Raw genomic sequence first — 107,213 nt, forward strand, 5'->3', positions numbered from 1 at the left:
CCCAATCAAAGATTGCTGCAGCAGCCAATATCAATATCATGACTTTGAGAAAGAGGCTATCTGAAACTAGAACCATTCTTATGAACACGCAGTTCTTGAATTAGATGTCATGGTCAATTATGGTTAGCACCAAAAAAAAGATCAATTAAAAAATAATAGAGTATAATACCCACTATGATTCCCTTTATGAAACTCTAACATATCTAAGTCAATACCCAGTTCCACTAACCAAACACCGAATCGCAACTAATAGAAAGGTGTTGATTTTATTACTTTCAAAAGGGCTAATTAAACCCGTAGTAAACAAAAATCTTTTAATTAATAGAGAATATGAAAACGTTCCACATTATGTTATATCGATGGAAGGCTAGCATATCCAAAATAATGTACAAATCTCTTAATCAATTGAAGATTCAATATGTTATAGCAGAAAAGATCAAATTTTTGTAAAATTAGTCTGCTCCTACTGTCCATATTAAATACGATTTTATATTAATACATTTTTAAAAAAAATTTTTCATATTATAGCAATTAACCATATTTAAAAGGTTTTTTACATAAAGCATCACATCTAAAACTGTTACGATCCAGCAATACAATGGTGTAAACTAATTCACTGTTATTCCTGCTGGCCTTAATATTGACTCTGGGACCAAATGTTATACAATAAATTTGGTTTCACTTTTCTACGGTTGATGAAGAAGATGCCAGAATATACTGCCATTGTATTTAGTAAATAACGAAGAGATTTAAATTTAGCAAACTGATTGTATGAAAAATATTTATTCAAATTTATTTATCATGATTAAACTATAGGGTGGATAAATATACTATGATAAATATCGCGGTCACTCTATAATAGGCTAACACCACAACCATGGTCTTTGAGCAGCCTATAACAAGTGGCTAAAACTTTTCAGTGAATTGAGTAAGCATATCTAACAAGGAAAAAAAGAAAAAGTTGAGGCATATGTCCACTAAATGAATATGAACTAATAAAATTGTAGAATAAATGCAATAAATTCTGACATGTGGCCAACCAGATGACCGCAATCATAGATACACTTTAAATCAAAAGCCGTTAACCTTCCGATAAGATTGATGTTAAGGGTGACAATGGAATTTTCTAAAAACATCAGAATTCTCAGACAAAGCACCTTATAATTTTAATTTCAATAAACGAAAATTTGTCAAGGACTCAACCATATCATTTTAATGAATGTTCAAATAACCATAATTAAAAAAAAGGACAGGTTTAATTTTTACTTTTATTATTTGATGTTACTCAATAACTGTATTCTGAGTTTGAAATAATTGATTACACTTCTAAAATAGTCAAAGAAAGGCATAATTTTGAATCGCCGTGTTGTTATCGAAATCTTTGTCATCCCGTTACTTGTTGATTATCTCCAAATTAGTTTAAAACTCTCTTATTTAGTTCCTACTAAAATATGATTTCCTTTAGAGAAATAATGTTAGGGTCCCTAGATTACATTACAAAATAGTTATTTGACATGCCTTATAATTCACCGACCATAAATCTCTTTAAATACCAAAAAAATTTTGACGATTTGGTTTATTCAATCTTGATTCACATCCAAGAGGTCGGTCTTTTAAGTACTGCATTTTAAAATCTTCAAAAAATATATTAATTTCAATGATATTTGAATATTGAAATGTTTTTAAATAACAAGAAAGTGATTGTAATTACTGGCGTATTATTTGCTAGTTTGTTGACTATTTTGGTGACTGCACAATCTGCAATGGCACAAACCTCAACAACTGGCGATAGTGTAACTATGCGAAAGACTGCCACATCTGTACCTGGTGTACCATCACCTGGACATGAAGATCATCAAATTGTTATGGCATTACCATCTAAAGGAGATGATAAAATCTGGGTAGGAACAGTATCATGGGTTTCAAGCCAACCCATTGAGGTAGGATTCTTAATTGGACATAATCAAAGTGCAGAAGATAAAGAACATAGTAAAGTGGAAACTCTAAAGGTTAGTAATTCAAGTGACACTATTTTTGCTTCTACTAATCTGACAGGTTCCACTCCTCAATCGACTTTTGGAAGCACGGATTTCGCGGTTGATCAATTAGTATTTCATTCTATCGACAATGTCAAGTTTACTGTGACATATGCGATCGATGCAATTGCTAAGGATGTATCTAATGGTTAGTATTTAACGCAGATTCCTTCGATGAAATAGTTGTGATATCAAGGTTCAATTCCCTTATTTTTCCTACTGTATTTTAATATTAAATAGCGAGAATACAAATTCTCGTAACATAAGCATATCTCTTATTGTAAATGATTAGTGCACCAATAATTTTGATTATATTTAATATTGAATCTTGTTATCGAGAACACACTCTTAGAGATCCTTGCTAAACTAGATACATATTGCCTAGAGAATCTAAATCCTCACTTGATTTCTGTCAAACTGAATTTGATTATATTTAAAAAAGACTAGTTGCCCATTCCGATATTATTTTAGAACTCGCATGTTACAAATACTCTTATTTACTTGTTATTTTAACTCCGATATAAAAGGAAGTAGTTATTTCTTCGCTATACTTTGTTTTATTTTCTAAATCAAAAATTATATGAATAGATATAGAAATTGTATTGAAATACTTCCTATGGACAATTTTGGAACGATACTTTCAGAGGGCTGTTGCAAAAATCAAATACCAACAATTAGTAGTAGTTGTTGTTGGGAAAAGAATGAGACTCTAGAATGTTTTTCTATATGTCATGATTCTTTATACTCCTTTTTTCAAATTTATTCCTCATCCTATCCTTTAATTTTGGCTATCGAGCTGCAAAAGTCTGTTCAATCTGAATTTACTCTACACTAATTGTAACTGGGGGATAAGGTTTTCCAATTAATTCGGAATAAATATCAAAAAAATATTGGGTAGAAAATTTGAGCTATTTGCTTTAATGAGTAATTATGATTACTGAACCTGGTCCCATCATGCCACCATGACCCATCATGCCCATCTCTGAACCTGGTCCCATCATGCCACCATGACCCATCATGCCACCATGACCCATCATGCCCATCTCTGAACCTGGTCCCATCATGCCACCATCTTTACCACCGTGGGCTAGCATCATTAATTCTATAAATGATGTCTTCTCATCCTTTAATACGTTACCGGTGCCAGGATCAACTAGGACTTTATGTGGTGTTCCGCTAGAATCAAGTACAATTATTGTATAAACAATGTAATGTTTTTCTGGATGCAAAAATGCTGCTACAGTAGTAGCGTTTTCTCCAACTGCTCCCTCAGCAGCAGTTACAGCATCATTAATATCCACCTTAATCATTGATTTGAATGCATTAATTATGGGTTGGAAGATAGAGACAGAGCTTGTGAAGTTGTTATCTTTAGTCTCATGAGATCCCATAAACATCTTATGGTCCATTGGCATTCCCATTGGTTTGTCTGACATTTGAGAATTTGTAGCGTTGGTTGGGATTTGAGCAAACACGCCTGCTGTCGAAGAAAAAACTAAAATCATGCTAAATACCAAGGCTAAGGGTATTGCAAACAATGAATTATTCATATTCATTGTATGTAAGATAAGAATAAAAGTATATAAACTTAGACAAAAATGTCTATAACAATAACCAAAACTCGTTAGAGTTAGAAGCCTTGTTTATCGTTTCATCTGATAACTGGCAACTGTGAACGCTTATCCGGTTTTAAAATGAATCCATATTAATTATCTGCGTGACATAATTACCGTTCATCCTCACAGGCTTTACTCATCTCTATTTTGATATTATTACTAAGATTGACTTTTTTATATAGCCATTCTAATTTACAAAAATTCGATTTTCCAATTATTTGATTTAATTTATTTACATGGTGTAATTGATTTGTAATATCAGGCTATTGTTCTAATTTATTGCGACATCTTGTGGTATCTAAAAGTAAGATCTTAAATAATATCAATTATGAGGATTTGGTAACTTTTATCAATTGCATCGGATTCTAATTCTAATTCCAGGGATCCTTAACTTTATATTTTTCAATAAATCCGTTCAGCATTGGAATTTAACTTGATAACTGGATTCGAAAAATTGAAACAAAAAGAATTGTTAGCTCTGAATATGGAGAATACAAGTCATTTTTTTAGTGATTTTGATTAAAGTGAGATCTGAAGGGGTGAAAGATACCAATATCAGAGATAAATTTAAATTCAATTCACAAAAAAAATATTTTTGATAACTATCATATACGTGCTCTAAGATAAAATAATTATGTCTGAAAGTATACACATCAGAGCTGGATTCACCATCGAAAAAGAAAATGTTGAACAGTATAAAAAATTGATGAAAGAAATGAGCGATAGGGTTGAGACCAACGAACCAAATACTTTGATGTATGAGGCATATTTTAACGTGGATGGGACGAAGTGCATGGTCCATGAAACATACTTAGACTCAAAGGCTGTTCTATTACACAACGAAAGTATAGCTTCAAAAACAATTCTACCAAGAATATTTAATATATCTAAATTGGATACGCTAGATGTTTACGGTAAACCGGATGATGAATTGAAAAAGTTGATAAGTCGTTTTAATTCACAAGTATTTAATTTGTATTCTGGTTTCAATCGGAAAATTTGAATAAGTGCGTCAGCTGCACTATGATTTAATTTCTTTTATTTGATCAAAATTATGTCGAAATAATGGAAACAATTTTGATAATACCGCAATTCTTATAACCATTAACACTGAATAAACCAGTAACGATTCCAATTCTGATTCTTCAAATGACAAATTCCATATCTCCAAAATCTGTAAACTCCTAAAGATATTGTTCACAAGTTTGATGCGCCTAGTCACTAATTGCCAGAAGTAGTTGGGGACGTGCCAAATTAGAAATTAACCTTATGTGACAATCCTATGAACCTTACTAGGACCAGATGTGAAAGCATTGTCCAAATCCATATACCCTATAGTCACATACTTTAAGATACTCATTTTCTGGCTTGTTTTATCAGACCGAAAGCCAGGCACTAGCATTGAGAATTCCAAAATCCTAGATGAAATACTCTAAAGATTCCAATATCATATGCTTAATCTATACGATGAAGTTGTAATACCCATTTATGGGACAACAAATATCAAATTATTTACTAATCCAAAATAACTGCTAAGACCTTGGGAACGGTTCTTCTGGTATTTCTGTAAGAATACTTTATTAAGTATGAGTTACCATTTGACAATGTATTGTCCCATCTATAGAATTTGACATATTTTGTTTTCTGGTTTTCACTAAAGTAGACTTAAGAATGTCTTTAACTAATAATCTTGATTTCGATAATATCTGTGCAGCAGCGAGAATTTTGTGAAGGAGGTTTTATCTTATTCTCTATGTAGAGGCAACATATCAAGTCATAATACCTAGTACCCTGGTAGAAAACTATCCAAAAAATTAATTAAACATGAATCCAACTCTCATTCCTTTATTAAAGTAGGATTAATTTTCATAGTAATGATCATTTGTACAATTAAGAAGCGTTTCAGGCATAGAAGAGCATGTACAATCGTGACCACGTTTCAACCGACATATCAAGTAATATCAAGAAATCGAAATCCCAAAATAAAATATCAGTAATTAACTAATTTTTTCAAAAACTTTGTTTGAATTTTTTTTAACTAATTCATCTAAAAAAATTATTCCATGACAAAGATGGCGATAATAAATAATAGACAATAGTGACACCATACAAGACATGTTAAATTCAATTTGACTACTGAGTTGAATAAAATACCGTTTTATTTCTAATATTTAATCGATAATAAGAGTCACTAAAATAAGGATTAAAACTGATCTAGATTGAGAAATAGACACAACTTTATTGTTTATCATTTTTTCGTCTTAACTGATATCCGATCAAGACCTTCGACAGTGAGGATAATTTCGTTATAAGACAATAATATCTCGTTTGAACCTAAATTTCGCAAATATATCCTAAGTTAAAGTAACTATAAAGTTATGTACGGAAAAAAGGAAAATATTATAACAAGACTGTTCTGTGCCAAAACTTTTATCCAGGGTATAGATTTTGAAAGATTGCATTGTTATATGCCAGAAATGCTTTTTCCCACAATATACATAATGTGCTTTGAAACAAGGTAATGAGCTTCCTATTAGTTTTGCTCCAGTTTTCCTTCTTTCTTTTTCGGCTGCAATTTTTCTATTGTACCGACAAAAGGATTGGGAATATGGTCAGTGGTCTTACCAAAACGCTTGCTCTTGCAAATTCTTCTGTATGATACTCTTAAGGAAGAACATGTGTCAGTATTTGATTATACATGGAATTGTTATTCAGTAAGCAAAGTTCCTACTAAGGAGGCTAAACTATTGTTAGCCTTGAAAATAATATTTGAGATGTTGATATGAGAAGCATCCACACCACACAGAATCATCACCTCCCGTTCCTTGATGGGATTAAAAGCTATGAAAGAATCGTACCCATCAGGAGTTGAACCGCTATGCCACATTATTTCCTGACCGAAATTGGTAATTATCATCCATCCAAATCCGGAATGAAATTCAAGGGTGTCCGAGTCAAATTTATTAGAGGGAAATATTGCTGGCTCATCATTAGGTAACAGGTGGTTCGTACTATGTCTTATCAACTGCGTATCTTTCTTAACATCACCTAATTTTGTCTTCATAAGGACAATAATGGCAGACAAAAATTTTAAAAGATCGCTGGCTGTCGAATCAAGTGCAGTGCCTGGGGTAAGAGGCTTTGATGCTTTCCATGTTGGTAGTTCTTGGCTACTATTGGAATGTTGGATTGCCAATCTGGATTTCTGTTCGTCTGACAGATCGAAAGTAATACTGTTCATATCTAAGATATTTAGTATCCATTTTGATAGAAGTTCATGAAACGATGATGTATTTGATTGCAATGTTATAATTTGACCTAGCAAGCCCATTCCAAAATTTGAATATTCTAATTTAGTACCAGGATCTCTTGACAAAGTAGTATTTGTTAAAGCTTGATAGGAATTATTAAAGGTGTAAATTTTAGTGCAATCCATTAAATCTTTTCCAAACTGAATTAAAATTTTGTATGCTATAGATAAAGGATCAAAAGTAGAACTGTAGTTAGAAGGGAATAAGGTGGAGCGGAGGTGTGTGTAGCCAAATCCTCAAAGGTAATTCTTTGTTTGTTATAACCGGGAGTTTTAATATTAGGTGGAAGAATTTTTCAATAGGATCATCCAGTTTTACGAGTCCTTGATAAACCATATCAGCCAAAGGGTTGTGGTAATACCTTGGTAATATAACCAATGACAAATATCTTGTTTTCATCTGCTTTAATACTACTGAAATTGGATATTTTCTCATGACTGTAGAACTGGGTTCCATCCGGATCTATTAATCCTAATACTATTGCACCGTTTGTTTAATTCGAATCTACCAGAGTATTTATAATTGATTTTATTTCGTTTGTTATTCTGAATGTTGGCATCGATGAACTATTTCTCATTTCTTCTGTGTATTATGGGAAGCAGACAGTACAGGTTGAGAAGAAATGTTATTAGCAACTGTTGATGGAAATGCGGATAATGAGGTTACAGATGTATTTACCATCATGATGATAATCAACATGACAATTACAATGGTGAAATTGGCTTTTTGTGCCATTTGTAAAAATGCATATTTAAACTCCAAAAAACAAATCTATAAAAGGTTTTCCCTTAACAATTGAGAAGAAAATAATCTAATTCCTGATTTGAAAATGAAGAAATTATTGGACAATAAAATACTAATACTGATACTAATACGGATAATAGTAAAAATATTACACTAGTGCATTTCACCGTGTTTTTATTCCCGACAATTGCCGCCGGCATGCAAATAAAGGAAATGATTTTGAGGTATGGATCTGTTTAATTACCTGACTTCTGAATGTATAAATAAGGTCATTTATCATCAAAAGGAGAATAAATTTGATTTTGAAAGATAAATTAGTATCGTATTTTATAGTGGGATTAGTATTATTTAATTTATTAACTATTAGTAATTTAATATTTCCATTCCAAGTTTACGGCAGCACGAAGCTCGAAATTAGTAATCCATTTGGCGCTGCTATTTCTTTCGAATCAAAGGCTGCCATCTTAGATAATATGACATCACACAACGTTACTGTAAATGATATAAGCGTCGCATATAAGCAAATGGGTAACCCAGAAGATAAACCGATTATTCTAATCACTGGTGCCAGCTCAACTATGGATATGTGGAATCCATTGTTATTGGAGGCTCTGATCGAAGCAAATTATAAAGTAATTATTTTTGAAAACAGAGGGGTTGGCGAATCTACTGCTGGGACAAAAGAGTTCTCCATCGATCAATTCACAAATGATACCGTGGGTCTGATCAATGCCTTAAAGATAAACAAAACTGATGTGTTGGGTTGGTCTATGGGTGGATTTATAGCTCAACAATTAGCATTAACAAATCCCGACAGAGTTGGAAATCTTATTTTATACGCTACGAGTTGCGGAGGCCTAAATGACAGACCTACACCACCTGAAATAATAGCTATTGACAAGAATACTTCAATGTCACAATCAGAAAAAATGCAAAAACTGGCACCTATGTTCTTTGCTCCAGCCCGATGGTTTGAGGACCATCCAAATTACCAAACTTATTTTCCAATCCCTGTAGAATATCCAATTCCTCAACAAATTCACCAAAAGCAATTAAATGCCTCGACCACTTGGGAAGGCACTTGTAGTACTCTATCAAATATTACTCAGCCTACTTTAATAATTGTTGGAAATAACGATGACCCAGCCCCGGATTCTTTGACATTGGCAGAGGGAATACCAGGATCATGGCTCATTCGTATAGGAGATGCTGGTCATGCGCTTATGTACCAGCACCCCGACGAATTTAACAAACTGGTATTAACCTTTTTGACTATAAATAAGGGGTGAGATCAAATGAAGTAGTAAACTCCTTTTACTGATATCTACTCTGGTATCATATCACCATTGTATTCGGGAACACAAATCTCCTTTACCGGGCACATTCGTAATCGCCTAGTTTAGAATATTTTTTGGACAAGCATGTGAGCACTTAGGGTGGCTTCTAAATTTTCCATAGGTCTTTGTTACTGAGAACTTGTGAGATTGAAATAATAATAATAATAATATCACAAATGTCAATTTCAATTGATAGCCGATTCAGAAAAATTAAAAAAATTGTGATTTCGCTTTAAATAAAAAGTATATGGGATCCGATATTTATTTGCATAAATTAGGATATTCTACACAAATAAGGTGTTGTGTACCGTAAATAGGAGTTGTTCCAAAGTGATTTTTGGTCATATTGTTATCTAAAGTAATTGCTATTCCACTATTATCTAACAATTCTATTTTAGTAGGAACGTTTGAAACTGGTCCATCCTTCAATGTAACAGTAGCTGTTCCATTTAGGGTTGTAGTGTTTGAACTGCTATTAATAATTGGTTCACTTGACAGCTTAAGGTTATATATCGAGTGTATATGTTCTGCTGTACCGTCAACTTTGGTCATGTAAAAAGAGGCATTGAATATAGGGGATGAGGAATTAAAATCTGAAAATCTATATGTACCCCCTAAAACCCACTCTGAATCTGTTGTATTTCCATTGTTTGAGGTACTTGTGATCCCTCCTTTTAGAACATTTGAATCTGGATTTGAAGGGTTCTGAGCATAAATTTGTGTCATGTTAACATTCATCAATAAAGAAACCATGACCACGATCAAAGAAATAGACAGAATTAGTTCGTACTTAAATTTCATCATCAATTATCTAAAACCATACTATATAAATATCACCACTACTAAAAACGGCTCTGTTCAGTTAACGATAAGCCTATAGCTTGAAGATGCTTTATCTCCTTTATGTTTACCAGAAATAAAACACCTTCAAAGTATGTTTACTATGGGTTGCATTTGTACTTTTCAGGCCTATCCTTAAGGAAAGCCTCGGAAAGATTATCTCAGATATACAAGAGAAATCACGTTTCCATCTGGAATTGGATTCAAAAGTACAAGCCTCAAAAGCTGAAGTCAACTAGAAGAAGAGTTCTAGAGTATATCATAGAACGCCCTAAAAACCAAGTCTGTTTAATGTCAGGAACTTTAATACCATAAATTTTGATTTAACCAAAAATATTGCGCTTGAAAATCACATTTCAAAATTTTTGATAGATCTTTCTGACTCTAAATATGAAAGAAAGTAAGAAAGAGACTCAAAATCATTGAGAAATGAATCGCAAATAAGGAAAACAAATTGTTACCCCTATATACCATATGAGAATATTATTGTTTGAAATTTAAATAAATATTTTCTCTTTTCTCTATTCTCTTTTCTCTCTCTCTATCTAATATAATCCATTTTAGTTAATATTATGAAAATGTATCCAAAACCAACTAAAAATAGCATCTTGGTTATTTGCCTGATCTCTGTTAACTAGCATTTTCTATAGATTTGAGGAGGCTCATAAATTCATCTTATGTAGAATAAAAGGGCCAACTGGCTGGTTCTGTTATCTTAAAATATGATGATAAGAATTTTTTGATCTCCTTGTAATAGGAAATAGAAATTGAGGAAAAACTAAAACCACTATATTAGGAAGTACTTCTAATCATGGATTCAATCAAACTAAAAAACCTGTCTTCGTAATTTAATAAATTTTTTTATGTTCATTTTATCATCTACCCTTTCAACATATCATCTGATAAAATGATGCTAACTCTATAGCTCTCTGGTAAGAAGTATGGCGTTCTGTATTTTATAATTTAAAACTTTATTTCCAATATTGTGAGATCCTAAAGTTTTTGCTAATTCAATCACTGAAATTTCGGTTTGCAATATTGAAACAAGAAATTTAGATATTGAACCATTAAACAGGATTAATAGAATTATTTGGTTAAGATATGCATTAATTATTCGCAATGTTTATTCTTGTCTTGTAGTTTTGTAATCTAAATTACTTTATTGTCTAAACCATCGTTAAAATATACATTTGATCCCAAAAGTACTTCTTTTCCTTCAACAGTTTATTGAATATTTTACTCTTAAAACTTTAACTACTTGAACTTCCATATCGTTCAAAAAAAATAATATTACTATTAATTCAATTAGTGTATAATTCCGTGACCCTTTTAATTTATATGGGTAAATATTTATCGATGTATTTTCTTCCTGATGAGAGAACCCAAATTTAGGAACCATTACGAACTAATTATTCTTTTGCTAGATTTTTGTCTTCCATCGTTTGATTCTTAAAATAACGTTAATCACTTAGGACTGTGTGTACAATACTTCCTCAGAGAGTTTTTCTAACTCGTTTATTCTTCGGTTGAGTATAATTATAGAATGCTAAATCTTTAAAATAAGACCTATCTAATCGTAGAAGTAGTGATGCAAGGAAATCTGCTAAGAGAAAGCATGGCGATCAAGTATATTTTATAGACCTACCAGGAATGTTACCGTTTCATTCCGCCTTAAATAGGATTGCACATAACAGCATGCTTTATGATAAGATATCATCATCTTAGTTTACGGTACAGCGAAAGAAGAGACCGGGATCAAAGATTGCATAGATAATAGATGCAATGCATTTCCGTCAGAGAAATATTCATGATAAAATTAATTAAAGAAATCCTGAACCAAGGTTTTAATACCCATGCGATAAATTTGATTATTCATTCATGGGATTGTCTATTCATATCCATGGATAGATCATATTAGTCAATTGTATGATACTTATAAATTAATCATAACTGAGTGAGAAAAATGGAATTGATCTAATTATTCAGAGAGGTCATATACAACTGTTGTTTATTACTCCAAACAAGTCTAAAATGGTCATATTTATCATTGGTAACACCTTTTAAATTATTATACGTAAATTTCTAAACGGTTCCATATCGGATTAATCTGTTCAATTGCTTTATTTGGTTATACGAATTCAGGGAGACTTTGTGTCAATCATTGTGATATTTGAAATAATCTTAGGTCAACAATCCAAATACAATCCTATTTATTCTTTGTACAATCAATGCAAATCCACACACTATCGATGTATTTTCCTTCTTTAACCAGACCTTCTTTTTTCACTTCTGGCTCCACAAGGTCAGTAACAGAAGCTCCACAGATATCGCATTTGGGTAAGATCTCTTTAACCATGTGAAATATAGGTTACAATAGTTTTTAAAATTAATAATAATATGCATTTCAATGACTATTGACTTCTGATAGAAGAACTGCATTGATAAGGGTTTTTTTGATAATTTTAATAAGCATAAGAATATAAATTGTCATAGTTTTATAAGTATCAGACCCGCTTTTTAGCATTTTTAAGGAATTTATCTAAATATCTACATAGTTTTAACCTACAGAATTAAATGAAGGATTATATGATCACTTTGATTTTTTTAACCATTTCCTTTGTGTAACTAATATGTAAATTGTTAAAGCATATTCAAAATATCGATCTCTTTGGATTAATTAATAATTGATGAAAATTGAGGTAGAAATGAAGGGATAGAGATTGCTTAAAGAAAAGACTATCTATTTTAATTATGATGAACCCTAATTCTGACAAGTTAAAATTACGGAACAATTTGTTGTCCAAATGATCAGATAGAAATTTAGAACAGTAAAATCTACAATAAAAGTATTTTAGTTATTTATCTTTAGCTAACATCAAGTGAAATCATTGTCATGCATTAGGATATTTGAATTATCTTTTATGCTGACAACAATATTTTTAGTATTAGGTCTAAGTTATTTCTATGGTGGTGCATTTGGTCAGGAAAGCGATACCAATAAAAAATATGATATTGTATTGTTGAATCACAGGTACAATAATGTAGGATTGTTCTCCGCGGAAATTGCTGGTGAGATACTTAATAATGGAACAGCTACTGTTAAAGCAGTCGAAATAACTGCTATTTTTTACAACGATCAAGACGATGTTATAGGCAAAGAGAGAAGTGGGACAAGTCCTTATTCCATTAATCCCGGAGATAAAGCTACATTTAAAATTCAAATTTTTGACAATGTAATTAAGGATTCGGTTTCCAGTTATGACTTTACAGCCAAATGGAAGGATGAATATTTATTTAGCAGTTATTTTACTTCCCTACCCGAGGCCGAGATTTCAGATGGCAATAGCGGTGGGGGTGACGATGATGAAGATGGATTTTAAGTGATTTTTGAACGAGTTTTAAGAGTTATAATTAGAGGCTGAATGCAGTATATGCTCAACAGTAGACAAGGCCTAAAAATCAGAGGTAATTAATTTTAGAGGTTTGACACAAAGAACAAGATTAACGATATTCAGTGTTTTGTTAAAATAAGGTTAGAAATTAGACAAAAAAATAAGCAAAATTATTCCTTACTAAAGCCTTCTTTATGAATCCAATAATAAGATACTTTATCCGCACCTATCCAATAGGTTTCAGTTCTTGCATCGATGATAATCTCCTGTGAAGCATCATCAAACTTTACGTTGTGCTTGTGTAGTTCAATGCTCTCGTTGTTGTCTAGTATAATCATCACTTCACCACTTTCATCTAGACATTTCTTTATGTTTTCATAATTTGCTATTGATGTTGTTAAAACAAGACTGCAAAGTTTAAGGTTTTTGATTTGTATTTGAATTTGAGTCGACAAATCTTGATTTTATCTCTGATATACCCAAGAGCAATTTGGAATGCATTTTATATATGAGAATTTGATTTCAAAAAATAATATTTTCAATTTTTATGCTGCTCATATCGTAATTATTAAGCAAGTATCTACATCCATATGCATTTTTATCAAAATTTAAATCTTGTATAGGATAATTTTAATTTATAAATGGTAGATTTTTTTAAATCCAAGCGAAATAGAAGGATCACTCCAGACGGTGAACCACTAGAAGATGTTGGAGGTGGTGGACGATTTGGCTTCTCAGGTCCTCTAAAGCTGGCTATTCTGGCTATAATTATCGTGATTGTCATTTTTGTTGTTTTGACTTCAAGTCTCAAGATTGTAGAGGCCGGTAATCGAGGTGTTTTGCTAAAGTTTGGGGCAGTTGATACATCTGTTTCATTGAGCGAAGGTCTTCATTTTGTGTTACCTTTTAGAGATTCGATTGTACCTATGGAAGTAAGAACCCAAAAGTTGGTTGAAAGTACAACATCTGCTTCAAAGGACCTTCAGAATGTTGCGACGGAAGTTGCTTTGAATTATCGTATAGACCCTGATAAAGTTCAAATTCTGTACAAGGAAATTGGACTGGATTATTCTAACAGGGTTATAGTCCCAACAATACAAGAATCAGTGAAGCAGGTCACTGCTCGTTACAATGCAGAGGAGCTGATCACAAAAAGAGATCAAGTCAAATCAGAGATCGAAGAACAAATCGAAGCTAGGTTAACACCCTACAACATATTAGCCGAGACTATATCTATTACCGATTTCCAATTTTCGGATCAGTTCGTTCAAGCTGTAGAAGCCAAGGTTCAAGCCGAGCAGCGTGCACTTCAGGCTCAAAATGAACTTCGTAGAATACAAATTGAAGCCCAACAGACTGAAGCTCGAGCTTTGGGTGAACAAAAAGCTAATATCGCGTCTGCTGAGGGTCAGCGTCAAGCCAACATATTAAAAGCCGAAGGTGAATCCCAAGCAATAAAAATAATAGACACACAGCTTAGAAACAGCACTGAATATCTTAATTGGCTACAAGCTCAGAAATGGGATGGCAAATTACCATTAGTCACAGGTAGCAGTGGCGGTGGTGGTGCTGGTGTCGCTGGAGCAAATAACTTGGGAGCTATCCCCTTCATAGAAATCCCTCTAGGTGGTTCAACTTCAAATTCAGAATCGCCACCAAGGACGACGAATACATCTTCTTCAAACGGTTCAACAATTTCCTCAGGGTGATTTCCTCTTTTTTATATAGACCACAGTATCAAGTTAAGATAAAAATCTTAGCCATCAATAATGAATTTTTTTAAAATCCTCGATGATTAGAATACACTTAATCCTTTAATTTGTTATGCGCAGTATTTTAAATACTCCTTGTCATATGTAAATGGTATATTTATTTCCTGTCGGCTAAAAAAATGAAAGATGTTAAAAACTATTATCTTATACACGATCAAGAGGAGTGTTACCTAAAAAGGAACGAGTTGGAGACCCAACTTTAAGGGGGTGAGTCTTTTATATCTTCTGTGTCTCAGGCTCAATCCCGTTGTCTTTAGAAAAGGTAATTTTAAATGTTTCAGGAAATCATACATCGCCGTTATGCAAGCATTGAAAACTTGAATCGACAAAGATTTGGCCTCATTTTAGTGCAGAAAAAGATAACGAATTGAATAATGAAACAATTTGATACCGAAGATATATTGCTTCTATAATTATTGCATCATTATTTATTTACAATGTATTTTTAAAAAAATTTGGGGGTTTAAAAGTTCCTTTTTAAATGATTGGATGCATTACAAGATTTCTATGTCTGTATTTTACATTTTGTCAATGATTACGATATCTGATTGATGTTTCAAATTGAGCCAATCTTAAAATCATTTTGTCAATTAATAGGTCTTATGTATAAGATAGAAGAGTATGACTGAAAAATTTTAAACCCTGCCGATTATCTGCCTTGCAATATTGTTACACCTTCTAAGTTTCAATTTGTTGATTCTACACTTCAAGGATGTAAACTTGTCTATTACTGATGCGGTATTTAGAATGAAGAATGACTAGGTTAAGAACCCTTTTTTAAAACATTAGATAAATACAAAGTTTCTTTCCGAGATTACAAGAACAATTTGGTATTTCGTTTATAGAGTATTAGATTTATTAAAAATAAAATTACATTGTTTGATGATTGGATTCTAATCAAATTTTGAAATAGTAATCCATATACTATTTGAAATGAATAACAAAATGAACGATTGTGGAATCAGGCTTCATTAGGGTAGCTGATATTAAGGATATACAACCATCACAGATGAAAGAAGTTCAAGTTGGGGGTGAGAGTGTATGTATTGCTAATGTTGGGGGAAAATACTACGCCATAAGTAATATTTGTACTCATGAAGGAGGACCTTTAGCAGATGGCGCTCTCAATGGATACGAAGTCGAATGTCCGTGGCACAATTCTAAATTTGATGTTAGAACAGGGAAGGTAACTAGCCCACCAGCCGATAAGCCCGAACCTGTCTATGAAGTAAAAATAGAAGGTAATGATATTTTCATCAAGTTAACAAGTAAGAGCAAAATCTCCCTCCAATTTGAGCTAGAATTAATTGAAAAAACTAATGTGGAGGGAACCGATGTTATGTCTTTTAAATTTAGTAAAATTAGTAATGAAGTAGATGATAGTCAACAAACAGGGCTATTAAACTATGCTGCGGGTCAATTCGCCTTTTTTGACATAGGTGAAGTTAACAATGATCCAAAGGGTCCGATCAGGCATTTTACCATTTCTTCTTCTCCAACGGAGGACTTTATAATGTTCACGACCCGGATAAGGGATTCGCCATATAAAAAGAGGCTTTCTGGGTTGGAGAAAGGAGCCAAAGTCAAGGTTAGGGGTCCTGAAGGACAATTTGTGTTACACGACGACTATTCAAAGCCAGCTGTGTTTCTATCCGGTGGAATCGGTGTTACTCCCTTTAGAAGCATGATTAAATACGTTACTGATAAACTAATACCTTTAAAAATAGTAGTTTTTGATTCAAATAGAAATCAGGAAAACATCCTTTTCAAAAAAGAGTTTGATGAATGGACAGCATTGAACAAAAATTTAGAGATTGTCTATACTATTAGTGAAACGCAACATGATGAGCATCAATCAAATATTAATCAGAATTGGAATGGAGAATATGGAAGAATAAATAAAGAAATGATTTTAAAGTATCTTGACGATATATCATTACATAATTCAATATTCTATATTTGCGGCCCTCCAGCAATGTTAAATGCTATGCAAACCTTATTACAGCAGGAATTAAAAATTTCTAAGGAAATGATCAAGGTAGAGGAGTTTACAGGCTATTAACAAATTAATTTGAATAACCATTCTGATCTTTTGCAATTAAAAAAGGTAAATATTATTTGGTATAACTTGAGCATGTCCTGTTCCTAAATCTTTTTTTCAATTATTGTTTTTATAAATTACCCTAAGACAATTACCATTAAAATGATTTATTTAGTCTGCTTGCGATTACTTATGATTCATGACTATCCAAGATTGAATAAACTCAAGTATGGATGAATATTTTAAACAAATTTACATGTATTTCAGATTCAAAAGATGAAATAGCATATCCTTCCAAGAAATAGGCGAATCATAAAAAAAAGTATATTTTGCTTCATCTCAAGTTCTTTTTATTCACGATAATGTCGTTTGCCTTTTCCTCTCCTTCCTTAATTGAGTTCTTGATAGTTTCGAGTGAAAAATCCGTATTTTCGGACATATGTGGGTACAACTCCTCGCGTTTTATATGAAATATTTCTTTTATCTCGGCGCCATGTTCTTGTTTATATGTATTATATTTTTGGCGTATGCTCTTGAGTTGTTTATCAGCTAATTGTAACCTATCAAAGTTATCATCTACTATTTGATAAAGCTCTTCCATGTATTTTAAATACATTGAAACTACTTTTGACATTCTTACATTGTGTTCTGTTTTATCAGAAAATATAATATCTCTTGCTCTGTGATAAACTTCAAAAAGATTCCTTGGTAGATTATCTACATTCCTGGGATAATTTTCGACTATAAATGCTCTTTTGTTTTTCTTCGGAGAGGCCGCGATAACTTCTCTTAACGGTGTGTTACTAAGAAGACTGCCATCCCATGCGTATATTCCTTTTTGTACTTCTATCCAAGGGAAATTGTATAGCGGATAAGCGGATGTAGCAAGGATATGTTTGATAGTTATTTGTTCTCGATGACTATCAAAAGTAATAGGTCGTGAGTTTAAAACGTTTACCGCGGTTAAAATCAAGCGAATATTTGAATTTGTTTCGGGTCTTAATTTATCAAAATCGACATATCTATCTAGAATTTTTACTATGGGAAAACGATCATATATAAAGGTCCATTTTTGTGGTATAAAGTACTCCGGGTCCTTTAAAGCATATTGTGGTGACCATCGGGGGATGAACATTTTACTATTTCCAAAAATGGCAGAACTGTAAAATGACTTCATTTGTTTGACTTTAACATCCATTTCAATTCTGTTGGAATGATAGACCTCTTTTATCCCACTAATGGCTTCAGATAAAGACGGGATAAATGGATAAAAACTATAGTAAAAAGGGGATTGCAGGCTTTCAATACTCCTATTTTGACCAAAAAAAATGGAAAAAGTATCGATATCTACAAAGCCTTCAGATAATTCCAACCAAAAATCCTCTAAAATTTCTTCTGAGTGTTCCTTATTTGTATTACTCGCTATTATTGCGGCGTTAATCCCACCAATGGATGTACCTGCTACTATGTCTAGGTCGATGTTATTTTTCACAAGAGCTTTGTAGACACCACAGCCAAAAGCACCTAAGGAACCCATGCCCTGAAGGATGAGCACATTTTCAAAGCCATCTTTAAACATATTCAAATAACCCTTCATTGGGAATGTGATTGACTACTATTACCTTTTTAACACTAATCTTGTGTATTCCTAGGATTATCATACCACTGCTTAAAAAAAAGCGACCTAGAGTCAATAGATAAGATACATCTCTCTTTATTGCTTATAAAATTTATCCATTGAGGTTTTCGAATTCTGCATTCCACAAATGAATATCGGTTTGACCCGATCAATGGAAAATAGATTTTAGCATAAACTACTTTCCCAGAGGTTATAATTCTAAGATTGATACTTTCAAGGGTTCGTGTAGTTTAGTATTTCTTACAGGTATCATAAAAGGAATAGTAAGTCCTTTCATATAAAGAATGAAAAAATATAGTGTAACTATAAGAAGTAGATAAATATATTTTTGTGACCTTGCTTTTCATTCCTGGCAATCGGTTGCTAAAGCCATAGCAAACATACTCGATATTACACAATTAAGATCGATTATATAATACCGAAAGTTGATTATCCTATGATCATTCATATTGTTTCTGATACTCTAAGGGATGCTATGCGAAGTCATACAGAAAAAGAAACTGAAACTATAACATGATCACTTCGTGGTCATTCATACCTAGGCGGTAGAGAATTCTGATCACATATTTGCTTGTATAATAAGTAGGAGATAAATAATCATGATTCATCATTTTTGACAGGTCCAAGTGGCGATATATGAGAATTATTGTTAAGTAGTAACAAAGTTTAAAAAAGCTGGGTTTCACAACAATAGATGGCAAATTATGAAAACATAAAAAAATGCTTAGAACAAAACGGTGAGGTAATGATAAGACTGGATAGCAATGAAAGCATTGAATTGCACAAACATAACATGAAATTTAGTGATAGTTCAGAGGAAATCAAAGTTGATGCAGGTACTGAGACCTTTTGGATCAGTGCTGATAAGGTTTCTTGCTATTGGATACACAAAGAAGGCTTTAGCAAAGAATAATGACATTTTTTTCCATTTGGATTTGTAAAGGATTAAAGTTGCTCTAAAGCAAGTCGGGAAGTGAGATATTAATAAATATTGCTCGAACTAGTTAATCTAAGCATAATAAAAGACAAATGATTGAGTTAATTTCTTGTTGCTAGTTTATAATCAATATTGAATTACAATATAAGACAAGTTTAGTTTAATTTGTGTATGCATGTACTTCGGTTATGTTTTTTAAAAATCTGTTTTAAAGTTCAGGTTCTATATTTTCGAAAAAAACAGATTGAGTTTCAAGTTCGAGTCTTTTGAAACAGAATAGTGGTCTGTCAGGAATATCATTCAGGATCTAAATGATCAAATAGATGAATCATATGACAAAATTTTGCAGGCATTTGAGAAAGAGTATATCGTCAATCTAGACAGACAAACTAGACATTAATCTATTACGGAAGTTACATAGCCTGTTTCATTTTCAATAAATAACAAAAAAATATGAAATCTCGGCAAATGATTACGTAAGTTAAAGTAACAAATCGATTATAAAACCTGAATTTCTTTTGATTCTGCTTTAAAACCTATTCTTGCATGAGTTCCATCACAATATGGTTTATTCTTTGAGCCACCACATCGGCATAATACGGTAAAGGTTTTGTCATTCACCATTACTATGATAGGTCCGTTTTCGGTACACTTCATTTCGACTTTAACCATATTCTATTACCATGGCATGAATATATAAAGAATATTGTTTCTTCTCTGGATTACAAACAAAGAATTCAGAATGTACTAATCATAATAGTTAGTTCTAACTGTCGTATGTCATTTTATGGGTGTAAACCCATATATGCTACTAAATTAAACTATCCAGTTCGCTGATAGCATCTGGGGCACATTTGCAAAGAATTGCAGCCCTTTCAAAATCTGCAAGGAATTCACCTTCTTTTAAAGTATCGATTGTATGTATCATCTAGTTATCCTTGGGGTCCATAGTACCTAAAGCAGCATTAATACTCCCTCTAGCCATTACTGTATGAGGATTTCCCCTTTTACTCTTGCTAATTAATAAAACGTTTACACCAGCGTCATGGGCTTCTATAGCGGCCCTAAGCCCAGCGGAACCTCCACCTATAATCAGGACATCCACAGATTGAAAAGAATCTTTTCATTTTGGGTCAATGTAAATATTGTGACATACTACCACAATTGAACATTTCGGTAGTACCGCAAAATTCTGCAAATCTTTAGATTTAGCGTTTATTGTAAAGGAATATACTTTTTTAGAGTAAAAAAAGTCATCATATAACTAACAAATCAACTAGTAGTTACTAATTTATGTATCCTTAAAGATGCTGAAATTATAATTTATAGGATCTCACTTTAGGTGGTACCACAGTAGGAATTGGACTTGATTTCCTGCAATGGATTTTGCGATGAAAGGCTTAAAAAAAATTCATTACTATAAAATTACCACAATCTCGCATTTTCAACTGCCCTAATAATATATATCAGTTTTACCACCATCAATTACTTTTCCATCTTTGAATTTTGGTTTTGTAAATCTTGAGAATACGTTAATTACAGAATGTTAATTTGGCCTTACTCGACTGTTCACTATTTCCATTGGATTTTTTAGAATAATTTAAGATGCTAGAAAATTCATCAAAAAAAAGTAAATTGTTTTATGATAAACGCAGGAATTAAATGTGATGGTTTCATAGATCTAAATTAGAATCAGGCTTCCATACTTGATCTCTAAAAGTCTTCCATAGGAAAATAGACGCCAATAAGGAATTAAATCGGCTAAAGGCAACCTCATCTTGTTAACATATAAAAGGATAGATAGATCCATAATTAAATAAACACTGATTCATTAATACCTATTTGTAGAATTATAATAACTTTGTTGACATAAAATACTTAGATGGCCAGCCAAAGGCTCAAGGTCGCTATTATTATTGGCAGCACTAGGCCTAATCGCAATAGTGAAGCAGTAAGCAAATGGATATACAGTATTGCAAAGAGACGAAGTGATGCTGAATTTGAGTTAATTGATATTTTAGATTTTAATCTTCCACTATTGGATGAACCTATTCCACCATCTATGGGACAATATTCAAAAGAGCATACAAAGCAATGGTCTGAAAAAATCAATTCATTTGATGCATTCGTATTTGTTACTCCTGAATATAATCATAGTTTTTCCGCTGCATTAAAAAATGCTATTGATTTTTTATTTAGAGAATGGAATAATAAGGCAGCAGGATTTGTTAGTTTTGGTAGTGCTGGAGGTGTAAGAGCAGTTGAACAATTGCGCTTGGTCATGACAGAAGTTAAAGTTGCTACCGTTAGAGCCCAAGTATATCTTTCCTTGTTTACAGATTTTGAATCCTTCTCAACTTTCAAACCCGCACCCTTCCATGAGAATACTGCTAACACTATGTTAGATGAAGTCATAGAATGGGGAAAAGCTCTGAAGACTGTGCGAACGAAACAGGATTAACGTATTTATATATTTCCAGGAAAGTCAAATGGATATAGAATTTGTAAAATGAAATAGCAATATGTTAGATTCAAATCGATAATGTTACTAAATCAATACTTAATGCTGTTTTATCCAACTCCCATTATTATATCGGATAGTCTTTTTAATAATTAAAAAATTTAATGATTAGAGTCAAACTGTTTTTTATAGTATACTCATTTCTATGTCCACACTAAAGGAAAGAATTCACACTTTGTATTTTGAAAGTGATCTAATCTTTTCATATGGTAAACTATTGTATAGATAAAGTACATGGTGAATTCAGATATCTTAAGATAATATATACCAACTCTTTATTTTCACTCAATTTGAGGACAAAAGGACGATTTGTTTATGTCTCAGGTTAATAACATACTGAATAAGTATGAATTTAATCTTTTAGTATAAATTCAAAGATGATTGCTCAAATATTCCAATGAATCAATATATATGTTGTATTATTATAGCAAACATTGTACTCTAAAATCCTTGCTCCAGTAGATGGATCTGAAAACTCTATTAGATCTTTACGACATGCCTTATTTTTAAGTTCCAAACTGGGGTCTAAGTTATCGGTTTTAAATGTACTAGAAATACTTCCTGTTGGGTATGTTCAATCCCAAATAATCGTCGATTCCATAATTGATGCATTAGAGAATGAATCAAAAAAAGTTTTTGAAAGGGTTGATGAAGAATCTCGAGAATTTGATGTAAAATACGAACCAGTATTAATTAGAGGGAACCAAGTTGCACCTATTATAATTGATCATGCTGATCAGAAAAATGTCGATGTTATAGTTATGGGAAGTAGAGGACGTGGCAAGTTTAAAACAGCCATCATGGGAAGTGTAGCCCATAATGTATTTCATCACACCAATAAGCCTATGTTAATCATAAAATAAAAATGAGAACCGCGTGAGAGGGTACAAGAAAATGCTGATTTATCTCTCATGCTCTGTGATTATCTTACTTTTTATTGTCAATATTAAATTTTAAATTTAAACCCTGCTTGTTATATATTATTGTAGTTCTAAATTATGGGGAAAATTATTATTTGCTGTCCTATTATTCTCTATCTTTAGACATCATGTACGAAAATTGTAGAATTTGTAGATGCGCAATTACCAATAGATGGCTCTGTTCATTTAACGAAATCTTATAGCTTGAAGATGTTCTATCTCCTTTGTGATTACCAGAAATAAAACACCTTCAAATTATGTATATTATACACTACATCTATACTTTTCAGGTTTTTCTCTCAGGAGAGCCTCCGAAATACTATCTCAACTTTTCAAAAGAAATCATGTTTTATTAGCTAAAAAATGGAACTGGATTCAAAAGTACAAGCCTCAAAAGCTGAAGTCAACTAGAAGAAGAGTTCTAGAGTATATAATAGATGAGACCATGTTGAAGGTGGGATCAGAGTTTGTCTGGCTCTGGGTTGCAACTGAACCCGAAAACAGTCAAATTCTCGCACTGTCTATCTCTAAAGAAAGAAACATGTTTGTAGCTGAAAGATTCATTGGCGGTTTAATAAAATTTAATGGAAAACGTCCAATTTCTCCGGATGGTGGTACATGGTACCCCATGGCCTGTATGTTCTTGGGACTCAAACATCACAACCATTCCCCTTATGAGAAAAGTATCATTGAAAGAACAATGCAGTTCATAAAGAATAGGACAGAAAGTTTTGATGATTACTTTTCCTGCAGAGTAAAGAACTGCAAACTAAATCATGTAAGAAATTGGTTGAATATGTTTTTGGTTATCATAATAGCGAGATCAAACTTGTCAAATGAACAGAGCCCAATAGATATTGGGTCTGATATAAATGGCACCATTATATCTGGAAAATGGATAGGTTCGCCATTGTCAAACAATATAAAGAGTGGATTTGTCAATTTTGATATTATGAGATGATAAATTGAAAAAGTATAACTATGAATATAATTACTCGAGTAGCAGAATCAAAAAAGTGTTTATCCTATCAATATGTTGACCAAATATGATCCGGTTGTCCATGGTCCTCTGACAATCTATTATATCGATGGAAAATATAGTAATAGAAATCCCTCGTACCTGTATATAGGATATGTTTTATATAGGAATTAGGGATCAAAGGAACAATTTCCCACCTATACCCGTAACTAAATACCTTGGATCTAAACCTAATCGTTCGAACATTTCCACAGATCTGAGAATTGGTCCTTTTCTGTTGACTAGTAAAAATAATTTCTTGAATGTTTACCTATTTGAACTAAACAAAGATGATGGTGCTCCATCATATTTATTATTCAGTCTTATAAACACGCTAATAAAATTAATGGGAGCCACTTACAATCTTACATCTCTAGCGGAGACAACAAATATCATTAGTTCTTCATGACCTGTATTAACTCCAAGGGGATGCAATGGTCTAGTATTCCTTGACAATCAGGTAATATCTGAAGAACCATTGAGAAATATATCTGCCTTTAATGGAGAATATAAACAAGAAAAAACTTATACAGGGATAACTAGCCCATCGGGTTGAGGACAACCTTCTCAATATCTTGTTAACTACCGATAAAAACTCATGAATTATATGGAGTGGTGATGACCAATACATTATTACTAAAACAATTCGAACTTCTTGAATTAGTTCCTAAGTAAGGACTACAAGTGGTTTGCTTATGACATAATAAAATCCATTATAGATCAACTAATAAGACAAATATATTTACAATGATAAAGATTGTCGCACAAATTGTTTTTTTTAGAACAGTAAATATTGATATATTATTTACGTAAACAGTCTAATTTTGTTATGTAGAATTATGGGATGTCATGAATTCAGGGTTGACGCCAATGCCCGATATAACAGGCGAATTGCGAAAGTGGTAGTCAACGCTTTCCGGATCTGCAGTTATTTTAGATACTTTCCATTGTTTGAATTTTTTTACTGTAGTGGGAACATTAACTGTAGGACCTTGTAACAAACTTATTGTATTAGTGCAACTGTAAATATTAGGATTTCGTGTTGGAATTTGGTAATGTATCCGTATCTAAAGAATGTGTAAGAGCATGAGGATGTCTATCAACACCTTCGGGTTTTATCATTTTTTAATAAATTGCTCTTATGTAGGCAGTTTCAATCATTTTTACCTGTCAATCTTCAAAAAGGTCATCATCGTCATCATCGTCATCATCATGGATGTTATAAGATGCAATAAAACATTCTCGGATCTGTGGTATTGTAGCAAATCCTGTAGTTCCAGCTATATTATCAAGGCAATTCTGAAAATTATCATAATTTTGCTTATTTGATTTATTTTCTCCGCCGCCATTGTTTGTTTGGGCCCTTGAATTGGTTTGGGCTAGTGCTATGGTTAATGCGCTGCCTGAGGAAAATAACATGATCACCAATCCCAAATAAATGCCTGAAATTATCATTTTCTGATTAGTCATTTTAAATAACTATCTATTATAATGCTATAAAAGGATAGTATAAGAATAATACAATATATATCAAACACTTTAAATAAATGAAAGATTTGATTATTTTTTGGTAAAAATTATATTTATACTTCAGAAATTAATAAAGTCTATATGCTTTAACTTGTCCTTTTCATTATGCAAAATTCATCTAACTCTATTATCGTAAGAAAAAGAAACAATAGGTCTGAGAACTTTGATATAGACAAATTAACATCATCAATCAGTAGAGCTGGTATTCCTTTTACTATGGCAAAAGACATATCTGCATCAATACATGAATTTATAAAAATCAACGAAAATAATAATATGATAGGTTCCAATAAAATAAGAGAGTTTGTAATAAATGAACTAAGGAACAGAAATCAAACAACCATAGCTGAATCGTACTCAGGTTATAGTAAAAATAAAGTTACAAGAATGAGAGAAGAACAAACACATGATATTAAACACGATTCAAAAACTATACCTATTTCGGAGTCACATCAAAAACAATTCGCAAAGGACAAGGATAACCCAACTGGAAGTGGTGCAAAGAGGTAGATTCTGCTGACTTTTATAATTTATACTTGTTAAATATCAAACTCATCGTAAGTTATGAAATTTTTTTATGTACTATCAATTTCCTAAGAATCAGCTAGTTTATCAGTAGGTATAATACATTTTATAGTCATGATTTGATTTACATTTGTAACTCAAATAACAGAATACACTTAGATAAATTGCTATAACTTTTTTAGTATCATGTTAAATACCTAGTATATATTCGTTTCATTATCTATCCTCATGAAAGTAAAATTAGAAGTAGTCATTGTCATGATGGCATCGGTTCTTGTAGGGGTATCATCAACGACGTCAGTATTTGGAGGTCTCTTAGATGGTACTCCAGTTAGCATTCCTGACATCAGGAATAGCAATGGCAGCCTTTTTTTATAATACTCCAGTTAATACTCCAGACGCCAGTAATAGTGATATTGAAGTAAACAACAACCAAAGTATATATCAAAAAGGTGATTTGATTATAGGCGGTCAAAATTGTGCAGAAATTAACGTTAATTCACAGAATTCAGCAGGTGATGAAGGGCTCGACTGTCACAATATTCAGGATCAAAGTCCAGAAAATCCATCAGAGGCTAATTCAAATTAGCGTCCTCAACAGGAAAAAGGATTAAATGAATAGATAGTACTTATAAGTGATTTATATATGTAAGTCAATACAAAATATTTTCCATTTTTTTAGTATTCATAGTTGTCCGACATCAATGCTGATGTATAATTTCTTTGAAATAATCATATTTGAATACTCATTTTTCATATTAGTACAAATGGCTCTGTTCAGTTAACGCGTTTTAACTCCTTGTTATGATAATCGACAAAGAGATTTAACCAGTTGCTTACATGCTTTAACTTACAATTCTTCATTCTACACGGAAAGTAGTCATCAAAGCATTCGGTTCTATCCTTAATATATTGCATTGTTCGTTCTATCAAGCTTTTCTCCACAGAGGAATGAATGTGATGTTCAATTCCAAGGAACCTACAACCCATTGGATACCATGTACCACCATCGGTAGAAACTGGATACATGCTTTCCATACTCTCTAACAATACCTGCTAGAAAGTGTTCGGCAACAAACATGTTTCTCTCCTTTGAGATATTGGCAAAATAAGTGCGAGGATCTGTTTGTTTTTTTTTTTGGTTCGATAGAAATCCATAGACAGATGTACTCTGAGCCGACCTTCAACATGGGGTCTCATCTATACAATGAATTCTGAAATTCTCTTTCGTTTGGATGATATCTTTATGGGATGGTATTCCTGAATCCAATTCCAAATCGATACATGGTTCCGCTTGATAAAACAAGATAGTCTTTCAGAAGTTCTCCTAAGAGACAGACCTGAAAAATACAAATACAAATACAAATACAAATACAAATACAAACCATAGCATATGTATTCTGAAGGTGTTCTGTTTCTCGTGTTCATAAAAGAGATGGGATATCTTCAAGCTATAAGATTTCCTTAAGTGAACAGAGCCGTACAACTCGTTGTAACATAGAAATACCATACCACAGGGTTTATAGAATACGATTATTTATTCCATTGGTATGATTTTAAATCAATAACAATATCAAGACTCATATTCTGCCGAAAATGATACTGAATGTTAAAATTAATCGTACTTTCAAGTTGTTAAGCAAATACTGCTCTAATAAAGAAATTATGAAATAATAAACTATTTTACATGAATAGTGTTATATTACAACGATGGGTCTCGAATCCCTAGCAATCACGAATCTTATGAATAAAAACATAATAGTTGCTGAACAGGATTTAAACTTGATAACCATTTCAAAAATAATGTCAAACAACGACATCGGTTCAGTGGTTATAGTAGACGATATAAACACCAGAAGACCAATTGGAATTATTACCGAAAGAGATATAGTCAAAACAATTGGGATGATACAGCCACAACAACTATTAGTTCCCATACGAGACTATATGAGTCGCCCATTGATAACGCTCTCTTCTAAAGCATCAGTTTATGATGCAATAAAATTGATGTACGAAAAGAAAATAAGAAGAATACTGATATTGGAAAAAGAGAAACTAGTCGGAATTATTACAGATAAAGATATTTTTAGATCTTTAGTAAATAACAAAGAATTGCTTTCTACTACAGTAGGAGCTCATCTTCCTATCCCAGAAGATAAATTGAAAAATGAAATTTCACAATTTTGGTTCAATAATACTTTTATCGAATAGGCATACAATTAATGTATTGGCTTTCTTTTGAATAGAATCTAATAACGGTTTACATATATCCCACTTATAAATAGAAACGAAATTATGGTTGTTATAGATATTAAATCTCAATTCAATCAGAATAATCAAGATGTATGATTAACAACGGCTAATTTACGTTCTTATTGATTATAACAATCAGCAATTAACATATTCTGCTTATTGTCTTGAATTGCATCTAAAATTACCATCTATTCAATTTGAACCATCCTCGGCAAAATTTCAACATTGCTTTACATATTATGTATAAGATAATGTAGATATCTAGTTCATATCAGTCTATAGGTACCAACCATGAGTAATTTAATATAAAATATGAAAAGCATCTGCCTATTTTCGATATACTTGTATCATAATTAGGAATTAACCAGCGGTGTGAAGGTTTATAAAATATTACCCGAGATATCCATTGAACTATGCTGTTACATAACTTATGAACGAATACGAATGATCCCATTCGAATACATTGATGCTCAATAGTTGCGGCCAGGTTATTTACTTTATAATCAAATATGCATTATTGGTTAAATAGCCTCCAGAATTGCGTTTCAAAAGTCAAGATCAATGATTCTGATTGTGGGAATCGGATTTTCTTCACTTGATATAATTTATAGCAACATTGAGAATTATAGAGTTAACCTCATGATCTACTCTTCTAGTATTTTCTTGTTTTATGGTGCTAGACAACCATTATAAAAAATCATATAAAAAACTAATGGTCCTGTATGATTGTGTGGTATGGTGGATTATTTTTTCCTGACATCGATTAGACTAAATTCACTTAGAAACTTTTCATATTTCTCGCCGAGTTTATTGTAATCCATTTTACCTGATTCTAAATCTTCAAGCGAATTTATCAATTTGTAGAATCTCGCTGTATCAAGTACAAGACCGTAATAGTCTCTTACCCTTTCTAATGTCGTTTCATAATGTCTTTTGTTTCCCGAAGCTGTTGAATCAGAAACTAGTATAACATCATATCCAATATTAAACGCCTCACGTAATGATGTCTCTACGCATATAGAGGTGTCAATTCCACAGAATACAAGAGTATTAATTCCTTCACTTTGAAGCCACACCCTTAGTTCAGTATCTTGAAATGCACCGTCTCTTCGTTTGATAACTATGTGGTCATTTTCTGTGGGTTTGATTTCATCTATTGTTTGGGCATCCCATGTCCCTCTTACTGTGATAGGAACTTTGAGTCTCTCTTCTCTTGCTAAAGGTAAAAGTCTATGAAAACGGGTTAAGAGGTCTATACCAGTTGCCTCTCTAACTGCTTCTGTATAAAATATTGGTATATTTTTTGTTCTGCAAAACTGAATCAATTCCTTTACTTTTGGGATGACCTTTTGATAGTCTTGGATATTCATTCCCAAATGATCATAGGAACCACCTTTGCTTACAAAGCCATTTTGCATATCAATCACGACAAGTCCAAATCTAAAATTTATTGCTTCGATGGAATCTCGAGACATTATTATAGTTACATGGGGCAATTAAAAAGAATACTGTATGAAATGACTATGAACTATTAATGGGAAATCTCTAGGCTATTTCTATTTTAATCAAATCAACAATAATATTTAATAATTAGATGGAAAATGAAAACAAAATAATGGAAAATGAATTTGAATGCATTACGAATTGTGTTTGTAAATATTAACTATCATTATTAGTAGAGTACTCTATGATCAGAATCCAAAAACTAGATGTATCAAAATGCTTTTTAACGCAGCAACTAAAATGATGTAAATAAAGTGGAGAGATTGTAAGACTAAGTTAGTTACCAAAAACTAGTTAATACTGCTTATGGAATAAGGTTTTAGTAAGTCAAAAGGCCTGAGAGGCCTTTGGGTCAGGGATAAAATGCAAATGACGAAAATAAAAATATATCTTAGAAAATAAGATCGGGGGTAGACAAGTTGGTTGGTTGGTCTGAAAGAATATATCAAATCAAAGTCCAGAAAAAGCAACTTTACAAAAAGGAATAACTGGATGTAGATAGAATACTTTTATCTAATTGATGACAATAAAAGGTCAATGTTCGATTAGAAATAGCCATTTATTGTCTATGCACCCAAAATCTCTTTTATAATAGGCCTTAAATCTTTAAAATGAAAAGGCTTTTCAAAAACCATATCTATTCCTGCTTGCTTTACCTCATCATAATCCAGATTTGACTCTATCAAGAAATTAGTAATTAACAAGATCTTGACTGATTTATTGTATTCGCGTATTCTTTTAGCAAAGTCTATTCCACCTAGAGATGGCATTCTCAAATCGGTGATTACTAGACTATATCTGTGATAATTCAGACTAAAGTTGTCCAAAGCCTCTTTGGGATCAGTAAAATACTCGCAATCCAGCCCACTTAATTCTATGAACCGGCTATAAAGTTCTACAAGTTCTTCTTCATCGTCCACTACCATGACTAATGGTCGAATGGCCGTATTTACAATGACCATAATTAGTATATAAGATTTTGAAAATGTTGACGCAAAATACCATTAAAACTGAGTATTTATATCAAATATTGGAATTAAAATATAATCGAAGTCAATATGTTGAATTAATGAAGAATATATTGCAAATTAAATGAATTTTATCCGATTTAAAACCAATCTTAAACAGATAGTATTTCACTGATTTTGGGTCCTAGGTCTTTTAAACTAAATGGCTTTTGAAGTATTCCGATAATCTGAGCTTGTTTAAATTTGTCACTTTGTAAGCAAGCATCCACCACAAAAGCGGTGATTAAAAGAATCTTCACTGTCTCGCTATATTCTGTTACTTTTTATTGCAATCTCTATCTCATTTAGATTAGGCATTCTCAGATCTGTAATAATCATGTTAATTTTATCACGATTCTTAATGAAGTATTCTAGAGCCACTATAGGATCAGTAAACGAAATAGAATCATAACCAGACCTTTCTAAAAAGACGTTAAATAGATTCACAAATTCTTCAATTTCCATCACCATAACGGCGAAAGCAATGGGCAATGGCATTGTTAACATCATTCATTACTAAATATATATGAATTTTTGGTAAAAGGCTGAAATACTTGTACAAAGTCTATCGGTGAATAGGCAATACTGGTTATTATGAATGGATGAATTGACTTGTTGATTTGTTAAAGTGATGGTATTATAACAAAATAGTTTAATATAAGAGATAAAAATAAAATGTTATTATATATATAAACTAAGCCTTATCGCCTTCACTTGTTAGTCTTTTTCTATCTTCTTCATCAACATAATGAAGTCCTCTTTTCTTATGTTGACCTCTTCACTTGCATATGCTCCTCGCTCTCTTGTTTCTTAATCCGCTAGGCTAGGCCTCTATTATAGTTGTTTTTGTTATCCTTATCATATACCATTGTACTTATTTTTGAATTGATACTTGTTAATGACGATGCAATTTTAAAGCAAACTTTGATGTCTAAATTATACTATAAAGACTGCATAATTTAGAATATTGAACTAGTTTGTTTTTATTTAATGATTAAATAGTATCTTTTTAGACATGATATGAACCTAGAATTTGTTAGAGCTTTGGATATTGAGAAGGTAGAGAAAATTAGAAATAGACTAGAATGGTTTCATTCAAATTACGGATATTTTGAAAAATATTACCCCGGTAATCATTTTGCAATAAAAGATCAAAAAGTACTAGACTGCGACAGGAGCTTGGATACATTATTAGAGCGGTTACAAATAAGGGATTACAGAGATTCTATTGCTGTTGAATTTGTTTATCCTCGATCATGAAATATGGTACCTCAGCGGAATAAGTAACACCATTATCATGATAATCATCAAAACATAAAATTTGGGATGGTTTTGGTTTATAATATGAATATTAAAGTTTCGTCCGATAGACACCGAAACAATGGTCTTACAATCTGATTGTAATAGGACCATTTTAACAAAAAATAATTTAACTATTGGAATAGTCAATAATTCAAAAGCGCTTTTATTGAATAAGGCTAAATTTCTTACGAAATTATAGTTTTATTCTTTAAAAGCAATAATGTTTACTTAACATACTATTTAACATGTGATCTTGGCAGCATTTAGCACATCACATCCATTTATGGTTGATTCGTACCTGTATATTGCCGACATACTCTCATTAAAATGGATCCTTATTATGGTTAAATCCTCAAACTATCTAACCATTTCAGGATGATTTCTCTTTGTATGACTTTTTCAATCATATTGCAGTAATTATTATAGTACCGTCTATCATTATAATGACAGTTGCACAAATGTCTGTGGACAAATCTCCATTTATAACACCAATTCCAGCCACAAATTCAAATACCCGATTTAATAAAAAATTAGTCTCATAGTATGAATAAAATAACACGAATTAATTCATTAGTCAGTTTTGGCAATTATCCATATATAGAAATTGTGTCTAATATCACACAAAAAATTATGAACCAATTAATTCAGTCAAAATGTTTATTATTGGAAAATAGTAAGAAATACATATGACTCTATTAATTGATCAAATTAATTTCGAAATCGACAAACACAGTCTTTTGAAACATAAATTTTATCAAATGTGGCAAGAGGGCAAATTAACTTTAGACCACTTGTCCGGATATTCTAAAGAATACTATCAATTGGTTAAAAATGTTCCAAACTTTGTACAAAACATATTAAATAACAATCCTAATCCTAAATACAACAAAATTATCGAAGGTAACTTAATAGAAGAAAGAGAGCATATAGCTCCATGGGAAGAGTTTGCCTCTAGTTTGAAAATTAAACATAGTGACCTAAAAAAATACGAGGGAGATTCTTTGACTAATAATGCAGTCCAAAGATTGAATGATATTTCAAATTCATCATTTGAGGAAGGTATAGCTGCGATGTATGCATTCGAGAAGCAACTGCCCAAGATCAGTCAGACGAAAAGAGAAGGATTAGTGGATTTCTACGGTTTAACTGAGGAAAATGCTCATAAATATTTCAAAATCCATGAAGAAGTAGATGTGATGCACGCTAAGATTTGGGAGAATATACTAAATGAATGCAGTTCTGATAAACACGAAAGGATATTAGATGCAGTAAGAGAATCGATGAGTGCTCAAAATTCGTTGTTAGATGCAGTCCAACAAAAGTATGTCGAAAAATAATCTTACGAATTCAAACAAAACCTTTCAAACAAAACCTTTATACATTCATTTCTATCCTAGACTTAAATGAATGGGCCCATAGCTTAGCCTGGTAGAGCGACCGGCTCATAACCGGTAGGCCAGGGGTTCAAACCCCCTTGGGCCCATTATAATTTATAGTAACAGGTTTTTTGTAAAAAGACCCGTTAATTGTACCTGTTTACCTATTGGAACGACACTCTTCATTGGTTTTTAATGAGAAATAGGAAACTCCGGGGCCAGGGCTGATCTGGGTTCCTAAGACTGCGTCTTTACCAACCTGATTACCTCGTTTGGGGCTAGGAAAGGCTTCGTTGAGGGTCTTTCCAACAGAACAATCTTTATCTGCACTCACAATTTGTGGTAGGTTTGAATCCATAGCGGCCATCAACATTATTGCAATTACTGAGGAGATAATTAATGGTTTTATTGATTTTTTCAAAGTATTAATTTTATACATTGAATGTAAACCTTATTTATTATATATTTATGGTATGTATCACATATAACTAAAAATTTTACAATTTAATCGAATGGTGTACTATTAGAAGATAATCGTGTGTACTCGTAATATCGATATTACTTTACCCATTAGTATAGCATTGCTTCTAGAATCAAAATCATTTATAATGAATTTGACATGTTGTACACAGTTTTTTAATATATATTCTATAATAGTTCTGTTCTAAACTCTATCTAAAAAAAGTAAATATGTAACTTGGCAATATACTTAAATAGATTTTTATAATACTCATGGGTTATGCAGACTATAGCCAATGATCATAAAAAACGAGAAATCAGTGATATTCACGAAAAATAAAAAAGGTGAGACTGTTGGCATACCAACCAAACAAAGAGCATTAGTTTTACAAGGGGGAGGTGCTTTAGGATATTATGAAATAGGTGTTTTACAGTCGATATGTGAATACCTGTTTAATAGAATAAATTCAGAGAACGAAACTGAAGAGAAAATAGAAGCAAGAAATGTTAAAGGATCAAACGCAAAACCTAATGATGAACCTTACAAAATTAATACCATTGTAAAAAATAATCAAGACAGTGAACAACTTTTTGATATTATTGCAGGCGTATCTATTGGTGCAATCAATGCAGTATTTCTGGTAGATTATGTCTTGAAGAATAATGGAAAATGGAAAGGGGCAGATTCAAAGCTCAAGGAATTTTGGAACAACTTTAAAGCAAATACATATGCTGAATCTAATCCCTGGTTTACAACAATGTGGGAAGGTCTCAGATTTTTTAATAATGGACTTGCATCAACGGAGGCAGCCCGGCGATACTGGTCATTTTATGAACTTGCTTGTTTATCTCCGCCTTTCGGAGGAACTTCACCGAACCTGTGTAATTCTTCTATGCAATTTGATACACGATATTTTAGTCATCTTAATAATTTTCTAGCCTATGATTATAAACCACTCATAAACCTAATGGAAAGAAGCATTAACTATCCAATAAAAACAGATTTTGAGAAAAATCAACCGAGACTTTTATTGATTTCAGTAGACGTTAAAGACTGTTCTACTGCTGTTACTTTTGATAGTTATAGAAGTTACAAAAGTGTATGTGATGTATGTGGACTCGACCTGAAACAAAATAACTTATTGGCAATGCATATTATTGACCATGTCAAAGAGATTTCTGATACTAATAAAAGTATCAATAATAAAATAATTTATAAAAGTATTCCTACTACTGAAAATAATAACCATTACAATGATGATACAGACAAGGAGCACATCTGGACTTCTATATATGGAGATGAAGTAGTAGATAATGGTGTAAGAAAGCATGTCATTTCCTACAATGGTATAGACAATGACATTCTAATGGCTAGTTGTCTGTTTCCATACTCAAACTATCACACAAGTCTCTATGATTTGGTATCTAAGGAACTTCGGACATTTTGGGACGGAGCATTTTTAAGTAATACTCCTTTAAGAGAACTACTTCAAAAACATAAAGATTTTTGGACCAGTTATTTTAACGCAAATGACATTGATTACGATAAAATGGGAGAATGCCAAAGTGAAATAAATCAAAATACAAGTTTAGGGCCATCTTCTGTTAAACCAAAAATTCCTGACCTAGAAGTTTTTATTGTCAACCTTTATCCTGCATTGGAAACAAAGGATGATTCAATTCCAAAAGATAGAGACAAAATTGAAGACAGAATGAATGACATACGTTTTCACGATCGTTCTAAATATGATGAAAAAGTGGCTCATCTTGTAACTGATTATATTGATTTGACTAGACGGTTAATAAGATTAGCAAAGGAGACAGGAAAAATAAGTGAGGAACAACTAAATGATATAATGGGGATCACTGGAGAGTCAACCTCACGTGATGTTAAAAAGCAAAGGAATTTTTTAAGCCTTGTGGAAGATAAATTTTTGGTTAAGGTTTATCGTATAGATAGACAGGACGACATAAATACTATTTATGGTAAAGCAAGCGATTTTACACCTACAACTCTGGAAAATTTATACAAAGAAGGCGTTAAAGACACTAACAGATTGTTTCATAATTTGTACAAAAAGACAAGCATCATTTGATCAACTCTGATTTTTATCATACATTTTCTATTGGATTTAAATATAATAGTGCCAATTTCAGCCTCTGTTCATTTAACGAAATCTTATAGCTTGAAGATGCTTTATCTCCTTTATGATTACCAGAAATAAAACACCTTCAAAGTATGTTTGCTATGGACTACATCTATACTTTTCAGGTCTTTCTCTTAGAATCTTAGAAAAGCCACTGAAAGATTATCTCAATTGTTTAAACGAAATCACGTTTCCATCTGAAATTGGATTCAAAAGTATCATGTTAGAATAATCTCGTAGAAAAGAAAAAGGATTTTGGAATTTATCGTCGACGAGACTTTGCTTAGGGTTGGTTCAGAATATGTATGGCTCTGGGTGGCTATTGAACCTGAAGCTAAGCAAAGACTCTAGCTATCTTTATCTAAAGAGAGAAACATATTTGTATTCGAAAGATATCCTTCAGGTTTAGTAAAAATCCACTAGAAGCATCTTGTATCCACAGATGGCGGAACATGGCATCTGATGGTTTGCAGATTCCTTGGGTTAGAACATCATATTCATTCTTCAGTAGAGAAGAGCCTTATAGAAATGAAAATGCAGTACATTAAAGACAGAACGGAAAGTTTTGATGATTACTTTCCTTGTAGACTAAAGAACTATATACTAAAACATGTAGGTAATTGGTTGAATTTATTTGTTGATTATCACAACAACGAGTTAATCCGTTAAATGAATAGAGCCATCAATTGTTATGATGCATTTTAAATACCTTGATTCACACTTTTAGATATTGACTGATCATGGTGTGCAAAGGAATATGTATCAGGCACAAAGCGTCTAAATCTAGGAAGAGTAATTCTCATTATTTATTAAATCATAAACGCTGTCAAATTTGTCAAATATTCCTTGAATGGAAGGCGGGTTTTAAATGTCCATGCTGCGGTTCTAAACTGAGAACCAAACCTCGAAATAAAAAATTCAAAAACATGTATCGTGAAGACATGGATAAAAAAGGAACAACAACAAATTCTTTACTCTAGACAGTACCATTTTATTATTGATATATAAAACGAATACTGGACATTCCGGAAAAATATTTACTGCGATAGAGGTTGCATCTAAAATATCAAATTAAACCACCAATTAATACCTGTAATAATTCCTAAAAGGAACTATTATTAAATGGCCGCTATTAGTATGTAACTAAAAAAACAATCTTTCAATTTTGTACCTCTACTCTATTAACTCTTTCCAATATTTTTCAGTGGGTGACAACAACAGTTTAACAAGAAAATGGTAATTTTTTTTTGAATCTTTGATGTCATTCTATCATAATAGGTAAATGAGTAAAACGGGGAATGGCTTGAGAGTTAGAAGTTCTCCTTCAGATTTTGCTAATAACTAAAACTTGTACTAAACGGCAAATTATTCCACTACCTCTCTTTCAAATCTTTTTTGGTCATACTTCAAATAAATAACAATTAACAATGTCTTCCACAAGTTGTCTCTTATCACTATAATTTAGTAACCAGGCTTGTACAATACAATGCTATATGCCATTAAATCTAGTTGAAATTCAATATTAAAAGTTGTATGACAATGTCGCCTCAGACTTGTTTTATGCTTGCATAGTAATCATCATGATTCTTCAATCAAGTTCTTATAGTATGAGAATACATGATTCTTCTATTCAGTTAGCAAATCATAAATCGATTTATTAGTACTATATCTATTTTAAGTTCCACAAGTCCATTACTATCTTAAGGAACTATCATATTTACCAACATTAATTGACCTTTTAGTTATAAAAAAAAGTCAATTGAGCTCTTTTACCTACGGTACTCAAACCTCCTTGTACTTCGGTTATGGGATAGTAATATTTTTTAGACATTGCAATTGATTTACTTATTGGTAACTATGATCATTAAGATCATTAACAAAAAATGACTTTTCATAAAAGTGAATAGGTATATTTTTGTCAACATTTTCTTCCTGTGAATCACTCCATATGCCTACTATTACTCTATACTCGCCTTTTGGAGCAGATTCTGGGATTTTCCATGACCATTCAAACCAATTGGTTTTTACATTGCGACCATGAATCTTTCCTAAATCAAATGGAATATTATGAATATTCCAAGCATTCTGTATGTTCCCATTGATGGTCATATCACAAAAAGATGTTACATTGCCACTTGCATCATCTAAATGAATTGTATTGGGTGGAAAAAATGAATGTTTAGGTGGGATAATTTCTGCGGCAAAATAACTGTATTGTGTATTGCCAAAAAATCGTGATTTAAAAATAACGACATCATTATTTTTGTCATATTTTTCCTGTTTATTTTTTATTTCACCTTCAAAGATTGAATCGCCTATATAGACAAATCGATTTGTTTTTATATTCTCATCGTCAGTATTCTTTTTTCTCAAAATAATATCAATTAATTTAGAAATACTCATTCCACACCGATTATACATTCTTGTCCACCGGAATTGTTTCAAGATTTAATGAATGTAAGATACTTGACTAATATAACAATTTTATAAAATCGAACAATTACATTGCATGGTGCTTTGTAATAACGAGTTGAACCTTTCCACTTGGTCAACTTATATTCCCATGGGTATAGACGAAATATCCTTTGTTTATATTAGCTCAGTGATAACATATTTCAAAGATAAATACCATCTTTGTTCTCATCCTGGCAACCAATTCTTTACTTAGATAATGGCAATCTGGCTCCATTTCAGAAATTCATGATGCTTCTGTAGATTCTAAATCTAAAAGAAAGTGTCAAGAAGAATTGTATGGTTTCTTTGATTTTCTTAAACTACCTCGCCAGACAGTTAATGAAAAGGTATCTTTGTTATTTAATACAACAGAACAAAAAGAAAAAATTAATTGGAAGGCAAACTCAATTTTTTTTTATATCAGAACCAAAGAGATATTTTAAAAGCCAATCTAAAATTAACCTGGAACCTTCAAAAAGGGATCACTCAAATAAACCAATACAAATCTCAACTTTGTTATGTCTAATTCTATGTAACTACTTGTGATAACAACCTTAAATGAGGTTTCTAGTGAAACTCTCAACCAAGTTAGAATATTTATTATTTAGGCACGCCATCTAAAAGGCATGTAAATCAATCAAAGATGAATGAGGATAATAAAACTAAACAAATTACAATTTATGAAAAATTTTTTTAACGATATTGGACTCCAATTAATGTAATTACAAAGAATCGTCAAGGCATAACGGCAATGTCAGAAGGCTTATGTTTTAATTTCTCACAGCATCTAACCACAATCAAGAAAATGGTTATAATTTAATATGATTTGATTAATTCTTCTCTGGATGTTCTTTTGAATCATCATTGTTTGACGGTTCATGTAGCTTTGTATCTGTTGGGTAAGAGAAGTTGAAAAATGCCATAGGAAGTATTTTTGTGGATAAAATGCTGGTATATATTTTAGTACTAAATTGATTTAAAGTTTCCATGAAATAAATACCTTGAATGGTTAATCTGTAAATATCCAAAGTTGATCGTGCTAATTGATTGTCAATATTTTCTTTTTTGATGATTTTTTTGTTAATTTGGGTCTTAATCCCATTTAATTCTGCTGTTTTTGCCGTCACCTCCACAGACAAGTTTTTTAGATGCTTTAGATTGTCGATGAAAAGTTGCCATCTTTGGGTACTCTTACTACTGGTTTCTAATTTATTACCTTGTGAATAATAGTTCATAAAGGATTTGTCTGGATGAAATGCAAACTGACCACTTAAGAATCCCTTCATTAATAGGTCAATTCCAATGATATCAAATACAGTTACACCATTCTTTTGCAAATATTCCATACTTTGTACTGCAGCAACCTTTATATTTATAAAAGTTCTATAGCCTGGAATCTCCTCTTCTGTTTTTCTTTTCTCTTCATTGAGGCTATTTATCGTACTCTCAAAGCCAAGTTTACTGTCATACTGGTTTTTAACATCTTAGAAATTTTTGTATGGCTTCATTTTTGTCAATATTATTGTCAGATGCAATGTATACTACAAGACTTGATAACTGTTCAAGCTCCTTTGCTCCAAAACCCAGGTCTTCCATCTCTTCAACTTTTTTGATTTTTTTCTCAAGCTTGTAAACTTGAGCTTTTAACGAAATAGTTTGTTGGTATAAATCATTTCTCGTATCCAATTGGGAATCAATAATTTTCTTTAATGAATCAAACTCTTCTTTAAGGCATTCGATACTTTCGTATAGGTTTAATATCTTAACTGCATCAAAATTGTATTTCTTAAAATCATCAATTGCCTTGGCAAATGGTCCATATACTTGTTTGATGTCTATATTATAGTTGTTCATTAAAACTTCATGTTGGCTCGAATACCATCTTAAATATTGTAATGTGAAATTTTCTTTCTTTCCAATATCGTTTAACTGCTTGACCTTTTTATTAATTTGATTCTTTAAATCTACTTTGTAATCGTTTAATAATTTTATTTGTCTTTTAATTATGGTATGGCGTCTTTTCTCCCTTTCTATATATGTTGATAACTCTGAAACCTTTGGAATGGTGTATGATTTGATATATGGAATTTGTGATTCATCTGAATCTGTGTTAACTTTATTAGCCCAGTTCTGGTTGTCTTCAAGATGTGGTGCAAATTCAATCAAGTTTTTGGCCCAATTAACTAGTTCATCGGGAGAGATGCCATAATTTTTACAGCCTTGATATACCTTGCTTATAAAATCGTATATTTCGTTATTGTTATGATTATTGTTGAACTTTTGGACTGAAAAGTTGTTTGCTTCAATCTTTTCAGTTAAATCTGACGAGTTATTGTTGTCATAAAGCGGATTAGAAAGTAGTTGATTTTCTTCGTATTCATCAAAAAAATCACGTTCGAATTCGTCATTTATATCAAATTTCTTTAACATTTTTGCTATTCGAAATCCTATTAAACAATCATTTATTGAGATATTGGATTGATTCAAACGCATCTTAAATCTCCTCACCTCGTCAACTTTATCTTCTCCAATCTCTTTTTTCCATGCTTTGATGGTATTAAAAATCGAACCCTTCGAAAACCCTGTTTCCTCACTAATCTTATCCAGGGTCTTGGAATCTAGGTACTTTGTAATGATTATTTCTTTTACTTCTTTTGTAATCTTGGTCATTTATAATAGTAGCACAATGGTATATGGGTAATTGTTTATATCTTGTTCAAAAATCAAGTCAAAATAGTCGTAATCCTAGTCAAAAAGTCAAAAATTTAGTCAAAAATTTATTTTCTTCTACCAATAAGCAATAGGTTTATCACTTGAAAATTTTAAATTAATATCCTTCTTAATGTTTTACACTTGCAAAAAATCATTGAAGTCCAAAAAACCGCTTTCGATAAGTACCTTGGATTGATATATTTTATAGTTGAATTAGTCCATTATTATATTTTATTTTGATAATTTAAGACAATCCTTTTTTGTTCCCTCGGAGATGATTTTTTGATAAATTCAGGTTTCTACTTCAGCTGGATACAAGAAGTGAGTAAAGATTGTGTTAATTCTTTTTAAAATAAATATTCTGAGAAATAATTGTTTATTGTTGTATATATATTCAATCATGCCTTCAATGCTAAGAAGGGTGATACAAATTGAAAAATAAAATTAGATGTAGTCTCAATATCTCTATTAAAAAATCGTCACTTCCAATATTAATATCATATATGACTAAATAATCGTCTATTATGAAATGCAGGAATTTGCAAAGGGTTAAAGAGATAGTAATTGCATATTAAATCTATTTTGAGTTCAACAAGAAATCTAAAAGATGATCATATTGTCATACGAAGAGTTAGGGATATAGCACAAACCTGCTCTTATAAGCTATACAATAATATCTATGTTCCTATCGAACATATTGAAATCATTTCAGTAATCATAGAAGAATTTGTAGATAATTTTCATCATGGAAAAGAAGAAAAAGCTTATTTTCCTGAAACAAAAGGCAAAAATAATTTTGCCGAAGATGTACGCAAGTTCCTGATTGAACATGAATTGGGAAGAAGGATAGCAAATATGTTGAGGAGAGAAATTAGAGTATGGAGGGAAAAAGAAAAATCTGGGCTTCTCAAAAAATACGATACTGGTATTAAAGAATTAAATCAAATGGAACCAATAGCAAGATTTTTGAAGTCATATGCGATTTTCATCGACGATCATACAGGAAAAGAAGACAAATTCTTTGATTTGATCATGTCTAAAGCGGTTATAACAAATGAAGAAGACAATCATCTGTTAAAGCACTATGAACTGTGCAAAAATCAGGTGGGAGGAAAGGAACGTATTGAGGAGATGATAAAACTAATAGAATATCTTGAAGTGCAAGATTGGATGAAATCAACTAATTAAAATATGAAATTTAGTTGCTTAAATATAAGAAAGACAATTCTCGGATTTTTTGTTGTTTGAGAGTTATAATGGTTTTTGTAATCTTGATGTATATAATTGGGAATAAGTGAGTTACTACCTGAGTTAAACATCGTGGCACCACATCTATCCCAAAATCTTTTCATGATTTGATGAACTTTCATTTAAGCTGTCCTTTGGATTTCATAATGCTTTCATAAATTCGATGAGCCATCGGAGCAAGTACTAATTATTTCATTCCCTGTATCAATCAATTGGTAGATTTCGGGTATAGGATTCCCATGAAATATAGTAGCAGTTCTTTCATGAATCTTTTTATGAGTATCGCTTTGATGCAATATAGTAAATGAATCCATCGAATCAAACTCTACCGCAGCAACATATCCTCCATTTTTGCACTGTAACAATCTTCTTGATATTAAACCAGGAGTTTTTTTTAAAAGGTAATTTGACCATTCAAACCATTTAATAAAATCTTTATCACGTCCGGCGTTTATTGTAGGAAATTTTGCGATTACTATTATCATTTAATCAGTACCTTCATAAATTCAGTGACTGTGGGGAGGTGGTGCACTACCTTTAGAGAGTGATTCATTGTAGGTTCTCGATTCTCTTTCATGAAATTCGAGATTAGATTGATCCACTTTAATGGCCAGAGGTGGACATACGGAAACACATGCCATACACCAGATACAATCATGTTCTCTAATTGGATCCGATTTATCTGAATAATCCTTTCGTCCTTCTCTATCATGGTTTTCGCCTTCGTCGCCACTTGTTGCGTTTACCATCTCAATGGCAGGAATATCATTTGCTGTTCGATACCATTGAAATACTTGTACAGGACATGCTTCAATACATGCTCCATCTGCTACACATGAGTCCCAGTCGACTGCAACCATAGTACCGTGAACGCCTAAAGGAACATAGGTCTCATTTCTTTTTTTATATGCATTTTGTACTTCAGCGTTGGTTGCAGATTCAGCATCCGACCTTCCGGGTCCCCAAACAAAATGAAAATGTTCATCATCAACATGGTCGTGTCTACCTACTACTTTGTGATTCTTTGGGAAATCAGAATCTATTGGCATGTCATTTTTAGTCAAGTAAATCAAATTAAATATGATGTATCCATTGCAAACGTATGCAAATAGGTTTACGATTCAATAAAAAAAAGATCTTAATACGATAAATATGGACATGACTAATCATTGGAGTAGATCTTTTTCATTTCAATCAGAAATTAAATTTCAATTAATCAGTATCAATTTTACCTAGTGATTCTTAATGACTTTACACGTCAAAATAGCTTTCTAATTATAAATAACCAAATGTTTTTTTAATAGATGGTGAATGTGATCACTTTAATTGAATCCAAACAAGATGCATATCAATATACGTTTGATAAAATACTAATGTTGAATATACAACTACTATTTGAGAAGGTGCGATGGGATAGACGATAATGTACGAATGAAAAATACTTTAGCTGATTTACCCATCGACCACCAAAGGCTATGAAACTCAACCGAATATTGTGAATAGCCAATTTATCTTGCATTTTTTTGGTGAGTATTTTTTTAGTCAAAATTGCTTTTGCTCAGTCAATTTTGTTATTCAGTATGGATAATATATTTTTCAGATATAATAATGTTTCCTTAAAAGATATTGCAATTGAAATGACTGCACTCAATTGCACTACAGCTTATTTAAGATCTCATTTAGATAGCCAACATTAAGAGCACAGAAACGAAGTTTAATTTTTTTGAGATAAAAAACTCGAATAGAATTGCGTTGGGAAAATAAGAAATATTCTGATATTCGTTATAAACACCATCGCTTGCTTTTGGTTGCATCCAAGGACTTAGTTTTGCACTCAATACTGATCTATTAAATAACACTGTTATGTACATTGGTTGATCAGCTTATTGACCATACGAAAGTTACTTAGTTTGAAACTAGTCGTAATCACGATGACTATAGGGTTAGTTATCGCAAATGCAGTATCATTTGGGAGCATAGGTAATGCAATTGCTCAATCAAACCAAAAAACGGAACAAAGATCTCATCCAAAAAACCATGAAATTCAAATGGGTGTTAAGGAACTTAGTGATGATAGAATTGCTTACAAAATTAATAAATACATTTTACGAGACCTTGTCGATAACAGTACAACTGATATAACTTCCAATTATGATAATCATATTCCGATACCAGGACCTACCATTGTGGCCAACGAGGGTGACAAAATTGAGATAACCTTAATAAACGAGATGGGTTGGGGTTATCCAAGTGTTCATACACATGGCGCTCATTATCGCATAGCTAGTGACGGGACCCTGAAGGATTTGAACAAGGTTTCGGATCAAGCTGCATCACCTTCTCAACCTTATACTTTTGAATGGGATGCAGGCAACGGAACTGCTGGGTCGTGGCCATTTCATGATCACACTTTAGGAAGAAACGTCTTCGGAAAAAGCATGGATGGGCTGGAGACTGTGGGACTGTTTTCTAGCATAATAATAAATCCTGCTAATGGGAAAGTAGATGCTTTAATAGATGGTATCCCGACAAAGGTAAATGTCAAAGATATTGACAAGGATTTTATATTGTTTGTAAATGATGATGTCTTTTGGGGCAGTGAAATTGATTATACCAAAAATGGAAAACATACTCAATTGGGTATTAATCCGACTTTGACGGCAGCAAATAATAGCATCGTCAGGTTCAATATTCAATCTATTGGAAATGAATTTCATAATTTTGAAATGAATAACGTTCATTGGCTTAAACCTGGAACAAATACACAAATCAACTCTCACTTGATTGGCCCACTCGCAAATCATGTGTTTACAATCAAAGCAGACTCAAATGCTACTTATTTTGACAATTCCAAGATAAACCTTCTTGCAGGAATGAAAGGAAATTTTGTAGTAGCCGATAATAATGGGAAAAGTAGCATGAATCCAGAAAGAGACGCTAATGTAATTTAAGGGATGAGAACTTTGGTTAAGCATACTAAACCAATCAAATGGGGGCAAATCGGAATGAGAAGGATTCTTCCTATGATTATTGCATCTTTAATCTTAACATCGGCTCTAATTCCGGCTGGGGTAATTCAAAGCACCAAAGCATTCATACCTATCCCTCAAGCAAAAAATAATGATGGCAAGGTTTTCGATACACTATCCTCAAATATTTCAACAAATAATACTGATGCTAACAAATCTCTGACAAGTTCTTCTATACATGATATAACCATTGAAGAACAAGTGTTACCTGATGGCGAACCAGCTTATAAAATGTTAAGACATCTGATTAACAATAGCTTAGATGTAACTGGCAACTATAGTAATATTGCAACAATTCCAGGTCCTGCGATCGTAATTAATGAGGGAGATACGGTACATGTCAGTATTAAGCATTTAGATGGTAACATAACGCAGGAGGATTTCATTGCACCTCATCCTGGAACATTTGTATATCAAGATGACAAATTAGGAGACCGGGGTTTGTATGGTGTTGTCATTGTTAATCCGCATCATCAGATGACTGTAGCATTAGTTGATGGAAAAATAACTACGATACCGCTCAGCGAGATAGACAAAGATATCCTGTTATTTATGGTAGGCTCGACATTTTGGGGACTGGAAATTGCTAAAAATGGCACTCAGACACCCCTTTGGACTAATCCAGTACTCGTGGCACAAGAGAACCAAAAGGTTCGCTTTCATATAGTAGGCATTGGTCCTTCGTCAAATCCTAGCGGTCATTCTCATACATTTCATCTTCATGCTCACAGATGGGTGGATCAAGGTACAAATAATATTATAGATGTGAAGGAGATACACCCAGGAACTAGCCATGTATTCGTTATAGATTCAGGAGACGGTGTAGGACCAGGAGACTGGCAGTTTCACTGCCATGTTTTCGCTCACATGGAGGCAGGTATGATGTCCACATTCAAGGTATTACCTGCAAATTCTACTTCGGGTGCAAATAAAACAGTGGTTCAGACAAGCATTCCTGGTGCTTCACCTTACCATAACTTCGCCGCATTTTCTGTTAGTGATGAGCCAGGAAAGTGGTTTAGGAATCTAAAGGGTGATATATCAGGTACTGGAAGCGAATCACTTGCAATAATCAACAAATCAGGAACAGTTAACTTCATGATGGATGCCACAAATGGGGTTCATACAGTTTCAAGTATTATTTATCCAAAAAACGCCAATAACATGCCATTTAGCCAGATGATGGCATACAAAGGAGGAGCTATAGTAAAGTTGGAAGATCCTGGTCTCTATGTATTTGCATGTAGTCTTCATCCGTTCATGCTAGCAGCAGTCATTGTTGATGATCCAGCGACCAAAGGTTTGGATCTTGGCGCAGAACTAACTTTGGTTAATGGAGATACCATACCTACAAACAGTGAGTTAGCATTGAGATTGTTAAGAACTTTGTTTATCGTTACCTCTACTTCTAACTGGCAAGACTACTCCAACCAAACAAAACCATGGCATGTAACCTATCCAGATGTGGATGTAAGAATTGTTAATGACACAGTGGTAAATGTCAAAAATGTTTTGGAAAAAACATATGGTCAAAACCAGACACTAACTCCATTGTCAAATCCTGTTACACCAGCCGTAGGTGAAATCTGGATTGATACACAGTTTGAAAAAACATCTGGAAAGACCAAACCAGGAACTGCTACGGCAATTAACGGCACTACATGGAAAGTCAGCAAAAAAGTATCACTTCCTCAAATAGAAATGAATAATCCTCACAATATGTGGACCGATAGAAACCAGGACCTGATCTATCAGACAATGTGGTTTGATAACAGAACTTCTGTGTTTAACCGAACGTCAGGAGAACTCATAAAAGATATTCAAGTAGGCGACGATCCCTCCCATGTCATGACAGGAACCAAAACAGATAAACTATATGTTGCTTTAAATGGTGAAGACGGTGTTACAGTATTATCTCCAAATCCAGACTTTGAACCGAAAAAATTCATACTATTGCAGTCTCCAGCCTCACCATCGACACATCCACATGGACACTGGATGAGTGCAGATGATAGGTATATGGTGACGCCCGATGCGCTTACCGGCACAACTACCATTTATGATATGCTACAAGACAAAATAATAGGAAAAGTGAAGACGGGTGTTTCTCCAGTCGCAGTTGGGATGTTGCCAGATGGTAGCAAGTCTTATGTCGCGGACTTTTTTGACAGTAGCATAAGTGTAATAGATACAGCAAATGCGACTCTGTTAAAGAAAATTAACCTTCTTGAGAACTATGATCCAATAAGTGGTAATAAAACAGGGCCGATGGGATTTCTTCCTATACAAACACCTGTAAGTCCTGATGGCCAATACATGGTAACTGCAAATACTGGTGGCACAATAACTGTATTGGACACGGAAACTGATAAGGTTGTAAAGGAATTACCATGTGATCCCGGGTGTCATGGGGTCAACTTTGGAGCAAAGAAGGGCGGAGGATACTACGCCTATGTTTCCAGTACATTTTCAAATGAAGTTATAGTTGTGGATGGCGATCCCAATAACGATGGAGATCCAATAGACGCCAAAGTCGCCGGAAAGGTTTCTTTGGTTGCTTCTGCAAGTACCAAAACAGATGATACAATATCTGGCCTCGAAGGAACAGGAGGTCAAGGTGTCCTAGCAATTCCAAACGTATATGATGGATGGGTGCAAAACCTGCCTTCCTATTGGAAAGGACTCTTAACTGATGCACAACAGAACCCATCAGGTTTGTAACCCGAAACATAGACTCAAACATAAATCTTTTTTTTGTTAATTAATTAAATTACCTTATTTAATCAGTCTATTTAAAGATGCGCTATTGGAGGTCAGAATAAAAAATTCGTCAATGCCAAATTCAACCTAAACTTAATATTTTAATTCTTATCCGTACTCTTGACTTAATTTCTCAATTACAAAACAATTGATCTAGGGAATGGGATTATTTCACAATTCAAAAACTTTCAAGATTCAAGTAACAGCAATTTTCGCCTTGAAACTGTATAAACAAATCCGAGAAAGTGGATAGTTGTTTTTTTTAAAATACTAAATCAGGGATTAAAATACAGAAACCTATCTGAAAGTACTAGTTATTCCACTGGAATTTAGGGGTTGAATGGTTGAGTTACTTACAAGATACGAATATGTACCTTTCCATAATACCAAAAACAATCTTTTCTCTCCTATTTGTATTGGAATCCTCAAAAAAATTATATTTATTCAAAGACCCCAAAAGATTGGCTTCTAAGCATGATTTGTATGCCGCAGTATTCAATTTGATATCCTTATTTGAAATCAACAATGGAATTTGACATTTTAACCATTTTCTATTGCTCAAACAAGGTAAAATCGAAAATTTTATCACTAGTAATTTCATTGACTTTTTAGCCAGGTTAATTGCTTTATTGTTTTGATATTATTACGTGAGTCGTTACTTTTGATAATTGATTTCTAATATCTTATCTGACTAACTTGAGAAAAGAATATTTTGCTGCCTCTGTTTGCTATCAATTGCAAGTGATTCGTAAGTATTAAGTAGATGAAAAACGGGTATAATAGTACTGAAATTGATAAAAGAAAATACACGATGTGAATTATTCGCAGATATAGTCTGTGAATGTGGATATTGCTGCATTGATGGATAATCTTGAAAATAAAAATACGGCTATTAATAAAAGTATAAAAAATTAATCTAACAGGGTTTGAAACATCAAAAGCCAAATTTACTATTATTAGATAACAAATGACATATTCTTCCCCATCAATCGCTATCCTACCATATTTTTTTTGTTAATCTATTCTATCCCTTATAGGTTTGAAACTTTTAAAATCAGTATTTTATTTAATCGAATACCATTGACATTTGATAAATCTCCTTTTTCCGAGATGACAATTGATCAGGGGATCTAATTTTCCGAAGAAAAACCAAACTCTACTTTGTACCCTAGGTTATATATGAAATGCTAGTACAAATACATTAATCGTAATTAGTCAACGAATCATAAAGTAATACTCTCTAGTTTGGTAAGGATTTCGAAGAACTATAAAAAAAATTAAAATTCAATAACACAAGAGAGAAAAAGTAAGTATGCTAAAACAAAGATTCATGTTCATGTAGAAATTTTCTTCGCCGATTCGATCAAAAAAAAGAATAAAATTTGCTAAATAAGACGTTATTGATTTAGTAGTATTGGATATGGTGGGACCTAGAGGATTTTCAAGAATGATAGGATAACGAATCATGTGTCAAGAAATGCCACAAAACTACTGATAGGTTATTTGTCCAATATTGATCGTGTGATAATTGTAACGATAAGCAGTCTTTAGAATATCAACTCATAACATCTTTCCAATAATAGGATTCTAATTATCAGGTAAACCCAATTGAACGATCTGCATTGATTTATCATCTGTATAATATATAATTTAATATAATAACGACTGTAAGCATCTTACATGGGGTTAAGCTCTATAAGTATTTTAGAGGTCGTCAATAAAGACATTAAAGTAATAGATCAAGAACAAAATATTTTTGATACATCCAAGGTTATGATAGACAACAATATAGGTTCTGTTGTAATTATCGATAATAATGATAGCAAGAACCCGGTAGGTATTGTAACTGAGAGAGATATAGTAAGAATAGTAAGCACATTTTCATTGGCAGACTTGGAGGTTCCCGTAAGAGAACTCATGAGTTATCCATTAATCACACTCTCACAAAATGCATCAGTCCTAGACGCAATGAAATTGATGTATGAACGTAAAATAAGAAGGATTATTGTCTTGGAAGGAAATAACCTTGTAGGTATTGTTACGGAGCATGATATATTTAAGCTACTTATGAGCAATAAGGAATTAATTTCCACTGTTATCTCTAGTGATTTTCCAATACCTCAGAAAGACATATACGAAGATTTTTCACGATTTTGGTTTAGCAATTCTTTTTACAAATAGAATAGAGATATGATACGTAACAAGACCATCATGAGTTTGAAAATCTAATCGTCAAAACGATGCATAAGAGTAATATTATTTTTAGTTCTTTTATTTTGATGACAGTCACTATTGGTTTACCAAATAATAGTTATATATCACTCAAATTTTTAAGATGATTTAGGCACCAAAAGAAATGTATAAAGATAACAGATTAAACGAATGGTTCGTTCCGAAATTTGGCCCAGTAAGGTTCAGGCTGTTTTGCAGCATGCTCTTCCTACCTTATACAGGAATGTGTATTTCCTTTGTCAAATGGGGGAATATGATGGCAAACGATTATGGTCACGAAAGGTTAGGTGTAATCGCAATAATTTACTTTGTATCATTGGGAATTGCTGCACATGTAGCTGATAACATTGGAACAAAAAAAGATCAAACCCTGCAGTCATTCGCTTAGTAAAACTAGTCATGTACAATAGCAATAACAATCTGTTTGGTATTTTAATATCTGATGGAGATTTACCATTCTGTATTATTTTCACCGCTGTCAATACTGATTGGACTCGCAGAGGTTATTTTACTATCTGTATGATGGTAATTTTGAAATGTTTAATGGATCTAAGAACTTTTGTTTTTCTAATTTATTGTCATTGTTACCATTTTTCGGCTGAATTTGTAAATCAAACATATAAAGAAACTCTGGAGGCGATATTGATTTGATTAAAACCCACATTCAAAGTTAATTCCAATTTAGAACCTTTAGACTGTAGTAAAGAAATAAAAGAATAAACAAAATGATTTAATACATTTGATATTAAACAATATTGAAGATTCTTTGTACTGGTACCATCTTTATTACTGTCGTATAACTCTAAGTTTCCTTTTTTTTCATACTTCTAGTTTGGGGATTCCATTTCAAATAGCTTCTTTGGCTTTGTAGTATATACACTATATAATCCTCTTGTTAGATTAGATTACTTGAGTTCTTGACTTTAGTTGTATATACTCTGTAAGGTTTACCGGTGTGTTTATCAATATATTTCCATTGTCTCTCTTCCAAATTAGCCTCTTCAAAATCGCATTGTGAATTAGGATGCAGTAGCGAATAAAAGGTCCCTCCTACAGAAATTCGATTGGGGGGTGTAATGGATGTTATTTTGGATGCAACGTTCATGACATATCCTATTAAATCTATTTGGGAACTTTTATCTCTGCCATATTGAATAACTACATTTTCTCCTTCTGCTATTCCTATTTTAATCTCCAAATTAGGATAATCATGTCTTCGAAAAACAGGGTTGATATCATTTCTTACTGTTGCTAGCATTGAATTGGCACAACGATAGACCTTGTCACAAATTAGATATTTATTGAAACCTGGTGGAAAAAATGATATGATGGCATCTCCCACATATTTTAAAACGAACCCACCATAACTTTCTATTACCGATGATAACTCGTGAGAGAATGCTTTTAAAATTGTTACGACCTTTTCTGTAGGTAGCATCATGCTCATTTTGGTAGATCCGACCATATCCGCATACATTATGACTAGGTCAATTTTGGAATTGACGTATTGAAGCAAGAATTTTTGTCCCCTTTCAATTGAAGTATAATACTGGTATCTCTCACTCAGGACTCCTTCCAAGCGACCTTGTCGCAAATTGCGAAGGGTACTAAAGTCCAAGATGTTATTTTCTTCAATGTTTGTCATATTTTCATAATCTGTGTCGTATGAATTACTCCTGCTATCTGCGTTTTTGGGGGAATGATAAAGATTATTATGGATGTTATTATAGATAAATTCCAGATTCTAAGTTACTCTAATACCGTATAATAACATTATTCTGGTTTGTTGCTTACTTGAATAATTACTTTGCTTTCATTTTTTTTAGTAGCCATTTAATGGATATAATAAGACTAGATAGTTATTATTTACTACGAAAAGAGCTTCAATCTTTCCTTAACAATGTCAGTGGAGAGGTTAAATTGTATAAATAAAATTGACGAGATAGATTGAACTCATTTACCTATTATTCATATACCGTTGCCTATAGTATTTAACTCCTTAAATTGATAGGGACAATTTTAGTTCTATCTGGATCATTATTCGCTTTGGCCGACAAATAGATTTATGAGGATGAAAATCATAGTTCCTTTCTATTCCAGGAAGACAATATTCAAACAAAATTTGTCTCATCAATAGTTTCATAGAAAAACAAACAGCATGCTATTTTGACCATTCCTAGACAAAAATCCAGTTTATTATTCCAAAATAAAATATTAAGTTGTGGAGTCAATCAAGACGAAGGACTATCACTGCTGTATTAGATTACCTTCAATTAGTGAATGGTTTTATGATCAATTCTGTAATCGGTAGATTCACATTAGCTTTACAATCAAGTTACATTATTTTGCTTTATTATCATTTTTATGTTTCAATATTGTAATTATTCTGGTGCCAATTTATTGAATCACTAGTATCTTTGATTTTAATGTCGGGGAAAATTTGTTTTGGCCATGTATTAATTGATAATCCTAAATGAATGATTTTGGTAGTTTTGAAGTAGTGTTGAATATATAAACATAGTAAAATGTTATGATAGTTTTTTAGATTTAATTTTACCATAAAGATATTTGATACGAGTTATATCGCACATAATTATGTATTAATTGTCAACATGAATGGTATTGATAAAAACCAGAAAACTTTTCTAGCCATATTCTCGGCTTTAGCTATTATTATGACTTTGTCTCCATTAGGAACTTTTTCTAACTTGAATATAGCATATTCAAGCGGAAATCATCATAATAATGACGATGATGATGACGGAAATAGTGCTTCACAAATAATATCTCAAGTGCAACGCTCTTTACAAAATAGCCAAGTAGTATCAGGTGATGACATTGAAGATTCTGGCAACAACTTCAACTTCCAGAACCAAGATAATTCCGGTAACAACGCAGCCGCACAAAGAGGTGGAGATAATGACGATGATGATGATGGAAATAACTCCAACCAAGGTATCGGTCAATCTCAATCTTCACGTCAAAATTCTCAATGTGTGGCTGGAGGTAGTCTGAGTAACTCTTGCAACAATGTCAGTTTCCAAAACCAAGATAATTCCGGTAACAACGCAGCCGCACAAAGAGGTGGAGATAATGACGATGATGATGACGGAAATAACTCCAACCAAGGTATCGGTCAATCTCAATCTTCACGTCAAAATTCTCAATGTGTTTCTGGAGAAGATGCAATTGTTTCGTGCGACAATGTCAGTTTCCAAAATCAAGTAAATAGTGGATTCAATGTATTAGGACAAAATTAGTCCATTTCTTCTATCATTTTTATGACGTTGATTTTGTTTTACTCGCTCCAACAATCATGGTTAATTCGTTAGACTGAAGCTATAACTTTGTCAATACAATGTAAGGTTTGTCTTACATGAAAATTTTGATCTATCAAGATCTTTTTACCTAAAGATGAATTAATAAATTCCAAGGAATTCCATCGTTAAATAAATAATACCACAACTACATCGGTTATATCAATCTGCTATGAGACCACTTGACAACCAATTAACAGATCTAAAAAGATAGTCTTTACTACAATTGATAAGAATAATAAGTCAAATAGTTATATAAAAAGAATTATATGTATTTAGGTAACATTATATTCTAATTTTTGACCAAGAAGCATATTAGTATAGGCAAAATCTTTATCCATAATTGCATCAGCGTATCTGTTAAACATAGATTTATCTATACATGATCCATGCATTGGAAATACCATATTCGGGTTAAGGCTTACAAGCCGTTTCGTAGTCTCCCGAACAGGTCTTTCTGAAGCGAAAATGCCTACAGCTCTGTATAGGGAAATCATTGATTCAGATAGATCCTCTGAAACAACTGGTTTATTTTGACCGGGTTGAATATACAAATCTGAAGTAAACAAAGACTTTGTATTTTCTTCAAATATCATCATGCTGTCCCAATGATGAACATGAGGAGTCATAATAAATCTCAATGTTTTTTTACCAGTTTTAAGAACTTCTCCATCCCAAAATGAGATGTGATCTACTGGCATATTATACCATCCTGTGAGATTTAATTTTGAGCTTAGGTCACTGCAAACCAATCTGGCCCGAGGACTTTTTAGAAACTCCATTCCACCCCACTCATCGCTTTCGAAGTGAAGAAATGCCACATACCCGAGTTTGTCAAGTTGTATTACCTCTTTTACCTTCTCTTCAATCAAGGGGTACATTCCCATTGGGCCAGTATGAATTAATGTAGGAGTCTCATCATTAATCAGAAATTGGTTAAATGTAATGCCGTAGGTATCAACCAAACCACATATTCTATAAATTCCATCACATATTTCAGAGATAGAAACTTCTACATCTTTAGGGTTTAGGGTTGTCTTACTCATTTCCTGCATAGAATTCTATTACTTTAGTCACTTAAAAAAACTTTTGATGCTGTACTTCAATGTAGATACAGAATTAATTTTGCATCGTATCTAATGAATAAATTTGATACCGATTAAATAGATGAATAATCATTATTTTAAAAAGTATTTGATTTAGAATTTGGTCAATGTAATTTGATCGAATCTCATCCTCTATCCTCTTTAAAGGTTTTTGGATGCTTGACAAATTTACCTAATGCCGTCAACATGGCTGAAGCAGGACGCTCAAAGCAATCAGAACTTATCCAACCAATATGGTTAATCAAATTCATTTGAAAAGTGTTATCAACAAGGTATCAGTCTGACCAGCATGACAAATTTTTTTGAAAAAGTGGATACACTAGTAATTTCATTTTGTTAGATGGTAAACTATCTGATAGTTAAATTCAACAACGAACAAGATTTAGTAATGGATATAAATTTCTTTTAACAGTAAAATGTTTTATTCAAGGGTGGGTAGACTTATCGCATTGTTATCTTCGATTTCATTATTGATTTTAATGCCCAATTTTTTACATGAACAGATTCCATGTACAAACACAAACACTCGCTTCCTATTAAAAACTGTTAACATTGATTTACTATTCTGCTTGTGTTCATTATCTTCTACCTATTTTTTAGTAACCTAATAAAGTTAAAATATTGAGTTTGGAAAAAGTTTTTATATAATTCGTTATGCACTACCTTGGCAAAATGATACTCCAGTTAATCGCCAGTATATTACTCCAGCACGTCATGTATGTTTTTAACTTATTATTGTCCCAGTTAGCATATTATATAACTTTGTCTACTTATTTCATAATACTGAATTATTCAGACATTGTGCGAGTTAGCAAGGCAAGTCCATAACAGTGAATCAAAATATTTTCCTATATTCTTTGTTAACCCTATGAGGATAGTACCTGCAATGAATCGAGGGTAATTTAACATTTAATGTGGTAATTGATCTATAAACATTTGATATGATTTAGTGCTTTTGAATATAACCGTGCAACAAGAAATCAGGATTTATCTCAATTTGCTAACTATATAAGACAACTTCTTAGATGATATAGTCAAAAATTATACTTTTTAATGATTATTACAACTGTTAGAATAAAATCTACTTGTTACTTCCTTCAAACGCAATATCAACCGATTAACTAATTACATAATAATGACTTTTGAATTTGATTTGTCTCTGATAGTTTGCCCAACATGTAATAGGGTTAACGATAATATGCTAATAGTAATAGGGAAGCACGAATTCTATAACAGCTATATCAATGAGACTCCACTGTACGAAATTCTGTGTCAAAGATGTAAAAAATTATTTATAAAAAGAGTATCACTATCGATCACAGAAAAATAATCTTAAAATCGAATGTTATTAGGAAATACAGTAACAGGTCACAAGTGAAACCCTGATTAAATTCTACTTTCCTATTTATTATGCAGCCAATGAAATTTAAATTGTTCCCCTTTTTATTCCTTCTTTTCGCTGTTACATTTTGAAAAATTTTTAAAAGAATATGAAATTCATAGTGTTAATATAGAATCGCTTACTACTATGTGCATTCGAGGTTAATTGGTCATTCATTTAATTTTTAATGCAAAATGTATCTTGGATTATCTATTTTGAACTACATCAATATCAAAAAATAGATCTGAAACCAATGAATGTATTTTAATTTTATCTTCACTCTACATATGGATGATGACTATTTCTTAATCATCATCCAAAAAATACAAACTATATGGCATAATAATAACTAAGTATACCCTCTTGCAGATGAATAAAAATTACTAAAATTGATAAATTCACTCATTTAACCATATGTACTGCTTTTCATAGTTGAAATCTTAAAATCAAATTAGGGTCGGTCTAAATTGGCAAAGCATAGTATAAAAATTACACTAGATCAACCTAAGAATGAATCTATCAAACAAATCGTTAATTAGTGTTAATCATGACCATCAACACTACGAACTAATTTTGTGGCAATCTACCTTTATGTGTAGTGGGATAATCTTGTAACTATTCAAATTTGCGGATTTGGTCAAGAATCTATATTATTTATTGTATTAATAACAAACCTAATTTAACAAAGTTTTTTACAATTACGATGAATGCAGTTTGACATTTTAGCTGGGAGCCCTCAATCGCTTTTTCCAAACTAGTGAGTGCAGAGTTAAGAATGATCTCTAAAAATTTCTTCCAATTTGGATATTTTATGTTTACACTTACCACACGTAATAAACCAATTTCCAAGTCCAAGTTGCTCTATTGTTTCAATAGGAGTGGATTGGTCTACATACTTATCTGCGACTGTGGGTTGAAAATTTTCCTTCTGACCACATTTTGGACAGCCCACAATCATGATTTGACTCACTAAATCACCTATTTTTCCGTTAAAAGTCATATACTCATCCTATTCAATACATCGGACTTATAGTTTTATTCTTGACCTTAATCTACGAATATCGTTTATAGCAAATTTTGATTTAATTTTCGACTTTTTCACCGAGAATCTCCACAAGGAACTTTATATCAATATGCCATATCTATTTGAAATGTTGATTATTGGGTTGTGCTAATGGGTGATGAGAATGTTATGGCCCATTAAATGAAAACATGAACTGCTAATTCAACTTCCATATGTTTGAGTCAAAATTCATTTTTTTTGATTTTAACAACTGAGTGCTGTTTAAGGACAGACATCTCGCCCACTACACTTTTCACTTTCGAATCTGTAAGTCGATGAAAAAAATAATAGGAATTCCAACAGAGGACGAATTTCTTATAATAGTATCTTTGGTTTGTAATACAACTAGACGCTATTTTATGCTATTTGCTTATTCTAACCTCTTGTTTTTCTTAATAAGGACATTGTTACATCAATGTGCATCAAATATGTACTGACCTGTTCTAAGAGGGTTTCAAATCTTCAAAATAGAGGCAAAAAAAGATCGATTATCAATAACAGAAATATTAATGTAGATTCAGGCTGATTGGTTGACTGTAAAGTTCCATTTAATATCTGACCAAAGTTAAAATGCAGTTACCACCTTTATAGATTCTTACTGTATTAAAGGTTTTCAATTGTCACTTCTGTTATAAATTGTTTATTTAAGACTCAAGATTATTACATTCTACCCGATATTTGGTATATTTGTAATGATCGACAGTTTTTTTTCTGAATCGATTACTATGTTGAGTACAATGCCTGCATTTCTAATAAATTTGCTGAATTTCTTCAGTAAGCTACATAAACTTTACATTCGTCTTATTTTTTGTGACCATAAAACTATTGGTGATTACCCCTTTTAACTAATACTTCTTTGTCGTATTAATAAATGACAATCTTACAAAATCTTGCTGAAAACGGGTAGTTCTAACTGTGATTTCCAAATTGTAATTAAATTCCTAATTTCTCATTTGAACCAAGATCGGTATTCAAAACAAAGATCGCCAAATTATTTATCGCTGTGAAAATCTAAATATGAATCATGAATGTTCTCTCTTATAATATTTACCAGTAGCAAATACAACTCATGAATTTCCACTCACCCATTAGTTTGTAATTCTCGAATTATAATTGTACGGATGGTACACTTTCAAGGGTCGTTATTTTGGATTGATCTTCACTTTGGTTATTATGACATGATCTTTGGCTCGACATAATTCTCCATGATGGAATCTTTGCAGGTGTTAAACAACTAATTACTTTTCTAAATCTTCGAGGGATATTTGTCTTACAGGATCTCCTTGATTGACCTCCCATATGACTCGATAGATGATATATCCTCGATTGATTTTCTATTTTTCGTGTTTCCCTTAATCCGATTTTTAGGATATCCAAAACCCAATACCGCAGATATATTTAAATTAGATGGTAGATTGAAGTGCTTTCTCATTTGATCTGGAATCACACCGGTGTAAATCCCTGAACCTATCCCTTCGTCCCACGCTGACAATTGCATATTTTGAATCAGTCTTCCTGCATCCAACAAGTGAAATGAATACTTTGGGTCTGTTAGAATTATTATGGCAAAATTTGCTCCGATTATCCATTGTCCACTTGTGCTTGAATCTGATAATTTTTTCAAATTATCTTTTTCTCTAACCAAGATAAATCTCCAATGTTGGGTATTTAAACCACTGCCAGTTTTTCTTGCCGATTCCAATATTTCTTTTATGGAATTTGTTGAGACCTCATCAGAACTAAATTCACGGATGTCTAACTTTGTAGCAATGCATTCGCGGGTATTCATATATATAGTAATTCAATAGAACAATATGATTTTAAAGCATTTCATCTATTTCCTAAACTTTAAGAACCTTTCAAAGATTATGCGCTGTATTTTTTATAAAATCTTTCTTCAACGGTGGAATTGTGGAAACAAGGGGGATCAAATAAAAAGTGACCAGACAAAAAAAACCAATATTTTTCAATTTATTATTAAAGAGTTCATTTATAGCAAGGTACGAATGAGTTCATTTGAACCATCAAATTATTTTGAATCTTGTCCTGGTTATGCACTCTATACAAGGGAGACTAAAAAAATTTTCGACTCCATGGTGATATGGAAGCCGTTATCCTGTGATTTCCCCAGGTAAGGGACCCAAAAATTATAATTATTTATCATGTATAGATCAATGATCGGTTTATTTTCCGGGTCTGAATGAGAACTTTATAAGAAAGTATATCTTGAACATGTTAAATTATATCGGTATTTTATGAATTTATCCCTTCAATGGTGGGATTTTATTTTACCTTAGATAGATTGTTACGTTAGTACCTGGATTTATTCTCTTTACAGTTATGATTCTTTCATCATAGTGATCACAAATTATGTTATCATTCTTTAATTCAATTTTTTTGTCCACTTTGAAGGATACATCTGTTACTGCGTGTTGACTAGATTGGATAGTAATTTTATTACCTGTCTCTGTAAATTTGATTTTTCTTATGTCTTGTATTCTTTGATACAGATCATAAAAGTTCGTCTTCCATGAAAAGGGTATTTTATCAAGTAAATTCAGAATCAGACTCCATTGGGTAAACAAATTGTCCCTAGTTATTTTGTATTGATGCCAATCGTAAAAGTAATGATGGTAATGGTTAAGGATGCAAATTGGATTCCTATATATTTTACAGTGTGCAACAGTTCTATATACCCAATTTAAAAATACTTTCGATTCGCTTGCAATTAGTTCTTTTTCATCTTGTGAAATCGGATTAAGTTTGAGCCTTCTTGGTATGTACAGCGGTAATCCATTCTTGGGTTCGGCCTTAAAATAATCTAAATTTGACATCATAAGAGGTATTATAAAACCTTTGTTAGCAAATTTCTTAATGATTCTAAGAACAAGATACGATTTTATCTTGCTAGGTATCAGATTTGATCTGAACAATTTATGATATTTCGACTGGCCGTAGACTGGAATCATGCCTGCACGAGAAATTAAATTAATGTTTTCATAAGAAATATCATCATAAGGGGGAACGAATATTAGCGGATCAATATTAAATGACTTTTTTAAAATATTCCTGCCGATATTTAAATATGCTTCAAAATTACTTTCATATTTTTGATCTTTATTTACGGGATCGATTATATTATGTATTGGAACCTTTTCCCTTGAATCTTCTACAGGGTTGAGTATTCTGGGATAAAACATCTCACTGAATTCTCCTCTGCCGTTAGATAGTTTGTGAGTAAGTCCATGTTGAATAATTTCGACCTGATTCATTGCAATTTTTTCCCTTAAGTATGAGCATAACTTATCATTTTTTTCAATAGAATAGCAATTTTTTTGTACATTCCTATAATTTGGTGGGACGCAAGGATCATTCATAGAAATTTGGTAGGGGATGATAGAAAAACTCACTTTAAAGCTTTTTTTCCAAGCTTCTGAATATATCAAATTTAGCTTATTATACTGAGTAAAAAAATTGATGTCATCATCACGTATTAAAATTGGGATCTTACCACAAGGTCCTATTAGTGGAACAATTTTCAATTGTAATCAGATATAAATACCAAACTTTTAAATGATATACCTGTACGATCTATACCAAATAGCAAGTTCAGGATGATTCCATACATGTTTGCTCAGAGATACTTGTATATTTCTTAAAAACAAAAATTCAAAATTTAATAATCTGGTAACTAATAAAATAACAATATTATAGGATGTTATAAAAAAGACTAACAATGTATTTTTTCCTAGCATAATAGCTTTTGCCTAGAGTGGACATCATATGGCTTTATGAAGCTTTGAAGAGAAGATTAGAATTCTAAAAAAACTAACCCTGGACCTGATAGAATTTGTATCTGTCTGTTTCCAGACCCCCTACTTATATTCTCATTTGGTTCTTCCAGTATGATATAATGGTTGAAGTCTGAATTAATTAATTTTCCAACATTTCGAAATACTTTCTGTCTCCTTTTATCAAACAAATGTCTTGATACCAAATTAAACTATTGTTGAGAATTTTGGAATAATAAATAAACCGGGTCTACTACATTTTACCTTGTGGACCCGTATGATGAACTAAAGCTTAACCTTTCTCACAATTCCAGGTCATTTAATTTATCCGATCTAAATCCTGACCTTTCTGGATCAAAGTCAAAGAAAGATTTGGAATCTGATTTAGATGCGATTTTGTCTAACCTTGCGGACCTTCATTACAAACTATACGCTGAAAATAAACGATCAGTTTTGGTAATATTGCAAGGGGTTGACGCTGCAGGAAAAGATGGAACTATTCGACAGGTAATGCGGGGCCTAAATCCTCAAAGTTGTAACATAAAGTCATTCAAAAAACCAAATGACGAAGAATTGTCGCATGATTATCTTTGGAGGATACATAATTCAATCCCTTCCTATGGACATGTTGGTATTTTTAACCGGTCTTATTACGAAGATTTAGTCGAACCAGCAATTATTGGATCATTGCCGAAGAAAATATTTAAAAACAGGATTAGACAAGTAAATTTTTTTGAAAGATACCTATCGGAAAATAATGTTACAATAGTTAAAATATTCCTGTATATTAGTAAAGATGAACAAAAAAAGAGAATACTACAAAGAATACATGATCCCAAAAAGAATTGGAAATTTTCAGAGGCAGACCTGATAAGTCACAAGAATTGGCAAAAATATATGCAGTTATATTCAAATATCTTAAATCAAACGAACAAGAAATGGGCTCCTTGGTTTGTGATTCCAGCAAATGTAAAGTACTTTAGAAATTGGGCTGTTTCATCCATTTTACTAAGAATATTTGAAACAATTAATCCTCAATTTCCTAATATAAGCATAGATCCAGATAATTACATCTTTGAATAAGGCGTACATTTTAAATGCTGCTTGAAAAAAACTGATAAGGTATATTAGAGGCAAAACAATATGTCTATGTATATAAATCAAAAATTCATTTATAAAATACACTGTTTAATTGAGCAAAAATCTTGGCTAATAGTTAATACTATACGGCTGAGAAATAGGGTCAAAACAATAGATAAATCCACATTAAACTTGATTGTAGTTCTTTATAAGATAAAACTATTATTCATCTTATCCTTGATCTAGACCGTGAGTCCTACTGATTCATTAAGACGTGATCATCTTTTAATTGAAAAAATGATAAATGCACTCAAAATTGTTTCTTCTATGCTAAGAGAAGGAAAATCAATTCCATCTCCAATATTAAAACAAGCAATTGACTTTTCAATCAATTTTACCAACACCTGTCACCATGGCAAAGAAGAAGAATCTCTATTTCCGGCTTTGGAAAAAAAAGGTATGCCTAAACAAGGGGGGCCAATCGCTAGGATGCTCTACGAACATGAAATAACAACGAACCTAGCAAGTGCCATAGTGGCATCTACGGAATCTTATTTACATGGGTCTGAAGCAGATAGATTAGTTTCAGATATTGATAATTATGTTGAACATGTTGAAATGCATTTAGCAAAGGAAAATCAAAGGTTATTTGTTATGGCGGACATGATACTGTCCGATCAATCTCTAGATGTTGATCAAGAATTAGAGGTAGTTGAAAAGACAAAGCTAGAAAGTATGAATCAATCGCGTCATCATTATGAAAAAATTGTTGATGAACTTGAAGCAATCAATAAGTGAAGTGCCAGGTTAAGAATGTACAAGATTGAGAATCCCTTTTTTTTCTTGAGTATAGTCAAATTAATTAGAATTGGTTTTTCCCTTATTGTTATAGGTCTCTGATTCTCCAATCAATTCAAATCAATTGACGATTTATTAGGCAAGACTATCAAGTAATAATTTGAATTTGGTTAGATTAAGAGCAACATTACCCCTTTCGTCAGTCAATAGACATTTTATCTAACCTAAATCAAGAGATGTTTCCCTTTATCTTAACACCTACCAATACAAGTGTAATTTATTTTTTGTAAAAAAATCAAAGGTTATCTAATGAAGGCCCGCTTCTTTGATTTTTGGATACTGGTACCAGCTTGGGCCCTCCTTTATTGGAATGATGTTTAGTTTCTTTCTAACTTCTTCTAGGGGCATTTCGACCATTTCCTCAAATTTAACAGGAAACAATGGTTTGCTCTCTTGTGCCATCTTGATACCTTTAGACAAGGTTTCAAAAATGGTAGATGAGTGAATTTTTTCTGAAGCTGGGATGCTCGCCAATCCTGGGAAGCAAGCTGAACCTACCGCAACTAGGTCAATTAACATAAATGCAGGATAGGAATACTGCGTAACGTTCAGAGCAATTACGCCTATTTCTCCAATGGCCATATTGAATCCACTTATTGTATGGTACATGTCATGAGTCTTTCTAACACGCATAGTTACATAATCAGTGTCATTCTCTAAAGATACTCTGTCTCTGGCGCGATAAAAATGTGGTTCAAAGCCCATAGTTTTCATAATTAACGCATATGTGTAACCTAAAGAATCCTTTGGAAGTTTTATCATTTCTTCTAAATCATATTCTGGACCCATATATCGTTCCTCCAACATCTTGGAGCATTCAGGATCTTCTTTGAGCCTCTCTATACAATTTTGCATCCAAATAGTATCTCTAAACCCATCTTCTAGGTCAAAAACAGTATCTAACTTGCCACGGTTAGTTACTAAATGTTTAATCATTCCACCCAAAAGTTCAATATTTTCTACTTTGCTCATTAAATCCATATATCCCATGTTAAAAGGAATAGAAATCTACTCCTTAAAATATATTTAGCAATTGCCATGAAGCTTCATTCTTCCGATATTTTCGAAATCCAGATCTGACTATCTGAAAAATGATCCCAAACTATACACTATTACTACTATTGGAGGTTAGGATCAATCGTAAGGTTTTTCCTTCAGGAGTAATTTAGATGTTTATGATGATGATGAATATAATTAAATTATAAAGTATTTTATTTCTGCAAACTCATGATTATACACGGTAAAGTCACTCCAATTTGGGGAGAGTGGAGGGCGCATTTTCTCATCCGCAATTCATTTTTTAAATGGGTTTGGTAATTCGCCAGGATTGCCGTTGGGAAAAAGTTCAAGGAAACGATACCAGAAAGTTTAACTTAATCTTTTTATAATAATTCTTGATTTACCAGGTGTTTCTATGTCCTTTTGCAATAGATCTTTTCTGTTAATAGTTCTAATAACTTAATTGAATCTACAGTTGACTTCAAGACATTCTTATAATCCAATTGGATTCATTCTGTTGAACCGTAAACCAATTAGTTATCTAACTTGGGACAAATTCCTATCCATAAGGAATAGTATAGTCCAATTTTTTTCAATGCCATTAGAATATTTCGTTGGTTAGAAACGATGATATATGAAAGATTGTTTTAAGGTCTCTATATATAATTCATTTAAAAAATTCTCCAATATTTTTTCACTAATACCAAATTATTCAATCCACTTGTTTCATTTAATTAATGTCGTAAAGATGGTAGAATAAATGTCATTTACTTGCATACCTGTTGTTAACTTCTTTCATCGTTCGTAACGACCGTTTCTTTTACTACTCATTGATTATTTCTGATACTATGCCTTTGTCACTAGTTATTAATGTGGGAATGTTGATTTAAGTAACATCTTTTAGGCAGAACCCAAGGAATCTCTTATTTGTTCCCAATATAATTCATCGGGTAATAACCCATATACCTATAAAATCTATGAAACATTGACAAGTAATGAAATAATCTATTATCTATTATATCCAAATAATGTTTCTGCAATCTGATGGTAAATTATTCCTGATTGCTAATATAGATACAAACTATCTACATTCACTCTGCGATTTTAATTTCAAAAGGTCACTAAAATATAAAGGCTTTATAAAACTAAACTGATAACGGCTCTGTTCACTTAATATGTTTTATTTCATTGTTATGATAGTCTACAAAGAGCCGCAGTCAATTCCGTACATGCTTTAACTTGCGATTCTTTATTCCACAAGGAAAGTAGTCATCGAAACTTTCGGTTCTATCCTTTATGTATTGCATCTTTCTTTCAATCAGACTTTTCTCCAGAGAGGAATGAATGTGATGATCGAGATTTAAGAATCTACAGGCCATTGGATACCAAGTACCTCCATCAGTTGAAACTGGATGAATTCCATGAATCTTGACTAAACCTGAAATGAATCTTTCAGCTACAAACATGTTTCTTTCTTTAGATTTATTAGCAAAAGAAGTGCGAGAATTTGCCTGTTTTCGGGTTCAGTTGCAACCCAGAGCCAGACAAACTCTGATCCCACCTTCAACATGGTCTCATCTATGATATACTCTAGAACTCTTCTTCTAGTTGACTTCAGCTTTTGAGGCTTGTACTTTTGAATCCAATTCCATTTTTTAGCTAATAAAACGTGATTTCTCTTGTATATCTGAGATAATCTTTCCGAGGCTTTCCTTAAGGATAGGCCTGAAAAGTACAAATGCAACCCATAGTAAACATACTTTGAAGGCGTTCTGTTTCTAGTAAGCATAAAAGAAATGGAATGCTTTCAAGCTATAGGCTTATCGTTAACTGAACAGAGCCATCAAATGAGAGTAGACTAGTTAAAAGTCTTGTAGTCAATTGCAGATATCAAAAGCCTATTCACTGAAATTCACACGATTGTATGAATTAATGAAATCCTTGGCATACTGATTAGCATGTTTTTCGGATCCTCTATGAATACCAGCATGAGTTCTTAAGTGATGGTAGAATTCATGTAAGACAATAAATGGATTATAAAAAATATCGGAATTAATACAATAAATTTTACTTTCTCTTTGAACATAAACGGCATAAACTGTTCTCCTTTTTCCTTTAATGGTACCAACTACTATCTGTGGAGGTTGTATACTATAATATTTACTCAATTTAAACAAGGCCTCTTCAGTCTTTTTATCAAGTATCAATTGCACAATTTTAGCTTTAGACATATCATCCAAGTTAAATTCCAAAAGCCAATATCAAATAAATTATGATTCCATATAAATGAGATGGACAATCTCCAATTGAATTGATATAAATACAAGATATAGTTTATACAAATTTCAAAATTAATATTCAAAACTACTGATCTAAAATAATTATTAATAGACAAATGTCAATTCTATAGTTATATTCGATAGTAACGTATCTTCATATATTTATATATTCCTAACACACTCATTATAAAAATCCCCATACACGGAAATCATGTTTTCAATCCTAGTCTTTTGACTCATCTGGAGATCAGTAATGTAGGACAATTCCAATAATTGAAATCAACAGGACATTTTAGAAAATAAAATAATAAGAAAATGGACTAGGATAGGAATGTGTCGTTCCTTCTACATGTATTTCATAGATCTCCAAACATATTCCATAAATTGCTGGTCAAATTGACATACTTATTAAAATGAGTAACACGGCAATCTCCACATCTGTTCCAAGTAGACGAACTGGTACTGATTCCAGAGAGACATTCTAAGACCTGAATTTAGGAAAGCCCCCCAATAGGTATTATGGAGATCTAACAAAACTACAAGTCGGATGTAGGGTATAAATAAATCTAAGTAAATCCAATGATTAATAGACTACAACAAAACAAGGTTGGTTTAAGGTTCCCCACAATGGCTATTTAAAAATCTTGAAACTACCGAAATCATAAAGATAAAATCATAAACAGAAGTGGATTGCCGCGCTATCAACTAGCCTGCCACCAAGTCCAATTAGTTGCGGTTTTTGAATTAGTATCAGAATAATTTGATAAATTACGAAGAAACTCCAATGATAATTATTAATGTGTATTTAGGTAATAGGACGGGAATTTTTTTTATAAAGGCCAAGTCTACGATAGGGACTATTGCTTTCTGTTGACTAAGAATGAATAATATCACAAGAATAACAGAAATAGGAAGTAGAATAGCAGCGGTTCCAGGCATTAGCAGGGTAACGGTAAAAATAGTGTTGAGCATGGATGTAAGACCACAGAGAAAGGTTGAAACTATTATTATCAATAATATCGTTCATTTTATAATTAAATTACCATGGTTTACTGGAGCAAAATCCTCTGATCTGATATGGTTTTTATAAACTATAACCAGTGACAGAATTAAGAGGAAAAATATATAAAAATGTTAAATGCCAACTAAAGTATCCGACGAGTATAGCTTTACATACCAGTTACATCACTGAAATTCCAGAAAAGATAGCAGTAAATTTACCCTGACTTACCCAGAGCTTTCAAAAATTTTTCCCTTATGATTGAAAATGCTACAGGAAACATTATTGGACCAATGTCTTGATTTATCCAGGCAATGAGCATAAGTGATTTAACCATAGATCAACCACCAAGTAACGTTCCTAAACTATATCTAATAATTACCATTACCAATATATTTTTTTTCCATAAATACCAGACTATTTTCCTATGATAGGTGTCATAACTGCACCAACAATCAAATATGCAGCTAAAATCCAAGATGAAGTATTATAAGAAATGTAGAAATCATCAATTAAATGCGGAAGTGCTAGGACCAACATAGCCTCTCCATACATAGGAATGAGAGTTAATGAATTCAATTGCAAGGGTCATCGAAGCTTCCATATCTATTCCATTGGTTAAATTCATTGTTTCCCCAACTTAATGCAGTAAATAAAGCATTTAAACAATCCAATAAAATAATAGCATTACTCTAGAATTATTAACCCAAATATAACAACTATAAAACAATTAAAGTTGCAATTTGTAATTTTGCATATTAAAGTTCTTGCTGCCAATTATTAATAGATAACAATTGTAAAAATTGTCAATCAACTTTTAACTCATATCAAGGATCAAAATTCTTATATAATAACAACAGCATAATTAATCTCAAAAACAAACTCCGATTTAATTATCTTAATGATTCATATTTTAGTATAGTGCTACTCTAAATTCTCTTTTAATAATTATACCATAAAATGAAAATCCGGAATATAGATGGATTAAAAATTCAAGAAATTAAAGGATGAAAGACAATTTCGTAAGGATTTTAACCCCGATCTTTGCTGTCAAGGATTCATCCACCCCAATTTTCTAAAATAATAAATCATCACTACCGCTGCCAAAACCGATAAAGACCCAGTTATAACAAGTGGGATATAATCTACAAAATCTTTTCCGTGGTTTATGCTGCCAGGTATCACAATATTCATCCCATAAAAGGTGCCTGCTACGGTTATTGGAATAGAGAGAGTAAAAAGCATTGTTAGAAAACTCAGTATTTTATTAGTTTTTTCAGAGTTTAACATATTATCTGTATCCTTGTAAATTTCGATGGTTTCTTTCGATTCGTCCAGTGCCTCAAGAACTTTTGATATGTGATCGTTAATATCATCAAAATAATCTATTAGTTCTTCCCCCTCCACGCCATTGGAAAATCGTTTCACATCCCTTGAAGTAATTTCTAGCATAATTCGTTTTAATGGCAATACGATTCTTCTTAAAGTAGTAATCTCCCTCCTCAGAATTGAGATTTCCTTTGCATTCGCCACCTTGTCATCAAACACTTCATCTTCTATGTCATCCAAATTTCCGATAATTTTCATAAGAATATGGAGCAGATTGTCAACTAGAGTATCCAGGATAGAGTGCAACAAATATCCCGGAGATCCACCCATTAGAGTATTTCTAAGTCTAGAATCTCCTGATTTGCAAGCTTTAAAAAGATCGGTTAACGGCTGCAAATCCCCTTGGGTAATCGAGATTAAATAGTCCTTGCCAATGAAGAAAGATAATTGAGAAAAATTGGATGCTGCTCGATCTTTGGTAGTAGTAGGGAATTGCAATATTACAAAAACATGATCATCATACCGGTCAATTTTGGGTAATTGATTTTTTGATAAACAGTCTTCTATATTCAGTTCATGAATAGGAAATTTTTTGGAAATGGTGTCTATTTTTTCTCGTGTTGGTTTTTCAAGGTAGATCCAGGATAGGTTTTGGTTCTGGATCGTTTCAAGTCCGCTAATGTAATTAGGGAAATACACTTCAAACTTCATAACAATAGTTCTTTTAATATATAACTGATTGGATATAATTTTAGATTGACAGTTGATAATTAAAATTCATCAGTTGTTATGTTAAAGAATGGCCTTAGGATTTGGCTTGCAGTTACATTCATCCGACCATTTTAATTTTTTTTGATCAAACTCTAATGGATTACACCAAACAACGTAAAACAGTCATGAGTCAGTCATAGAAGAAATAATTAGTGGAAATTCGTTAGGTTATTGTGAGTAATCATACAATCCAGTAATAAATACCACCTAACAATTCAAAGATATATGAATAAATCTACTTGCCAAAGATCATTACTCATTAAAAGAACATTCAAATTTCCCAGATTTATGCGCAAAGAATGAGAGTAAATGTGGATAGGATCAACTAATAATTATTGAATACACTATTTACAATAACGAGGTATTCCTAAACACTTCAAGTCCTGAGTCCCATAAATAAGAGATTCTCCAAAGTGCTTATTGACCATAGTAGGATCCAATCAAATCTTAACAACACTACCGTCTAAGAGTGATATTAGTCGGGACGTCGATCACAGGACTCTCGCATTGTGACTGTAGTCGTGCCATATAGTATTGTAGAATTGCTGTTATGATTAGAATTTGAAAGTTTCCTTAATTTGTAATCATATGTATATCATGATAGTGAGACGAATTTCTATCTTCTTTTATCATGTAGAGAGAAGCATTAAATTGAGGAGATTGAGATGTCAAATTATAGATGTTATAAACATCGCCTAATATCCACACTAAATTATTATTTGTGGAATCGATTGTAAAGTATCTATCCCTCCTTGTAGGACTTTGTCAGAGGAAATATTTGACATGGGAGATAAAATATTGTCTTTAGTAGAATTACCAATATACGCAGTCCCATTGGAGGATGATTTTGATTTGTTGTTAATACTTTCAATTGTATCTGTTATAGATGATTGTACTTGACTATTGATTGCAGATTGTAACTGATTTTGACTCTGCTTAATTGAATCACTTAAGGATGAAGTAGCAAATGAAGAGAAGGATTGAATAACAAATAATTCAATCATTCCTACTATACCCATTACTATTATTATAGAGATAATGGTAAATGTTAGAGATATTCTAATATAAAATTTAATTAAGTAATGTATTAATAATTTGTGGATTATTTAAGCACATACCCACTCTGTCTATCGGCAAATACTTCTTTTCTTTAATTAGATATCTAGTTGAGCAAACCCAAATATACTATATTTTTTTTATTCATATTGTGTTCTTTATTTAGTTTAATCTAACCAATGCAAGGTATCACCTTTGGTTAGGCACTTAATATTAGCAAGTCCATACGATTTTCAAATATAGCCATTTCAATACGAAATTAAAACCATAATAAATGGCTATTTGAACTAAAAAGTATTAGTAAAAAACCCAAAAGTACTAAGTAACTAATCGGGCATTAAGTGAGGTTATTTACTTCATATAACCGACAACAAATAACATCATTGCCATGGCCATTGCAATACCCCATACTAATTTATTCCAATCGAAAATTTTTTGGCCATCTAAAACACCCATAGGAATTAAATTAAACATCGCGATCCACCCATTAAATGAAGCACCTATATCAAAATATGGCCCATATGAGTGATGGTAAACAAATGACAAAAATAGAAAGCCAAAGCCCATTACTAAATTAGTTACTGGTCCAATAAGTGCTACCCTCCCAAACTTTTGTCTATCACTTAGATGTACCATTACTGCACCTGGAGCAATAAATTTAAAGGGCATTATTGGAAGGGCAGAAATAGCAGTTATTATCAAACCATACAATTCTGCCCGGAATTCGGCCCAACTGCCATAATACTGGGCCAAAAATTTATGAGCCAATTCATGTACGATAAAAGCACTAATAAATATGGCCAAAAATTGCCAAGAAAAAGTTCGATAATTATTCAAAGATAGTCCAACACATGTCACTAGAAGTGTTGCTAAGGATAAGTGAAGTATCTCTGTTTTAGATGTTTTTAAGTTAAATAAGTTGCGAATTATTCTAATGACATTGTTATCCTTGAAGCTATTTTTATCGTTACCAAATTTATATTGATTAGCCTTTAATCTGTAGGTGTCTACAAAAGGACAAAAATGACTTATTGGGTTCCTATGTAAGTTACAAAAATGTTCTCTGCAATAGTTACACTTAAATGGTAAACTTTCTATTTTATCACAAAATGAGCATTTATTAGTGGTGTCTTTTTGTTTATACATGCTAATACGATCTTAAAACAAATTCATTAATGACCATTTTTTTACTTCTACAAAAATAGATTGGTTTCTCAAGACGGCGAATTTGCAACTCAGATGATAAATAACTATTATATACAATATTATTAACAAGAATCATCTTATGGGTATAATATAATACTGTTGTTCATATTTAACGATTGGGGGTTGCATGATTAGTATCATAAAGTATACTTAAATGATTAAGAAAACATTTTATTTCATCCCACCAGAATATAAAGATATATCAAAACCGCATTTTAATGTTGAAAGAAATACGTCCAATAAAAGAGAGATCAAGTTTTATAATTGACTTTTACCGTAATTCGTCCATGGTCAAACTCACTCTTTAGAAGAAAAGGCTTTATTTGAAATATATTAAATAATGAATGCGTATAAAACAGGGACAATATTTTCAAAGACTTAATAGATATTTTATTCAAAGATATTAAATAAATAATGATTTAACCAATTGTTGTAAAGTTGTTCAATGACTTCCATAAATACCAGGCGGCAATACTCCTATAAGGCCTCCATTTTGCCGATTTGGATACAATAAATTCGTTTGAAGGCAGTGTATCCAAATTGTAGAGCAACTTAATTGCTTTTTTAATCCCTAAATCACTTAGGGGAAAAACATCTTCGCGCTTTAAACAAAATATCAAAAACATCTCTGCGGTCCATCTTCCTATTCCCTTTACCTTGACTAGTTCTGAAATCACTTGTTCATCTGAAAGATTAACTAATTTATCTAATAACAATTCGCCCATCGTGATTTTTGTTGACAGATCTTTTACATATGTTATTTTCTTGTATGATAATCCAATTTTTCTAAGAATCATGGCATCAGTATCAACAATCTGATTAGGTAAAGGAAAAGAATTACCATAAAACCCAATAAACCTTTGGAAGATGGCATTTGCAGATTTACCAGCTAATTGCTGATAAATAATGGATCTAACTAAGGACTCAAAGGGATTATCATGAATTTCTATGGAATATTTACCTACGTTACTTATGATTCGAGCTAAATCCACATCAGTTCTTAATAGTAATTTAACTGGGTCTCGCCCCATTTTAAAAAGAATGATCACAATGATTTTAAACATTATTTAGAAAATACAAGAAGTCTTACATTCTATCATCTTGGTACAACAAAAATCATAGGGAAGAGATATGAAAGCAGAATAAGAAATAAGCAATTGGTATTGCAAACTTTGGAGCCCACTCTTAAATTAGTCGATTGATGTTTTAATTCAAATTCGCAATTAATTTAATGTTACTAATCAATATAATGATATTCTCTAGAATTTATATCCAGCTATTCGAAATTCTTCTGAAGAGTATAATATATTATATGCGTTCAATTATCGACAATCACCGTAGGTAGTCATGAGATCTGTCTAATACAGTAAGAAATATTAATTTACAAGATGGATCAAATAGGAATTTTGGATTCGAATTTATAGACTCTTAGGAAAGTGTAAGAAAAAGAAAAGAACATACGATAAAATATTGCATCACAAAGCGTGGGAATGAACACATTGGTTAAACAATCGTGACAGAAGACCACTACCGGGCTTATTAAAAAAAAGAATAATTCACCACATTTAAAGTACCACATTCTTCCCAACTAAAGGTCAGTTTATCATTACTGACCAGTAGTACCATTAATTGTCATATTGTCACCAATGGACGTCGGAACGTTGGAGAAACAGTTGGATTTGGAGACATTTATCCCAGTCTGATCAGGCGTACACTTTTCCTGCATTGTTTGACCATTCACAGGAAAAATTGATAATGATGTAACGACTAATGTAGTACCAATAGCAAGTGTCAATAGTGCGACATAGAAATAGGCAGTTTTAGTTTGATTCTGATCTCGAATTTTTCGAACCATATATTAAAGCTGTTCATTAAAGTATATAACCAATATTGATTAATCTCATTCAAGTAACTATGTCGTTTTATCTTATTGACAGATTATACAGGAAATATTGAGAGCAGATCGACCGTACCATATAACAAGATTTTTGTGATTATGGAATTTTGTATGCCAATACATCCACTGACTTAGTAATACATATTTTTTTCCGACGTTCCCAAGAATAGCTAGATATTAGATATAGAAACTTACTTTAAACGTTACTACAATTAGAAAGTCTTAATACTTCATTTATACAAAAAGTTTTTAGAATTTATGGATGAAGAAGGTGGTGTAGGATTTTCACCACCATTGATAAGAATAAAAATGGGATTATAACCAAAGTATTGATTGTAGGGTGTAAGTATCTGGATATTGTGCCATATAAATGCTGAAGCTGGACTATTGACAACCTCATCTATCGACATACTTAATAGTTGGACAAGCAAAAAAAATCTACCCCGGTTTTTTGCTTCAGACTAACTTTACTATCTAAAGAACAGCATCTATAAGGATGATAGTAATTGATAGGACTTTAACCTAGCTTTGTGATCATATATATGAGAAACCACCATTAATTCGTCGATTTGACGACTTTGTAAGAAATTGTTAAGCAAAGACTTTACTTTTTGAGGAGTTCCGACGAAAGAATATTTTAGTCTTTGGTCGATGGTATATTTTTCAAATTCATTCCATATTTTATTCATATTCTTGATAGGAGGCTTAAGCAGGCCGGGCTTTCTTCTGATCATATCAAGTGCCTTTGTTTGGACCGAAGTAAAAAGCAATTGAGCTTCACGGTCAGTATCTGCTACTACCATGTTTACTGATACTAATACATAAGGTACTTTGAGATATTTAGATGGTCTGAAATTCTTCCTATAACTTTTGATTGCTAGATCCAAATAGTCTGGTGCAAAGTGCCCGGCGAACGCAAATGGTAGCCCTAATTTTGCAGCCAAGTTTGCACTAAAAGTACTGGATCCAAGTAGCCAAATGGGAATTGACAGTCCTTGTCCAGGGATAGCAACTATATTATTAGAACTGTCATCTTCCAGATAGTTAATTATATCTCTAACATCGTTTGGAAATTCCTCCTCCAAGTCATTAGGATTTTCACTAAATTTTCTTCTTAATGCAATGGATGTCATTCTATCAGTTCCTGGGGCTCTCCCTATCCCCAAGTCGATCCTTTCAGGATAAAGCGATTCCAAAGTGCCAAACTGCTCAGCTACAATTAATGGGCTATGATTAGGCAACATGACACCTCCCGACCCGACTCTAATGGAATTTGTGCCACCGGCTATGAATGCAATCAAAATAGATGTAGCCGAGCTAGCAATGCCTGGGATATTATGATGCTCTGCCAACCAATATCTCCGATAGCCCCACTGTTCCGCTTTTTGTGCTAGATCAAGGCTATTTATCATAGACATGCCTGCTGTTCCATTATCATTAATCATAACAAGATCTAAAATAGACAAAGGTATAGACAAGCGATCATCTGTAGAATTCATGTAACAATGTTTTTTAACGTCTTTCACAAATTTATGGATAATGCACCATTTCAAATAAGGAAATCAAATTTGAGAAATAACATACCCGAATTATGAGCAAGTCAGTCTAATCCTATTTAAATTTGATTAAGCCTGATAATAATCAAATTTACAAAATAAAAATATGAAGAAGTAATATAACAAAATACTATAATATAACGTCACAAAAATTGAACAATTTTGATCTATATTTTGTATCTCTATATGATAACAAACTGATTTTTCTATCATCCAAGTTAAACCTGTTTATTCAAAAACTAGATTGGTTAAGTAGAAAAATGTTTTACAAAAAATATAAATATCCGAATTATTAGGCACCAAAATGAATAAATACTTAACCATAAATAAGAAATTCAGTTCTTATAATTTCTTAATTTAACAGATAGCCAGTACTGCTTCATCAATTATTTGTCTCACCTTGATAGGCTTTTGTATAAACTTTTCGATATATTGTTTTTTGACCAAATCTTCCTTTAATGATTCATCTAAGTTATATGCAGAAATAAGAATTATTTTTATTCCATTAAGTACCTTAATTTTTTTTGCCACACTATCGCCATACATATCACCTAGATTATAATCAAGGAAAAGCAAGTCAATCGGAGACCCCTTGCTCTTCAGTTCCAAATATTTCTTGATACATTCAATGCCAGATGCTACGCGGATTACAGTATATTTCATTTCAAGGACTTTTGTATATACTTCCAATAGCTCTTCTTCATCCTCACAGACCATAACCACTTTCTTTCTAGAATTGGCTGGTTTTTCGGTCCCCATCTGTATGAATTTAGTAAATAGTTATAAAAATTTTTAATTTAAAAATGTTCTTATAGAGCATAGTAAAAAATCAAGGTTAGCGATACGGCTTATCATTTAATAGAATTAGTTTTATACTGTAAACTTTGTGAGCTTAAATGTCGACTCAAATTCAACTTTGGTTCAGTTATCCAAAGTATCCGCTTTTTAAAAAAATCAAATCAAAAGAAAAAGATAAAAACTATTCAGATTTCAACAAAAATATAGTATCACATATCGCGTTAGAAAAGAGATAGAATTCCCACGAAATAATGAAATAAAAGTCCAAAAATAAGTTACCAATTCTGTAGAATGAATTGATAATTTTCACAAATTACATCAAGGCGCTCTATATTTATGTAAAAGTCATTTGGTAATTAAAAAGTCTTACAATGAAATCTACTCCTATCCTACTATAAGGCAATGGCTAACAAGTTAATAAAAAACGTTTACAATTATGACCTGTAAAAAATTTCAAAGGTTTAATTCAAACCTGCATTGTAGTGATCCGGCTTATCCTCGACCTAGAAAGTTAATAGCCAATAAAATACAGCAATAATGAATACTGCCACAGCAACTCCGTTGATAATCTTCCATTTCTTTTCCATAATCAGATTTAACTAATTTTATAAAATTATGTATATTAAGTTAGCTATATTGACAAAACACAATTTAAATACTCAAGCTCAATGGGCATAACTTTGTCAATTCTTCTTAGATCAAGTTATGTACTAAAAATATATTCATTTACATTTAACTACTTTTGTATTCCTTTGGCATTCCTTCAAAAAGGATTATTTAATAAAACGACAGATCAGTTTGCTGAACCATTCATTGAATTTGTGTTTTGGAATAGATTTATGGTTAATCTTAAATTTGGGTAGAAGGGTAAATTGGCCTGCTTCTGGCGTTATTGTTCAAGATTGAGTAGATTTGATTTCAGCCTAATCTTCAGAGAATACACGATTCATTAGAATCACTATCTAGTCCAAATGTGTTCGCAACATCCATGACATTTATTCATGAATTTCCATCAAACCTATAATAAAGTCGTTTGTTCATGCATCAGCATATTCTTCTTCACATTCCTCAGCACTTTTACGCAAATACTTGATAGTGTCTTCGTGATCATTTATAAGGATTGATATCATTTTTAGGTCGGCTTGATATTCTCCAGGGTTTTCTTTAAGGTTTACAAACTGTAAGAATTCACTCAAAGTTGAGAACGTCAGACCACCTAGCTGTCGTATCCTTTCGGCTACATCATCAATTATTTGGTTTACTTGTTCATATTGCTGTTGAAAGAATTCATGATGTTTATTAAGTCTTTTCCTACTACATTCTAGTGATAATTACGAGATTTACTGAAGAGGGCATATTCATCAGCAAGCAAATGTTTAAAAGTCTTGTAACCTACTTTCGATTTTCTATCTCAATCCCAATACCTGGATTCTCCCTAATGGGACTAATTTGTTTGAGTATTTTACTACAAACAGTTTTATAATGTTTTTAATTTGGAGCAATTTTGATTGCAGATTTTATTCAAATGACATCATAGTGAGTAAATGTGGCTGGTGAATGTCAGATTATTTAACAAATATTAATATTTACAGACTTTGTGACAAAGGCTTTTTACTGAATTGACTATTAAATATTATTGTAAATGGTAGTAGACACGATTCGTACTCTCAAATTGGTAAGTTCATGGGTAGGAAATAGAATAATACAACGTAGGCGGCCCATCATTGCAGTATTTAGTCTTACATATTATTGTAACTTTTATTGTCCAATGTGCCCATTCGGCGATCCCGACAAGTCGGGTCAAATTAGATTTGCCAAACAAAATGATCTAACGACTGATCAATGGAAATTAATTTTTGAAAAAGTTTCAGAGCACTGTGTATGGTCAATAATAGAAGGTGGCGAACCAACGTCTCGCCCAGATTTTATGGAGCTAGTCAGATACTTGTATGGGTTAAAGATGCCAATCACTCTGATTTCAAATTGCTCTCTATTGCATACCATAGATATTCAAGAATTGAGAAAATATATTCAATTCATCACCTGTAGTATAGATTCTGTTTATGAGGAATCGTATTGTAAAGTAAGAGGGGTTGATAAAGCAACGTTTCATAGAGTAGTAAAGAACCTCAAAATGCTAAAGGAAACGAATTTTCCCCATTATTTTAATAGTGTCATAACAAAATATAATACCGAAGAATTCATAGATCAATCCTATTTTGAAAAAGCTATAGAACTCGGATCTGATGCAGTTTCACTAACTTTTGTTGAAGACAGAGCAGATGTTAATTACTCACTTCTTCCCGATAGAGATACAATAAACAGGGTATGTGAAAGCATATTACAATATTCAAAAAGGAATAATAAGCCTCGTATAATGATACCTGATTTATATTTTGAACAAATACTACGTGATGGTCATGTAACTTTTGACGAATGCGGCGTATGAAAAACTGTTTTTGTAAACGGTGATGGAAGTGTTTTAGTACCTTGTTGGAAATTTAAAAGTCCAGAAAATCGTTACGATTTGTTAACTCAAGATATTAAAGAAATTTGGAACGCTCCACAATGAGATATAGCAAGAACCTGTCATGATTGTAAAGTCTTAGGATGTATATGGTATTCATCCCAACCCATAACTACTTTTGCTGGAAACTATATGCGCGGTTTATCACAATATATTAACCAAAAGAATCCAGAAATTTCGTTTGTTTAGAACACTTTTAAGAAATGATTTAAAGGTATTGCGAGTGTGGTAACTATAAAGATTTTTTTATTATTAACAAGTTTGTATTTTAGTAAATATCTTTTTTATTCACACAATAGCAAGTTAGTTCCACTTTAAAAAACCATATGGTATTAAACAGCATTTGTTTGGAAGGTCTGGTTTTAACTGAGACTATCCGAATAATATTCAAGTTTGTGTAATGATTCAAACTACCTGATTTGGACTGTCTATTCCAAAGGCAATGTAAAATAGAATGTTGATCCTCGTTCTTCTATGTTACTATTAACCCAAATTTTACCACCATGTGCTTCAATGATACTCTTGGCGATGTATAGCCCTAATCCAGTACCTTGATTTGATTTGGTTGCAAATTTCGTAAATAATCGTGGAAGTATTTCTGCATCAATACCCTTCCCTTCATCCCTTATTGCTATCAATACCAACTTTTCCGAATTAATTTGCGTTAATGAATCATTTGCAGCATCTGTCATGGCTTTATCTGAATGGATTTTGTAAATTCCTTTTTCTCTACAGTTATAGCTATTGGACGACCTTCAGAAAACTTTATTGCATTATTGAGTAGATTTGATACCACTTCAAAAATTCGTATCTTATCAGCATATACAATTAGAGGTTCATTTGTGGAAACAAATTGTATATCGATTGTTTTATTACCACCGCTAATCTGTGCAGGATCATCCGATTGCTTTGCTGTATCCTTAATTACATTTTTTATTTTTTCATTCAAGTCAAAATATTCCTTATGGATCTCAAGTCTGTTACTCTCTATCCTCGAAGTATCCAATATATCATTGATTAACTTTTCAAGCCGTTGAGAATTGCGGTAAGTTGAAACAAGTCTTCTTATGAAATCAGATAGTTTTTCCTTATCGCTTACTAATGCTTCAAACTCTTTGAATAATGTTGATTTATCTAGCGAAGTAATCTGCATAATAGATGGGATATAAATCATTTCGATCAATTCAAGATTCCCAGAAATTGCTTGGGTAGGTGTCCTCAACTCGTGGGCAGCTATATTTATGAATTCCTTTTGTAATTTGTCATGAGTTTTCAGATCTTCATTTGCTTTCTCTAATTGGTCAATTGTCTCACTTAATTGCAAGGTTTTTTGTTTCACATTTGATTTCAGAATTCTATTCCACCGAAGTAGGGTAATAGATACAATCAATGAGATGGATGCAATTACGAAGATTATGGAAAAATTCACGATTATTAGACTATCGATAAGGGTGACTACATCTATCGCAAGCGTATGAGGAAATGTTATAAATAATGTACCTATCCTGTTATTTTCTCCCTCATTTGTAAGGATATTTACTGCCTGATAGGCAATAGTTGTAGTATTCTGTCCGAATGCAAAATCTTGAACACCATTTTTAGATATAAGGGCGTGGTTGATAATGCTATTAAAGTCCTCTTCTTGGTCTTTCATCATAGTCTTCAAATAAGACTGGAAACGTTTTTCAAAATAATTTGTCCCAATAAATGACTGATTAGATGCATAGAGGATGTTTCCATCTCTATCTATTAAACCAACTTCCCCATTAAATTTAGGATGCATTTGTGATTCCAGGAATCCTCCCAGAGTTTTGATGGGAATAGAAGCAACAACCACACCTTTAAAAATTGAAGAATTATTTTTCAAACTATTTCCTTCGGATGTGAACTCCAAAACTGATTGGTTTTCTCTAGCTACTGGCAATGAGATATATATCCTAGGGACACTATCATTGGAATCAATTACGGTACTAATGTATAATGTGTGGTTCTGCTTTGGGATTTGAAAGTAATCACGATGACTTAGGTCGATACCTAAATATCGGGAATAACTTTCCTTATTTTTGCTTGCAAATGTTACCAATGTTCCATTCTCATTCAATACATAATAACCATCGGTAAGATAATTCGTAGCATTCAAAGAAAGCGATAGTAGCCTATCAATTCCCGAAACATTCCAATTCAGAATTGAAGGTGAATTTATAATACGCTCCAGATTGGAATTTATGAATAATATCGAATTACTTAAAATATTTGAAATACTATAAACCTCAATTTCAGAGTTTGTTTGCAAATCATCGATTGCAAGATCTTGAATCTCTCTAGCAGTGAGGGTAAAGTAATTAAATGATATAATTCCCAAGATAATTGAAGAGATAAGTACTATAGGCAATACCACAAAACTTATTTTATAATCGAGTACCCCCAAACAATGATTATTAAATATATAATATAATTAATATTTCGCTCAAGTTTTTTTACAAAAAGTTAGGACTAGTTATTTTTTTGTTTTAGAAATTAGAAAATAAGCGAAATTATCATCTTTGCTAGAAATAGTATTAATTTTCAAGTCATGGTTCTCGAAGATTTCCTCAATGAACATGATATATTTTGATTTAGCGAGATTAAGATTGTTACACTATTATTCAGACTATCATAGACTAAGGATAACAAATACTATTAATAACAGGTTTAGAAAATACAATGTTTAATCCCATGAGTGAGATTGAATCGAATTGATCATGACTATGACAAGATATAATAAAAAAAGATCGTTCTTCACAATTAATTAATCATACAATGCTATACTTTTTTCTGCCACAAATTGAATCCGATGCTGCACAACTTTCCTAACGTTCTGTGAAAAATTAGAAGTGTAAAGATTAGAGAGAAGTTTACTTAATTAATAACACAAAAAAAATTACATCACCATTTTACAAATGGTATACTATATAGTATAGAAAAAGAAAATCTTTACATTATTTTTTTAGTTTTATATCAACTGTACAAAATAAAGATGACAAAGTAGAACGAAAGGTACTTGAATTTGCGTAATAGGTTAAATTTTCTAATCGTCTTAAGATTCTGGGAACGCCACAGGATTACATTTACGAGGTCGTAGAGTATCTCGATATTTATTGTCAAATTAATCATTAAATTTGCAATCACTCACAATTTCAATGGTCATACTGTAAACCACTCATATTAAAAAAACCGAAAGCCTAATTTTGGTATAATGCTACTATAAATGAGTATCTTGCAATTAATAAAAAACAATCCAAACAAAAAACCAACGAAACAAATGATATGAACTGGATCTCAAAACGACGTTGAAATTAGTTACCTATGCGAAGTCATTAGAGGTCATAAGTAATTGGATAATAAGTGAGGCCAACAATCCGATTAGACCCTTACTAACTGTTGAAAGAAGGAAATTTCCAATTATATCCCTTTAAACATATGAATAATTAATGGACAAAAAAAATCATGTAATCGCTCAAAACATTGAATATCTCTCAAAATAGTAAGACAATAAAAATTGCTGTTTCAATATAATTTGGATTGAAATGGCAAACAGCAAATATTATCATTATCCAACTACTCATATTACCGTAACTTTGTCGAGATCTCCAAAAAAAATCACCCTATTTTAAACGCTATATGTAACATGCTTTGTTTAAAATTAAACAACATCACCTCAATATATACTTTGAAAATCTGAAACGGTTTTGGACCTTAAATCTTGTTAATGAATTTATCATCATTATTTATGGAATCAATAATCGGGATTGAATAAATCTTATAGTGTTATCCTATTTAGAATTGTCATATATCTTAGTCTTAATTATTTTCATCTTTCAAGCCATTAAAAATTGATATGTTTAATTTGGAGTCTGGATTAATATATTTAAATTATTGATTATGCCCAAACAAGTACCAATGGACTCGTTCCTTTATGCAAGATATTAAGATAGTCACAAAACTAACTTGATCTTTAACACATTGTATTGCGATTGAATCATTCTAGGAATCTATCATGATATTTGAAAGATCGTTAAATAAATAGAAAAACTTGCCTAGTTGTACATATACAACAGTTACCTGTGTTCAAACGTTATCCATCTGTTTTTTTGTAAAGATAACATTAAAAAGATTTAAAAATAACTAGCTTTATGACATAGATGTAAAGTCTGAGAATTAGATCCAGCAAGTATCAAAACTGAGACATATATTTTTCGCAGAACTTTCAAACGCGGTTTGAAAAGCAAATTCTGCTAGTAAAGAGATAAACTAAAATGAACGTAACAGTAGAGATCATCATCTATGATTAAAATAAAATACTAGATAAAGAATTCATTGCGAATATATGAAAAAAAGATTATTTCAATAATTTGTAATATACTAGGAAAAAATTTTTGTATTTATGAAGGGTTAGACTTTGAGAATTTGCAAAACGAGTATCATTTAGATTGGTAGATTATAGATTAAATTATAGAATTTAAAAAGTACTGAACTACCATCTAATAGTATTGCAAACATAAAAATTCTATTAACTGCAAAATCTGGAAGATTCTATCTATAACTGTCATGGTAAAGCAGTATCGGTAAGGAAGACCACAACAATACCCAAATGATAACCAGTATTGATGGATTCATTATTTTAATAGGAATTAGGTTGGCAGTATAATATCTCTATTAAAACTACTTAGAAACTGAATTCTTAGTTTTCAAAGGATCTTGTCAATTAGTATAAAATATTTAAAAAATTTTAGATTTGATTTGAAACAATGTAGTAAAAGAAACATCTTTGGTAACATGATACCAATTGTCAATTTCATCGGGTCTTTTTTGTCGCCTCAATTTGATTTGAAATATTTTTACTATGAATGATAGACAATTTCCCTAGGAGAAAAAGGTATTCAATTGTGTTTAAAATTGGATAAAAGTTTAGGCATCATTACCAAATGTCAACATGTTTAGATTTCCCTTTTTATTCATTCCGACCTAGCGACAGGGTGTCTACAAAATGCATTGACACCAAGACTCAACATACTTCCTGCCAAAGGTGCTACGATCAAGGCAGAACTTTGAGGGAGTTTTAATTTGTCAATTATTGCCTGGATCACCTCAGAACCGCTAGCAGGATTATTTGAGCTAATGATCTGATGCAAATTCCCCGTAGGATCGCAGAGATCATCATGTAAAACTTCAGCATAAGCAAACCAAATAGACCTACCGTCAGGGATTGTCTTGTTGTGTTCTATGTCAATCTCAAAAAGTGCAGGCATAATTAGATCAATTTCTTGACCATTGTTTTTGTACAATATCAAAATTTCTTCCAATTTTTGATAGGCAGGAACTAAGCTAAACTTTGCCTCCTTCATTTTAAATGAGATCACTTCTGCCATCTTCCCGGATTCAATCACATCAGAAAGATCTACCACCATAATTTATTGATATTCTCATCAAAATGCTAATTTATAAACTTGATTTATTTTGCTCAAATAATCAGGGGCACTGAATCAAAATATACACCTACTTTTCTATAGCACATAACAAATCAGAGAACCTAAAAGGCTTAGTAAAAAGGTCACCATCTTTGATCTGAATTTTCTTTAACAGCCTTGTGTTTAGTTCATTTTTTGAAGCTTGGCTTATGATCATTATCCTTTGAGAAAAGTCATTATTCCGAATTTCTTCTGCAATATTTAGCCCTGGACCTTCATCCAGATGCGTGTCTAAAATTATTACATCATAATGCTTTTTTCTCTTTTTACTTGATACACCAATTCTATCCAAGGCTACAGACCCACTCTCAACGATCTCATAATCATACCCCATAGCGCTAACAAACATACCCAGAATTGAATTAACGCTAGAGTCTGACTCTGCTATTAAGATAGATTTTTTGTAGTTATTATTACCATTACTTTTAGTTCTAAGATTTACAGATTCGTGTGTACTATCATTTTTGATATTGAGAAAATGGTTTATCTTTTTCTTGCCAGTCGTATTTTCATTGGTCTTATTCCTAGCCAGTCTATTACTCCGGCTTATTCCAGCTACATAATCAAGATACTCTAAAGACATAATTCCACCGGTTAACATATATGTTTAACTAACAAAGTTAATAAACCATAAACTGAAATAACTTTCAGTTCTAAAGTATAATAGTAATTATAATGTTAATTAGTAACATGTCATAATAGATAGCATCCACATTTTATTAAATTTTTTTTAACTGCTTCTGTATATAGACTAAAGGCTTAATTTCCCATATTTAATATCATGATAAGACACCAGCCCTATTAAAAAAACAAATATACATAGTTGACAAAGTTTTATTGGTGTTTTACCAAAGGAGTATTTCAAATTGAAGAATCTAACAATTTATGCTTCGTCTATTGAACAAGGTACAACAGGATTCACTCAATTTAGCATTTCCGAAGCTCAGACAAATACTATCAATATATTAAATTCGCTTTCTCTACCAGATATCTATAAAATCGTACAAACAAAACAACCTACCAATGTAATATTGAATACATCAAACATGCATGGAAAAGAGATTGTGGGTTCATTAGAGTATTTTCTTTCAAATAGATACAAACCCATAATTTTTGATATCATAATAAGGAACTCTAATATGCGAACCAAAATCATGGTAATAAAGTTCCAAGGTACACAGAAAACAGAGAAATATTTCCATAAAGATAATTTTGATCCATTGTCCTAGTATTGTAGAAATTCTTATCAAGTATGCAATCAAGATTAACAGAATTCTAATATCAAAACTATATCTACCAAAACAAATACTAGTCGCATTATTACTAGTTGGATATAGTAATAATTTAGAATCATCTGATTTGGTAGCATAATTATTATAATTCATGATAGAATCAAAACGATTAGATAATCTAAATATATCACCAATTTTTTTGAAATCTACTATATTATTTATTAACATTGCAGTTCCAGTAAAGGTAGCCTAGAGAAAGAGTAACAAAGGTGGAATTCATGAGATAAGCTTCTATAGTGGGATCCATCAGATTCGCAACTACTGGTTCCCTCCACCATAGGTTACAAAAAACATTACCTCGGAAATTAAAAAATATGATGTTGACGGCGCCGCATCATACAACCTCGCCTTTGTTGCTTCATCACTAGGACTAGATTATTAGTAGACAGATCAGGTTACAGTTTTTGCAATATGAATTAAACATAAATATAATTGCAGACTCATACTTGCAAGTTTTTTGACTAGTTCAAAATTGATGACCGCAACCAAGCATGCTGTATAACTTATTTGAAATTAAAGTGAAAGGTATTAAGAAGCAAGATCTCAATACTCGAAAATAGAGAGGAACATAATTAGATAAAAATTTATGAACGTAATATAACAATTAGCATGGTTAATACATCATAACTATAATTAAAAAGCCGAATAAATTGTATGAAGATGCTAACCAAATTTAGATTTGTTTATAAACATTATCCTATATATACTCCGGCCCTCAGATGCACATAGGATCAGACAATGGATTTAACCAATGCACAAAAAATGTTTACTATAACATCATAGTTGGAATGATCATTTTTTAAGCTTTTATTCCACAAGAATTCGGACCTGCTTCTAAGTCACGATAGTAAACTTGATCGCAAGAGACAAGATTCTTATTTAATTTTACAATTTTTTCATAGTTCATGGGCTGTGTTGGAATATTTGAATTTACATAAGCAGCAAAATCATCAGAAGAGTTACTAATCCCAGTTAATTTGTTTCTTACAGCGTCAATTGTATTTGATATCACCTTCCCATGATTAAAACTTTCACTATAATGAGATGGCAAAAGTGTAACGTTAGTAGGAAGTTCAAGTATATAGTCCTTATATGTTTGGTACAACATGGCTGTATACTCCTGGGCCTTATTATGCAAATCTGGCCTACCTACACCGTTAACAAAAATAGTGTCGCCAGCAAATAAATACAAAGCATTTGTGTGATTAATTTTATCAGGTTCATCAATAGAGAAGGAGTTGTTACCTTGTTTATTGCTATTTAACAAATAACTTATGCTCCCTTGAGTATGACCGGGTGTATGAATTGCTTTGATCTCAAGTTCATCTCCTAGTTTGAAATTTTCACCACCCTTTACCAATTTTACCCTCTGTACATCAAATCCAGAAAGCTCGGTTAAATTGTAATTTTCATATGAACTCAGTATTAAATCACAATTGTACTTGCGAGCGATTTTTGACGAACCAGAAAGATGATCAGCATGTAAATGAGTGTCGATTACTCTCTCGATAGTAAGACCATATTGTGCGATGAGGTCGTCAACAATGCCATCTATATTGCATGTAGGATCAATTATGGTAGCTTTCTTATCCACGGTTGATGTAATCAAGTAACTCATGCATCCCTTCGAAATTCGCCTAATTTGCCAAATCCTCAATGGGAGAGAATTATCAATTTCAAGGTTTGCAACATCGTATAAATTACTCCAACCATCCATACCACCTTCGACCGTTTTCACATTATACCCAAGTGAAGACAACGCCATAGCTGCCATAGACGATCTCTGTCCATGAGCACAGAATACAATGATTTCTTTATCCTTTGGAAGTTTTTTAAGTGATTCATTTTGCATTATGGTATCAATTGGAATCAAAGTGGAATCCTTGTATTTATCATAAGAAATAGACCACATATCATGTTCCTGTTTGGTCCTCACATCTAAAATAAAAAAATCATCACCTTCGTCTATTTTCTTCTTCAGTTCAAAAGGCTTTATTACTAAATTATTTTTATGAGAGCCGCTAGATGGTCCAAAATTTGAAATCATATTCTTATTAATTTCTTTCAGATTTATAAATTATATTTAAATAAATAAATTAAGCATAATTGTATTCGGAATATCTGTTTTATCATCATGTACTAGAACAAGAAAAAGGAGGTTATTAATCTCGAGTTCTGATTAATTATCACCTTAGCCTCACTAAAAAAGTCTCTGAGACAAAGAATGATCATTTAACATACAAATCAATTATCCTCGAGATAGTTAAATCATCCTCATATTTAGCGCTAATAGTGAGGGTATAGGTTCCAGGAATTATGCCTTTTTCGGGCTCAATTGTCAAAAGCTTTGTTATAGAAGTGTTCAGTTTCGGGATTTGATCGGCTGCAGAAGTTGAATTAGAGGAACTAGTTAAGTTAAGGTCGGTAAATTTACTGGTCATATTAACTAACTTTCCATCCTTTGAGATGCTTGAAGTGATAGCAAAGGTCACGGTTTGAACGGGTTTGTCAAAAATCCTTTCTAAACTCCCATCCCTAAAATTGCTATTTTCCGGACCCGATGAATTTGTCAGAGTGTTTATCGAATCAGGATCAAAATAAACGGTAACGTTTAAAGAATCACCCTTTCCGGACTTCCTATCAAGTGAAATATCACTTTTCGAAACATTTAATGAAATTGGTAGTTGTTTTAATTTGTCTGCATGGATAACGCCAAGTTTATTTTCAGTCCACTCTGTAAACCATACAGAGCCTTCATTATCAAAGGCAAACCTAAGCGGGTTTGAGGAATTGACCCATAATGGATTATGTGAGGGGATATGATACTCCACCAATTTGTTATTCTTTATATCAAAATAAGCGATAGAGTTTCCATAGTGTTCATTAAACCAGACCTTACCATCCTGGTATTCATTATAATAAGGAAGAGTAGTCAAGTTTCCAGAAGAGGATGGGTTTGAGGTAGCATATTGTTTAACCGCACCTGTATTAGGATTCAGGGACAGAAAAAGGTTGGCTATATGACTGTTAGCCCACAAAGTCCCGTTTTCGTCCTCGGCAATGCTAAAAGGTACACTGTGTGTGTAATTAATATCATGTATGGTAATAGACTCGTTATCAATATCGTATTTTATAATTTGTCCCCCAATAGGGAATACTGCTGTAGAAAACCAAACTACATCCCCAGAATTATCTGCAGATCTAGTATTATTATTATGACCCGAAAAATTGTATCCATTTGAAATTGGCCCCATTGTCTGAAAATTTATCTGTTTAGACATATCCAATTCAGAAATCCCTTCAGTCGTGTTAGATACAGTTTTCGATGGCTCTATGAATCCAAGTCGTTTCCCAAATACTTGAGTAAACCAGACGTTATTATCCGAATCAAAAGCAATTGATAATGGATACCCCCCCTCGGCTAATAACCTGTAATTTTCAAACTTTCCTTCATTTACAGAGTATTTCCAAATCGAATTGCTAAGTTCATCTGTAAACCACAAATTATCGTTTTTATCGAATTTAATGTCCCATATCATGGATCCAATATTTCTAGTTTGGTTGGGCCAGTTAGGTATTTTTATTACTTGTTCAAATTTTTCAGATTTAGGATCAAATACTTGAATAGTTCCCGATTTTCCTGAAGCTAACCATATTTTACCATCCTTGTCGGCAGTCAGTGCAACGGGTTGACTACACAAAATTGGAGTAATAAATTCTTTAACATAATAGTTTGAATGTATTTTGTTATCACCGCATAATAGTGGTTTATCAACATCAGACAGCGTTTGAAACACTGATGTTCTTACGCTATTTGGATAGGATTTCAAGTCATAATTAACGTTACTGGAATTCAAATATATTTCTGGATCGAATTTAAAATTGCTCATATCCATCATAGAACCATGATCGTGATGATGAAGTGTATTATTAGAACTCGCAAATACATACGGCATATCATTATTCTGAGAAAAGTTGAATGATGAGGCGATGTAATTAATTCCAATTAAGGATGAAATAATACATAACCAAAAACCAACATAATGGCAGGCATTCTGTTTACAAGACATTATTAACTTTTATTCTTATGTAATGACTAATATCAGTTTTTATACAACCACAGAAATTTATTAAATTAGAAAACGGAATCGGTTAATTTCTCGATCATTTGCAACAAATCACACCTATGGTAATACAGATTTTCTCTAAATTAAATGCCACGTGTAAAAAAATATATATTAAAAATAGTTTTTCATCTTGCAGGTATTAATAAATTTCCATTATCCACAGGTAAAAATATGCAGATAAGACCTGCTATTTTTTATTTGAAATTTCTGTGAACTGCTTTTTAATCAATTGAAGAAATTCCGATTCGGATAGATGATCTTTGGCAGATAGGATTTGGTAAGCATCCTGACCCACAGGATACCGTAATTTTGGATTATCAGATTTTATTGCATCCAAAATCACAGATGCCACTTCAGTTGGGTATGTAACCGATGGATTATTGTTTACCATTGATCTAAAATATGCTTCAACCTTATTTGTAACCTGAAAATATGGTGACTCAGGGTTTGAACTACCTTTTGCTTTAATATTAGAATTCATAATATTTGTCTTGATAAATCCGGGCTCTATTATTACAACTTTGATCCCAAATGGTTCTAACTCAAAGCGCAATGATTCACTTAACCCTTCAACTGCAAATTTAGTACTTTGATAAGCAGACAAAATAGGTGCGCCAATTTTGCCCCCGACTGAACTGATATTAATAATTGTACATTTTCCTGGGGTTACTCTTATCAGAGGTAAACTACTTTTTATTAACCTGACTATCCCAAAATAATTAGTTTCAAATAATTCCTTATCTCATCAATGCTAAGATCCTCTAAAGAGCCAAATAATCCATATCCAGCATTGTTTACAACAACATCAAGTCTATTTTTTTCCTTTGATATAGTGTTAATTGCATTTGAGACAGACACTTCGCTATTCACAAGTTCAATAACTTGTAAAGGTAACCTTTCGGAGGTGGCCACTTCTTTAATTTTCTTTGACTTATTTAGATTCCTCATTGAAGCATATGTATAGAACCCATTCCTTGCTAGTTCTAAGGCCGTCTCAAATCCAATCTCCGTTGAACTCCCAGTAATTAGCGCTATCTTATTAACATCCAAACTTGGTTTCATCCCTTTTAAAATATGTATATCACAAGTCAAATATGGACATTTTTAATTAGTCATTAAAATTTCAATGCTCATCCGTTGTAGCATCTTACAGGCATTATGGAAAAGAAAAAATTCATGTTCTGGAAACATCCTTTTAAAACATCGCCAGAGGATCCGAGTCTGATTAATCAAGGTGTAGTGAAGAAAAGCAATCTAATAAATTTTTGCGGATTGTTATTCAAACGTTTTGAAATTGTTAACCGTTTCTTTGCTCCAACAGTAGATTTGCCAAAATATTCAAAGGCAAAATAAGATTTTACACTAATGTAGACCATTCACATGATTCATGTTTTGCTTTGTTTTTTTGTGTTAATTCAATAGATACTTTTTGGCTAAGTTAATTTTGAAGTTTAAGGGTGATTACATCATACATAAAAAAAATATAATAATGATAAAAATTATACTTTTTAGAATATTTTTATCAAGTTTTTGAAAAAAAGGATAATTTATAACTTGCTAGTACACACTAATAAGTTAATGCTAAAGCAAATTAGTATTATTTTTTCCTTATTGCTTGTCATAGCCACTTGCGATTCTATTCTTGATACCAGATATTCTGCAAAAGCCCAAACAGACTCTTTGGACATATCACAAAATGCTACAGACAACGCAACATCGTCCCCTTCATCCACGGCTCCTCAACCACCCGAAAAAGTATTCATATCTTTGGAAAATTTGGTTGTTGGCAAAACTTCTCAAGGGTTAGTTGACATTAGTGCATCTGTAAAGAATAACCAAACTTTCGATGTTCACGATATCAGAATTCAAGGCGAATTTTTCGATAAAGATGGAACCAGTTTAGGCAAAATAGACGAGTTTGTTACCCAACCTTCATTCATACTAAAACCTGGTGCAAGTCATAATTATGCAGGACTAGAGATAATCTCACATTATAGAGTATCTTCATACAACTTCACAGCAACTGGAGAGCCACTTTCATAAATTTCACGTCTCAAATTCATCGAAATCCCAAGAAATTCTAAAATTTTTTGTCATCTTCACGGTTTTATATAATCATACATCACTTTCATAGAGCAGAAAACCAAAGCGATCAAGTCACCCAAACGGTGCAACCTTTGGTCATTAATTTAAGGATTTAAGTATCACTAACCCCCTATTTTACACCTTATGAAAATTGGGATCATAGGATCAGGGGACGTGGGTTTGCGACTTGGCAGCGGTTGTCTTGACTTGGGTCACCACGTGATGATTGGTACTCGTAATTCTGAAAAAAAAGAAGTACAAGAATGGCTTCAAAATTCAAAGCACAGAGAAAGGGCGTTTATTGGAACATTTGCAGAATCCTCCGCTTTTGGTGAGATAATAATACTTTCAACTCTATGGAGCGGGACTGAAAACGCCATTAATTTGGCTCTTCCATCTAATTTTAAGGACAAGATAGTAATAGATACAACTAATCCGCTAGATTTTTCCAATCAAGGGTCACCCAAATTAGCTGTTGGATTCGATACTTCTGCAGGGGAAATAATACAATCAATACTAGACAACTCCTTGGTTGTAAAAGCATTTAATATTATTGGAAATCAACATATGGTGAAACCAAGTTTCCAATGTAATCCCCCTACAATGTTTATTTGCGGGAATTCTGAGGAGGCCAAAAAAATAGTCGCTGAAAAAATAATCACGCCTCTGGGTTGGGAATCCATTGATATTGGGAAGATGGATAAATCAAGATTATTGGAACCTCTAGCAATGATTTGGATTGAATATTACTTTAAAACAGGAAAAGGAGACCACGCCTTTAAATTGCTTAAAAAATGAATAGTTGTATACCAATATCAAGATCTCGTTACTACTTTTGATATTCGATTTATACATATAAACGGAGTTGATTTGTTAAATAAAATTCAAATTATTATGAATTAATTCGAAATACCAAAGTGTAATCTGTTTTGTTATTAAGGTGAAATTTAAATAGATTTTTCCACAACAGCATTCATTTGGTCGATTATCGATGTAACATAGAATTCATTTCTTTCGACATAATTTGGAGACTCTATATTGGCCCAGTTAACACCAACCTCTGTCAAATTGTACGAATAGAACTTTACAAAAACCTTATTGTTAAGACGTGTAAGAATATCAGAGGCAATATCAAAAACCTTAGTTTGATTAGAAACGCCATATGTTGTCAAGACATTCAAGATAGAATGAGTAAACAAGTATATACCTGACGCTTCTTGATCCGTGATCTCAATCAAAGGCTTTTCTACAAAGCTAGAAGCAATATATAGATTATCGAGATGACGATTCTTTATAGAAACCCTGCCTGTTTCCTCAATCCGATTCGATCGTGTTATCACGATGTATTTGATATCATCACCACTCTTCGTTTTGGATAGTAAGAAATTTTTGTTCCAGATCTCGAATGTCTAAAGCACAGAGATTATCAGCATACCAAACCAAAAAATGGGATTCTGTTTCCAAGAATCTATGACATAATAACAACGCACCTCCAGTACCGTTTTTTCTATCCTCAATAAAGGTAATTTTTTTCTGAAAAAGCCAATCTTTCCCCTCAAAATAATTCATAATTTGACTTCCAAATAAGTCGTTTTCACACACAATAAGGATTTCAGAAACGCAGGTAAATTTAGATACGAATCTAACTATATGATCTATAACGGGTCGTCCCCTAATTGGGATCATCGACTTTGGAGTGTAATCTGTAATGGTTTGCCCCTGGTTCCCCTGCCACCAGCCAATAAAACGACCTTCATGCACATGATTTAGAATAACGGTATTAAAAATCACTCTTCATTTGATTATATCCCGAAATGATTCGCATATTTTAATTTTTGAGGCGAAAATTGATCTCATTTTGTTTGCAAATCCAAGGTTACCAATCACAAAGACCAAATCAAATATTATTATTATGCCCGATACATATCAAGGTCAAAACCATTAACTTTGATATGAAAGATCCATTCCTTTCATACGTAAAAAACAATTAGTGAAATGTAATGATAGACAAATTTTTTGTATACACACAAAACAAGATAAATGATCTGTATCAAATTTAGTTGTATTTGTTCTAAGTTCAGGTATCACAAAATAAAACAACTCATAATTCCTATCAAATGCTGAAACATTAGTTACTACATCAACAAAGAAAATTAGGATTGTTAATTATATCATCCTGATCTATACCAAATTATGGTGGTGTTGATCAAGGAGAAAGATTCTTTTAGCGTCCTGAATAAATCGACAACTCATTTTCTTTCAGTGAAATTCGATAGTAATCACGCAGATAATTCTTTTGTGTTGTAATAATTCGCGAATGGTATGCATTTTTTAATTAAAGCATTGGGAGTCAACCTGAGGTGAACAATTAAAATATCATCCTTCAAATGGTAGTTGGCTTATGGTTTATTTTGATCATTAGTCACCTCTCCAAGACGATTCATCTGATTTGATAACTACTATTTAACCAATCTTACAAAAAAGATTGGTTAAATTAAATTTAGAATTTATATTCTTCCAAATAGAATCAGGAAAAGATAATATTAAAATTTATATAATTTCACAATCATAAAATTATAATGTCTTCAGGCGGTTCATTTGGTCAAAGTCCAAATCACTTTATGGTTTTGGATGCCATTTCAAGAGGAGTTAAGAAAATAAATGATATTTCAAGAATTACTAAATTATCAAAGGACGAAGTAGAATTAATAGTAAATGACTTAAAAACCCAAAGGCTTGTAGAGATCAAAGAAAAGAAAGGCTTCTTTGGGAATAAGAAGACAGAGGTTTTTCTTACAGACATAGGTCTTAAGGTACTCGAATCCAAAAAACAAGAATTATCAAATAAATCAAAATACTTGCAGCAGCTCTATGAAACAGGAAATAAACGTCAACTGCAGACTTTTATGGATGATAACCGCATGTGGATGCCGATGATGCTTTTTTCAGGATTGATTAATATGGTAATGTTTACCTCAATGATGTCATTTATGGGTATGGCAATGAATCCTGCTGAAAGCACCCAAGTTGAGTCTCAGGCTGCCGATAGTCCCGGAGCTGAGGATGCTGGCGCTGGCACGGATTCGGGAGACTACGATAGTGGTAGTTATAGCGACGCAGATTTCGGCGGAATGGATCTAGGCGGATTTGACTCTTTTTGATTAGTAAAACCTATTGAAGTTAAGAATACAGGTGAAAATGGAACAAAACTTTTTTGATTTCTTATCCAATAATGGATTTTTTTACTACATGGTTACAGATAAAATATATGACAAAATAAGATAACAAGAAACGATACTAAGAAGTATATATTTGGCAAATATTGCTACACAGGTAATTCAAACAAGATCATTTGCCAACGTCAACCCATCAAAATAAAAAACACTATTTCTCTTACATAGTAAATAATGTTAATGTCTAAAAGGAACAATGTCAAACAAATATATATTTGAAAACACTTAATATTATTCCTATTTTTTACTTAAACTAACATTGGAATAATCCCGGAATCATTTGTAAGACAAATTATTTGCGTTTCTGCGAATTTGTTTTCACCTATATGGTCGCTTAAAATAAAAAATCAGATTCGTACTAAAATACCAGTAACCTAATCGTAATATTAATATTCACAATTCTTATAAAAACAAAAATATTGTTCTCTAAATACGTATCTATATTGTATTCAAAGCATCCAAAGAATTTGGCATTCTTTAGGACTAGCTATTTTATTCAACAAGAAGGAACCTTGTTATTGAGAAAGTGTGGGGAATGCTATTAAAAATATCTGGTTCAATTTATTTAGTCAAAATTATGCATTTTGTAGAATAGTATTTGTGTACCTAACTCAATTAATCCAGAATCAGAAATTACCAATTATGGTAGATTACTTTGAATTAAATATATGGGCTCCAGTTGTGACACCTATAGAATCAATCCTTTACCGTTTAATCCTTTTAATATATTTATACACCTTTTGGATTGATTTTTTTTGAATTATGATACGATTTGGATCAGTAGTGTTGAATTTCTGTTAATATTTTTCCATGAGATGAAAATGCTAAATGAAAATACTTCAACAAGAACCTGATGAACAAAAAATAAAAACTATAATCATTTTATCAAATTAAATGAATGTATCGATGAGATTTTCAATTGATTGTTTGAAAAAATCTAAAATCTTGTCTTTATACCGTAGTCCAGAATAATGAAGAATAAAATATACTTAATGTTAATTATTATTTACAAGTATTCTTAAATTCAGTTGCAAAAGAAATAGCGATGGTTAAATATTCAAGCAAATTACAGCCCCAATTATTATTGATTTTTAGTATATCTGTATTTTCGACAATAATGCCTTCCAGTTTTGGTCAAACAAATATGACGCACAATTTAACACAAGTAGATAAACAAATTCCAGGGATCAACCCGAATTGGCCAAATATTCATCAAAATGTAAAGACCGATTTTAACTCAAATGTGACGCTTCCAGACATTGATGATTCGGCTTTTATTCATCCTTTCGCAATAGTTATAGGAAATTGCTACATTGGAGAAAAGGTGCTAGTCGCCCCTACCGCAGTTTGCAGAGGTGATGAGGGCACTCCTTTGCATATTGGAGAATTCTCAAACATGCAGGACGGGGTAGTAATTCATGGATTGGAGACCACACTTAATGGCAACAATTTGGACGATAGAAGATTTTCTGAAAATGGCGACCTCTTAAAAGGAAATGATTCCAGATTTGAAAGTGGTTACTCGGTATATGTTGGAGATAACGTAAGTTTAGCACATGGTGTATTGATTCACGGTCCAGCGTTTGTAGGAGACAATACGTTCGTTGGTATGGAAAGTATGGTATTTAATGCAAAGGTCGGAAGCAACGTCGCAATAGGAGTGTCAAGTACAATTACAGGCGGAGTTAGTATAGCGGATGGCAAATTTGTACCACCAGGCAGTGTGGTTACCACCCAAGAACAGGCAGACAATCTCCCAGAAAGAATCGGAAGTTCATATGAAAACATCAATACCGCAGTCATCCATGTAAATAAAGACCTAGCCAAGGGTTACGCCAAACTTTGGTTAGACAATGCATCAGGTCTAGATAGAGAAAGTATGATGGAAGAAGGAATGTTAGAAACAAGTATGTCGCCCTTGGCAAATTAGACCCACAATATTTTCTTTTTTTATTTCCAAGATTGATTCAGTCTTGCACCTATCAATATTTTAATTAAGAAAAACAATTCAATTCTTACCTCCCTTCAAACTATTTATATATGAAGGTAGGTGAGGTAACCATAAATTTGCAAACCAAAGACTACAACATTTGACGTAAATATATGTTCTTATGTAAGCATATTCCAATAGGTGGGATAGTTATTGTGTATTTAAAAGTTATTTGCGGATTATTATATTAAACTTGGTTATTTTTGATAGGAATCAATCTTAAATCATTAGGAAATTAAATAGCTGTTCTTCTCTCCATCATTTTCCATAAGATTCAAAAAGTTTAGGTATTTTTCGTATCAGACTATTTCAGCAAATAAGTAACTTGCTCGGTGACAGAAACCTCTTGTTGATCAGGAAGTATGGGTGTCGAGGTAACATCCGATACAAATGATCTATGAACCAATTGTTCATTTAAAGGTAATGAGTTGAACCCAAACCTTTGCAACTATAAAAAATCCCCTCTTCCCCATTAAATAGTAAGAGGGGATTTTTGACATTTATTCCATAAATATTCAGAAATAGAAAGAGAAGTATAAAATTAGCGACAAGAATGTCTCTATATTCTGTAATTATTAGATTGATCTTTCTATAGCACTTTCATCACATTAATTCAGTAACCATAATAGAATAGTAAAATGAAATTAACTTAGCCTAGTTTGCATGAATAAGGATTCATGAACGCACCATCTGTCGTAAGAATAAGGTGAGAACCTGATCCCTGATCATCACCAATTGTGTTCAAATCTTCGTCCAAATAATGTTTTTGCTTGTCACCGAAGACATTATGGTAGTTAAAGTAACTATTCACAGGATTTAAGATCGAATCGGATGCGATCTTGTTATTTGCGGTTGGAATTTGGGAAGCTAATGGGCTTGCAACGAGGATTACAGCGAGTGTCATGACGATCATTACACTGTTTTTACTTGTAACTAGTTTATGTTTAAATCTGGAGGGACTTGATATTGGATTTTGAGACTTGCTTTTGAGTAATGAGTATGGAATCTTTGAAACTGAATGTTTAATTTCTTTTGGTTCAGTTGTAGGATACACAAGTTTCAAAATATCAGTTTTTCTCATTGGATTAAATGAGATATATTCCTCTTCCTTTGGAAATCCAGGTAGAATATTAACATACCCCAAATCTTTAAGATGATTTATCGCGTTGATTACATATCTCTCAGAATCATTTGGAAAACCTTCTATTAAAGCAAATACAGGGATTGGGCGCCCGTTCCTTTTTAAAAGAATACGTAATATAGAGATTTCAAAGGAATTCAATAGTTATTTTAAGATACCTTTTTTATTTATTCATTTACCCCATCTTTTTTATAAGTATACAAATAATTCTCTATCAATAAAAATTAAAAGATTAGAAAAAGACAAATATGACATTTAGTAGAGTTAGATCATGTTAAATGAAGGAATGAATCCAGAAGAAACGGGTATTTTGTCCAAGATATTTTCCTCAAAGGCCCCATCTCAAATTATGGATTTCTTTCTAGATCATAAAGAATTTGACTATTCTCCAGCAGAAATAGCCTTAAAGACTGGTTTGTCATTTAAGACCATAACGAGAGAGATCCCCAGCTTAGAAAAATTTCACTTTGTGAAAAAAAGTAGAAGAATTGGAAAAACTATAATGTATATTTTAAATTCTGATTTTCCAGCCGTAAAAACACTAGAGAAATTTACATTAGAAATGTCCGAATACATTAACGTTGAGGTCATCGATGGGGATTTGAATTCAAGAGAAAATGACGACAAGGTGTCATCCAGATTGATAGAACCTAATTAATTAATATTAAGGATTAATAAAAATTTAGAGATTTTCAAGAATTATATGATTTGGTCCAAATATTAATCATATTGACCTTCAAGTGATCTAAAATTTTATCAAATGTCTGCATAAAACTCTTCACCTAGAAATTTAGTATCAAAATAGATGACTACATCTATTTTGCCTTCTGAATTTTGGAGATTGCTTTTGGGTGCCTAGCATATACGACTACTGCCATTAATGCTACAAACGTTAGTTGAAAAATTTCAGTAGCAATTGCGATATCGCCAATCATTCCTCCCCGTCCTGTTATTGGATTATCTGGGATACGTGTTATTATCCAGAGTGTTATAAAAGCAACTGTCCCTACTATACCGATACAATCCCATATTCTGCCCCAATCTTTTATAGTAGGTAATATCCAAAATACTTGCGCCAATCCACCAATTAAGAAAAGTATTGTCATTTGTTGATTAAATGCAGGTAGCATGCTTAGATGCAAAATACCAGCCATTCCGGTACAAACTGCCGCTGAAACGGCCAAGGCGCTTATTTTGTTCATTCTTTAATTTAGTTGTTTATTCTATATATTCGTACATTTTTTTCCATATAACAATATTCATCAATCCACATGATTAATGGATAGTAGCAACAAATAGGATTTTTTGTCCACACGAGAAACAAAATAAAAAAAATATAATTAAATATTTCAAATTTATGGAGATTATTTAAAGTGCTTTAAGTAATATTATAAACTTATGTATGATTTTATGCAGATATAAGGAATAAAACTTTGATTTCTGCTCTTTTGTATCTAAATAAAAGTTAATAAACAGTTTGAAAATTAATGATAAGCCAACCTATATGAATACAATTATTAGGAAATCCAATAATCATGACGATCAACAAATCCAATTTAAATAAAAATAACAGAGATTAAAATTTGTATATACTATTACAATTACAGTACGCAAAAAAACATCAGAGTTTATAGGAAGGTTTTTGTATATATTGGGTTCTGGTCTAGAGACCTTTATTGGCTTTAGCCCAAGCCAATAGTCTTTTAATAGGTAGAATGTTATGCGATAAATTAACATAAATTTTTTTTGCTAATTGTTTAATTTTTGCCAGTTCGGAGCTAACCGCCTATATCTGTGCTCGTGTCCGATTTACAACGGGGCTTTTATTTGGAAATTATAACTATCTCAGACACTATTTGACATGTTCAATAACCATAATACAAGTATATTAATTTGACAAAAAATAACAACCTAAAGAAATCAATTTATCATTTATTCAGTAAGAAAATAATAAAAATAGTCAGAACCGAATTTAGTCGAAATCAACGAATTAGTATTTGCTTACAAGAATGTAACCGATAATAAAATGTAATACATTTTCACACAGTCCTATCCTTGCCGATATTACAAGACTCTTAACTTGTAGAATTTGACTGGCCAATTAATTGTTTAGCTTGATCTATGTGATCTTTTGCACCCTCATAATCCCCACTGTCTATAGATTTTTTTGCCTCATCAAGATGAAAGTTAGCCTCTGGACAGTCAAAACAGATAGTTGCAAATGAAGTCTGATACCAATAGTTCTGAGTAATACCAAAAATACCCAAAGTTATGGCAAATGCAAACATTCCAGCATAAATTAGATTTGTCATCCATTACCTTTAAAGTACCTTTATAAAAGATTTATCTAAATTAGAAATTACCAACCACAAACTATTGAATAGAAATTCAAGATTTTTAGGGGTTCATTACTCGAAATATAAACTCCAGAAAATGTCTAGATAAATTCAGTTTTTCATCGAGATAGGTTTTGGATTTGTTTATTTTGTGGAAAATTGAGTGAATTTAGTTACCCGATATCCACCAAAACAAAATTCTATTTTCCAAAGTACGCCTTTACATGTGGTTGATAGAGGTAGTAAATAACTATACCATTGACAATTACATGGAATATTGCACCCATGTTACCGACAATGAGTGAAGCCAGACCTACTATAATACCTAGTACCGATACAATCAAGGTAATTATCCAAGCCCATTCCAGGCCCTTCCACAATCCATAAGAGACTGCGAAATAAGCTATACCAATGACAATTAAGATTCCTCCAAGGATTAATCCTACGATAGGAATTACAACTATAATTGCAAGGCCACTAAAGAGTGAACCTAGTCCTCCTAGGACAGCAAGAATTGCAATGAGCGTTACACCAAATGGTCTATCCTTTTGCATAGACACTATAGATAACTATAACCATTTAAACACCATTGAAAAAGAGACCCAAAATTTGTTATTATAAATTATTACAAAACTTTATTCATTCGCCATGAATGGACTCACTGAACAATACAATTGCCAAATTAACAATCCGCAGATACCTCATTCAGATATCTGTTATTATAGAAAACTTCTATAATTTCCATTTAACGACATATTTAAGCATATATGTCTGTAATGAGGTATGAGTGCTAGAATAGTGATTTTCATTTTTGGTGAGTAACACATATTAGCATAATGTTGATTTCTATGGTAGTATTTTGTCATAATTGGTTCAATTAATTACTATTTCAGAGGTAGAAGTATTGACAAGACAGATAAAATCACCATTGATTTATAATTTTCCTAATTGGTATTTTATTCTGAGTCTCAGGTATAATTGTTATTTTCGACGACTTGTTCAAAATCGTCAATATCAATCATATAGCCTATTCCGCGATCAGGAAAGTAAATTTTTCTTGGATTAGTCACACCCATAAGAATATGCTATACCACTCCCCAAAATAAAATTCCTAAATCGATAAATTTTAAATATGAATTTCTTTGCTTTCAGTACATATCAAAGGATACGGGCCATGAAATACTTAAAAATGAGACCTCATGAGCTATTCGAATTTCATACTTCATCAGTTCCTTTTTAATGGTAACTATCAGGTAGTAGGGTTAACAGATTGTCTGGATAAGATATTTCTGAAATATATTTTATAGAGCTTTTTGCATTTTAGTTGTTAAGATACTTAATATAGTAAACTAATAATTTGATAATTTAATTTAGAATAGGTTTAGAACTATTATTTCATACTCTAGACAGAAAAAAGATTTACATTAGCGCGTTTATCACGTATATTTAAATTCTTTTCGGTTACGAATGAGGTAACAACTTGCCACTGTACTGCTTTTATACCTAAATATTACAAAATATCTTGATAATATTGCTTTCTGTCCATGATATAACTTTAATAGGTGAATATATTATTTTGCGTCCACCTAGATCTGAAGATTTGGAGGGCCTGTCTGATGCAGCTATTGACGGAGAAATTTGGAATAATCCATATGCGTTTTTCCCACAAGTGAAAGACATGTCTATTTACTTGCAGAATATGATAAAACACGACGAATCCTTTATACCATTAATCATTGTGCAAAAAGAAACCAATATAATAATTGGGACTACCAGGTTTCTTAATATAGATAAAGACAATCATCGAGTCGAAATTGGACATACTTGGATAGCCAAATCGTTTCGGAGAACTGCGGTAAACACTGAATCAAAGTTGTTAATGTTGCAGTATGCTTTTGAAAAATTGAACTGTATCGCAGTCGAAATTAGGACAGATGTTTTAAACCTAGTATCACGAAAAGCAATTGAACGGCTCGGCGCAAGCCAAGATGGTATTTTAAGAAATCATAAAATAATGAGAGATGGGAGGATAAGAAACACAGTTTGTTATAGCATAACCAGAGATGAATCGTCAGAAATATTAAAAAACCTTATGGCAAAATTGTCTAATCATAAAGAATATTAGGTTTAAATATCTGGTTGTTCTGCATTCCTTCCATTAATTACTTAGATTTTATTAGCAAGAAGAAATTCTGCTCGGTTACCGCTTTGGACAGGTAACAACCATGTGGTCTCATCTGAAAAAAATCATGTCATGGTAGAAGGTCATAAATTCCTACTATTTTTCGAGTTATTAAACCAAGTGCCTTAAAAACAATAAAGCTTGTTCTATCATTTTCAATATTTAAAATTCTAAAGCAACACGCCAGAGGTTAACTTAAAAACGATAAATTTTACAGTAAATCAGATTTATCAAAAAATAATTTATAAATTAAATATTAATATGCTTTGCTGCGAAGATTGATCATTATACTTGAAAGAAAGCCTCATCTATATTTTCGGTGTTCTGATCAGATTTTGGATACGTATCAAAAAGAAATTGGTCTATTAAATTTTATTCCTACGACAACATAATTGAGATTTAGAATATTATACCCTTCTTTATTCGACATGAATGAGAATAAATTTTGTTTATGAATTAACTAAACGAAATATTTTACCGTCAAAATATGACAATATATATAAATTTCCATCCGGTCCCGTTTGAATATCAGTAATCCTTCCATCAAATCCCTGAGCAAAAATATAAGGTTCAAGTTCTGATTTGTTGTCTGCCACAAAGTCCTCGATACTTTCATTAGAAGCTAGTTTTGAGTCGTAAATGGATTTCAAATGAACTATTTTGTTCCTATCTGGATTTAGCTTAAAAAAGTAAAGATTCCCATTGTTAATATCTCCTACAAAAAGATTATTCTCAAATTCTTTACCCAATTTTGACGATTCATAGAATTCAACGTCTGTTACTCCAATGGGATTTCTCCAGCTAAATTCAGGATCGGAATAGTGAGAACCATTTAGCATAACCAAATCCAAAACGTTACTGTCATTATTCCGATTTAGCGGTCCCATAATTTTATACCAACCGCTGTTAAAGCCAGGTTCTACCAGGTTAAGCTCATCATAGGTTGATTCACTATTCTCAGTATCCCACACCCGACCAGTAACTGGATCGATATCTAGACCAAAACTGTTTCTTATGCCATAAGCATAATACAAAGACAAGGACCCTAGTGTTTTGTTCTCAAGTGATTGATTGTAAAATGGATTGCTTGCAGGAATCAACATAGAGACAGAGGGATTTATTCGCAAAATACCCGAGGTATTATTTGGTGGGAAAAAGAGATCAAGTTTTTTTCCTGGATAGTTTTGCATTGAACTATTGATAGCCGTCAGGTCCCCAATTGTTACATACAGGTTTCCTAGCTTATCGATATCAATTTTACCACCATTATGATAAGGCCTAGGGTTAGCAGGCAAATCTAATAATAATCGATTAGGCACTAGTGAATTATCCGTATTGTTAAAGTTAAATTCATAGACCCTGTTCCTTAAGTTATTACTAGAATCGCTATCCTCATTACTGTCTATATAATTCAAACCTTTGTTTTCTGACACCTTTTGAGTAAAGTAAAGGTAAACTTTATCTTTCAAATAGTTTTCAGTTCCTTTTTGGGAGAACAATAGGTCGTTATGTTTCCCCAGTAAGTTTTCTTGGATAGATTGTGTCTTTCCAGATGCTAAAGACAAATTTGTAAAAGACTTATTTTTAAATGCTATGCCCAAAAGTCCTTGTTCTTGTTGAGTGGATAAATTTTCAATTGTATAGGCTGGCTTCTCAAGCAGGACACCGTGTGAAATTACACGAACCTTGCCTGAATCTTTTTCTAAAATAAGAATAGTATTATCGTTAATAAAACTCATGCTGGTAGGACGAGTTAACCCTTTTGCAAATAATTCAACGCTGATGTCAGTACCATAATTTTTATTAATTTTTATATTGGATGGATTTTGAAATGAAATAATTTGATTATGTACAATATATAACAAATCTGAAGAGTAAAGAATCATCATTATGGCTGCAAAAGCCATGATCGACAAAACAACTAACCCCCTCATCTGACGAGGTTTAATTGAAACAAAGACACAATGTATTTGTTTGTTTGTTTGAAGTTTACAATTGTCAAATTTATCGACTCATCTGGTGTTTGTTAACTAGTTGTTCGCACTCTTCGCAATCTATAAATCGGAATTGGCCAATGAGTAACTGTAAGGTACATCAAAATACATTATTCAGGTCGTTTGGACAATTATAGGTTTAATGACCACTATTACATCAACCAATCAAGTATGTATGATTATTGTGGTTTCAATAATTTTACATGATATCAAGTCTATTTATCAACAAGGATTATGAAATTATCTTGGATGTTGATCTGAAATATCTGGAGAATTTATATTATTGTAATTTATTACCTAAATCATACAATTCTGTGCAAACAATAGTGTTGATGATAGGAGGTGTTTTTTGGATCCTCACCTACATATTCATTATTTCAAAAGGTTTCAGAGACAAAACATTTGGAATGCCTTTTTTTGCACTCTGCAAATATATCATGGGAGTTTGTTTTTGCATTTGTTACTCCTCATTCACCACCCCAATTGTACATAAATTATCTTTGGTTTGGATTAGACATGATAATTGTTTCTCAGCTTTTGAAATACGGCAAAAATGAATTTCCTAACATATCTTTAAAAACGCTTTACTCTGGGTTTATCTTATCAGTCATCTCAGCTTCAGGATTAATAGTATCAGGTAGATTTATCCTCGTGGATGTAGACGGAGTATTTGCAGCTTTTGGACAAAATCTCTTGATGTCTGTTTTGTTTATAATCATGTTTTATAAGCGTGGGAAAGCATTACGAGGTCAGTCGAAATTTATTGCGTTATTCAAAATGTTGGGTACTGGTTTTACAAGTCTACATTATTCTATTTATGAACCAGTATCTCAGAATTTTATCATATTGCCAATATTATTTATTTCCATATTGTTTTTTGATCTTTTGTATTTGTTGTTATTACTTAGAAATTCAGATGAATCCATATTAATTGGGGTAAGGAGGCCAATATGAAATACATTTTATATTAAATACTATATAAAGAGAAAGCAATCGTATTGGTATTAAGAAATGGTAATGGATTTTTAATTTTCCCCAAAAGTGTTGACAATATTATTTATTGCAGGTGGATTTGTGGTGATATTTATGTTGATGGGAGGATCTTTGACTCAGCTTTTTTAGTTAAAGTGTGAAAGAGAGCGTTTTGGTCCAAATGAAGGAAAGAGATACGTGCGTAGTAGAAGCATCAGATGGAATACCTTGTAGTATCGGCAACTGTCCTTACCAGATAGAAGATAATATTACTGTAAGTTATAAACAGGGTTACCTAATTTGGAAAGTCATAGTAAAGTCTAATCTGTCCTATTTTTCTTTATAAATTAATTTTTTAATGCTCTATTCCAATATCAATAGCATTTAGCAAAGATTAAAGTTAATTAAAAAGAGATGATGGTTAAACAAATAAGAAATTCAGTATAACTAAAACATTACACCTTACTAATTTAACAGTATTAACCAAAGGAAATATATACTATAAAAATAATCAATCATTTGCATGAATAAATTTAGCGCATTTGTAGTTTTGAGCGTAATCGCAGCAGCTGCTCTCATGGGAGGAGCTATGATGGCACCAGTATTTGCACAAGACAACATGACCATGACAATGGATAACTCAACCATGCCAATGGATGGTTCAGACAACATGACCATGACAATGGATAACTCCACTGATATGGCCAGTAACTCAACAATGTAATAGGTTCGACCCTTAATCACAATATTTTTTTGTTGTTGTTATTTTACTAAGACGTCAGTAAAATTTTTTAATATTAGAACAAAATTTAAGAAATTGATGATCGTGTCTTATTTATCCGATATTAACACAAAACAATCGTCAAAATAAATTTGTTTAAGATTCTTTTTATATAGGTGGCTACACAAATAGCCTATAATCAAAAATTCATTTCATATAATGGGGATTAAAATAACGTGTTTATCTAAAACATGGCGAAAATGTTATTTAATTTAAGACCCGTTTCGTTGTTTACGAGTTTTTTTTCTTTAAGCTCTGCCCAAACATCATCAATATATCCCATACTGTATTTAGATTTTATAGCATAGACTTTGTCCAAGGTCTCCTGCTCACTCTCACAATACTTTGAACTATCGATTAAAGTAGTAGCAACTTCCAACCATTCTGGTTCCTTATCCTTGAACAAACCAAGGAATTTTTCGGTAAAAGTTTTATTTTCTGCCCAGTCACTACTGCGATCAAAATTTGAAATTTTTGTGGGATGAATATTATCATAGTAATAATTTGCCAATTCAGGTGAGTATGGACCATTATTGTAAATGCTATATTCATAGCCAAAATCATTCTCTAAAGAAGTTTGTGCTAGATAGACGTATTTTTGAAGTTTAAGCCTATTGATAACACCATTTTCATCATCGTTAAGAATATCATGGATATTTATCATCTCATTATCATTCAGGAAACAGATAAAATCCTGGAATCTTATACTCATATTTTATTAAATAGATACTATACGTGGAACTATTATATTAATATGAGCTTTATTTCTTTGGCTCTGTTCAGTTAACAGGTTTTATCTTTTTGTTATGATAGTCGGCAAATAACCGTAGCCAATTCTGTACATGCTTTAACTTACAATTCTTTAACCTGCACGGAAAATAATCATCAAAGTTTTCTG

General features: G+C 32.1%; 93 protein-coding genes, 1 tRNA gene and 4 pseudogenes. 39 read left to right on the forward strand and 59 right to left on the reverse strand.

Features of this window, described 5'->3' with window-relative positions:
- Positions 1 to 1,676: 1,676 nt before the first annotated feature.
- Positions 1,677 to 2,189, forward strand: coding sequence for a hypothetical protein (locus F1Z66_RS08220; RefSeq protein WP_149863136.1), 513 nt, complete (start codon positions 1,677 to 1,679; stop codon positions 2,187 to 2,189).
- A 764-nt stretch (positions 2,190 to 2,953) separates the two neighbouring features.
- On the opposite strand, the gene F1Z66_RS08225 is transcribed toward F1Z66_RS08220, so the two are convergent.
- Positions 2,954 to 3,586: a PepSY domain-containing protein gene (locus tag F1Z66_RS08225; RefSeq protein ID WP_149863137.1), complete on the reverse strand. Its 633-nt coding sequence runs from the start codon at positions 3,584 to 3,586 to the stop codon at positions 2,954 to 2,956.
- A 700-nt stretch (positions 3,587 to 4,286) separates the two neighbouring features.
- On the opposite strand from F1Z66_RS08225, the gene F1Z66_RS08230 reads away from it, so the two are divergent.
- Positions 4,287 to 4,655, forward strand: coding sequence for a putative quinol monooxygenase (locus tag F1Z66_RS08230; RefSeq protein ID WP_149863138.1), 369 nt, complete (start codon positions 4,287 to 4,289; stop codon positions 4,653 to 4,655).
- 1,704 nt (positions 4,656 to 6,359) lie between these two features.
- Here F1Z66_RS08230 and F1Z66_RS08235 read toward each other — a convergent pair.
- The 3 genes from F1Z66_RS08235 to F1Z66_RS15435 form a co-directional block, all read right to left on the reverse strand.
- Entirely contained in the window at positions 6,360 to 7,088 is a 729-nt protein-coding gene (locus F1Z66_RS08235; RefSeq protein ID WP_149863139.1) for a serine hydrolase domain-containing protein, read from the reverse strand.
- A 67-nt stretch (positions 7,089 to 7,155) separates the two neighbouring features.
- Positions 7,156 to 7,419, reverse strand: a complete 264-nt coding sequence (locus tag F1Z66_RS08240) for a hypothetical protein (protein WP_149863140.1) — start codon at positions 7,417 to 7,419, stop codon at positions 7,156 to 7,158.
- Positions 7,420 to 7,536: 117 nt separating this feature from the next.
- Positions 7,537 to 7,698 (reverse strand): hypothetical protein, encoded by a 162-nt coding sequence (locus F1Z66_RS15435; protein WP_154670521.1) that lies wholly within the window; start codon positions 7,696 to 7,698, stop codon positions 7,537 to 7,539.
- Between the two features lie 311 nt (positions 7,699 to 8,009).
- On the opposite strand from F1Z66_RS15435, the gene F1Z66_RS08245 reads away from it, so the two are divergent.
- The gene (locus F1Z66_RS08245; protein ID WP_149863141.1) at positions 8,010 to 8,996 is read left to right on the forward strand and encodes an alpha/beta fold hydrolase; all 987 of its coding nucleotides are present in this window, start codon (positions 8,010 to 8,012) and stop codon (positions 8,994 to 8,996) included.
- A gap of 309 nt (positions 8,997 to 9,305) precedes the next feature.
- On the opposite strand, the gene F1Z66_RS08250 is transcribed toward F1Z66_RS08245, so the two are convergent.
- Positions 9,306 to 9,848, reverse strand: a complete 543-nt coding sequence (locus F1Z66_RS08250; RefSeq protein WP_159357656.1) for a hypothetical protein — start codon at positions 9,846 to 9,848, stop codon at positions 9,306 to 9,308.
- Between the two features lie 99 nt (positions 9,849 to 9,947).
- Between F1Z66_RS08250 and F1Z66_RS08255 the strand changes: the two genes are divergently transcribed.
- On the forward strand, positions 9,948 to 10,199 hold the full coding sequence (locus tag F1Z66_RS08255) for a hypothetical protein (RefSeq protein WP_149863143.1): 252 nt from the start codon (positions 9,948 to 9,950) through the stop codon (positions 10,197 to 10,199).
- A gap of 1,891 nt (positions 10,200 to 12,090) precedes the next feature.
- On the opposite strand, the gene F1Z66_RS15440 is transcribed toward F1Z66_RS08255, so the two are convergent.
- A complete protein-coding gene (locus tag F1Z66_RS15440; RefSeq protein ID WP_154670522.1) occupies positions 12,091 to 12,240 on the reverse strand; it encodes a hypothetical protein in 150 nt (49 codons plus the stop codon).
- Between the two features lie 532 nt (positions 12,241 to 12,772).
- Here F1Z66_RS15440 and F1Z66_RS08260 point away from each other — a divergent pair.
- Complete coding sequence (locus F1Z66_RS08260; protein ID WP_195907509.1) at positions 12,773 to 13,264, forward strand: FxLYD domain-containing protein; 492 nt, start codon at positions 12,773 to 12,775, stop codon at positions 13,262 to 13,264.
- A 182-nt stretch (positions 13,265 to 13,446) separates the two neighbouring features.
- On the opposite strand, the gene F1Z66_RS08265 is transcribed toward F1Z66_RS08260, so the two are convergent.
- Positions 13,447 to 13,731, reverse strand: coding sequence for a hypothetical protein (locus F1Z66_RS08265; RefSeq protein WP_149863145.1), 285 nt, complete (start codon positions 13,729 to 13,731; stop codon positions 13,447 to 13,449).
- Positions 13,732 to 13,917: 186 nt separating this feature from the next.
- Between F1Z66_RS08265 and F1Z66_RS08270 the strand changes: the two genes are divergently transcribed.
- Both F1Z66_RS08270 and F1Z66_RS08275 read left to right on the forward strand, forming a co-directional pair.
- Positions 13,918 to 14,985 (forward strand): prohibitin family protein, encoded by a 1,068-nt coding sequence (locus F1Z66_RS08270; protein WP_149863146.1) that lies wholly within the window; start codon positions 13,918 to 13,920, stop codon positions 14,983 to 14,985.
- A 1,018-nt stretch (positions 14,986 to 16,003) separates the two neighbouring features.
- Complete coding sequence (locus F1Z66_RS08275; protein WP_149863147.1) at positions 16,004 to 17,110, forward strand: Rieske 2Fe-2S domain-containing protein; 1,107 nt, start codon at positions 16,004 to 16,006, stop codon at positions 17,108 to 17,110.
- 313 nt (positions 17,111 to 17,423) lie between these two features.
- Here F1Z66_RS08275 and F1Z66_RS08280 read toward each other — a convergent pair whose 3' ends face one another.
- Positions 17,424 to 18,668, reverse strand: a complete 1,245-nt coding sequence (locus tag F1Z66_RS08280; RefSeq protein WP_159357657.1) for a patatin-like phospholipase family protein — start codon at positions 18,666 to 18,668, stop codon at positions 17,424 to 17,426.
- 754 nt (positions 18,669 to 19,422) lie between these two features.
- Here F1Z66_RS08280 and F1Z66_RS08285 point away from each other — a divergent pair.
- A complete protein-coding gene (locus tag F1Z66_RS08285) occupies positions 19,423 to 19,641 on the forward strand; it encodes a hypothetical protein (RefSeq protein ID WP_149863149.1) in 219 nt (72 codons plus the stop codon).
- A gap of 522 nt (positions 19,642 to 20,163) precedes the next feature.
- On the opposite strand, the gene F1Z66_RS08290 is transcribed toward F1Z66_RS08285, so the two are convergent.
- Both F1Z66_RS08290 and F1Z66_RS08295 read right to left on the reverse strand, forming a co-directional pair.
- Positions 20,164 to 20,337, reverse strand: a complete 174-nt coding sequence (locus F1Z66_RS08290) for a CDGSH iron-sulfur domain-containing protein (RefSeq protein ID WP_149863150.1) — start codon at positions 20,335 to 20,337, stop codon at positions 20,164 to 20,166.
- Between the two features lie 256 nt (positions 20,338 to 20,593).
- Positions 20,594 to 20,770 carry an FAD-binding protein gene (locus F1Z66_RS08295; protein WP_149863151.1) on the reverse strand — a complete coding sequence of 59 codons (177 nt, stop codon included), beginning with the start codon at positions 20,768 to 20,770 and terminating at the stop codon, positions 20,594 to 20,596.
- A 777-nt stretch (positions 20,771 to 21,547) separates the two neighbouring features.
- Between F1Z66_RS08295 and F1Z66_RS08300 the strand changes: the two genes are divergently transcribed.
- The 3 genes from F1Z66_RS08300 (at position 21,548) to F1Z66_RS08310 (ending at position 24,067) form a co-directional block, all read left to right on the forward strand.
- Positions 21,548 to 22,126, forward strand: coding sequence for an NADPH-dependent FMN reductase (locus F1Z66_RS08300; RefSeq protein WP_149863152.1), 579 nt, complete (start codon positions 21,548 to 21,550; stop codon positions 22,124 to 22,126).
- 494 nt (positions 22,127 to 22,620) lie between these two features.
- Positions 22,621 to 23,049: a universal stress protein gene (locus F1Z66_RS08305; protein ID WP_149863153.1), complete on the forward strand. Its 429-nt coding sequence runs from the start codon at positions 22,621 to 22,623 to the stop codon at positions 23,047 to 23,049.
- Positions 23,050 to 23,332: 283 nt separating this feature from the next.
- Positions 23,333 to 24,067, forward strand: a complete 735-nt coding sequence (locus F1Z66_RS08310; RefSeq protein WP_149863154.1) for a DDE-type integrase/transposase/recombinase — start codon at positions 23,333 to 23,335, stop codon at positions 24,065 to 24,067.
- Positions 24,068 to 24,951: 884 nt separating this feature from the next.
- Here F1Z66_RS08310 and F1Z66_RS15445 read toward each other — a convergent pair.
- Entirely contained in the window at positions 24,952 to 25,125 is a 174-nt protein-coding gene (locus F1Z66_RS15445) for a hypothetical protein (RefSeq protein ID WP_154670523.1), read from the reverse strand.
- A 169-nt stretch (positions 25,126 to 25,294) separates the two neighbouring features.
- A complete protein-coding gene (locus F1Z66_RS08315) occupies positions 25,295 to 25,594 on the reverse strand; it encodes a hypothetical protein (RefSeq protein ID WP_149863155.1) in 300 nt (99 codons plus the stop codon).
- 165 nt (positions 25,595 to 25,759) lie between these two features.
- On the opposite strand from F1Z66_RS08315, the gene F1Z66_RS08320 reads away from it, so the two are divergent.
- Together F1Z66_RS08320 and F1Z66_RS08325 are read left to right on the forward strand one after the other, a co-directional pair.
- Positions 25,760 to 26,164, forward strand: a complete 405-nt coding sequence (locus tag F1Z66_RS08320; RefSeq protein WP_149863156.1) for an ATP cone domain-containing protein — start codon at positions 25,760 to 25,762, stop codon at positions 26,162 to 26,164.
- A gap of 334 nt (positions 26,165 to 26,498) precedes the next feature.
- Positions 26,499 to 26,768: a hypothetical protein gene (locus F1Z66_RS08325; RefSeq protein ID WP_159357658.1), complete on the forward strand. Its 270-nt coding sequence runs from the start codon at positions 26,499 to 26,501 to the stop codon at positions 26,766 to 26,768.
- Positions 26,769 to 26,956: 188 nt separating this feature from the next.
- On the opposite strand, the gene F1Z66_RS08330 is transcribed toward F1Z66_RS08325, so the two are convergent.
- Complete coding sequence (locus tag F1Z66_RS08330) at positions 26,957 to 27,217, reverse strand: hypothetical protein (protein ID WP_149863158.1); 261 nt, start codon at positions 27,215 to 27,217, stop codon at positions 26,957 to 26,959.
- 162 nt (positions 27,218 to 27,379) lie between these two features.
- Positions 27,380 to 27,607, reverse strand: a complete 228-nt coding sequence (locus tag F1Z66_RS08335; protein WP_149863159.1) for a hypothetical protein — start codon at positions 27,605 to 27,607, stop codon at positions 27,380 to 27,382.
- Between the two features lie 315 nt (positions 27,608 to 27,922).
- On the opposite strand from F1Z66_RS08335, the gene F1Z66_RS08340 reads away from it, so the two are divergent.
- On the forward strand, positions 27,923 to 28,390 hold the full coding sequence (locus tag F1Z66_RS08340) for a CBS domain-containing protein (RefSeq protein ID WP_159357677.1): 468 nt from the start codon (positions 27,923 to 27,925) through the stop codon (positions 28,388 to 28,390).
- 785 nt (positions 28,391 to 29,175) lie between these two features.
- Here the strand turns inward: F1Z66_RS08340 and F1Z66_RS08345 are convergent.
- From F1Z66_RS08345 to F1Z66_RS08355, 3 genes are all read right to left on the reverse strand, one after another.
- A complete protein-coding gene (locus F1Z66_RS08345) occupies positions 29,176 to 29,907 on the reverse strand; it encodes a cysteine hydrolase family protein (protein ID WP_149863161.1) in 732 nt (243 codons plus the stop codon).
- A gap of 594 nt (positions 29,908 to 30,501) precedes the next feature.
- The gene (locus F1Z66_RS08350; protein ID WP_149863162.1) at positions 30,502 to 30,897 is read right to left on the reverse strand and encodes a response regulator; all 396 of its coding nucleotides are present in this window, start codon (positions 30,895 to 30,897) and stop codon (positions 30,502 to 30,504) included.
- Positions 30,898 to 31,209: 312 nt separating this feature from the next.
- Positions 31,210 to 31,440 (reverse strand): hypothetical protein, encoded by a 231-nt coding sequence (locus tag F1Z66_RS08355; protein WP_159357676.1) that lies wholly within the window; start codon positions 31,438 to 31,440, stop codon positions 31,210 to 31,212.
- 522 nt (positions 31,441 to 31,962) lie between these two features.
- Here F1Z66_RS08355 and F1Z66_RS08360 point away from each other — a divergent pair.
- The 3 genes from F1Z66_RS08360 (at position 31,963) to F1Z66_RS08370 (ending at position 33,727) form a co-directional block, all read left to right on the forward strand.
- Entirely contained in the window at positions 31,963 to 32,202 is a 240-nt protein-coding gene (locus F1Z66_RS08360; RefSeq protein ID WP_149863164.1) for a hypothetical protein, read from the forward strand.
- A gap of 728 nt (positions 32,203 to 32,930) precedes the next feature.
- Positions 32,931 to 33,581 carry an iron-containing redox enzyme family protein gene (locus F1Z66_RS08365; RefSeq protein WP_149863165.1) on the forward strand — a complete coding sequence of 217 codons (651 nt, stop codon included), beginning with the start codon at positions 32,931 to 32,933 and terminating at the stop codon, positions 33,579 to 33,581.
- A gap of 72 nt (positions 33,582 to 33,653) precedes the next feature.
- A tRNA-Ile gene (locus F1Z66_RS08370) sits at positions 33,654 to 33,727 on the forward strand.
- Between the two features lie 53 nt (positions 33,728 to 33,780).
- Here the strand turns inward: F1Z66_RS08370 and F1Z66_RS08375 are convergent.
- A complete protein-coding gene (locus F1Z66_RS08375; RefSeq protein ID WP_149863166.1) occupies positions 33,781 to 34,059 on the reverse strand; it encodes a hypothetical protein in 279 nt (92 codons plus the stop codon).
- 316 nt (positions 34,060 to 34,375) lie between these two features.
- Here F1Z66_RS08375 and F1Z66_RS08380 point away from each other — a divergent pair, with 316 nt between their 5' ends.
- On the forward strand, positions 34,376 to 36,175 hold the full coding sequence (locus F1Z66_RS08380) for a patatin-like phospholipase family protein (RefSeq protein ID WP_149863167.1): 1,800 nt from the start codon (positions 34,376 to 34,378) through the stop codon (positions 36,173 to 36,175).
- A gap of 513 nt (positions 36,176 to 36,688) precedes the next feature.
- Entirely contained in the window at positions 36,689 to 36,895 is a 207-nt protein-coding gene (locus tag F1Z66_RS08385) for a hypothetical protein (RefSeq protein ID WP_149863168.1), read from the forward strand.
- Between the two features lie 1,176 nt (positions 36,896 to 38,071).
- Here F1Z66_RS08385 and F1Z66_RS08395 read toward each other — a convergent pair.
- The 3 genes from F1Z66_RS08395 to F1Z66_RS08405 all read right to left on the reverse strand — a co-directional run bounded on the left by F1Z66_RS08395 (position 38,072) and on the right by F1Z66_RS08405 (position 41,350).
- A complete protein-coding gene (locus F1Z66_RS08395; protein WP_149863170.1) occupies positions 38,072 to 38,647 on the reverse strand; it encodes a hypothetical protein in 576 nt (191 codons plus the stop codon).
- An 863-nt stretch (positions 38,648 to 39,510) separates the two neighbouring features.
- A complete protein-coding gene (locus F1Z66_RS08400) occupies positions 39,511 to 40,026 on the reverse strand; it encodes a hypothetical protein (RefSeq protein WP_149863171.1) in 516 nt (171 codons plus the stop codon).
- A gap of 130 nt (positions 40,027 to 40,156) precedes the next feature.
- The gene (locus F1Z66_RS08405) at positions 40,157 to 41,350 is read right to left on the reverse strand and encodes a hypothetical protein (protein ID WP_149863172.1); all 1,194 of its coding nucleotides are present in this window, start codon (positions 41,348 to 41,350) and stop codon (positions 40,157 to 40,159) included.
- Positions 41,351 to 41,974: 624 nt separating this feature from the next.
- On the opposite strand from F1Z66_RS08405, the gene F1Z66_RS08410 reads away from it, so the two are divergent.
- Positions 41,975 to 42,580 (forward strand): hemerythrin domain-containing protein, encoded by a 606-nt coding sequence (locus F1Z66_RS08410; protein WP_159357675.1) that lies wholly within the window; start codon positions 41,975 to 41,977, stop codon positions 42,578 to 42,580.
- Positions 42,581 to 42,792: 212 nt separating this feature from the next.
- On the opposite strand, the gene F1Z66_RS08415 is transcribed toward F1Z66_RS08410, so the two are convergent.
- Both F1Z66_RS08415 and F1Z66_RS08420 read right to left on the reverse strand, forming a co-directional pair.
- Positions 42,793 to 43,125 carry an antibiotic biosynthesis monooxygenase family protein gene (locus F1Z66_RS08415; protein ID WP_149863174.1) on the reverse strand — a complete coding sequence of 111 codons (333 nt, stop codon included), beginning with the start codon at positions 43,123 to 43,125 and terminating at the stop codon, positions 42,793 to 42,795.
- A gap of 21 nt (positions 43,126 to 43,146) precedes the next feature.
- Positions 43,147 to 43,689, reverse strand: a complete 543-nt coding sequence (locus F1Z66_RS08420) for a 4Fe-4S dicluster domain-containing protein (protein WP_149863223.1) — start codon at positions 43,687 to 43,689, stop codon at positions 43,147 to 43,149.
- Between the two features lie 837 nt (positions 43,690 to 44,526).
- Here F1Z66_RS08420 and F1Z66_RS08425 point away from each other — a divergent pair.
- The 4 genes from F1Z66_RS08425 to F1Z66_RS08440 all read left to right on the forward strand — a co-directional run bounded on the left by F1Z66_RS08425 (position 44,527) and on the right by F1Z66_RS08440 (position 51,049).
- Positions 44,527 to 45,591, forward strand: coding sequence for a multicopper oxidase domain-containing protein (locus F1Z66_RS08425; protein ID WP_149863175.1), 1,065 nt, complete (start codon positions 44,527 to 44,529; stop codon positions 45,589 to 45,591).
- Positions 45,592 to 45,603: 12 nt separating this feature from the next.
- Positions 45,604 to 48,390: a multicopper oxidase domain-containing protein gene (locus F1Z66_RS08430; RefSeq protein WP_159357674.1), complete on the forward strand. Its 2,787-nt coding sequence runs from the start codon at positions 45,604 to 45,606 to the stop codon at positions 48,388 to 48,390.
- 1,719 nt (positions 48,391 to 50,109) lie between these two features.
- On the forward strand, positions 50,110 to 50,610 hold the full coding sequence (locus F1Z66_RS08435) for a CBS domain-containing protein (RefSeq protein WP_149863177.1): 501 nt from the start codon (positions 50,110 to 50,112) through the stop codon (positions 50,608 to 50,610).
- Positions 50,611 to 50,785: 175 nt separating this feature from the next.
- The gene (locus F1Z66_RS08440; RefSeq protein WP_149863178.1) at positions 50,786 to 51,049 is read left to right on the forward strand and encodes a hypothetical protein; all 264 of its coding nucleotides are present in this window, start codon (positions 50,786 to 50,788) and stop codon (positions 51,047 to 51,049) included.
- Between the two features lie 507 nt (positions 51,050 to 51,556).
- On the opposite strand, the gene F1Z66_RS08445 is transcribed toward F1Z66_RS08440, so the two are convergent.
- Positions 51,557 to 52,306 (reverse strand): adenylate/guanylate cyclase domain-containing protein, encoded by a 750-nt coding sequence (locus F1Z66_RS08445; protein ID WP_149863179.1) that lies wholly within the window; start codon positions 52,304 to 52,306, stop codon positions 51,557 to 51,559.
- Positions 52,307 to 53,273: 967 nt separating this feature from the next.
- Between F1Z66_RS08445 and F1Z66_RS08450 the strand changes: the two genes are divergently transcribed.
- Complete coding sequence (locus tag F1Z66_RS08450; RefSeq protein ID WP_149863180.1) at positions 53,274 to 53,921, forward strand: hypothetical protein; 648 nt, start codon at positions 53,274 to 53,276, stop codon at positions 53,919 to 53,921.
- Positions 53,922 to 54,253: 332 nt separating this feature from the next.
- Here the strand turns inward: F1Z66_RS08450 and F1Z66_RS08455 are convergent, their stop codons facing one another.
- The 5 genes from F1Z66_RS08455 to F1Z66_RS08470 all read right to left on the reverse strand — a co-directional run bounded on the left by F1Z66_RS08455 (position 54,254) and on the right by F1Z66_RS08470 (position 61,070).
- Complete coding sequence (locus F1Z66_RS08455; protein ID WP_149863181.1) at positions 54,254 to 55,024, reverse strand: hypothetical protein; 771 nt, start codon at positions 55,022 to 55,024, stop codon at positions 54,254 to 54,256.
- Between the two features lie 185 nt (positions 55,025 to 55,209).
- Complete coding sequence (locus F1Z66_RS16250) at positions 55,210 to 55,335, reverse strand: hypothetical protein (protein ID WP_255437906.1); 126 nt, start codon at positions 55,333 to 55,335, stop codon at positions 55,210 to 55,212.
- A gap of 1,899 nt (positions 55,336 to 57,234) precedes the next feature.
- The gene (locus tag F1Z66_RS08460; RefSeq protein ID WP_149863182.1) at positions 57,235 to 57,465 is read right to left on the reverse strand and encodes a hypothetical protein; all 231 of its coding nucleotides are present in this window, start codon (positions 57,463 to 57,465) and stop codon (positions 57,235 to 57,237) included.
- A 1,333-nt stretch (positions 57,466 to 58,798) separates the two neighbouring features.
- Positions 58,799 to 59,317: a nitroreductase family protein gene (locus tag F1Z66_RS08465; protein ID WP_149863183.1), complete on the reverse strand. Its 519-nt coding sequence runs from the start codon at positions 59,315 to 59,317 to the stop codon at positions 58,799 to 58,801.
- Between the two features lie 499 nt (positions 59,318 to 59,816).
- A complete protein-coding gene (locus F1Z66_RS08470) occupies positions 59,817 to 61,070 on the reverse strand; it encodes a DUF2334 domain-containing protein (RefSeq protein ID WP_149863184.1) in 1,254 nt (417 codons plus the stop codon).
- Positions 61,071 to 61,586: 516 nt separating this feature from the next.
- Between F1Z66_RS08470 and F1Z66_RS08475 the strand changes: the two genes are divergently transcribed.
- Together F1Z66_RS08475 and F1Z66_RS08480 are read left to right on the forward strand one after the other, a co-directional pair.
- Entirely contained in the window at positions 61,587 to 62,402 is an 816-nt protein-coding gene (locus F1Z66_RS08475) for a PPK2 family polyphosphate kinase (protein ID WP_149863185.1), read from the forward strand.
- A 246-nt stretch (positions 62,403 to 62,648) separates the two neighbouring features.
- The gene (locus tag F1Z66_RS08480; RefSeq protein ID WP_230207500.1) at positions 62,649 to 63,197 is read left to right on the forward strand and encodes a hemerythrin domain-containing protein; all 549 of its coding nucleotides are present in this window, start codon (positions 62,649 to 62,651) and stop codon (positions 63,195 to 63,197) included.
- A gap of 306 nt (positions 63,198 to 63,503) precedes the next feature.
- Here the strand turns inward: F1Z66_RS08480 and F1Z66_RS08485 are convergent, their stop codons facing one another.
- From F1Z66_RS08485 to F1Z66_RS08500, 4 genes are all read right to left on the reverse strand, one after another.
- Complete coding sequence (locus F1Z66_RS08485; RefSeq protein ID WP_159357414.1) at positions 63,504 to 64,229, reverse strand: Coq4 family protein; 726 nt, start codon at positions 64,227 to 64,229, stop codon at positions 63,504 to 63,506.
- 1,244 nt (positions 64,230 to 65,473) lie between these two features.
- Positions 65,474 to 65,722: a hypothetical protein gene (locus F1Z66_RS08490; RefSeq protein WP_149863187.1), complete on the reverse strand. Its 249-nt coding sequence runs from the start codon at positions 65,720 to 65,722 to the stop codon at positions 65,474 to 65,476.
- Positions 65,713 to 66,045, reverse strand: a complete 333-nt coding sequence (locus F1Z66_RS08495; RefSeq protein ID WP_149863188.1) for a hypothetical protein — start codon at positions 66,043 to 66,045, stop codon at positions 65,713 to 65,715. Before F1Z66_RS08495 ends, F1Z66_RS08490 begins: the two co-directional genes overlap by 10 nt.
- A gap of 109 nt (positions 66,046 to 66,154) precedes the next feature.
- The gene (locus F1Z66_RS08500; RefSeq protein WP_149863189.1) at positions 66,155 to 66,487 is read right to left on the reverse strand and encodes a hypothetical protein; all 333 of its coding nucleotides are present in this window, start codon (positions 66,485 to 66,487) and stop codon (positions 66,155 to 66,157) included.
- A gap of 928 nt (positions 66,488 to 67,415) precedes the next feature.
- Between F1Z66_RS08500 and F1Z66_RS08505 the strand changes: the two genes are divergently transcribed.
- Positions 67,416 to 67,625 carry a hypothetical protein gene (locus F1Z66_RS08505; RefSeq protein WP_149863190.1) on the forward strand — a complete coding sequence of 70 codons (210 nt, stop codon included), beginning with the start codon at positions 67,416 to 67,418 and terminating at the stop codon, positions 67,623 to 67,625.
- A 960-nt stretch (positions 67,626 to 68,585) separates the two neighbouring features.
- Here the strand turns inward: F1Z66_RS08505 and F1Z66_RS08510 are convergent.
- From F1Z66_RS08510 to F1Z66_RS15850, 10 genes and pseudogenes are all read right to left on the reverse strand, one after another.
- Positions 68,586 to 69,575, reverse strand: coding sequence for a magnesium transporter CorA family protein (locus F1Z66_RS08510; protein WP_149863191.1), 990 nt, complete (start codon positions 69,573 to 69,575; stop codon positions 68,586 to 68,588).
- Between the two features lie 767 nt (positions 69,576 to 70,342).
- The gene (locus tag F1Z66_RS08515; protein WP_149863192.1) at positions 70,343 to 70,639 is read right to left on the reverse strand and encodes a hypothetical protein; all 297 of its coding nucleotides are present in this window, start codon (positions 70,637 to 70,639) and stop codon (positions 70,343 to 70,345) included.
- 403 nt (positions 70,640 to 71,042) lie between these two features.
- Entirely contained in the window at positions 71,043 to 71,528 is a 486-nt protein-coding gene (locus tag F1Z66_RS16060) for a hypothetical protein (protein WP_230207501.1), read from the reverse strand.
- Between the two features lie 183 nt (positions 71,529 to 71,711).
- A pseudogene (locus tag F1Z66_RS16450) lies at positions 71,712 to 71,837 on the reverse strand (AN1-type zinc finger protein); the annotation flags it as partial.
- Positions 71,838 to 72,316: 479 nt separating this feature from the next.
- A complete protein-coding gene (locus tag F1Z66_RS08525) occupies positions 72,317 to 72,928 on the reverse strand; it encodes a DNA-3-methyladenine glycosylase family protein (RefSeq protein WP_159357653.1) in 612 nt (203 codons plus the stop codon).
- Between the two features lie 575 nt (positions 72,929 to 73,503).
- On the reverse strand, positions 73,504 to 73,752 hold the full coding sequence (locus F1Z66_RS08530) for a hypothetical protein (protein ID WP_149863195.1): 249 nt from the start codon (positions 73,750 to 73,752) through the stop codon (positions 73,504 to 73,506).
- A gap of 272 nt (positions 73,753 to 74,024) precedes the next feature.
- On the reverse strand, positions 74,025 to 74,204 hold the full coding sequence (locus tag F1Z66_RS08535; protein ID WP_159357652.1) for a hypothetical protein: 180 nt from the start codon (positions 74,202 to 74,204) through the stop codon (positions 74,025 to 74,027).
- Between the two features lie 78 nt (positions 74,205 to 74,282).
- Positions 74,283 to 75,293 carry an LLM class flavin-dependent oxidoreductase gene (locus F1Z66_RS08540; RefSeq protein WP_149863197.1) on the reverse strand — a complete coding sequence of 337 codons (1,011 nt, stop codon included), beginning with the start codon at positions 75,291 to 75,293 and terminating at the stop codon, positions 74,283 to 74,285.
- A gap of 414 nt (positions 75,294 to 75,707) precedes the next feature.
- Positions 75,708 to 76,109 (reverse strand): response regulator, encoded by a 402-nt coding sequence (locus F1Z66_RS08545; RefSeq protein WP_149863198.1) that lies wholly within the window; start codon positions 76,107 to 76,109, stop codon positions 75,708 to 75,710.
- A 1,076-nt stretch (positions 76,110 to 77,185) separates the two neighbouring features.
- A pseudogene (locus tag F1Z66_RS15850) lies at positions 77,186 to 77,455 on the reverse strand (Dps family protein); the annotation flags it as partial.
- A gap of 335 nt (positions 77,456 to 77,790) precedes the next feature.
- On the opposite strand from F1Z66_RS15850, the gene F1Z66_RS08555 reads away from it, so the two are divergent.
- A complete protein-coding gene (locus F1Z66_RS08555; RefSeq protein ID WP_149863200.1) occupies positions 77,791 to 78,597 on the forward strand; it encodes a radical SAM protein in 807 nt (268 codons plus the stop codon).
- A gap of 506 nt (positions 78,598 to 79,103) precedes the next feature.
- On the opposite strand, the gene F1Z66_RS08560 is transcribed toward F1Z66_RS08555, so the two are convergent.
- The 4 genes from F1Z66_RS08560 to F1Z66_RS08575 form a co-directional block, all read right to left on the reverse strand.
- Positions 79,104 to 79,367 (reverse strand): sensor histidine kinase, encoded by a 264-nt coding sequence (locus tag F1Z66_RS08560; RefSeq protein WP_149863201.1) that lies wholly within the window; start codon positions 79,365 to 79,367, stop codon positions 79,104 to 79,106.
- Positions 79,364 to 81,067 (reverse strand): sensor histidine kinase, encoded by a 1,704-nt coding sequence (locus F1Z66_RS08565; protein ID WP_149863202.1) that lies wholly within the window; start codon positions 81,065 to 81,067, stop codon positions 79,364 to 79,366. The genes F1Z66_RS08560 and F1Z66_RS08565 overlap by 4 nt, the downstream gene beginning before the upstream one ends.
- 2,602 nt (positions 81,068 to 83,669) lie before the next feature.
- Positions 83,670 to 84,101 carry a hypothetical protein gene (locus F1Z66_RS08570; RefSeq protein WP_149863203.1) on the reverse strand — a complete coding sequence of 144 codons (432 nt, stop codon included), beginning with the start codon at positions 84,099 to 84,101 and terminating at the stop codon, positions 83,670 to 83,672.
- Positions 84,102 to 84,210: 109 nt separating this feature from the next.
- Entirely contained in the window at positions 84,211 to 84,765 is a 555-nt protein-coding gene (locus F1Z66_RS08575; RefSeq protein ID WP_159357650.1) for a response regulator transcription factor, read from the reverse strand.
- Between the two features lie 283 nt (positions 84,766 to 85,048).
- Between F1Z66_RS08575 and F1Z66_RS08580 the strand changes: the two genes are divergently transcribed.
- The gene (locus F1Z66_RS08580; protein WP_149863205.1) at positions 85,049 to 85,411 is read left to right on the forward strand and encodes a hypothetical protein; all 363 of its coding nucleotides are present in this window, start codon (positions 85,049 to 85,051) and stop codon (positions 85,409 to 85,411) included.
- Between the two features lie 862 nt (positions 85,412 to 86,273).
- Here F1Z66_RS08580 and F1Z66_RS08585 read toward each other — a convergent pair.
- The 3 genes and pseudogenes from F1Z66_RS08585 to F1Z66_RS16455 form a co-directional block, all read right to left on the reverse strand.
- A complete protein-coding gene (locus F1Z66_RS08585; RefSeq protein ID WP_149863206.1) occupies positions 86,274 to 87,521 on the reverse strand; it encodes an MBL fold metallo-hydrolase in 1,248 nt (415 codons plus the stop codon).
- A 181-nt stretch (positions 87,522 to 87,702) separates the two neighbouring features.
- Complete coding sequence (locus tag F1Z66_RS08590; protein WP_149863207.1) at positions 87,703 to 89,544, reverse strand: Vgb family protein; 1,842 nt, start codon at positions 89,542 to 89,544, stop codon at positions 87,703 to 87,705.
- A 244-nt stretch (positions 89,545 to 89,788) separates the two neighbouring features.
- A pseudogene (locus F1Z66_RS16455) lies at positions 89,789 to 90,663 on the reverse strand (SDR family oxidoreductase).
- Positions 90,664 to 91,155: 492 nt separating this feature from the next.
- Here F1Z66_RS16455 and F1Z66_RS08600 point away from each other — a divergent pair.
- Together F1Z66_RS08600 and F1Z66_RS08605 are read left to right on the forward strand one after the other, a co-directional pair.
- Entirely contained in the window at positions 91,156 to 91,644 is a 489-nt protein-coding gene (locus F1Z66_RS08600) for a hypothetical protein (protein WP_149863208.1), read from the forward strand.
- Positions 91,645 to 91,830: 186 nt separating this feature from the next.
- Positions 91,831 to 92,484 (forward strand): NADPH-dependent F420 reductase, encoded by a 654-nt coding sequence (locus tag F1Z66_RS08605; protein ID WP_149863209.1) that lies wholly within the window; start codon positions 91,831 to 91,833, stop codon positions 92,482 to 92,484.
- Between the two features lie 149 nt (positions 92,485 to 92,633).
- Here F1Z66_RS08605 and F1Z66_RS08610 read toward each other — a convergent pair whose 3' ends face one another.
- Positions 92,634 to 93,026 (reverse strand): hypothetical protein, encoded by a 393-nt coding sequence (locus F1Z66_RS08610; protein WP_149863210.1) that lies wholly within the window; start codon positions 93,024 to 93,026, stop codon positions 92,634 to 92,636.
- A 16-nt stretch (positions 93,027 to 93,042) separates the two neighbouring features.
- The gene (locus F1Z66_RS08615) at positions 93,043 to 93,477 is read right to left on the reverse strand and encodes an NTP transferase domain-containing protein (RefSeq protein WP_195907510.1); all 435 of its coding nucleotides are present in this window, start codon (positions 93,475 to 93,477) and stop codon (positions 93,043 to 93,045) included.
- 788 nt (positions 93,478 to 94,265) lie between these two features.
- Here F1Z66_RS08615 and F1Z66_RS08620 point away from each other — a divergent pair.
- Both F1Z66_RS08620 and F1Z66_RS08625 read left to right on the forward strand, forming a co-directional pair.
- The gene (locus F1Z66_RS08620) at positions 94,266 to 94,847 is read left to right on the forward strand and encodes a MarR family transcriptional regulator (RefSeq protein ID WP_149863212.1); all 582 of its coding nucleotides are present in this window, start codon (positions 94,266 to 94,268) and stop codon (positions 94,845 to 94,847) included.
- 1,216 nt (positions 94,848 to 96,063) lie between these two features.
- On the forward strand, positions 96,064 to 96,849 hold the full coding sequence (locus tag F1Z66_RS08625; protein WP_149863225.1) for a carbonic anhydrase: 786 nt from the start codon (positions 96,064 to 96,066) through the stop codon (positions 96,847 to 96,849).
- Positions 96,850 to 97,213: 364 nt separating this feature from the next.
- On the opposite strand, the gene F1Z66_RS15460 is transcribed toward F1Z66_RS08625, so the two are convergent.
- Entirely contained in the window at positions 97,214 to 97,357 is a 144-nt protein-coding gene (locus F1Z66_RS15460; protein ID WP_154670526.1) for a hypothetical protein, read from the reverse strand.
- Between the two features lie 201 nt (positions 97,358 to 97,558).
- Positions 97,559 to 98,191, reverse strand: coding sequence for a hypothetical protein (locus tag F1Z66_RS08630; RefSeq protein WP_149863213.1), 633 nt, complete (start codon positions 98,189 to 98,191; stop codon positions 97,559 to 97,561).
- Positions 98,192 to 98,321: 130 nt separating this feature from the next.
- Between F1Z66_RS08630 and F1Z66_RS08635 the strand changes: the two genes are divergently transcribed.
- Positions 98,322 to 98,708: a winged helix-turn-helix domain-containing protein gene (locus F1Z66_RS08635; RefSeq protein WP_149863214.1), complete on the forward strand. Its 387-nt coding sequence runs from the start codon at positions 98,322 to 98,324 to the stop codon at positions 98,706 to 98,708.
- Positions 98,709 to 98,865: 157 nt separating this feature from the next.
- Here F1Z66_RS08635 and F1Z66_RS08640 read toward each other — a convergent pair whose 3' ends face one another.
- The 3 genes from F1Z66_RS08640 to F1Z66_RS08650 all read right to left on the reverse strand — a co-directional run bounded on the left by F1Z66_RS08640 (position 98,866) and on the right by F1Z66_RS08650 (position 100,946).
- Complete coding sequence (locus F1Z66_RS08640; RefSeq protein ID WP_149863215.1) at positions 98,866 to 99,252, reverse strand: hypothetical protein; 387 nt, start codon at positions 99,250 to 99,252, stop codon at positions 98,866 to 98,868.
- Between the two features lie 873 nt (positions 99,253 to 100,125).
- Positions 100,126 to 100,362: a hypothetical protein gene (locus F1Z66_RS08645; RefSeq protein ID WP_149863216.1), complete on the reverse strand. Its 237-nt coding sequence runs from the start codon at positions 100,360 to 100,362 to the stop codon at positions 100,126 to 100,128.
- Positions 100,363 to 100,586: 224 nt separating this feature from the next.
- Positions 100,587 to 100,946, reverse strand: a complete 360-nt coding sequence (locus F1Z66_RS08650; protein ID WP_149863217.1) for a hypothetical protein — start codon at positions 100,944 to 100,946, stop codon at positions 100,587 to 100,589.
- 1,016 nt (positions 100,947 to 101,962) lie between these two features.
- Between F1Z66_RS08650 and F1Z66_RS08655 the strand changes: the two genes are divergently transcribed.
- Positions 101,963 to 102,511, forward strand: a complete 549-nt coding sequence (locus tag F1Z66_RS08655) for a GNAT family N-acetyltransferase (RefSeq protein ID WP_201448650.1) — start codon at positions 101,963 to 101,965, stop codon at positions 102,509 to 102,511.
- 506 nt (positions 102,512 to 103,017) lie between these two features.
- Here F1Z66_RS08655 and F1Z66_RS08660 read toward each other — a convergent pair.
- On the reverse strand, positions 103,018 to 104,475 hold the full coding sequence (locus F1Z66_RS08660) for a PQQ-dependent sugar dehydrogenase (RefSeq protein WP_230207505.1): 1,458 nt from the start codon (positions 104,473 to 104,475) through the stop codon (positions 103,018 to 103,020).
- Positions 104,476 to 104,894: 419 nt separating this feature from the next.
- Between F1Z66_RS08660 and F1Z66_RS08665 the strand changes: the two are divergent.
- From F1Z66_RS08665 to F1Z66_RS08670, 3 genes and pseudogenes are all read left to right on the forward strand, one after another.
- Positions 104,895 to 105,516, forward strand: a pseudogene (locus F1Z66_RS08665) (hypothetical protein).
- Between the two features lie 175 nt (positions 105,517 to 105,691).
- Entirely contained in the window at positions 105,692 to 105,880 is a 189-nt protein-coding gene (locus tag F1Z66_RS15855) for a hypothetical protein (protein WP_195907511.1), read from the forward strand.
- A gap of 177 nt (positions 105,881 to 106,057) precedes the next feature.
- Entirely contained in the window at positions 106,058 to 106,258 is a 201-nt protein-coding gene (locus F1Z66_RS08670; RefSeq protein WP_149863221.1) for a hypothetical protein, read from the forward strand.
- Positions 106,259 to 106,499: 241 nt separating this feature from the next.
- Here F1Z66_RS08670 and F1Z66_RS08675 read toward each other — a convergent pair whose 3' ends face one another.
- Positions 106,500 to 107,027 carry a hypothetical protein gene (locus F1Z66_RS08675; RefSeq protein WP_195907512.1) on the reverse strand — a complete coding sequence of 176 codons (528 nt, stop codon included), beginning with the start codon at positions 107,025 to 107,027 and terminating at the stop codon, positions 106,500 to 106,502.
- Positions 107,028 to 107,213 lie beyond the last annotated feature (186 nt).

It is taken from the genome of Candidatus Nitrosocosmicus agrestis (assembly GCF_008389435.1).
In the GTDB taxonomy this organism is placed as follows: Archaea; Thermoproteota; Nitrososphaeria; order Nitrososphaerales; family Nitrososphaeraceae; genus Nitrosocosmicus; species Nitrosocosmicus agrestis.

What these genes read in the sequence shown, in the direction of transcription:
- F1Z66_RS08220 (WP_149863136.1), top strand. Translation starts at nt 1,677, where the DNA reads ATGTTTTTAAATAACAAGAAAGTGATTGTAATTACTGGCGTATTATTT.
- F1Z66_RS08225 (WP_149863137.1), bottom strand. Translation starts at nt 3,586, where the DNA reads ATGAATAATTCATTGTTTGCAATACCCTTAGCCTTGGTATTTAGCATG.
- F1Z66_RS08230 (WP_149863138.1), top strand. Translation starts at nt 4,287, where the DNA reads ATGTCTGAAAGTATACACATCAGAGCTGGATTCACCATCGAAAAAGAA.
- F1Z66_RS08235 (WP_149863139.1), bottom strand. Translation starts at nt 7,088, where the DNA reads ATGGATTGCACTAAAATTTACACCTTTAATAATTCCTATCAAGCTTTA.
- F1Z66_RS08240 (WP_149863140.1), bottom strand. Translation starts at nt 7,419, where the DNA reads ATGGAACCCAGTTCTACAGTCATGAGAAAATATCCAATTTCAGTAGTA.
- F1Z66_RS15435 (WP_154670521.1), bottom strand. Translation starts at nt 7,698, where the DNA reads ATGGCACAAAAAGCCAATTTCACCATTGTAATTGTCATGTTGATTATC.
- F1Z66_RS08250 (WP_159357656.1), bottom strand. Translation starts at nt 9,848, where the DNA reads ATGATGAAATTTAAGTACGAACTAATTCTGTCTATTTCTTTGATCGTG.
- F1Z66_RS08255 (WP_149863143.1), top strand. Translation starts at nt 9,948, where the DNA reads ATGTTTACCAGAAATAAAACACCTTCAAAGTATGTTTACTATGGGTTG.
- F1Z66_RS15440 (WP_154670522.1), bottom strand. Translation starts at nt 12,240, where the DNA reads ATGGTTAAAGAGATCTTACCCAAATGCGATATCTGTGGAGCTTCTGTT.
- F1Z66_RS08270 (WP_149863146.1), top strand. Translation starts at nt 13,918, where the DNA reads ATGGTAGATTTTTTTAAATCCAAGCGAAATAGAAGGATCACTCCAGAC.
- F1Z66_RS08280 (WP_159357657.1), bottom strand. Translation starts at nt 18,668, where the DNA reads ATGTTTAAAGATGGCTTTGAAAATGTGCTCATCCTTCAGGGCATGGGT.
- F1Z66_RS08285 (WP_149863149.1), top strand. Translation starts at nt 19,423, where the DNA reads ATGGCAAATTATGAAAACATAAAAAAATGCTTAGAACAAAACGGTGAG.
- F1Z66_RS08290 (WP_149863150.1), bottom strand. Translation starts at nt 20,337, where the DNA reads ATGGTTAAAGTCGAAATGAAGTGTACCGAAAACGGACCTATCATAGTA.
- F1Z66_RS08300 (WP_149863152.1), top strand. Translation starts at nt 21,548, where the DNA reads ATGGCCAGCCAAAGGCTCAAGGTCGCTATTATTATTGGCAGCACTAGG.
- F1Z66_RS08315 (WP_149863155.1), bottom strand. Translation starts at nt 25,594, where the DNA reads ATGACTAATCAGAAAATGATAATTTCAGGCATTTATTTGGGATTGGTG.
- F1Z66_RS08320 (WP_149863156.1), top strand. Translation starts at nt 25,760, where the DNA reads ATGCAAAATTCATCTAACTCTATTATCGTAAGAAAAAGAAACAATAGG.
- F1Z66_RS08325 (WP_159357658.1), top strand. Translation starts at nt 26,499, where the DNA reads ATGGTACTCCAGTTAGCATTCCTGACATCAGGAATAGCAATGGCAGCC.
- F1Z66_RS08330 (WP_149863158.1), bottom strand. Translation starts at nt 27,217, where the DNA reads ATGGAAAGCATGTATCCAGTTTCTACCGATGGTGGTACATGGTATCCA.
- F1Z66_RS08335 (WP_149863159.1), bottom strand. Translation starts at nt 27,607, where the DNA reads ATGAACACGAGAAACAGAACACCTTCAGAATACATATGCTATGGTTTG.
- F1Z66_RS08340 (WP_159357677.1), top strand. Translation starts at nt 27,923, where the DNA reads ATGAATAAAAACATAATAGTTGCTGAACAGGATTTAAACTTGATAACC.
- F1Z66_RS08345 (WP_149863161.1), bottom strand. Translation starts at nt 29,907, where the DNA reads ATGTCTCGAGATTCCATCGAAGCAATAAATTTTAGATTTGGACTTGTC.
- F1Z66_RS08350 (WP_149863162.1), bottom strand. Translation starts at nt 30,897, where the DNA reads ATGGTCATTGTAAATACGGCCATTCGACCATTAGTCATGGTAGTGGAC.
- F1Z66_RS08355 (WP_159357676.1), bottom strand. Translation starts at nt 31,440, where the DNA reads ATGCCATTGCCCATTGCTTTCGCCGTTATGGTGATGGAAATTGAAGAA.
- F1Z66_RS08360 (WP_149863164.1), top strand. Translation starts at nt 31,963, where the DNA reads ATGAACCTAGAATTTGTTAGAGCTTTGGATATTGAGAAGGTAGAGAAA.
- F1Z66_RS08365 (WP_149863165.1), top strand. Translation starts at nt 32,931, where the DNA reads ATGACTCTATTAATTGATCAAATTAATTTCGAAATCGACAAACACAGT.
- F1Z66_RS08375 (WP_149863166.1), bottom strand. Translation starts at nt 34,059, where the DNA reads ATGTATAAAATTAATACTTTGAAAAAATCAATAAAACCATTAATTATC.
- F1Z66_RS08380 (WP_149863167.1), top strand. Translation starts at nt 34,376, where the DNA reads ATGATCATAAAAAACGAGAAATCAGTGATATTCACGAAAAATAAAAAA.
- F1Z66_RS08385 (WP_149863168.1), top strand. Translation starts at nt 36,689, where the DNA reads ATGGTTTGCAGATTCCTTGGGTTAGAACATCATATTCATTCTTCAGTA.
- F1Z66_RS08395 (WP_149863170.1), bottom strand. Translation starts at nt 38,647, where the DNA reads ATGTATAATCGGTGTGGAATGAGTATTTCTAAATTAATTGATATTATT.
- F1Z66_RS08400 (WP_149863171.1), bottom strand. Translation starts at nt 40,026, where the DNA reads ATGGAATATTTGCAAAAGAATGGTGTAACTGTATTTGATATCATTGGA.
- F1Z66_RS08405 (WP_149863172.1), bottom strand. Translation starts at nt 41,350, where the DNA reads ATGACCAAGATTACAAAAGAAGTAAAAGAAATAATCATTACAAAGTAC.
- F1Z66_RS08415 (WP_149863174.1), bottom strand. Translation starts at nt 43,125, where the DNA reads ATGATAATAGTAATCGCAAAATTTCCTACAATAAACGCCGGACGTGAT.
- F1Z66_RS08420 (WP_149863223.1), bottom strand. Translation starts at nt 43,689, where the DNA reads ATGCCAATAGATTCTGATTTCCCAAAGAATCACAAAGTAGTAGGTAGA.
- F1Z66_RS08435 (WP_149863177.1), top strand. Translation starts at nt 50,110, where the DNA reads ATGGGGTTAAGCTCTATAAGTATTTTAGAGGTCGTCAATAAAGACATT.
- F1Z66_RS08440 (WP_149863178.1), top strand. Translation starts at nt 50,786, where the DNA reads ATGTATAAAGATAACAGATTAAACGAATGGTTCGTTCCGAAATTTGGC.
- F1Z66_RS08445 (WP_149863179.1), bottom strand. Translation starts at nt 52,306, where the DNA reads ATGACAAACATTGAAGAAAATAACATCTTGGACTTTAGTACCCTTCGC.
- F1Z66_RS08450 (WP_149863180.1), top strand. Translation starts at nt 53,274, where the DNA reads ATGAATGGTATTGATAAAAACCAGAAAACTTTTCTAGCCATATTCTCG.
- F1Z66_RS08455 (WP_149863181.1), bottom strand. Translation starts at nt 55,024, where the DNA reads ATGAGTAAGACAACCCTAAACCCTAAAGATGTAGAAGTTTCTATCTCT.
- F1Z66_RS16250 (WP_255437906.1), bottom strand. Translation starts at nt 55,335, where the DNA reads ATGAATTTGATTAACCATATTGGTTGGATAAGTTCTGATTGCTTTGAG.
- F1Z66_RS08460 (WP_149863182.1), bottom strand. Translation starts at nt 57,465, where the DNA reads ATGACTTTTAACGGAAAAATAGGTGATTTAGTGAGTCAAATCATGATT.
- F1Z66_RS08465 (WP_149863183.1), bottom strand. Translation starts at nt 59,317, where the DNA reads ATGAATACCCGCGAATGCATTGCTACAAAGTTAGACATCCGTGAATTT.
- F1Z66_RS08485 (WP_159357414.1), bottom strand. Translation starts at nt 64,229, where the DNA reads ATGAGCAAAGTAGAAAATATTGAACTTTTGGGTGGAATGATTAAACAT.
- F1Z66_RS08490 (WP_149863187.1), bottom strand. Translation starts at nt 65,722, where the DNA reads ATGTTTGTAGCTGAAAGATTCATTTCAGGTTTAGTCAAGATTCATGGA.
- F1Z66_RS08495 (WP_149863188.1), bottom strand. Translation starts at nt 66,045, where the DNA reads ATGCTTACTAGAAACAGAACGCCTTCAAAGTATGTTTACTATGGGTTG.
- F1Z66_RS08500 (WP_149863189.1), bottom strand. Translation starts at nt 66,487, where the DNA reads ATGTCTAAAGCTAAAATTGTGCAATTGATACTTGATAAAAAGACTGAA.
- F1Z66_RS08505 (WP_149863190.1), top strand. Translation starts at nt 67,416, where the DNA reads ATGAATAATATCACAAGAATAACAGAAATAGGAAGTAGAATAGCAGCG.
- F1Z66_RS08510 (WP_149863191.1), bottom strand. Translation starts at nt 69,575, where the DNA reads ATGAAGTTTGAAGTGTATTTCCCTAATTACATTAGCGGACTTGAAACG.
- F1Z66_RS08515 (WP_149863192.1), bottom strand. Translation starts at nt 70,639, where the DNA reads ATGATTGAATTATTTGTTATTCAATCCTTCTCTTCATTTGCTACTTCA.
- F1Z66_RS08525 (WP_159357653.1), bottom strand. Translation starts at nt 72,928, where the DNA reads ATGGGGCGAGACCCAGTTAAATTACTATTAAGAACTGATGTGGATTTA.
- F1Z66_RS08530 (WP_149863195.1), bottom strand. Translation starts at nt 73,752, where the DNA reads ATGGTTCGAAAAATTCGAGATCAGAATCAAACTAAAACTGCCTATTTC.
- F1Z66_RS08535 (WP_159357652.1), bottom strand. Translation starts at nt 74,204, where the DNA reads ATGTCGATAGATGAGGTTGTCAATAGTCCAGCTTCAGCATTTATATGG.
- F1Z66_RS08540 (WP_149863197.1), bottom strand. Translation starts at nt 75,293, where the DNA reads ATGAATTCTACAGATGATCGCTTGTCTATACCTTTGTCTATTTTAGAT.
- F1Z66_RS08545 (WP_149863198.1), bottom strand. Translation starts at nt 76,109, where the DNA reads ATGGGGACCGAAAAACCAGCCAATTCTAGAAAGAAAGTGGTTATGGTC.
- F1Z66_RS08555 (WP_149863200.1), top strand. Translation starts at nt 77,791, where the DNA reads ATGGTAGTAGACACGATTCGTACTCTCAAATTGGTAAGTTCATGGGTA.
- F1Z66_RS08560 (WP_149863201.1), bottom strand. Translation starts at nt 79,367, where the DNA reads ATGACAGATGCTGCAAATGATTCATTAACGCAAATTAATTCGGAAAAG.
- F1Z66_RS08575 (WP_159357650.1), bottom strand. Translation starts at nt 84,765, where the DNA reads ATGTCTTTAGAGTATCTTGATTATGTAGCTGGAATAAGCCGGAGTAAT.
- F1Z66_RS08585 (WP_149863206.1), bottom strand. Translation starts at nt 87,521, where the DNA reads ATGATTTCAAATTTTGGACCATCTAGCGGCTCTCATAAAAATAATTTA.
- F1Z66_RS08590 (WP_149863207.1), bottom strand. Translation starts at nt 89,544, where the DNA reads ATGTCTTGTAAACAGAATGCCTGCCATTATGTTGGTTTTTGGTTATGT.
- F1Z66_RS08605 (WP_149863209.1), top strand. Translation starts at nt 91,831, where the DNA reads ATGAAAATTGGGATCATAGGATCAGGGGACGTGGGTTTGCGACTTGGC.
- F1Z66_RS08620 (WP_149863212.1), top strand. Translation starts at nt 94,266, where the DNA reads ATGTCTTCAGGCGGTTCATTTGGTCAAAGTCCAAATCACTTTATGGTT.
- F1Z66_RS08625 (WP_149863225.1), top strand. Translation starts at nt 96,064, where the DNA reads ATGACGCACAATTTAACACAAGTAGATAAACAAATTCCAGGGATCAAC.
- F1Z66_RS08635 (WP_149863214.1), top strand. Translation starts at nt 98,322, where the DNA reads ATGTTAAATGAAGGAATGAATCCAGAAGAAACGGGTATTTTGTCCAAG.
- F1Z66_RS08640 (WP_149863215.1), bottom strand. Translation starts at nt 99,252, where the DNA reads ATGAACAAAATAAGCGCCTTGGCCGTTTCAGCGGCAGTTTGTACCGGA.
- F1Z66_RS08645 (WP_149863216.1), bottom strand. Translation starts at nt 100,362, where the DNA reads ATGACAAATCTAATTTATGCTGGAATGTTTGCATTTGCCATAACTTTG.
- F1Z66_RS08660 (WP_230207505.1), bottom strand. Translation starts at nt 104,475, where the DNA reads ATGGCTTTTGCAGCCATAATGATGATTCTTTACTCTTCAGATTTGTTA.
- F1Z66_RS08670 (WP_149863221.1), top strand. Translation starts at nt 106,058, where the DNA reads ATGAATAAATTTAGCGCATTTGTAGTTTTGAGCGTAATCGCAGCAGCT.
- F1Z66_RS08675 (WP_195907512.1), bottom strand. Translation starts at nt 107,027, where the DNA reads ATGAGTATAAGATTCCAGGATTTTATCTGTTTCCTGAATGATAATGAG.